Raw genomic sequence first — 89,407 nt, forward strand, 5'->3', positions numbered from 1 at the left:
AGACGAGCTGATCGCCGAACTGCGCCAGCAGGTGTCGGTGGAGATCTCCCCGATCGCCAAGCCGCGCGAGATCAACGTCGTGCCGGAGTTGCCCAAGACACGATCGGGCAAAATCATGCGGCGCCTACTCAAGGACGTCGCCGAAGGCCGCGAACTCGGCGACACCTCCACCCTCGTCGACCCATCGGTCTTCGAAGCCATCCGCGCAAAGACAAACTGAGGCGCCGCCACTTTCAGCTTTTCGTCGATCCCCTCCTCCATCGCTGCCACCCCGACCGGGACCTCCGGGCGGGGTGGCAGCGTTCGTTCGTTCCCCTGCAGGAAGAGTGCGGGTCGATCCGCTAGTTCCGGTGAGCTGGAACATTGTTCGGCAAAATCGGGGCGCTCGTCACCCGCTTATGGTCTACTGGTCACGGCATTAGTCCATTGTGGACGCATCCACTCAGCGGAGCGAACGCCGGTACGTGTCGTCTGTGTTACCCAATGCGAAAGTTGCGTTACAAGGACTAAAGACCGGTCCAATAGCGCTTATAGTCATCTACATCGGCCCGGCGGTGACGATGTTCAGGTCGCGACCGGTCTCTTGCTCGGGGATTCGATCCGTCCCCGGGCAAACACTCTCAGCCGCCACGACTTCGAGGAAACCTCTGCCATGACTACCGCTCGCCAAACTACTGCCGACGAACGCGGACAGTCGGTTCCCGTCCTGCGCGCCAAGGGTCTCAGCAAGCGCTACGGAAACAACCAGGCACTCAAACCCACCGACTTCGAGCTCGCCGCCGGCGAATGTGTCGCCATCATCGGCGAAAACGGGGCGGGTAAGTCAACTTTCGCCAAACTGCTGACCGGCGCAGAGCGCTCGGACACAGGAGACCTGTACATCGGTGACGAGCAGGTGGATTTTCACACTCCTCGCGATGCTCTGCGCCACGGCGTAGCCCTGATCCCGCAGGAGTTGGCCTACGTTCCCGACTTGACTGTGGCCGAGAACATCATGCTCAACCGGCTTCCCAACCGGTTCGGGGTCACCACGAAGGCGGCGATGGTGTCCGCTGCGCAGGATCTCATGTCAGGTGCCGGGCTTCGGGTTCACTTGGATCGCACCATGGCGAGTTTGAGCCTCGCGGATCGGCAGATCGTCGAGATCATCAAGGCGCTCGGGCGCGACTCGAAAGTCCTTATCCTCGACGAGCCCACTGCCGCGTTAACCGCCGACGAGAGCGCGAAGTTGTACTCGATTCTCCGCGATCTACGCCGCAAAGGCATCGGAGTCATCGTCATCTCGCACCACCTCGATCAGATCAGTGAGCACGCCGACCGTATAGATGTCTTCCGTAACGGCGAGCATGTCTTCGCCGCGAGCCCTCGGAACACGACGAGTGAGCAGTTCATCGCGCAGATGCTGGGCGAGAAGACCGGTGCGCTCGCCAACCGCAGGTCCAGGACTGGAGTCGGCGACCCGGTTCTCGCGTTGGACGGATGGTCGGTTTCCGGACGTCCCGGGTTGGACGACGTCACGTTCACTCTGCACGCCGGTGAGGTTGTGGTGGTCTATGGGATTCGCGGCGGTGGTTCGGAATTGATCGCCGAAGGGCTGGGTGGGCGACGTCCGGATATCGCGGGCGGGCTCTCGGTGGCTGGTACGGCTCATAGGGTCTTCCGTTCGCCCCGGCAGGCACTGAGGTCGGGCGTTGCCTATCTACCACCCGACCGCAAGACCGAGGGGCTCGTGCTCGACATGTCGATCGGCGGCTCCATCAGCCTCCTCGTGATGGGCAAGCTGGCGCGTTGGGGCTTCATCACCACAGCACGAGAACACGTCGTCGCCGATCGATGGGCGCGGCGCTTCGCCCTCAAGTCGTCGTCCTTTGAACAATCTGTCGGCGAGCTGTCCGGCGGCAACCAGCAGAAAGTGATGCTGGCGAGCAGGCTGGAGACCGAGCCTACCGCCTTGGTTGTCCACGAACCCACTCGCGGAGTCGATCTCGGGGCGCGTCATGAAGTCCACGAGACGCTGCGTGCCCTTGCCGATGAGGGGGTCGCGGTGCTGGTGGTGACGTCCGACGTGGAAGAGGCTGTCGACGTCGCCGACCGCCTGCTCATCGTCCGCAACGGTCGTCTCGTCGCCGAGCTCACGGGGGCAGCCGTCACACAAGCAGAAGCCATTCGCCTCGCGGCGGCATAAGGAGGGACAACACAGTGAGTTCAACGATCGACGCTCGCGATGCCACTCAGGCACCGGCGGACGAATCACCGGGCCAGAAAGGCAGCGCCCGGACCCGCAACGTGCTGGTGCAGTCCTTGGGCATCACCGCGTTCCTGGTCATACTCATCATCATCTTCGCTTCGATGTCATCTGCATTCGTCAGTCCTGACAACGCAGTGAGCATTCTGACCGGTATCGCGTTCATCGGCCTGGTGGCGCTGGGCCAGACGCTCGTCATCATCGCGGGAGGATTCGACCTCTCGGTTGCCGGCGTCGCACCCCTGTCCGCGGTCATCTTCGCCAAGCTCGTCAACGCCGGGACCTCCATCATCGTGTCGATCCTGGGAGCGGTCGTTGCGGGAGTGGCTATCGGACTTGTCAATGGACTGATCGTCACGAAGGGCAAGATCAATCCACTGATCACAACCTTGGGCATGCTCTCCATTGCCGGGGGACTCGCCTTCACCATCGCCGATGGCCAGAGTATTCCGATCGAGAATCTGTCTGCCGGGTTCCTGGCCGACACGGATATCGGCCTGGTCCCGAATCAGGTGTGGTTGACCGGTTTCGCCTTCGTGGTGATGGCATTGGTGCTGCGCTACACGACTTACGGACGCGCCCTGTACGCGATCGGGGGGAACCGGGAAGCCAGCTGGTTGGCCGGCATGCGAGTCGATGCAATCACGATCAGTGTGTATGCACTGAGCGGGATGTTCGCAGGCCTCGGAGGTGTGATGCTGGCGAGCCAGCTGCTCGCGGGCGACGGCAACCTCGGTGCCACCGCAGCCTTACTGTCGGTGGCCGCCGTGGTGCTGGGCGGTGGCTCACTTCGAGGTGGCTCGGGCGGCGCGCTCGGGACCCTGGCCGGCGTGCTGGTGTTGGGAGTTCTCGCCAACGGACTGACTCTACTGCATGTCTCGACGTTCTATCAACAGATCGTCACCGGTCTCGTCCTCTTGGTGTCGGTCGGATTCAGCAACCTGCGCTCGCAGGTCAGCGGTACCTCCCACTGAACACAAAACTGTCAATACCCGTCCATCTGATGAGGATTCGCGATGTCAATACATGATCGAAGTCGACGTAGACCCCTAGCCGTGATGAGTGTGCTGGCCATGGCACTCGTCTTGGTGATCAGTGCTTGCTCTTCCGGTGACGACGCACCAGAGGTGACCGGCGCCGCAGCCGATACCGCCATCGCGGGCTCGTCGATGGCTTACACCAACGCCACGGATGCTGCCCCGCTTTATGTCCTGCTGCAGAATGGGGTCGAAAAAGCCGCCACGACAACAGGTGTCGCTTTGAAGACCTACGACAATGCGCTCGACCCGTCAAAGGTCTCGTCCAATGCCCGGTTGATCGCACAGTCCAAGCCCGACTATGTGGCTTCCTATAATCCGGTGGCGGGCATCTACCCGTCGATCGAGAAGATCTACGAGGATGCCGGGATTCCGTGTATCGCGGTCAACACTCCCAGCGTGACCGGCGATCAGCCCGGGTACTGTTCGTGGCTCAACCTGAGCAACCCGCAACTGTGTACGGACACGGCGAAAGCTGTGGGTAAGGCAGCCCAGGAGAAGGGCTGGAACGGCGACAACACGACCGTACTGCTCGTCAATGCGCCGAGCTTCGGTGAGCAGATCAACAACTGCAACAGTTACTTCTACAAAGAGATCACCAACTGGGTCCCAGGATTGCAGGCGATCAACGACGTGTCGGACCTCAAGGTCACGACTACTCAACTCGGTGACTCGATGATCCAGGTCGACGGAAAAGCCCAGCGCGGACCGTCCTTCGACTCTGTGAAGAATGCGCTCGCGGGTGTTCCCTCGAGCAAGAACCTCATCGTCTACACGGTCGCCGACGACTCAGCGCTGGGGGCTTGGCAGGCCGTCGAACAAGCCGGACGAGGCCCACGATCACTTGTAGCGGGTATCGGTGGCACGAAAGAGGCGCTGGAACAGTTACGTACCAACCCGTCCTGGGTGGCTGAGGGCGACCTCTTCTTCGGTCACTGGGGGCAGTTCATGATGGCCATGGCTGCCGCGAAGAAGGCCGACCAGCAGCTTCCGTTCCAAACCATTGCACCGGAAGCGGTACTCACGAAGGACCTCACGCTGCCCGACACCATCGTCGCGCCCATCGCTGACTACTACCGCGACGGCGAGACCGATGCCTATCAGTTACCACCGCTGATTCCAGTGGCCGAGGGGGAGACCGTCTTCGGCAGGCAGACAGTCGGAAATGACTATCTGGCAACGACCGGTGTGCTGCAACTCTTCAACAACGTCAAGGACCTGAAGTAACTCGGACGGAGCTCCCGGAGGTCGGGGTGTCGAGTCGAAATCGCATGTTCGACTCGACATCCCGGCGCATGTCCGCAGTCAGAGAGGATGACAAGCCATGACCCTCGTGAACAGGGACGAGTGGGTCTACCGCGCGTTCGATTCCGCAAACCGTGAGAGCATCAAAGCTCTTGTGACGCCGGAACTCATTGCCGAACATGAAGCCGATCCGAACGGTCTCCACAGCGATCGACTTCAGCGGGTGCTCACCTACTTCAGACGGGGATTGATCGCCGGGAAGTACATCGTCGTCGCCGAGGAGCCGTTCGCTCGGTACCGGATCGGTGTCCTCAACGGCATGCGTGGGACACCCATCGACGTGCTCGACGAGGTATATCCGACCGAAAAGGATGTGCTGCACGCAATCTTTCTCCGCCGACTGCACGACATCGGAGCCCAGTGATGACCAAACCCCAGCAGCCCAGACTCCTGTCCTACACCGACCGGCTCTCGGTCGCCCCCGGTGAGCCCATCGAGTTCAAGGTGAGCAGCCTCATCAGCGGACGATTCGAGGCCGACATCGTCAGGCTCAGGCACGGTGACCGCAACCCCGCCGGACCGGGATTTCGCGAGGACGTCATCGAGTCGGAGGTCACCGGCTCGTATCCGGCGCGCGTCCAGGACGTCGACTCAGGCTCCTTCATCCGGGTCGACGACGAGGGAAAGCTCGCCCTGACCGGCTCGTTCACGTTGCATGCCTATGTGTGCCCGACCACCCCGGCCAAAGACCAGCAGGTGGTCATGGGCAAATACGACCTGGGCGCCGGTGTCGGCTACGCGCTCGAGTTGGGTCCTGAGGGGGTCGGTCTGCGAGTCGGGGACGGCGTCACCACCGACATCGTGTCGACCGGGGAGGCGCTGTATGGTTCGTGCTGGTACTCCATCGGCGCCACCTTCGATCCCGTCACGCGCGAGGCCGCAGTGTGGTCGATCTCAGCGGTCAACGAGGCCAACAGTCTCGTGGCCAGCACGGTGGAACTCCCCGGAATCGGGCGCGCGGTCACCGAACTCAACGTCGCGCCGGCGCCGACCGCCGCTCCCTTCGCCATCGCCGCGGCATCCGGTGGAGGTCGCTTCGATGCGCATTTCAACGGCAAGATCGAACGTCCCGGCGTATGGAACCGCGTCCTCGACGAGGACGAGGTCGCCGACCTCGTCCACGGGATGGAAAGCCGTGTCCAACTCGCCGCTCTGTGGGACTTCGCCGCGTCGATCACCACGCGTGGGATCACTACAGACCGGGCACGCGACATTGGCCCGTGGGGACTCCACGGGTTCTGCGAGCAAGGACCTGCACGCGGTATGACGGGCCGCTGGTGGCGGGGCGTCGACGAACGTTACACGTTGGCGCCGAACGAATATGGTGCGATCCACTTCCACGATGACGACCTGGAAGATTGTCACTGGGACACCGACATCCGGTGGACCGTGCCCGCGGACCTCAGAAGCGGAACCTATGCATTACGCATCACTCAAGACGGTGAAACCGACCGTCAACCGTTCTTCGTCACCCCGCCGCGCGGCATAGCAACTGCCGACGTCGTGCTCGTCGTCGCGACAGCCAGCTACCTCGCGTACGCCAACGAACATCTCGCTCCCGGAGGGGCCTTCGCGCAGTCGATCTTCGGCCAGACGCCCGTCCTCGGTGCGTCGGATCTCTATCTGCACGAGCACCCCGAGCTGGGTTTGTCTCTCTACGACCTACACTCCGACGGCAGCGGGGTTCACTTGTCATCCTCCCGCCGCCCCATCGTGAATCTGCGTCCGGACAAGCGCACCTCACTGGGCGGACCTTGGCAGTTCCCCGCGGATCTACATCTCGTCGACTGGTTGACCGAGAAGAACATCGCCTTCGACGTCGTGACCGATCTCGAAGTACACCAAGAGGGTGCCGACCTTCTGAATCGCTATCGAGTCGTCCTCACCGGGTCGCACCCCGAATACATCAGCCGCGAGACACTCGATGCCTGGGAGGCCTACCTGTCGAACGGCGGGCGGGCACTCTACCTGGGTGGCAACGGTTTCTACTGGGTGACGAACTGGCACCCGGAGAAGCCGCATGTCATCGAGGTGCGGCGTGGTGAATCGGGTATCCGGGCGTGGCAGGCCCAGCCGGGTGAACTCCACCTGCAGACGAACGGTGAGCGTGGCGGGTTGTGGCGATGGCGCGGGCGGGCGCCACAGAAGATTGTCGGGACGGGCTTCGCCACACAGGGCTTCGACTTCTCGTCGTACTTCGTCCAGACCGACGATGTGACCGATCCACTGGCGGCCTTCGTGGTCGACGGTATCGATCGGGACGAGAAGATCGGTGACTTCGGGCTCGAGGGAGGTGGCGCGTCCGGCTTCGAACTCGACCGATATGACCTAACGCTGGGCACACCGCCGAACACCCGGTTGCTGGCGCACAGCGTGGGGCATTCCGACAACTATCCCCGCGTGTCTGAGGAAGTGCAGTTCACGATGCCGCACATGGGTGCCACCATGGACTACCAAGCACGCGGAGACATCACGTTCTTTCCGACCCGCAACGGGGGAGGAGTGTTCTCCGCCAGTTCGATCGCGTGGTGCGGCAGTCTGTCGCACAACGAGTATGACAACAACGTGTCGCGGATGACCGAGAACGTCATCAAGCGCTTCCTCGAGCCTGAACCGCTGGACGTGCCGCGTACGCCCACCACCTTCTAGCGCGCCCGCTGGTATAAGGGCTGGCGCAACGACAGATTCGGCACCATGGCGGCGGGCAAGGCCGGCCGGCACGGTGCCGAATCACCACGGCGAAAGGCCGAAACAATGAGTCTGACAATAGATCTCTCCGGACAGCACGCGGTGGTGACGGGCGCCTCCCGGGGGATCGGGCGCGCGATAGCCCGAACTCTCGCTGCCGCGGGTGCGCATGTGACCATCCTGGACAGGTCCGACGCCTTACGAACCGACGGCAACTCGACCTCCGACGTCATCCGCTCCGCGGGCGGGTCGGCAGAGTCCCGTCAACTGGACATCTCGTGTTCTGCGGAGGTGGATCGGGTCCTCGACGAACTTGCGGCCACCCGGGGTATCGACATCCTGGTCAACAACGCCGGCACACTGGTCGCCGGGAGCGCGACAGAGACATCAGATGACACGTGGCGGTCCATCTTCTCGGTCAACGTCGACGGCACGTTCTACTGTAGTCGGGCAGCGCTGCGGCACATGACCACCCAAGGTCGCGGGAAGATCGTCAACGTCACCTCGGTGAGCGGTGTGAAGGCCAGTCAGGGGTTTGCCGCCTATTGCGCAGCGAAAGGCGCTCTGATCAGTCTGTCCCGGCAACTGGGAATCGACTATGCGGCGCAAGGGATCAATGTGAACGCGATCGCGCCGGGATTCACCGATACCGAAATGACTTCTCTGTACGATCATGCTGTCCGGCGGGCGCTCGAACGGCAGACCCCCAACGGACGCTGGGCGACTCCACAGCACATCGCCGACGTTGCAGCGTTCTTGGTATCACCGCTGAGTGCCCACATGTGCGGCGAGGTTGTCACTGTTGACGGTGGGTGGTCATTCGGAACGCCGTTGATCCTCGACCACGAGTAATGTCGTCGCTTTCTGATGACGAGCGAGGTTGAGAACCACACCCCACCGGCCCGGAGCCCGTCGTGTGACCCGATTTCGAGAATGCAGGCGCAGGAACTGATCAACGAGCTTCGGCGATGTGCCGAATCGATGACGGTGGCCCTTCGACAGTCTCCTCGCCGAGACCGAGATCTGGCTGGAGAGCGATGCCGCATCGCGGAGGCCGAGGTTCTCATCGATCGTCTGAGGGCCACCTACGATTTGACGTGACCCAGGCATCGGGGGTGGTGTCGTCAGCTTGGCGCGTGCGCCGCGAGGGCGGTGATCCGAAAGGATCACCGCCCTCGTTGTCGCTAGGAGCGCCGAGCGACGAAGGTGCGAATCACGTTCTCGGTCATGCGCGACACCCCGTTTTCGGTGTCGTTGTGGAGCAATGCCCCGGACCAGGCGATCGACCCGACGGAGAACACTTCTCCGCCGCGCGGTGTCGAGAAGTAGACGATATCGGCACGAACCTCGGGATCTTGTTCGCCCCCACCGTGTCCGGGCAGGTTCATCGCAATTTCTTCAAGCGCCCGCTGGTAGTAGTTCGAATGTCCCCGTGACGATGCGACGACTGCGGTGTGCGGAGGGGTGCCGAGCGCATGGTCGAAGCGGTCGATCTCATCACCGGCCGCACCGTTCATGGAGAGGCCGTAGGCGCCGATCGGATCTTGCTCGACGCCGTCGAAGATCCACTGCAGGTCCGGATCCGCGGCGTGCTCCGAACGGAAGTAGGGTTCTGATCGTCCCCAGCCCTGGGCGGCCATTCCGACCCCGGTCAGTTTCTGCGGCGCACGTCCGCGGTGGCGCCACAACCCACCCGGCTCCCCGGTGCTCACCAGGGTGACCTCCCCGGGATAGGACTCCCAGCAACGAATGCCGGCCATGCCCCGTCTGATCTCCACGACGAGCGGGTCCGTGTCCACCACACCGGTGACCCAGTACCACCCGTTACCTCCGAGGTACATGAGGCTGCCGCCGTTGTCCCGGTACTCGGTGAGCGCGTCCAGCATATTTGCGCTGGTGTACTCCGGATGCGAACCGGAGATAAGGACCGAATATCTATCGAGGTAGTCGGCGCCGCGCTGGTGGACTTCGAGGTCGGTGATGACGTCAAAGTCGATGCCTCGGCGGTCGAGCCACTCGATCAGATACATCTCGGCCGAGAAGCCCCGGCCTCCGTCATTGAGCCACATCCGGTAGCCGCGTCTGAAATTCACGATCGACCGTCGGATCGAGGAGTACATCACCCCGCTGCCGTCTCGGTGGGTGTCGTACATGGACAAGCCGAAGCTGGCATCGTTCACGTGGGCTTCGTCGACGGGATCGACAATGACTTCGGCGGGGGTCATTGCCTCGGAATCCAAGCCGTTGAACAGGTTTTCGTTGGCATAGGCCAGGTAGGAGAAGGTGGGCAGGACGACAGCGACTCGATTACGCGGGGCCGAGCCGCGTGCCGGGACCACTACGATGGGCACGGTATCCGAGCCCGAGGGCGAAGATACGACGACTCCGTACACACCGCTGTCGAGGCCTTCCGGTAGTTCGGCGGTCAACGTCGCGTCCCAACCGATGTCGACCACATCGGTGGCGTGAAAGTGAATCGCCGCGTACTCGGCCGGGGCGCAACGATAGTCGAGAGAGTCGCCGGTGAAGCTGCTCCCAGTCACTCCGCGCGACGGCAAGTTGACCACTTTGCCCTCGGTCTGGTCATCGGCCATCGGCCGTGCGGCGCTGGGATCGTCGGCGGCCTGCAGCGCAAAGTCATAACCGGCGATGAGGCGGGCAGCGAAGACGTCGCCCGGCGATTCGGCAGCCGCCAGCCGCTCGATCTCGGCAGGGGATGCAAGCCCGGCGGCGACAAAGGGCTTTTCGATCTTGCCGGTGAAACCATGGACCCCGCTGCCCCGCCAGTGGTTTCCGGTCCGTTCGACGAGTGACGGATTTCGCGCCGCAACGGTCCAATGGGTTGCGTCGATCTCGGGCACCGGGCCGTCGTGTCGGAGTTCTACGGTGTCGGGGTCGCCGTAGAGCGCGTCGTGCGGCCGGACAGTCAGCACGATCATCCCGTCGCCATAGACACCTGTGGCCGAGTACCAGCAATGGTCGGTGAGCGGGGTGCCGCCGTGCACGGCCCAGACCTCCTCGCCGTGAGCGTCTCGCCACGTCATCGCCAGAGTTGCGTCCCGCAGCTCGAGACTGAGTGCACCAGAGCTATCGGTACCGAGACTCACCAGAACTTGATCCTCGTCCTGGTGATAGCGCGGAGACCACACCATGACCCCCAGTGTCACCGACCTGTGGGACTCGCGCCCCAATGAGCCGGTGGCACCGGTGGCGAAGGAGCCGACGCGATGCGCCTGCGAATCAGTGGGGTAGTCCCCGGCCGCGGCCCACACGACCGGCCGGTCCCGGCTGTTTTCACGTTCCAGTGAGTCGACCATCTCAACCAGCGTCACCGAAACGGTGTCACCGCCGGCGTCGACGTGCAACGAGAGTGTGTCGCCGGCTTCGTACGAAACGCGGTCGGCGTATGCCCGAACGGGTAAAGCGCTCATGGTGTTCCTGTCGTGTAGCGAGCACATTCGTACTCGAGGGTGGAGAGTGCACAGCAGCAGACGTGTCGATTCTCGAACAGTGTCTAAAGGTCCACCCTATCGACTTCAATGCCGGGTTGCGCGGTCTATTGCGATTCGGACTCCGGAGACAGGGGGCTCCTCGGAAGTGCGCGCTTCCGGCTGTGCGACGCGGTGTGTGAAGTGCAAGGTGTTGTTCAGGCTTCGACGAAGGTCGCGACGACCCCGCGTTTGCGGAGCTCCTCGGTCAGCTTCGCGATGCAGTCGCTGCTGAGTTCGATGCGCTCCGGGTAGTCCAATGCAACCCCGTCTGCAATCTGCAGTCTGGTGATGTCTGCAACGAAACTGGCGATCGATCTCGGCTCGTGGAGGACACTGATGCCGGTACCCGATGTGGGCATCACGGTGGCGTTGACGACTGATACGGACAGGACGGTCGGCGTGCTGTCTGTCTCACGTCGCGCTGGTCGTCTCTTGTGTGCTTCGCCGAGCGTAGGGAATGACATGATCCGATGTGCCTGTGCGAACTCTGGCGAGACGGTCCCGTTCGTCGAGACCGCCACGATCGTGGACTCGCTCATGGCCGGACCAGTGTTGCGAACCGGCTGCGGTGAAACACCAGCGGATCGCTGCTAGGGGTCGCTGCTGTGCGGATCAGGTGTAGGAGTTCGATCGTGTGGTCGCCGGCGTCGACCGAGTCGCGATGGGTTGTCTCCATCCACGCGACTGCCCCCTTGATGTAGACCGCGCCGCTGTCCTCTGCGACATGGGCGACCCCATCGAACCGCGACTCGCGGTTGTTCCCGGCGAGTTGCCGGCCGATCTCACCTTGCCCGTGGGCCAGCAGGCTCACGCCGATGTGCTGTGCCTCGGTCAGGGTTGGCCAGGTGGAGGACTCCCGACGGATGTTGACCGCCAGCAAGGCCGGGTTGAGTGAGACGGTCGAGAATGAGCTGACGGACATGCCGACACGAACTCCTGACACGGTTGCGGCCAAGACGAGGACCCCGCTGGGTACCAGCCCGTAGACCCGTCGGAGTGCCTGCTCCTGGCCCAAAGGGTCGACCAATTCCATGTTTTCTTCTCCTTAACGCTCATGCAACAAGGGTTGACGTTGCATGATGAAGCATGGCGCACATCACCCCCTCGGTTATCCGTGCTTCTACGGATCATGACTACTGAACAAAGGCACAGCGTTGGGCATGAGTGGCGATGGATCGTCGATCCCGTTTGAAGCAACCAGCTTTGTAGGGCGGTCCCACGAGATCGCCGAGGTGACCCGTGTTCTGTCGACGAACCGCATGGTGTCGTTGATCGGAGCAGGGGGTATCGGCAAGAGCCGACTAGCCAAGGTCGTGGGCCGGACGGTCGCGGACACATACCGCGACGGGGTGGCGTTCGTAGACTTGTCAATGGTTCCGACGGGTCGACACCTCACCCTGGCGATCCGCGATCGCGTCCCTGGATTCAAGCAAGCGGCCAGCCTGCGTGATCAAGTTCAAGATCGCAGTTGCCTCATCATTCTCGACTCATGTGAGCACTTGGTTGCCCCGCTTACCGAGGTGATTCACGAGCTGCTCAGTTGGTGTCCCGAGGTGCGGATCGTCGCCACGTCGCGGGTTCCCCTTAGTCTGGACGGAGAATTCCGGTTCCACGTACCGGCCCTGTCGGTGCAATCCGACGTCGACTCCCTTGTTCCCGACGCGGCCGAGCTGTTCTTGATCCGGGCGCACGCCACGGTGGGGGCACCGGTACCGATCGAGCAGTTCGACGATGTCCGCCGACTGTGTCAGGAACTGGACGGGATTCCCCTGGCCATCGAGCTGGCCGCGGCGAAGACGGCGTCGATGACGCCGGCCGAGATTTCGTCGCGGCTTGATGACCGGTTCGGGCTGCTACGGAACAGTGTCCGAACAAGCAAACTGCAACATCGCAGCCTTGAGGCGGTCATGGACTGGAGTTGGGAGCAGTGTAGCGACAGTGCCAGGTCGTTGTGGCTGCGATTCGCCGGGGTGTTTGCGGGGTCTGCGACACTGCGAGCGCTGGAGGCCGTGTGCGGGGCCGACGGTGGGATCGCCGAAGTGGTCGATGAGATGGTTGCCCAGTCGCTACTGGTCAGAGAGTGCCAGGGCACATCAGTCCGATTTCGGATGTACGACACCATCCGTGAGTTCGGGCTGACACGGCGGGGCGAGTGTTCCGCGCTGGACGCGGGGTTTGATCGTGAGCTTCTTCGACGTCACGCTGATTTCTACAGCGAGGTCGCCAGACGGTGCGGCTCGCGGTTCTTCTCTCCGCACCAGCGCCAGGTTGTGCAGGAGGTGCGCGACGAGATAGCCAACATCAGGCTGGCGTTCAACCGATACCTCTCGGACCTGGACTCGCCAGAGGCGGCCGCGAGGGTGTACAGCGATTTGTGGTTCTACTGGATCGGATGTGGCCGGTTACAAGAGGCAGTGGCGTGGGCGAGCCATCTGGCGGACGCCCGCGCTGTTCCTGCTTCGACATTATGGGTCCGTGGTTGGGTGTCCATTCTGACCGGTGACCTGAACCGGGCCGACAGCGAACTGAATGAGTGCCTGACAACCGCTGACAAGGAAGACGACTCAGCGGGCGCGCACATCTACGCGTCCGGATTGCTGGGTGCGGTTGCCGCCTTCCGCGGAGACTGCAACCTTGCCTCCTCTCTCTACACAACAGCCATTGCCGAGGCGCACGCCGCGGGCCTAGTAAGTGCAGAGGCCATCTTCTTGCAGCAGTATGGCGAAGTACTCGCAGTGTTTGGCGAGACTGAACGAGCCGAGGAATTGTGTCGAAAGTCCGCAGACTTGTGTGCGGATGTCGGCGATATCTGGTGCACCGCTTACGTTTTGTGGGTGCGGGCGTTGACCTGCCATCTCCGCGGCGACCATCCGGGAGCAAAGGAGTGGGCGCAGCGTTCTCTGCAGGGGAAGAAGATCGGCAACGACCACCTGGGGCAGGCTCTGGCTGCTGAGGTGCTTGCGTGGAGTCTGGCCGCAGAGGGCGACCTGGACACCGCGGCGCTGCTCGAAGGAGCCTCGGGCGCCTTCTGGGAAGCGGTCGGCTGTCCGCTGATGGGTTTTCAAGCACTGCGAGCGGAACGGGTCCGGTGTCTGGATCGGCTCGATCGAGAACTCGGTCGCTCGGTCTTGGAAGTGAAGCTGGCCGACGGCGCCCGCACTGGCTTGCATCGTGTTCTCGGGCATACGAGGCCGGCTCTGGGCGAGAACACGGAAGAATCGCCGTCCACCAATTCACTGTTGCGCGAGGGAGGTAGTGATTTCTTGGCCGAATCCGCTCCGCGCAGCGTATCGGCCGGCGGCGCCTTTCCCGGTTGGGTTGCGTTGACCGCTCGGGAGAAGGAGATCGCCGAACTGGTCGCGCAGGGTTTGACCAACAGGGAAATCGCCGCCGACCTCTACATCGGGATGCGTACCGTCGACACCCACGTGGCCCATATCCTCGCCAAGCTCGGTGTTCGACGACGGAGCGCAGTGGCGGCGACTCTCTCGCGCGACGGGCACCGTTCGGCCGGATAGCTGGCACGGTGTGGGTTCATCGTGCCGGTCGGTGGGAGTCAGTCTGTCCGTTGAACATGCGCTCGCACCTGCTTGCTGGACCCATCGAGCCAGCCATGGTCGGCTGCGTATTTGATCATGAGGTCGAATTCGCTGCTCCACGATGGATCATCGGGGTATCCGTGCTCGCGTAGCCAGGCGATCTGGAGCCAGACGTGCTGGTCTCTGGTCCACCCGCCGCCGACGGAGCGCAGCGAGGAATCGATCGTGTCGAACGGCATGGATCGAGGAGCACTGACGTGGAGGTCATTCAACTTGCGCCGTTCCTGCACGCTGATATGGCCGGATTCATCGATGTCGATCTTCATTGTCAGTGTGATCCTGCCGTGTTGATGTGCCGAGGGGGTCGATGTGCAGGCGTCCAGCATTCGCGTTCAAGCAGATCCGCGATCTGAAACAGGAGGTCTTCGCGATACATCGACGCGCCGAGTTGTACCCCTAGAGGCAACCGCTCTCGCGAAAGAGAAACCGGCACCGTCATCGCCGGGGCGCCGGTGATGTTGTAAAGAACAGCAGCCGGATAAGGGTTCAGGCACCGCCTGACCCACTGCTCGGCGGTGTCATCCGAGTCGGCGTCTATCGTTCCAAGCCTTGGTGCGGGACCAACCGATGTCGGAGAGATCAGAACATCCCACTGTTCCATGAAAGCAGCCATAGAACGTGAGACCGCATTGTAAGCGTCGAAGGCGGCGCCCAGCTCGACTGCGCCCATGCGACGGCCCGCTTCGGCGCAAGCGATGGTCGTCTTCTCCAACGGAGCCTTGTCTATCCGGGTGTATCCCATGGACGTGGCGAGAGGAACCACCGCTGCCGCAGCGCCGGCACACCACGTTGTGGTAACTGCGTCACACAACTGATCCCAGTCCACCGGCGGATCCGCCAGAGTGACTTCGTGGCCTGCTGATGAAAGAACCGAGCCCACTCTCGTCAGCGCGGATATGACCTGGGCATCCACCTTCGTTGCGCCCCAACCACCGTGAGTAATGGCTACTCGCAGACGACCGCCGGTGTCGTGGGTGATACTGCGGTAGGGCTTGGGTGGCCTTGGTGCCCCGTACTTCTCGCCCGCATGATCTCCGTGGACGATATCTAGGAGTGCTGCGCTGTCGCGCAGGGTTCGGGTCACCGCAAACTCGGCGGCATTGCCATACATGACTTCTTGGGCGTCTGGTCCGATCGGTATACGACCACGGCTCGGTTTGAGTCCAAACAGACCGCAATGAGCCGCGGGGATCCGGATGGAGCCGGCGCCGTCATTGGCGTGAGCTATCGGAACAACACCGGCGCTGACAATGGCTGCAGAGCCTCCGCTGGATCCGCCGGTAGAGCGCGACCGGTCCCAAGGGTTGAGTACGGGACCTCCCAATCGAGGTTCAGTGCTGACACTCAACGCAAACTCCGGCGTCCGGGTGGTACCGACCGTGACAAGTCCAGCTTTGCGGAATCGCGACATCAATATTGTGTCATCAGCGTGAACCGTGCCTTGCTCGAGCAACCGCGAGCCAGAGTGCACCGGGACTCCGGCCGCGTGACAAAGAACATCTTTGATAGCGAAAGGAACTCCGGCGAGGGGCCCTGTCGGATCGTGGTCGAGGCCGGCGGGCCACGGCCCCTCGGCGAACGCGTTGAGATCGGCGACGGCCGCGGCCGCAGCGAGTGCTGCGGCCGCGACCTCGTGCGAACTGACTTCACCGCGGCGAATGAGATCGGCTAGTCCGACAGCATCGAGAGACGAGTACTCGGTTGGTGTCAGCATCAGTAGCCGCCCGACGGCCGATCATCGAGATCGCCGGGAACCGAGGTCCAGATGTCGCGGTGCATAAGCCAGCGGCCGTCCCCTTGGCGAAGATGAACGATGAGGTATCGGCTCTGCGCGTCGCGGGTATGCCCGTCGCAGACGAATCGCCCTGTCGCGAGACCCTCCTCGATGGCGATATTGCCGTCGCCACACACCTCTACCGATTCCACGGTCTGGCGGACGAATCCTGCGTCCAGCCATCGATCGAAGGCCTCCGCGATCGCCGCACGGCCAGTGATCAACGACCCATCGGGGGGGAGTAGTGCAGCGTCGTCGGTGTAGAGACTCGCGAACACGGAGCTGTCTCGTTCCGCGATCGCTTGTTCGACGCCCCTGTGGGCGGCTGCGAGGTCATCGGTGTCGAATGTCGAGTTCACGCGTTCTCACGACCCTTCTCGTAGCTCGGGACCTGGCGCGGGTCGCCGGGCAGCAGTCCGACAGGCCCTGTTCGCTGAACGCTGCGGGGGTTCTTGAAATACGGGATCACGTAACGTCCGAAGTGCTCGATCGAATCCATGATCTCCTGATGGGTGCCTCCGTCCATCCGAAGGACGATCTCGTCCGCTCCCATGTCGATAGTTCGTTGGATCTGCTTGACGCAGTGCTCCGGACTGCCAACCAAGACTGTGGGGCCACACGTGCGAAGCCATTCCGGGTCCGCGGCATGTTCGCGGAGTTCCGCGAATCGCTTGAATCCGCCGTACTGCTCCGGGGACCGCTCCGCGAGCTGAACGTACACGTCGTTGATGATCATCTGCGCGAACTTCAGGAGGTCTGCTTCCGCAGAGGCAAGGGCCTCATCATCCGTCTTGGCGCAGCGTGCCGTCATCACGCTGCTGGCCAGTGAGTGGGTCACAAATCTGCCCACTGGAACGACTTCGTTCTCGGGCACACTGTTATAGGCATCGAGATACTCGGCCAGGGTGTCCCACCCGAGGTACAGGTCGGAGGTGATGAGTCCAAGTCCTCGGCGCCGGGCGTCCGCGGCTGACTCGGCCCCCTGGGCGATCTTGTAGAGCGGTGGGTGCGGTTCCTGAACCACACGAGGCGTGACTTGCCGTTCTGGAATGTCGCCCCAGTACTTACCGCTGTGAGACATGGTTTCGTCACTCAGTGCCCGCACGATAATTTCCAGAGCTTCTTCAGACCTGCCCTTTGTTTCCTCCAGCGAAACACCAAAAGCGTCCAGCTGCAAGAGCGTATTACCGCGTGCGGTCGTGAGTTCGATCCTGCCATTCGACAGGATATCCGTGGTGGCTGTCTGTTCTGCCACCAGAATCGGATGCACGACGGAGATCAGTCGGCTCATGTAGCGCAGCCGAATTCGATTGGTGCGCATCGCTACCGCTGTAAACAAACACTCCGGCGACGGAGCGACGGCGATATCACTGAAGAAGTGGTGCTCGGAGGTCCCCCAGCCGTCAAACCCCATCTCCTCGGCGAAGACGGCCTCGTCGATCATATCGAAGTAGCGCCGATGATGGGTCGAACCCTTTTGTGTTCCACATTCGGTCATCAGGATGAAGCGCATGTCGTGGTGCCTTCCGTCGTTGTGAACCTTCTAGCCCGATTCTCGGTGCATGACGCGATCACAAAGATCCGTGGTTCTGCGGACACGACTACTGATTTCGTCTGCCTACGGTTCCTTGGAGGGGTCGACAGTGGCAGTTTCTATCCACGACCGGCCTTACTGTTGCACGAAGAGGAGATACGAATGGCTATCAGCATCGATCTACAGGGGCAGAGCGCTGTCGTGACTGGTGGGTCCCGTGGGATCGGACGCGCGGTGGCGCTGACCCTTGCCGCGGCCGGAGCGCACGTCACTATCCTCGACCGGACCGATCACGCCAAGCCCGACAGCGAGTCGACCTCGGGCGCGATCCGTGCTCGCGGCGGCACAGCTACGTCGAAGCCGGTCGACATCGCTGTCTCGGCCGAGGTCGACGACGCCATCGCGCACGTCGCTGATGAACGCGGGATCGACATCCTCGTCAACAACGCAGGCACCATCATCGCGGGCAGCGCTACCGAGACAACTGACTCGATGTGGCGAGAGTTGTTCGCAATCAACGTCGACGGCACCTTCTACTGCAGCCGGGCAGCGTTGCGGTACATGGAGAAACAAGGTTCGGGCAAGATCGTCAACGTCACCTCCGTGAGTGGTTCACGAGGCAACGCAGGTTTTGCGGCGTACTGCGCGGCAAAGGGGGCGTTGAACAATCTGACTCGCCAGTTGGGCGTCGACTATGCGGCTCGCGGCATCAATGTCAACGCAGTGGCCCCAGGATTCACAGAGACAGAGATGACTGCTATGTACGACCAGGATATTCGGCGAGCTCTCGAATCGCAGACCCCGAACGGCCGATGGGCCGAGGCGCAGCATATCGCTGACGCAGCACTGTTACTGGCATCGCCGATGGCTTCGCACATGTGCGGGGAGATCATCACAGTCGACGGAGGGTGGTCGGTCGGCACGCCGGTGACCATGTGACCGAAGATGCCTCGGGACTGCTGCACGGATAGGTGACAGTTTGACCTGCCCCACCTGTTGGGTTCCAGTCGTGGTGGCCAACTGACGGCGGTGAGGGTGTTGTTGGTGAAGGATTAGTTCGTACTCGATCGGGGTGCGGTAATTCAGTGCTGAGTGGCGGCGTTGGCGGTTGTGGAAGATCTCGATGTAGTCGAAGATCGCGTTGGCCAACTCGACGCGGGTCTTCCACTTCTGGCGGTCGAGAAGCTCGATTTGCATGGAGGACCAGGAGCTTTCCATCATGGCGTTGTCCAGGCCGTCACCGATCGACCCAAACGACGGAACCAGTCCTGCCGAGCGGCTTCTCCCCGAAAACCCATGAGGTGAACTGGGTTCCGTGATCGGCGTGCACGATGCCGCCGGCAGCGGGCCGGCGGTTTCGGATGGCCATATCCAACGCATTGACCACCAACGTGGCATCGGCCTTCGAGTCCATCGACCAGCCCACGATTCGGCGGCTGAACGCATCGAGCACTGCACAGCAGTACAGCCACCCTTCCCGGGTGCGATGTTGGGTGATATCGGTGACCCACAGTTCATTTGGTGCAAGTCGGTGGAACTTGCGGTTGACCAGATCGTCGGCGGTGGCCACGCCACGGAGTCGCTTGACCCGTACGGGTCCGGGCAGGCCGTAGATGCCGGCCCGGGTCATCAGGACCGACACGGTGCGCGGACAGACGGTGATTCCCATACCGAGGGTGAGTTCAGCGTGGACGCGGCGGTAGCCGTAGGTACCGCGGGAGGCGACGTGGATCTCGCGGATCAGTCCGGTCAACCATTGCCGGCGTAGCTGGGTGGCTGTGATCGGCTTTCGCTTGTGCTTGTAGTAGTTCTGACGTGTTACACCAAGAATGACGCAGCAGCGGTCCACAGGCGCTCCGGCGCCGACCAGTTGGTCGATCACCGGATAGATCCTTTTGGGCAGGGTTTGTCCTCCCCGAGGAGCGTCGCGGCCTGACGCACGATGGCGAGCTCGGTTTCCAACTCGCGGATCCTTCGACGCGCAGCGCGCAGCTCGGTTGATTCGCTCGTCGGGACACCGGGGCGCACCCCGCGGTCGATGTCGTCCTGTTTGATCCACTTCGACAACGTGACCGGGTGGATACCCAGATCGTCAGCGGTCTGTTTCTGCGGCTTGCCGGCCCTTACCAGCGCGATCGCGCGGGCACGGAACTCAGCCGGATAGGGGCGGGGCATGACGGTCAGCCTTTCGTACAGGCCGTCACTTAGTCACCGAAACTGGAACCCAACAGGTGGGGCAGGTCAAACTGTCACCTATCCGTGCAGCAGTCCCGTCCCTTGTCCTCGTAGAAACATGCCAGCGTCGACGACCCACGCCACACGCCTTGCTTGTTCTGGCATCCGAGGGTCCCAGGCACACTCCGCTGGGCGCGAGATCCTGGGGGCGTAGCGCTTGCGCGGGGAGTGCTCTTCTTCCGGCAGGTCGCACCGTCTGACGTATCTGGTGCGAGGGTCGTCACCGACGGTGCGCTGTATGAGGGAGCGTGCGACGGTTCTGCCGACGAAATGGATGAGGACGGCGCCGACGCGGATGGAATAGATGAGGACGGCGCCGACGCCAACGGCACAGAAGTCTGGGACGAGGGAGCGTCGTCGTCCGTCGGCGTGCTTGTTTCAGGTGCCGGCGTTCCCGGCGACGGCGTTGAAGGAGCCGCAGGCGTCTCGATTGTCGTGCTAGTGGTAGCCGGCACCCGCCCGGCGGGGGTGTTGACGGTGCGCCGGTGTGGTTGGCGCCTCTGGTGAGCGGCCTGTCCCGACGGTCCCTATCTTGGTTGGGCACGCAGCGATTGATCGGTTCGCAGATCGGTTCGCCGCCCCTCCCGCGGTCCCGCTCCACGGCGGCATGGTGTTGAGGTCTTGGTACTGGATGCCTCCGGTGCCGTCGACCGGACACCGGAGGCGCGCAAGGTCCTCGCGGTCTACAACGGTCTGGTGGGGGCTTTCGCCAGCGGCGCACTTGTCGGGGCGGTCTGCACCCGGCTGATGGACGCGCCGCCGGGGGAACTTCTGATTTCCTCGCGGGGACGCTGCTGCTCTTCGTCATCGACGAGCGCGCCGATCCGTCACCTACGGTGGGGTCATGACCCCGCACGCGCCCGTGGTTGCCCTGCTGATCTCTCCCGACGACCCCCCGCCGGGAAACCTCGCCGAGATCGAGGAGCTCGCGACGGTACGGCTCTGCACGGCAGGCGATCTCGGTTCCGCACTGCCGGGTGCGGACGTACTCGTGCTGTGGGACTTCTTCTCCCGCGGGCTCGCCGACCACTGGGGTGAGGCGACGGCATCGTTGCGCTGGGTACATGTCTGCGCCGCGGGTGTCGACTCGTTGCTCTTTGACGAACTGAAGGCCTCCGACGTGGTGGTGACCAACGCTCACGGTGTCTTCGACCGTCCCATCGCCGAGTTCGTCCTGGCGTCGATCCTGGCCCGCGACAAGCGTTTACACGAGTCGATGGCGCTGCAACGCGATCGCGTGTGGAAGCATCGGGAGACCGTCGGGACGTCGCGGAGTTCCGCGCTCGTGATCGGTACCGGCGGGATCGGTCGCGCGACCGCACAGCTGCTCCGTGCCGTAGGGATGCACGTCGTCGGCGGCGGTCGCACCGCACGGGAGTCCGACCCCGACTTCGGCCGGGTCATCGCCACCGCCGATCTCGCCGACCATGTCGGCCACTTCGACAACGTGGTCACCATCGCGCCGTTGACTCCGCAGACCGCCGGGATGATCGACGCGGACGTGCTCGCGGCGATGAAACCGGGCGCGCACCTGATCAATGTGGGCCGCGGCGAACTGGTCGACGAGCCTGCGCTCATCGACGCGCTGCGGTCCGGGCACCTCGGCGCGGCCTCGCTCGACGTGTTCGCCACCGAACCGCTGCCCGCCGACAGCGAGCTGTGGGATCTGCCGGGTGTCGCGATCTCTGCCCATATGAGCGGCGACGCGCTCGGCTGGCGTGAGGCGCTGTCGGAACAGGTCCTCGAGAACCTGCGCCGATACGTCGGGCTGGACGACGCCGCCGACGGTGGCGTCCTCGCCGAGACGCTGGTCAACGTCGTCGACAAAGAACGCGGCTACATATCGGCCACACGACGATAGGGCGGATGACGTCGTCGCGGCCCGGCCGATAGTAGGCTGTAGCGCGATGACCACCGTCTATTTCCTGATCGCCGCCGTGGCACTCGCGGGTGCCGGCGTCCTGTTGTGGCTCGACCGGCAGCGGTCGAGCGTCGCGCGGCACCAGCGTGCGATCTGGGGGGATGAGCACGAGTTCAAGTTCCGCGAGACGGACACCAAGCTGCGCAAGGTGTTTCGTCGGGCAACGATGAACGTCCCCGATCACGTCGAGGTCCGCGACGTCGCCTACGGCCGCTACGGCGGCGTGGAGACCGTCGTCTTCGATCTCGCCGAGACCGCGACCGTGATCGCCGTCCGCCGGTCCTCGCCGTCGCCCGTTGTCGTCGACCTGCGTCACGAGGACGTGCTGGCACCCGCCGAGGAGGACGTCGAACTCCTCGGTGCGATGGGTCCGCGCGTCATGTTCTCCAACAACCTCGACGTCGCCCGTCGCGTGTGCGACCGGCGGATGGTCGCCCTGGCCAACAAGGCACCGGCGTTCGTCGAGGTGCTGTGGAACGAGGGCAACTGGGCGCTCGGCTCGCTGCCGCTGACCAACGATCCCGCCACGCTCAACACCGGCCTCGAGGTGGTCCGGCGTTTCGCCGACCTGCTGCGCGTCCTTCCCCCGATGCGCGAACCCGAGGACTCGCCCGATCCTCGCGACCCTCACGGACCCACGCGTGCCGAACTCGCCGACGAGAAGACCGAGTCGATGCGCGACAAGCGCCGTCGGCAGGCCGCGGCGGCTCCCGCAACCGAGGCGTCCCCGGCCGCCAAGCCGGCTGCCCCGGTTCGCAAGCCACCGCCGGCGACCGGTACCTCGTCGACGACGGGCCGGGGCATGGCTCCGATGCCGGTCCGAGGGTCTGCAGCGCGCAAGTCCGAGGAGGCGCCCCGCCGGGCCGAGGACGCCGGCGAGCGGCCCAATCGCCACCGCAGCTGAGCGACAGGGCTCATCCGACGCCCCCCCGCGGGCACCGTAGGGTAATCGTCATCCAATGCACACCGGCCGACAGCCGGAGAGTTCGAGAGTGAGTGGTCGCATGTCCTCGTCAAGCCCGGTTTCCGACGGCACGCCGCCCCAGGTCGACGCTGCGGCGCGGGCACGACTCGCCGAACTGGTCCGCGAACTCGCCGTCGTGCACGGCAAGGTGACTCTGTCCTCCGGCAAGGAGGCCGACTACTACGTCGACCTTCGGCGCGCGACCCTGCATCACGAGGCCTCCCGCCTGATCGGCCGGTTGATGCGCGAGCTGACCGCCGACTGGGACTACGTCGCCGTGGGCGGCCTGACGCTCGGCGCCGACCCGGTCGCGACGTCGATCATGCATGCCGACGGCCGTGACATCGACGCCTTCGTGGTGCGCAAGGCCGCGAAGGCCCACGGCATGCAGCGTCGTATCGAAGGACCGGACATCGTCGGGCGCAACGTGCTCGTCGTCGAGGACACCAGCACGACGGGAGCCTCGCCCTCGACCGCGGTGGAGGCCGTGCGCGAGATCGGCGGCGAGGTCGTCGGCGTCGCGACCGTCGTCGACCGTGCGACCGGCGCGGACGCGGTCATCACCGGGCTGGGGGTGCCCTACCGCTCGCTGCTCGGCCTGAGCGATCTCGGCCTTGCCTGACACACCCGATCCGCACGCCGGGGTCGCCGGCCCCACCGAGTGGGTGACGGGACCCCCGGTCGGCGTCGGCCCCTGGTCGGTCGAACACCCTGATGAGCCGATCCCGGACGACGACCACCTCGATCCCGAGCTGCTCGCGAACGGCGACACCCGCAACGTCGTCGACGCGTACCGGTACTGGAAGCGCGAGGCCATCGTCGCCGACATCGACACACGTCGGCACCCGCTGCACGTCGCCATCGAGAACTTCGCCCACGACGCCAACATCGGCACCGTCGTACGTACCGCGAACGCTTTTGCCGTCGCGGCGGTCCACATCGTCGGACGACGCCGCTGGAACCGGCGCGGCGCGATGGTCACCGACCGCTACCAGCATCTGATGCACCATGACACGGTCGGCGACCTGCTCGACTGGGCGCGCGGAGAAGGTCTGTCGGTCGTCGCAGTGGACAACACCCCGGGATCCCGGCCGCTGGAGACCGTGGAACTACCGCGCGAATGCGTGCTGCTGTTCGGTCAGGAAGGTCCCGGCGTGAGCGACGATGCCCAGCGGCAGGCCGACATGACGGTGTCGATCGCGCAGTTCGGGTCGACCCGCAGCATCAACGCCGGCGTCGCCGCCGGGATCGCCATGCACGCATGGGTCCGGCAGCACGCCGATCTGGATCAGGCCTGGTAGGCGCCTACTCGGCCGGGGGAGTGGGCGCGGGGTCCTTCGACGGTGCCAGGGGCTCCTCCTCGACGACCCCCTTACGGGCACGCAGGATGCGCTTGCCGATTTCCGAGATGATCGGGAGCACCGACACGAGGACGATCAGCAGGAAGATGTAGTCGACGTTGTCTCGGATGAACTCGATCTGGCCGAGGAAGTAACCGAGCAGGGTCACACCCGCACCCCAGGCGACCGCGCCGATGATGTTGTAGGTCAGGAAGACGGGGTACCGCATGCGGGCGGCACCGGCGACCAGCGGCGCGTAAGTGCGGACGATCGGGACGAAGCGGGCCAGGATGATCGTGACCGGGCCGTGCTTCTCGAAGAACTCGTGGGCCTCGTTGATGTAGGACTCCTTGAGCACCCGCGCATTCGGTTTGAACAGGGTGTACCCGAGTTTCTTGCCGATCCAGTACCCGACCTGATCGCCCAGGAAAGCGGCGATCGGGATGGTGACCAGCAGCACCCAGAGTGGGGCGAAGGGCTCGATTTCCGCCGACTTCGCGGCCACGATCAGGCCGGCGGTGAAGAGCAGGGAGTCGCCCGGCAGCAGCGGGAACAGCAGACCCGACTCGATGAACACCACCAAGAGCAGACCCGCCAGCATCCAGGTGCCGAACGAGTTGAGCAGGTTGACCGGGTCCAGGAATCCCGGCAGAAGCGCCAGGTTGGTGGTCGTGGTGGCAAGTGCTGAGTCGATCACGGGATCCCAGAGTACCCACGAATGCGACCTGGGCGGAATCTCGCGACCTCCGCGACGACGAATCGCGCCGTCCACGGGACGGTCCCGACCGCCATCCCGCCCCGCCCGAACTAAGCTCCTCGCATGATGTCCGGTTCGTCGAACGACCCCTCCCCACACCCCTCCGCAGCCTCCCGCGACACCGCCGACGTGATCGTGGTGGGCAGCGGGTTCGGTGGCGCCGTCGCGGCATTGCGGCTGGCCGAGCAGGGTCGGCGCGTGCTGGTGCTCGAACAGGGTCGTCGGCACACGCCCGAGGATCTCCTCGCCGCCCGCAGCGACCCGCGCAAGTACCTGTGGATGCCGGAGCTGGGGTTGAGGGGCTTCTTCTGGCAGCGGGTGCTGCGACACGTCTGAATCATCGGCGGCGCAGGTGTGGGAGGCGGCAGCATCGTGTGGGCCGGGGTACTCCTGGAACCCAAAGAGGAGTTCTTCACCGACCCCGCCTGGCCCGAGGTGGCAGACGGCTGGCGCGCCCAGCTGACCGAGCACTACCGCACCGCCGCCCGCATGCTGGGGCGCGAGACGACGCGGTTCGTCGGCGAGATGGACCGCCATCTTGAGACCACCGCCGAGAAGATGGGCGCAGGACAGACATACGGTCCCACGCCCATGGCGATCTGGTTCGGTGCGCCCGGTGAGGAGGGCGTCACCGTCCCCGACCCCGTTCTTCGACGGCGAGGGCCCGGTTCGCACCGGGTGCCGACGCTGCGGAGCCTGCCTGATCGGCTGCCCGTACGGCAGCAAAAACACCCTGGACCTGAACTATCTGTGGCTCGCCGAGCGCCGGGGAGCCCGGATCCGCCCGGAGACCCGCGTCGAGACCGTGGCCGCGATGCCCGAGGGCGGATACGAGGTGCACACCGCCGACGGCGAGGTCCTGCGCGCGGCCGAGGTGGTGCTGGCCGCGGGCGTGCTGGGCACGGTCGAGTTGTTGTTCCGCTCCCGCGAGCAGGGGCTGCTGCCGCACGTCTCACCTCGATTGGGTCACGGGGTGCGCACCAACTCGGAGGCCATCACCGCGGTTCTAGCCGACGATCCGGACGCCGATCTCACCCGAGGCCCGACCATCTCCAGCGAGTTCTATCCGGACGAGGCCACGCACGTCACCCAGAACCGGTACGTCGGCGGCTGGCACATGCGGCTGCAACTCGGCCCGCTGGTCGACGGTGAGGTTCCCGCCCGGCGGCGGCGCGCGGCGCTGGCGGAGCTCGGCCGCCACCCGTTCCGGCAGCTCCGGCTGATGACCGCGCGCAATTTCATCGAGCGTCTCAGCGTGTTCACGGTGATGCAGAATGTGGAGAACGAGATCCGCCTGGTGATGGACCGCTCCCCGGTCACCCCGTGGCGCCGCGTCCTGCGGTCCCGCACCGGCGGGGGTGCCCCCGCCCCGAGCTACCTGCCGCAGGCCAACGAGGTGGCCCGGCGGTTCGCAGAGTCGGCGGGCGGCCGGCCCCTCAACCTGCTGTTGGAGAGCGTGGGCGGCAAGTCCATCACCGCGCACGTGCTCGGCGGGGCCGCGATGGGGGCCGACGCCTCCGACGGCGTGATCGACACCGACCACCAGGTGTTCGGCCATCCCGGGCTCTACGTGGTGGACGGCTCGTCGATCCCGGCGAACGTGGGCGTCAACCCCAGCCTGACCATCACCGCCATGGCCGAGCGGTTCGCCGCCCGCTACCGTGCTCGCCGGACCTCGTCACCCGACCACGCCTCGAGCATCGGAGCACAGTGACCACCACCCTGCCCACCTCCCTGGGTCGCCTGCGCACCCTGTTCTCGGAGGCGACGCCCCGACCACGCTGCCCGCCCCGGGCGACTACCTCATCACCTTCGTGGGACCGGCCCCTCTGAAGGCGGTGGCGCCGCGGGCGATCGCGCTCGGCGGGATGCGGGGCTGGCGCGGGAAGCGGTTCGCCACCGGGGGCGACGCCGTCAACCTGGTCGACGACGCCGACGGCTCCCTCCGCGAGCTGATGCCCATGCAGGTGACGCTCGAGCCCTCATGGCTCGAAGACCGCCCGGTCATCGTGTGTTCGTACGGGCAGGACGGGCCGATGCCGTGGCGGTGGGTCCGCGACGAGTTCCGGGCACTCGACGACCACCGGCTGCTCGGGCTGACCTTCGCCGGCAGCCGGTGGTCCGCGCCGTTGCTGCTCACCCGCGCCTGAGTCGAGGACGGTGCAGGTCCGGGGCCCAATGGTGGGCGCACCCGCCGGTGTGGCACCTGCCATACTGAGGGAAGTCCGGCCGCGGGAAGTCCGGCTGCTCGCCACGGAGAACAACCGACGGCGAGAGAACCCGAACACCAGAGCACATCAACACCCTGGAGGATTCGTCGATGCCCATTGCAACCCCGGAGCAGTACGCCGAGATGTTCGACAAGGCGAAGAAGGGTGGTTACGCATTCCCCGCGATCAACTGCACCTCGTCGTCGACCATCAACGCCGCGATCAAGGGCTTCGCCGACGCCGGCAGTGACGGCATCATCCAGTTCTCGACCGGTGGTGCCGAGTTCGGTTCGGGCCAGGGTGTCAAGGACATGGTGACCGGTGCCGTGGCACTCGCCGAGTTCGCACACGTCGTCGCCGCCAAGTACGACGTCCTCATCGGCCTGCACACCGACCACTGCCCCAAGGACAAGCTGGACACCTACGTGCGTCCGCTGCTGCAGATCTCGCAGGAGCGCGTCGACGCCGGCCAGAACCCGCTGTTCCAGTCGCACATGTGGGACGGCAGTGCCGTGCCGCTCGACGAGAACCTGGAGATCGCCAAGGAGCTCCTCGCCAAGGCGGGCGCGGCCAACATCATCCTGGAGATCGAGATCGGCGTGGTCGGCGGTGAGGAGGACGGCGTCGAGAACGAGATCAACGACAAGCTGTTCACCACCCCCGAGGATTTCGAGAAGACCATCGAGGCACTGGGCGCCAGCGACTCGGGCAACCGCTACCTGCTCGCCGCCACCTTCGGCAACGTCCACGGCGTCTACAAGCCGGGCAACGTCAAGCTGCGTCCCGACGTGCTGAACACCGGCCAGGAGGTTGCCGCCAAGAAGCTGGGTCTGGCCGACGGTGCCAAGCCCTTCGACTTCGTCTTCCATGGCGGCTCGGGCTCGTTGAAGAGCGAGATCGACGAGGCGCTGAGCTACGGCGTGGTGAAGATGAACGTCGACACCGACACCCAGTACGCCTACACCCGCCCGGTTGCCGGCCACATGTTCGCCAACTACGACGGCGTCCTCAAGGTCGACGGCGACGTGGGCAACAAGAAGGTCTACGACCCGCGCAGCTGGTCCAAGAAGGCCGAGGCCAGCATGAGCGAGCGTGTCGTCGAGGCGTGCAACGACCTCAAGTCGAACGGCAAGTCGCTGACCGCCTGATCGTCTGACACTTCTGCCCGCACCCTTTCGAGGGTGCGGGCAGAACTGTTTTCGGGCCCCGGTCGATCACGGCCGGGGTCAGCGTCGGTGCTTTCCGGCGTGGGATGTCCTGGTCGCGGGCCGTTCGCCCCGCGTCAGCGGCGGGATGTGTTCGATGGCACCCGCGGCGGTCGCGACGATGCGACTGGTCGAGCGAGCCGCCGACGACCAGGGTCGGTCAGTGCGCGCGGTCGCGTCGAGCAGGTCGCGGAAACGATCCAGCGCGGTGAGCGGTGCCGCGGCGATCGCGTTACCCGGAGGGCGTCGGGCCACCACCGGGTGCGGCCGCGTGGGAGCGGTGGAGCGGACGATCTGCCACCACGTGCCCAGGCGCACGAGTTCGTCGCGGTCGGTCGCCTCCTGTAGCCGGGGGAGCAGGACGTCCTCCTCGTCGCGGACGTCTTCCCGTAGGAGACGGACGATCTCGGCGAACAGTCGGTGGTGCTCGTCGGAGTCGACGTCAAGGGTTTCCAGCGAGGTGAAAAGCTCGTTGATCGCCTGGTGCTCCTTCTCGATCTCGAGCGTGAGCTGCTCCCCGTCGGCGAGGCGGCGGCGGATCGCCGGCCACAGCACGGCCTCTTCGGCGAAGGCGTGGGGGAAGACGAGTCGGCACAGCTCGTTCAGAACTGCCTCGCGGTCGTGTCCGGAGGCGCCCTCGGCGGCCTTGATCAGACGGTCCAGTTCGATGTGGTCCCGCTTCTGGCGGCTCAGGACGGAGCGGCGTCCACCCAGTTCGTCTTCGGTCTGGTCGGCCAGTGATCGGGGCATGGCGTTCCTCCCGGGAGTTCAGCGGGTGCCACGCAGCGGGCTCGACGTGGGGTTCGATCCGGCGCTTACCCGACAACCGGGAGGTGAAACGGCGGGGAGGTGAAACGGCGGTGACCCGGGTCAGGAGGTCAGCAACCCGACCATCACCGCCACCGCAAGCGCGATCATCACGAGCGCGGAGACGAGGACCGCGGGATCGGTGCGTGACCCGGAACGTCCACTCGTACTCCCGGGGCGGGTGGGCCGGATACGCCGCGACGGGCCGCTCGACACCGGCGGTGGTGTGGTCGGCGGTGTCGGGCGCCGAGGGGTGAAGTACACGGGCACGTCCGCTGACTGCTCCTGGTACGCCAGGGCGTCGTACCCGAGCGGGTCCGGCGCATGTGGCGGCGGCGGGGGTGTGGTCGACGGGGGACCCCACCCCTGACCGCCGGTCACGTGGGGTTGCACACCTTCCAGTCATCACCTTCGCGCTGCAGGTTCAGCGTCACCGTCTCAGGGGTCTCCGGCGAGCTCGTGTGCACCGCGACGACCTCGACGACCGCCAGATCGCCGCCCTCGACGACCCGGACGGCGTTGATCGCCTGGGTCTGGACGAGCTCGTTGCGGGCCTTCTGCGCGTCGTAGGTCTTCTGGTAGGCGGCGTCGTCGAAGTCCTCGTAGAAGGCGTGCAGCTCACCACACGTGACCGACCGCAGGGTCTCGAGGTCGCCCTCGTACAGCGCGGTCGTGTAGTCGAGCGCCACCTCGGCGGCCTCGTCGGCCGGAGGGGTGGCCGTCATGTTCTGGTAGGCGAAGATGCCGCCGATGGCCGCCACGATCACCACGATGAGCGCGATGACCGCGATCAGCGGGCCCTTGCCGCGCTTCTTGGTGGTCTTCGACGGCTTGCTGCCGGGGATGACCTGCGGCTGCTGGGTCGTGGTCGTCCACTCACCGGTCGACGGCGCGGCGACCGCGGGTTCGGGAACGGTGTCGGTGCGCTCGTCCGGCGTCGCTGCCTTGGCTCCGGCCGCGGTCGCACCTGCAGCCGCGGCCGCAGCCGGGATGACCTTCGTGGCGGCATCGGAATCGTCGGCGGGCTCGTCTGCCGGCGCAGCCGTCGCGTGATCGTCCTCGACCTTCGCCAGCGACATCGCCTCGGTGGGTGCCTCTGCCGGCGCCTCGTCGTCGGTCGGGGTGCCGTCAGCTTCTTCGGTCTCGGCGACCTCTGGCTCGGCGACCTCTGGCTCGGCGACCTCTGGCTCAGCTGCCTCGGGTTCGGCGACCTCGGGTTCGGTCGGCTCGAGCTCCGCTGCGGGTTCCCCGACCTCGTCAGTGGACTCGACGGGCTCCTCGGTCTCGGTTGCGATCTCGGTGTCGGCTTCGTCTGCTGCCGGGCTTGATCCGGCGTCGGCGACGGAATCCTCGGACTCGGCTTCGGCGTCGGTCTGGTCGGCGACCTCCTCGCCCGGGTTCTCGTCCTCGGTCTCGTCGGTACCACCGGCCACGGCAGCACCGGCGGCCGCCGCACCCACGGCGCCGGCCGCGACCGCAGCTGCGCCTGCCCGGGACTCGTCGGTGTCGTCAGCGTCGGCGGTTTCCGTGATCTCCGTCTCGTCGGCGGCCTCTCCGGTCGACTCAGCGGTCTCCGTCTCGCCCGCGTCCGTCTCGTCCGTGCCCGGTGCTTCTGCGTCCGCCGGCTCGGCGGCGTCGTCCTGCTCCGCAGGCTCAGGCTCGTCGGCCGCAACCTCGTCGGCTTCCTCGGCCTCGGCTTGCGGCTCGGGCGCCGCGGAGGTCGCATCGATGTCGTCGAGATCCTCGAGCTCGCTCGGGTCGGGGAGATCCTCACGGCGGATCACCGTGGTCTTGGAGTCGCTCGGCCCCAGGCGGGCGGGCTTGCTCACCGGCTCGGCCGGCGCCTCCTCCGCGTCGGCCGGTTCGGTATCGGGAGTGTCGGCGTCATCGGTGCCGAGAGGATCGATCGAGTCCAGATCTTCGAGATCCTCCGGCGACGGCAGGTTGTCGCGGCTGATGATCTGAGTCGCACCGTCGATCCCGCGCCCACCCTTGGGCTTCGGCGCCTTGGCCGGGGCCTTCTCCGCGGGGGCCTGCGCGTCCGAAGCGTCGGTGCCGGTGTCCGCCGCGTCGTCGGCCCGGTTCTCGGCGGTGTCGTTCTGGGTGGGATCGTCCACGGCTTGCTCGTGGCCCTCTCTGCTGGTGCTCTGGTTCTCGGCGTCGTCGCCGGTCGGAACAGTATCCGGGGTGGTGTCCGCGATGTCCGGACGCGATCGGGAATCCCGGTCGGTTTCCGTCGCGGGTTCGGGTGGCCGGGCCGGGGCGGTGTCCGGTGTGTCGCCCGGACCTGCGTCGGGTCGGCCGGTGAGGTCGCGACGTGCATCCGCGCCACCAGGGGCTGCCGCGGCCGGCCCGGCGGCGGCGGCCGATTGACCGCTCCGTCGTGAACGACGTTCGTCCCGGGCCTGGCGCAGCGTCGAAAGTGCTTTGGTGACAGCGGCTCTCGGCTTGTCGGATCGAGCCATCGACTGATCACCCCGCATTCTGCCCATCGCATGGTTTCGGCCCGGCCACCGAGTAGCCCGGTGGCAGGACCGATTGCGCCATTCACCCTAGCGAATCGTCGGCAGGTCCAGCACTACGGCATTCGGTCGATGCGGTCACCCGAGCGGCCTCGATGCTTGAATGGGTACATGACGTCTTTCGGAGATCTCCTCGGCCCGCAACCGGTTCTGCTCACCGGCGACGACGACGCCGAGTCGGACCTGCTCAACGGGGCAGTCCCGGCCGAGGCCGCGGCCGCCCATCCCACCGCCTCCATCGCCTGGGCGTATCTCGCCGAGGCGGCCCTCGAGACCTCGACCGCAGCCGGCGAGGCCGGCGACACCGGTGCGGTCATCGCCGCCTACGCCTACGCGCGGACCGGTTACCACCGCGGGCTCGACCAGCTGCGTCGGCACGGTTGGAAGGGCTTCGGTCCCGTCCCGTGGAGTCATGAACCCAACCGCGGATTCCTGCGATGCGTAGGCGCTCTCGCCCGGGCCGCCGAACTGATCGGGGAAGAGGACGAGCACCTGCGTTGCCTCGACCTCCTCAACGACAGCGACCCCAGGGCGGCCGCCGAGCTCGGCCTGGTCTGACCGACCCGCGACTCGTCGAATGTCGGCAGCCGCGAGCGGTTCGTTCCCGCGCAGGGTCTACGACTCCCTGCCTGCAACGCTGAGACGACGCCTTCGTCGTTTGAGGATCTCCCTGATCCCGATCGTCCAGTGTGCGCTGGCGGCGGGAATCGCCTGGTGGGTCGCGACGCACGTCTTCGCGCATCCCGACCCGTTCTTCGCCCCCATTGCGGCGGTCATATCGCTGGGACTGGGCCTGGGACGCCGCTGGCGCCGGTCGGTCGAGCTCGTCGGCGGTGTCGCGATCGGCATCCTCGTCGGCGACCTCTTCATCGGCTGGGTCGGTGAGGGCGCCTGGCAGATCATGGTGGTCGTCATCCTGGCGATGTCGCTGGCGGTCGTGCTCGACGACGGGCTGCTGATCCCCATGCAGGCGGCGTCGTCGGCGGTCCTGGTCGCGACCCTGCTGCCGCCCGGCGGGGTCGCCGGATTCCATCGTGCGCTCGACGCGTTGATCGGCGGGGTGCTCGGGATACTCGTGGCCGCGCTGTTCCCGGTGAACCCGGCCAACCGGGCGCGAGAAGACGCGGCCGGTGTGCTGCTCACCATCCGGGACACGGCGCGGTCGGTCGCCGAGGGGCTGCGCGCCGGCGATGCGGACACGATCGCCGCTGCGCTCGAGACCGCGCGCGGTACTCAGGCGGCCATCAACAAGATGCGCACCGACATGACCGGCGGCCGCGAGGTCACCCGCATCTCGCCGCTGTACTGGAGTTCGCGCGACCGGCTCGACCGACTGGTGAGGACCGCCGACCCGATCGACAACGCGGTCCGCAACTTCCGGATCATCGCGCGTAGATCCCTGGCCGTCACCCAGCGCGGAGAGCGGGTGCAGCCGGCGATCATCGAGATCATCGACGACGTGGGCGGCGCGTTCGAGGTGCTCCGGGAGATGATGCTGGCCGATCCCGGCGCGGATCCCGACCCCGTCGAGGCCGCTCGCGTCATCCGCTCGATCGTGCGCAAGGCGCGGACGGACCTGGCCGTGAACAGCCACCTCTCCGAGGCCGCGCTGCTCGCGGAGATCCGGTCCCTGCTCGTCGATCTGCTGATGATCGCCGGCCTACGACGCTCGTCGGCGCTCGCCACCCTCCGAAGCTGAGGCCGACACAACGGAGCGCGGTAGGCCTGTTGCCACATATGCGAACTTCCGCATATATTGACCGCCATCATGGGTCACTCACATTCGCATTCCCACACCCCGGGCGCCGGTGCCGCAGGGGAGCGGCGGCTGTGGCCGATGGCGCTTGCGGTCGCGCTCATCGGCGGGTTTTTCGTCGTGGAGCTCGTCACCGGCATCCTGGTCAACTCGCTCGCCCTGATCGCCGACGCGGGGCACATGCTCACCGACGTCGTCGCACTGATCATGGGTCTGATCGCGTTGCTGCTGGGTCGTCACGGCCGGACCACCGACACCCGTAGCTTCGGGTGGCATCGTGCCGAGGTGTTCACCGCCGTCGCCAATGCGGTACTGCTCATCGGAGTCGCGGCCTTCGTCCTGATCGAGGCGATCGAGCGCATCGGGAACGATCCGCAGGTCCCCGGCCTGACGCTGATCATCGTCGCCCTGCTGGGTCTGGCGGTGAACCTCGGGGTGATGCTCCTGCTCCGCGCCGACGCCAAGGAGTCCATCGCCGTCCGCGGCGCCTACCTCGAAGTCCTGGCCGACGCCGTCGGCAGCGTCGGGGTCCTGATCGCCGGCATCGTCGCGCTGACCACCGGCTGGGGCTACGCCGACATCGTGGTCGCGGTCCTCATCGCCCTGTGGGTGGTGCCGCGTGCGCTCCGGCTGGCGATCGACGCGCTGCGCATCCTCAACCAGCAGGCGCCGGCACACATCGACGTGGAGACGCTGCGCTCCGACCTCGCCGGTATCCCCACCGTCGACGATGTCCACGACCTGCACGTCTGGACCCTGACCACCGGCATGGACGTCGCCACCGTGCACCTGGGCAGCACCCGGCCGAACTCGGAGGTGCTGCCCGCCGCGCAGGCCGTCCTGGCCCGCCACGGTCTCGAGCACGCCACAGTGCAGGTCGACAACGACGATCAGGGACGATGTCGTGACGAGATGACGTGGTGAGTCCGCGTCGGTGAGTCGAAAATGTCGGGTATGCCTTAAATTCCCGGCATGGAACGACGCGACTTCCTCGCGATACTCGCGGCCGGCACGGTGGGTGCCCTGACCGCGACCACCCTGTCCGGCTGCGCCTCGCCGGTCCCGGCCGCCGAGATCACGCCCCCGACCCCACCCACGCCCACCCCGCCGGCACCCACCTCGCCCACGCCGTCGGTGTCGCCTGCAGGGCTGCTGCTCCCAGCGATCGGCACGCGCCACCCGCTGCCCGACGAGCCGATCACCGGCCTGCCGGGCAAAGGCCGGCACATCGCGCTCACGGTCGACGACGGTGCCAGCTCCGAGGTCATCGGCGCCTACGTGAAGTTCGCCCAGGACACCGGCGCCCGCTTGACCTTCTTCGTGACCGGTTCGTTCGACGGATGGACCGACCACCGCGCAGAACTGCGGCCGCTCGTCGAATCCGGACAAATCCAGTTGGGCAACCACACCTGGACGCATCCGGCGCTCACCGAGCTCTCGGCCAAGGGCATCGCCGACGAACTCGGCCGGACCATGCGGTTCCTGAAGAACCAGTACGGCGTCGACGGCACGCCCTACTACCGGCCGCCTTTCGGCTACCACAACGCGTCGGTGGACGCCGTGGCCGCCGATCTCGGCTACACCATGCCGACACTCTGGTACGGCTCACTGTCGGACTCCGGCCTGATCACCGAGAAGTACCTCGTGCAGTGCGCCCGCAAATACTTCCGGCCGCAGACCGTGGTGATCGGCCACGCCAACCACGATCCCGTCACCAAGGTCTATCCGAAACTGGTCGACATCATCCGTCAGCGAAAGCTGCGCATGGTCACCCTCGACGACTACTTCGCGTCCTGACTCGCGGAACGTCGGAGGCCGTGCCGCGCAAGCGCGGCGGTTTTCGCTCACGCTGATTCGTAGTCGACGAGGAATGGCGCGTCGCCGATACCGTAAGCCGGTCATGGCCTCACCTCAGCAGACTTCCGCGTCCCCGACGGCTCACGAGACCGACGCCGAGCGCCGCAAGCGACTCCGCACGGTCGTGGCCGCGAGTCTCCTCGGCACCACCGTCGAGTGGTACGACTTCTTCCTCTACGCGACCGCCGCGAGCCTGGTGTTCAACCAGCTGTTCTTCCCGGACCAGAGTTCCTTCGTCGGAACCCTGCTGTCGTTCGCGACCTTCGCGGTCGGGTTCGTCGTCCGGCCGATCGGCGGCGTGATCTTCGGGCACATCGGCGACCGGATCGGCCGCAAGCGAACCCTCGCGATCACGATGGTCATGATGGGCATCGCCACCGCGCTGATGGGTGTGCTGCCGACCGCGGAGGCCGTCGGCGTCGTCGCCCCGATCCTTCTTCTCCTGCTGCGCATCGTGCAGGGCTTCGCCCTCGGCGGCGAGTGGGCCGGGGCCGTGCTGCTCGCGGTCGAGCACAGCCCCGATCGCAAGCGCGGTCTGTTCGGCAGCATCCCGCAGATTGGTCTCGCCCTCGGTCTCGCGCTCGGCACGGGGGTGTTCGCCCTCCTCCAGGTGGCGCTCGACGACGACGCGTTCCTGACCTACGGGTGGCGCATCGCCTTCCTCGTGAGCATCGTGCTCGTCGTCATCGGCTTCGTGGTGCGACTCAAGGTCGACGAGACGCCGGCCTTCGCCGAGGTCGCCGAACTCGCGCAGAAGTCGACGGCACCGATCCGCGAGGTCGTGCTCCCGCCGAACACCCGCAACACGGTGCTGGGCCTTCTCGCCCGTTGGGGTGAGGGATCGGCGTTCAACACCTGGGGCGTCTTCGCGATCGCCTATGCGACAAGCGAACTCGACATGGAAAAAGTCCCGGTCCTGGTGGCCGTGACGATCGCGTCCCTCGTGATGGCGGTCCTTCTCCCGGTATCCGGAAAGCTCACCGACCGGTACGGCGCCAAACCGGTCTACCGCGCCGGCATGGCTGCCTACGGGCTGTCGGTCTATCCGGTGTTCGCCCTTTTCGGAACCGAGAACCTCGTCTGGTTCACCGTCGCGCTCGTGATCGTGTTCGGCGTGATCCACGCCCTGTTCTACGGCGCCCAGGGCACGCTGTTCGCGAGCCTGTACCCGACCCGGGTCCGCTACACCGGCCTGTCGGTGGTCTACCAGTTCTCCGGCATCTACGCCTCGGGCCTGACCCCGCTGATCCTGACCGCGCTGATAGGTGCGGCCTCCGGGTCGCCGTGGCTGGCCGCCGGCTATCTCGTGCTCACCGCGGTCATCAGCGTCGTCGCCACGTCGTTGATCCGCCGCGACGACCTGCACCTGACGACCGGCAACGACGCCGAGGTCGAAGCCGCCGCCAAGACCGCCGGCGACGAGACCGCCCCGACGCCGGCGCCGATCCCGGTCGGCTGACCGGGTCCGGTCAGGGTCGGACGAGCAGCAGATCGGTGACGTGCCGGTAGAACGTCGACCGCTTCAGCACGCGTTCGTTCACGACGCCCTCGCGTTCGACCACGATGCTGGTGCCGCCGGTCTGCACCGCGCGTCCGGCGAACCACTTGCCCGGCAGCAGGAACCGCTCGACCTGGGCACGCAGACCCGGGGCCTCGAGCGTGGGTTCGATGAGGATGGACCGGACCTCGCCGTCGAAGAGCCGCTCGCTGTCGACGTAGGACTCACCGTGCAGCTTGGCGCCCTCGGCGCCGAGGTGACGCGCGCTGCCGAGGACGACCGTCGCGGCGTCGTCGCGGATGAGGGGCACCGGGCTCGCGGTGCCGTTCTCGGCGAGCTCGCGGGCGGCCGGCCCGTGCGGAAGCCGGTATCGGCGGGTCGCCGCGGTCGCCTCAGCCGAGACATACGCCACTTCCACGTCGAGCCGCTCGGAGGTCATCAGGGCGGCCACCACCTGATCCAGGAAGGTGTCGGCCTCCTCGGCGAGGGTGGGCGCGAATCGTTCGGCCACACGAGGTTCGACGATGAGGCGGGTGACGTCGGAATCGGACAGGGCGTCGGCCACGGCGGCACGGATCGCCTTCTTGTCGTCGGCGCGACTGGCTTGGGTGATCAGGGCGAAAGACACGCGGATAGGGTATCGGGAGCCTGAACACAGTAGTGTTGGTGAGGTTTGTTCTGATCAGTTCAAGCGCGCCACACAAAGGAGTACCTGAATCATGGCCGCGATCGTGCTTATCGGCGCCCAGTGGGGCGACGAGGGCAAAGGGAAGGCCACCGACCTGCTCGGCGGCTCGATCAACTGGGTTGTCCGGTATCAGGGCGGCAACAACGCCGGCCACACCGTCGTACTCCCCTCCGGTGAGACCTTCGCCCTGCACCTCATCCCGTCCGGCATCCTCACCCCCGGCGTGCAGAACGTGATCGGCAACGGCGTCGTCGTCGACCCGGGTGTGCTGCTCACCGAACTCGGCGGACTCGAGGACCGCGACGTCGACACCACCGGCCTCCTCATCTCCGCCGACGCCCATCTGCTGATGCCGTACCACGTGGCCATCGACAAGGTCACCGAGCGCTTCCTCGGCAACAAGAAGATCGGCACCACCGGTCGTGGCATCGGGCCCTGCTACCAGGACAAGATCGCCCGCGTGGGTGTGCGCGTCGCCGACGTGCTCGACGAGAAGATCCTCACGCAGAAGGTCGAGGCTGCCCTCGAACTGAAGAACCAGATCCTGGTCAAGATCTACAACCGCAGGGCCCTCGACCCGGCGCAGGTCGTCGACGAGGTCCTCGGTCAGGCCGAAGGCTTCAAACACCGCATCGCCGACACCCGGCTGCTGCTCAACCAGGCCCTCGAGCGCGGCGAGACCGTGCTCCTCGAGGGTTCGCAGGGCACGCTGCTCGACGTCGACCACGGCACCTACCCGTACGTGACCTCGTCGAACCCGACCGCCGGCGGCGCCGCGGTGGGCGCGGGCATCGGCCCCAACAAGATCACCACGGTTCTCGGCATCCTGAAGGCCTACACCACGCGCGTCGGCTCCGGTCCGTTCCCGACCGAGCTGTTCGACGATTGGGGTGCGTACCTGGCCAAGACCGGCGGCGAGGTCGGCGTCACCACCGGCCGCGCCCGTCGCTGCGGTTGGTTCGACGCCGTGATCGCCCGCTACGCCACCCGCGTCAACGGCATCACCGACTACTTCCTCACCAAGCTCGACGTGCTGTCCAGCATCGACACGATCCCGATCTGCGTGGCCTACGAGGTCGACGGCGAGCGCATCGAGGACATGCCGATGACCCAGACCGGGTTCCACCACGCCAAGCCCATCTACGAGGAGATGCCCGGCTGGTGGGAGGGCATCTCCCAGTGCAAGACGTTCGAGGAGCTGCCGCAGAACGCGCAGAACTACATCCTGCGGCTCGAAGAGCTCTCCGGCGCCCACATCTCGTGCATCGGCGTCGGCCCGGGACGTGATCAGACGATCGTTCGTCGCGCGATCGCCTGAGCTACGACCCCCTCGCTCCCTGAGGTGCGAGCGAAGCGACCCCCTCGCTCCCTGAGGTGCGAGCGAAGCGAGCCTCGAAGGGCCCGCGACGTCGTCCCACCAGGCCTTCGTGGCTCGTCGACTTCGATACGCTCCTTCGTCGCTACTCAGCCCGGCGGCTTGCGCTCCTCGCACCTCAGGCAGCGGAGGGTGGTGTTGTCGCGCGCTTCGCACCTCAAGAAGCGGAGGGGTTCGGCAGCCACGCGCCGTGTAGTCCGGCGGGTACGCGGATCGGTAGGTCCACGGTGGCGATCGGGCCGTCCTGCGGGGCGTCGGCGCTGAGCAGGTAGAACCGCGAGGTCATGTCGGTCGGGTCGGTGCCGATCGCGCCCCAGTAGTCGCGTTCGGCGCCCGGGATGTAGATCGGTTCGCCGATCGCGGCACCCGGGGTCCAGACCGTCTCCGTCCCGGCGGCGAGGTCGTGGAACCACAGACTGTCGAGATCTGTGCCGTCCCGCGGGCCCTTCGCGACGGTGGCGATGCGGTGATGCTCCCGCGTCAGCATCCGGTCGTCGACGCGCGGGAACTCCATGTCCGGTTCGGCGCTGTTCAGGACGGTCTTGCTGATCCCGGCGTCGGGCCGGAGCACCGCCCGCGTCAGAGACGACGTCGCGGGCGTGGGCTGGTCGGAGAAGCCGCCCGGATAGGTCCACTCCACATAGTCGACGGTGACCGAGCCGTCGGGATTGTCGAAGGCGTTGGCGAAGTGCCAGACCCAGAACGGGTCGGTGTCGATCCAGCGCACCGCGGTGCCGTCCCGGGGGATCAGTGCGATGCGGGTCCCGCGCTGAGGCTGCCACGACAGCAACGACCCGCCGCTCATCACCGACGCGAAATCGAAGACCAGCGGGCACACGAACAGCACGATGTAGCGACTGGTCAGCGCCATGTCGTGGATCATGATCGGGGCGTCGATCCCGTCGACCGGGGTCGGCTTGCGAGTCGCCCGGCCATCCGGACCGACGACGGCCCAGGTCAGGTACGGCGCTTCGAGTACGTAGTTGAACAGCACCATCTCCCCGGTCGACGGGTCGATCTTCGGGTGCGCGGTGCTGCCGACGAACATTGCACCGTCACAGTCGGTTCGCCCGACGGTCGCCAGATCGGCCGGTGAGATCTCGTACGGGCGGTCCGCCTCGGCCATCGCCAGCAGCCGCCCGACGTGACGCACGATGTTGATGTCGGGCAATTCGCGGGTCGTGCCCGCCAACTCGTCGCCGACCTCCGCTGCCGACGGGGTGTAACCGTCGGTGATGCCCGACCAGATGGCATGTCCGGCAGCCTCTTCCGCGAGGACCATCGGGGTACGGACGAAACGGTTGCGATACGACGCACGCCCGCCGTCGAGGCTGATGCGGTGCACCATGGCGTCCCCGTCGATCGGGTACACATACGAACCGATCGGGTCGAAGCGCATGTTGGGCCCGTTGCGCAGGTAGCTACCTCGCAGGTCGGCCGGGATCTCCCCGCTGACCGGTAGGTCGACGGCGTCCACCTCGTCACGCTGCGGGGCGAAGACGCCGGTGAGGAACGGGTTGCGGGACATGTCGACCGGCGCTGGGCGGGTAGGGACATCGGATGCGGTCATGACGCTGCTTTCGGCGAGCCGTTGATGACGATGATGTCGCTTCAGGTTAAGGCGTTCCTGCAGGTCGCGTCCGCCGATCGTCCGGTTCGTCCTGAATCGGCGGGTGCAGGGGCGGGCGATCGACGCGGTCGTCGTGATTAGCTTGGGCATGCGTTCGAGGCGGGGGAGCCGCGACTACGGGTCGATTCTGCTCGGCTCGGTCGAGGAGAGCGGGGTCAAGCAACGCGTTCGAATCCAGACACTGCTGACCACGTCGATCGTGGTGGCGAACATCTTCGGCGCCGTCGTCGCGACCGCTCTGGCTGCCGTGGGCATCCCGCAACCGACGGTCTTCACCGCCGAATTGTGGTGGGTGAACTACATCGCCGTACCCGTGTACATCCTCGGCGCGTTCGTCATCGGGATCGGTTGGGGCACCCTGGTGGGCGTCCGGAATCTCCGGTGGGCGATCCGCGACGAGGCCCCGACCAAGCGCGATGCGCGCCGCACGATGCGCCTGCCCTGGCGACTGTCGCTGGTGCAGGGCCTGCTCTGGGCGGGTGCCACCGTGATGCTGACGATCATGTACGGCGTCGCCGACCCGCAGCTGATCCCCAAGACGCTCTTCGTCGTCGGCATGAGCGGCGTCGTCGTGGTGGGCATCTCGTACCTCTTTATCGACTTCACCCTGCGGCCCATTGTGGCCGAACTGATCTCGGCCGGATTCCACCGCCGCAAACGCACCGGTGTGAAGACCCGGGCGGTGGTGTCGTGGATGGTCGGGTCGGCGATCCCGATCATCGGCATCCTGCTGGTCGTGGCATTCGGAGTGGGGCGCGACGAGACGTCGAAGCTGGACCTCTTCATCGGAGTGACGGTCCTGGGCCTCACCGCCCTGTTCACCGGTCTGCTGCTGACACTGCTCTCGTCGATGAGCATCACCGGGCCGATCGGTTCCGTGCGGTCCGGGATGAACCGCGTGACCTCGGGCGATCTCGAGAACGCCGACCTCGTCGTCTACGACGGCACCGAACTCGGTGACCTGCAGGTGGGTTTCAACGCGATGGTCTCGGGGCTGCGGGAACGGGAACGGATGCGTGACCTGTTCGGGCGCCACGTCGGCCGCGAGGTCGCGGAGGCGGCGTTGTCGTCGGATCCCGAACTCGGTGGCACCGAGCGGGTGGCTGCCGCCCTCTTCGTGGACGTGATCGGTTCGACGACTCTTGCTGCGCAACGCCGTCCGACCGAGGTCGTGGAGATCCTCAACAAGTTCTTCGCCGTGATCGTCCGAGCCGTCGAGGACAATGACGGACTCGTCAACAAGTTCGAGGGCGACGCCGTCCTGGCGGTCTTCGGCGCGCCCATCGAACTCGACGACCCGGCCGGCGCGGCACTCGCGGCGGCACGTCGCATCGTCGCCGACCTCGCGGTCGAGGTGCCCGAACTGTCCGCGGGGGTCGGGGTGAGTTACGGGGCCGTGGTGGCCGGAAACGTCGGCGCCATCGAACGTTTCGAGTACACGGTGATCGGCGACCCGGTGAACGAGAGTGCGCGGCTCTCCGAACTCGCCAAACGCGACCCGTCGAGTCCGTTGGCGTCGGGACGCGCGGTCGAGGCCGCCGATCCGGCCGAAGCCCGTCGCTGGACCCAGCTGGAAACCCTGTCGTTGCGCGGCCGGACGGCCGAGACGGTCGTCTACGCGGCCGCCACGGGGGAGCGCACGGCGACCCTCGAGAACACGCTGGGGGAGAAGGCGACTGCGGAAACGGACACCGGCTAGGTGGTCAGATGGCGTCCTCGGAGCTGATCAGGAGGCCGTCGGGCCCGACGATGCTGAGGCCGAGGCCGTCGAAGACGGAGTACTTGTACCCGTTGTTGTAGGCGACGTAGTAGTAACGGCCGCTGCCGTTCTCCTGTTCGAACACGCCGGAGACCGGGATGCACAGGGTGTTTCCCGAACTGCGTGCGACGCCCCGGTATTCGAGATCACCGTTGCCCCATTGGCAGATGGTGGCGGCGGACTTCGCGGTCACGACCGAGGTGACGGTGTACTGGTTGCCGTCGCACGACGGCGCGATCGGGGCCGCGCCGGCCGTGGACGTGCCGGCGGCGAGCGCGCCGGCGGCGAGGACGAGTGAGGCGCCGGCGGTGGCCAGGCGGGTGTGCGTTGTTGTCATGGAAACCGAAGTTAGAGCAGGTTTTTCGTCTGGAACATGGGCAGAACTCCCCGCCATCGTTCAGGTGGATGACCCTTCGCCCTTCGATGCGCCCTCCGCAGGCTCCGGGCTACTCAGGGAGCGGGAAGGGGTTCCGCAAGCTCCTGCCCCGCCGGCCGAGTAGCGCCGACCGAGCGGAGCGGGAAAGGCTTCCGCAGGCTCCTGCCCCGCCGGCCGAGTAGCGTCGACCGAGCGGAGCGAGGACGCCGCGTATCGAGGTCAGGCTGGCTTCGATACGGCTCGTCGCAGGCTCCGGGCTACTCACGGGCATTCAGGCGTCCCGGTCGCCCTGTCCCTCGGCGAAGTCGAGTCTGCGGAGCGCGATTCGCAGAACCTCGTCGTCGATGCGCCCGGCGTCGCGCTCCTCGATGAACACCTTGCGTTGCAGGTGCAGGAGTTCGGTGCGGATACGGGAGCCTGCGGCGGTGGGGCTCTCGCCGATCGTCTCGGGGCCACGGCCGAGTTCCTCCCACGCCACATTGCGCTGCGAGGTGATCCATTTGCGCATGAGGACCACCTGCATACGGCTGGGGTCGTCGTCGGCGAGGCCGGCGGCGATCTCCTCGAGTCGACGCTCGGCCTCCCGCGAGGCCCGGTCCTGGGCGGCGGCATAGGCGAGACGATCCTGCGCGCGCTCGTCGCCGGTGACGCCGAGCTTCCGGATCACCCAGGGCAGCGTGGTGCCCTGGATCAGGAGAGTGCCGACCACGACCACGAACGTCAGGAGCAGGATCTCGGCGCGCGCCGGGAAGGGTTCGCCGGACTCGGTCGTCAACGGGATGCCGAAGGCGGCAGCGAGTGAGACCACTCCGCGCATCCCCGCCCAGGAGACGACGAAGACCGAGGCCGGTGTCGGGCGCGGATCCGGTCCGAGCTTCCCGCGGAAGATCACACCCGGTAAAAAGGCGGCCGGGTAGACCCAGAGGAACCGGATGACGATGGTGGCGGTGAGCACTGCGGCGGCATCGATGGCGACCTGAACCCACGATTCGCCCTCGACGCCCTCGATGATGAACGGCATCTGGACGCCGATGAGCAGGAAGACGAAGGATTCGAGGATGACGTCGATGGACTTGCGGACCGCTTCGTCCTGAAGCCGGGTGGCGTAGCCGAGGCGGGCCGACCGCTGACCGAGGAACAATCCGGCCGTCACCACGCCGATCACGCCCGAGCAGTGCAGCTGTTCGGCGACGAAATAGGCGGCGAAGGGCACCAGGATGCCGATCGCGGTCTCCATCGGGGGGTCGGTCAACCACACCCGTACCCACGAGACCGCCATGCCGAAGAGGAGGCCGACCACGAGGCCGCCGATCGCCGCGACGGCGAAGGTCAGCAACCCCTCGCCCAGTGACGTGGTCAGGCCGATGGCGGCCGCGAGGGCGATGCGGAACGCGGTCAGTGCCGTGGCGTCGTTGAGGAGGCTCTCACCGCCGAGGAGAGTCATGACCGGCCGGGGAAGTCCGAGGCGACGGCCGATCGCCTGCGCCGACACCGCATCCGGAGGAGCGACCACGGCACCGAGCACGAGAGCCGCGGACAGTGGGAGGTTGGGGACGGTCAGATGGGCGACGAACCCGACGACGACCGTCGTCACCAGCGGTAGGCCAACAGCGAGCGCCGCGATCCCACGCCAGCGTGCTCGGATCGCCTGGTACGAGCTCTCCTGGGCAGCGGAGTACAGCAGTGGTGGCAGGATGAGGAAGAGTACGAGTTCGGGGTTCAGCTCCGGCGTCGGCAGGCCGGGGATCCAACCGATCGCCAGGCCGACGGTGACCAGGATCAGCGGCGAGGACAACCCGTAGCGACGGCAGAGAGCAGCCACCGCCAACGCGACGACCGCGATGACCAGAAGCGATGCACTCATCCGAGCGACTGTAATCGCCGGAGGCCTGGTTGATAATGGTGAACATGCAGATCTTCCGCCGGTTCTCGTCCCGCGGCGACGCCTCGTCGGGTCCGGCGCCCGACGCCGACGCCGCGTCGGACCCGTCGGCGCGCTGCCCCGAGCTGGCCGCGGTCGCGGACGACTCGATACCTGTGCCGGAACCACCGGCGGGCGAGAGGCTTTCCTGCGAGGGCTGCCTCGCGATCGGGGAGGACCACTGGGCTCACCTGCGGATGTGTCTGCGATGCGGGTACATCGGATGCTGTGACTCGAGTCCGCGCCGGCATGCGACCGCGCACTTTCACGACACCGCCCATCCGGTCATGCGCTCCGCCGAACCCGGCGAGAGCTGGAGGTGGTGCTACGTGCACGAGGTCATCGGTTGAGAGCCACACCACGACACCGCACAACCGGGTGTCACCGTGGCAGAACCCGCGCCGGCGACAAGTAGGATTTGGGAATGACGTCGAACAGCGAGAGCGCGACCAGCGCGGATCAGCCGGCGCCGACGATCGGCCCGTCGGATGTCATCGGTACGCCGCTGAGTCCGACGGCGACCAAGGTGATGGTGCTCGGTGCGGGCGAACTCGGCAAAGAGGTCGTGATCGCGTTCCAGCGTCTCGGCGTCGAGGTCGTCGCCGTGGATCGTTACGCCAACGCACCCGGCCAGCAGGTCGCGCATCACGCCGAGGTCATCGACATGACCGACCCGGAAGCGCTGCTCGCCGTCATCGACAAGCATCGGCCCGCCTACGTGGTGCCGGAGATCGAGGCCATCGCGACGGAGGCGCTCGTCGAGGTCGCCGAGCGCGGCATCGCGGAGGTCATCCCGACCGCGAGTGCTGTCGTCGCCACGATGAACCGCGAGGGCATCCGACGCCTCGCCGATGAGGAACTCGGCCTCCCGACGTCGCCGTACCTCTTCGCCGACACCCTCGAGGAGCTGACGGTCGCCGCCCGGCAGATCGGCTTCCCGTGCGTCGTGAAGCCGGTGATGTCCTCCTCCGGCAAGGGGCAGTCGGTCCTGCGCGGACCCGACGACGTCGCGGCGGCGTGGGAGACCGCGAACACCGGCGGCCGCGTCCAGGGCAACCGCGTCATCGTCGAGGGGTTCATCGAATTCGACTACGAGATCACGCTTCTCACGGTGCGCGCGATCGACCCGCGGACCGGGCTGCTGACCTCGCATTTCTGCGCCCCCATCGGTCACCGCCAGATCAACGGCGACTACGTCGAGAGCTGGCAACCGCACGAGATGAGTCCGGACGCGCATGCCTCCGCGACCTCGATCGCGGCACGCATCGCCACCGCGCTCGGTGACGGAAAGCTCGCCGGCCGTGGTGTTTTCGGTGTCGAGCTGTTCGTCCAGGGCGACGACGTCTACTTCTCCGAGGTGAGCCCGCGGCCGCACGACACCGGCCTCGTCACCATGGCGACCCAGCGGCTGTCGGAGTTCGAGATGCACGCCCGCGCGATCCTCGGCCTGCCCGTCGACGTCACCCTGGCGTCGCCCGGCGCGTCCGCGGTGATCTACGGGCAGCTCGACCAGCCCGCCATCGGATTCGAGAACGTTGCGGCGGCACTCGCGGTGCCCGAGACCGACATCCGCCTGTTCGGCAAGCCCGAGAGCTACCATCGCCGACGCATGGGGGTGGTCACCGCGACCGCCGACGACGTCCCCGCCGCTCGCGAGCGTGCCGTGCGGGCGGCTTCTCTCGTCACACCCGTGCCGGGCCGTCCCGCTGTCCGCAAGGCGACGGTTCTGCCGCCGCCCCCACCGCCGCGCCGTCCCGGCCCCCAACCCGGACCCGTCGGTCCGCCGCCCGGACCTGTCGGTCCGCCGCCCGGGCCTGCCGGTCCGCCGCCCGGTCGTCCCGTCCCGCCGACCGGCCGCCCGGTACCGCCTCCCGGGCCACGCCCCGCACCCCGACCCATCGGCGGTCCCGGAGGTCAGCGGCCGATGGCACCTCCCGGGGCGCCCCGTCCCGCAGGCCCGCCCCGTTCGGTGGCCCCGGGGCAGTCCCCGGTCATGACGTCGCTGGTGAAGACCGGTGATCCCGCCGACGAGCCGGCCTCCGGGTCGCCCGTCGCCGGCGACTGATCGGGCGTCGTACAGGTGCCGCTCTGGGGTGAGCTGCTGGTCGCGGCCGTCATCTTCGTCGGCCTGGTCGGGATCGTCGTCCCGATCCTGCCGGGAACGCTGCTGATCGCCGGCGCGCTGCTCGTCTGGGCGATCGTCGTGGGCGGCTGGGCCTGGTCGGTGTTCGCCGCAGCCCTCCTCGTGCTCGTGGTCGGCGAGGTCATCAAATACCTCGTTGCCGGAAAGTCGTTGCGTACGGACGGAATTCCGAACCGAACCGTCGTGGTGGGTGGAATCGTCGGGATCGTCGGTTTCTTCGTCGTGCCCGTGATCGGTCTGCTCCTGGGCTTCGTCGTGGGCGCGGTCGCCGCCGAACTCGTGCGGACCCAGAGCCTCGAGTTGGCCTGGCGCGGTGCGGTGGCCGCACTCAGGGCCGCGGCCAAGACGATCGGCATCGAACTGCTCTTCGCGCTCGTCGCCACCAGCATCTGGACGGGCGGCGCCTTCGTCTGGTGAGGCTCGTTCTCCGAGAACGGGATACGCCCGACCCCCGCGTGCCAGAATGGCGCCTGTGCGCATCGGGATGACGATGCCCGTGATGGAGCCGGATCTCGACGCAGAGACCCTCCACTCATGGGCCACCACCATTGACGACGGCCCCTTCAGCTCCCTGTGCTGGGGTGAGCGGATAGCGTTCGACAACCCCGAGTGTCTGACATTCCTCGGCGCGGTGGCCGCGTGGACCCGGCGCGTACCCCTGGTGATGACGGTCGTGGTGCCCCAGCTGCACGACCCGGTCATGCTCGCGAAGGCACTGGCGACCGGAGACATGTTGTCGGAGGGCAGGCTCACGGTGGCGCTCGGAGTCGGCGGCCGGCACGAGGACTACCGGGCCGTCGGCGCGGACCCGTCCACCCAGACCATGAGGCAACTCGCCGCCCGGGCGGAGACCATGAAGCAGGTCTGGGCCGGCGAGAAGCTGACCGAGTCGGTGCTTCCGGTCGGGCCGTCGCCGTATCGCAAGGGCGGTCCGTCGCTGCACGTCGGAACCACCGGACCCAAGACCATCCGCAGCGCCGTCGACTGGGCCGACGGCATCGCTGGCGTCACCCTCGACCTCGATGCCTCGAAGCAGAACGAACTGTTCGACGTCGCGCGGTCGGCGTGGGCCGAGGCCGGGCGACCCGCACCGCATCTCGCGACATCGTTCTGGTTCGCCATCGGCGAGGGGGAGGCGCCGCGGGCGCAGGTGACTCGGCATCTGCACCACTACATGAACTGGATTCCGTCGGAGTTCGTCGACGCCATCGCGCCCACGACGGGGTGGTCGGGTACCGAGGCCGAGCTCGCCGAGGTGCTGCGCCGCTTCGCCGACATCGGCACCGACGAGGTGCAGCTCATCCCGACGAGTTCGGACCCCGACCAGCTCCGACGCGCCGCCGATGTGGCCGCGGCCTTCGCCTGATCGGCCCGGAGAACAAAGTTGCGGCAGTTGGTTCCGGAATCCGGAACCAACTGCCGCAATGCGTCGGTGACTAGTGGGCGGCGCCTGTCCCGGGCTTGAGCATCACCAGGCACAGCACGGCGGCTGCGGCGGTGAGGGCGCCCGAGAAGATCAGGCACAGCTGCATGCCGTCGAGGAAGGCGTCCCCGACGGCGTTCATGACCGTCGGGGTGTCCGCGCCGAGGTCGAGACCTGCCACGGCACCGAGACCCTCGCCGTCCACCGCGTCGACGACGCGCTCGCGCAGCTCGCCGTCGATTCCCGCATCGGCGAGCTGCCGGGGAAGCGAGCTCACCGCGCCCGCGGTGAGCAGGGCGCCGAGGACGGCCGGACCGAGCGCACCGCCGACCTGACGGAAGGCGTTGTTGCCCGCTGCCGCCATGCCCGCCAGTCGGTAGGGCACCGCGGCGACTGCGGTCGCGGTCATCGGGGCCATCACGAAACCCATGCCGAGACCGAGCACGACCAGGCGCCACCCGATCGCGGCGAACGAGGTGTCGGCGTCGATGGTGAGCAGCGCGAACTGTGCCGCGGCGACCGCGGCCAGGCCGCCGCCGATCAGGATGCGCGCCTGGACCCGGTGCATCAGCTTGCCCGCAAGCGCACCTACGACCATGGAGGCGCCGTTCATCAGCGCGAGGCGCCAGCCGGCCTCGATCGTGCCGAGTTGCTGCACCAGGCCGAAGTACATGCTGAGCACGAAGATGAAGCCGATCAGCGACAGGAAGCTGATCATCGCGATCAGTGTGGTGACGGTGAACGCGCGACTGCGGAACAGTGCGAGGTCGAGCATGGGGCTGTCGGAACGACGTTCGACGGCGACGAAGGCCGCACCCGAGAGCACCGCGATGATCAGGGCGACGATCACGCGGGCGTCGCCCAGTCCGTTGACGCCGGCCTCGATCACGCCGAAGACCAGTGCAGTGACCGCGACGGCGGCGGTCACCTGACCGGGCCAGTCGAGGCGCCGGTTGTGCGGTGCACGCGATTCCGGAAGCGCGGCCAGGGCGATCGCGAAGGCGGTGACGGCGAACGGGACGGGCAACACGTAGATGAATCGCCAGCCGAGGTTCTCGGCCACCGGTCCGGCGATCATCGGCCCCACCGTCAGCGCCAACATCAGCGACGACGCCCAGATACCGATGAACTTGCCGCGTTCCCGGAAGTCGGGGACCGCGTGGCTGATGAGCGCGAGGGTCGTCGGCAGCAGGGCCGCGGCGCCGGTGCCGGCCAGGGCCTGGCCGACCCACACGAAGGCGATGGACTGCGCCGACAGTGCGACGACGGCGCCCACTGCGGACAGCGCGAGGCCGGTCAGATAGACCTTGCGTCGACCGTGGACATCGCCGAAGACACCAGCGGTCAGGATGAACGCCGCCATCGGCAGCACGAAGGCGTCCTGCACCCAGGACAGCTGCGCCGTCGACGCGCCGAGGGCGTTGCCGATCGCCGGCAGGCTCACCGCGACGCTGGTGATCGGCAGGTAGGCCACGAAGACGCCGAGGCAGGCCATCACGATGGTGGCCGTCCGGCGCTCGGGGGGAGCGGGAAGGGTGGTGGACGTGGTGGTCACGCACACTCGCTTTCGATGTCAGGGGTGGCACGGTCCTACCGGACGCGACCACGGGTCGTCGTCTCGGATGGGGACCCGGCGATGGTTGCCGCGCGAAGCGCAGGACCCCAATTGTCCGGGGTGGGGGTACGAAACCTGCAACCACAACGTTCTGCGCGGCACATTTGTCGGTTGAAGCGACATAGGTCGGTAGTATTCCTCCACAATGGACGACACCGACGGAACAATCCTCCGCGCTCTTCAGGTGTATCCGCGCGCATCGTTCCGCCTGCTCGGGGAGGTCGCCGGAATCTCGGAGCAGACCGCGGCGAGGCGGTACCAGGCACTGCGCCGGGCCGGGGTGACGAGAGTCGTCGGAGTCGTCCGCCCGGCGGTGCGTGGCGATGCGGAGTGGGTGGCACGTGTGCGATGCCGCCCGGACCGGTTGGAGCCGCTGGCCGCGTCCCTTGCCCGGCGACGTGACGTGGTCTTCGCCTACGTAGTGTCCGGCGGGTCCGAGATCGTCTGCATCGTGCGGGCGCCGATCGGGGACGTCGGCGACGATGCGCTGCTCGCGGCGCTGCCGTCACGCGCAGCGGTCCTCGACCTTCACGTCGATCTCCTGTTGCACGCCTTCAACCCGGGTTCGGCCTCGAAGTGGACCGGCTTCGGCGGGTGGTTGCCGGAGGAGTCCCGCGCGCTGCTGGCCGCGGCGGCGTGCGGTATCGCCGGCGCCGACGAGGAACCCGAGGGCGGTGGGCTCATCGAGAACGCGCGCCTCACCGACGACGATGCGCCGCTCATCGATGCGCTGACGCAGGACGGTCGGCTGCCGCATCGTGAGCTGGCGCGTGTCTGCGGGTGGACGGTGGGACGGGTGCGTCGACGACTGCGGACCCTGGAACAGAGCGGCGCGCTGCAGTACGACGTCGAGATCCTGCCGGAGCGGCTGGGTTTCGGGCTGAGCGCCACCCTGTGGCTCAAGGTGTCGCCGCACGCCATCGATGCGGTGGGCGAGGCGGTCGCCGCGCACGACGAGGTCGCGTTCGCGGCGGCGATCAGCGGCGAACACAACCTCATGGTCTCGGTGATCTGCCGCGACGCCGACGACTTCTACCGGTATCTGCGCACCAGAATCGGTGCGATGGAAGGGATTCTCGGCTACTCGGTCAGCATTCGTGTCCGGCGGTTGAAGCAGACCGCGTCGCTGGTAGTGCAGGGGCGTCTGATCCAGCCGGTGTGACTCCGATTGATCCCTCGATGACACGAACCTGCTGTTCGGAAGTGCCGGATGGGGGCGTCGTGCGCGGTAACTTCCTTCTGTGACCTCGCCGACGACCGACAATCAGGGCCTGGTGAGGTTGTGCGTGCTCGCCGTCGTCGCCGGCTGCGTGACCGGTGTCCTCGGCGGGGCTTTCCGGTGGTGCCTCGACCATCTCAACCGGTGGCGGTTCGAGATGCTGGACTGGGCCGACGGTCTGGGCGCCCCGGGGTGGCTCATCCCGGTCGCACTGACGGCCGCGGGTGCGGCCCTCGGTGCGTTCATCTCGCACCTGGTGCCGATCGCGGCCGGTAGCGGCATCCAGCACGTGGAGGCGGTCGAACGTGGTGAGGCGGAGCCGGCGCCGCTGCGCGTGATCCCCGCCCGCTTCGTCGGTGGGCTGGCCGCGATCGGCTCGGGTCTGATCCTCGGTCGGGAGGGCCCGACCGTGCACATGGGTGCCGCTGTCGGTTCCGAGACCGGGCGCCGTGCCAAGCTCGATGAGCACGACGTCCGCGTCATGCAGACCTCGCTCAGCGGGGCCGGTCTCGCCGTCGCCTTCACCGCGCCCGTGGGTGGCGCGCTCTTCGCGCTCGAGGAGGTGGCCCACTCCTTCCGGATCCGGGTGGTGGTACCGACCATCCTCGCCGTGGCCGCGGCGGTGGCCTGCGGCCACGTGATCCTCGGCGACCGGCCCGATTTCCTCGTCGGCGTGGTCGCGCCGCCCTCGATCACCCTGCTGCCGGTGTTCGTGGTCTTCGGTCTTCTCAGCGGCCTCATCGGGATCGCCTATGGCCGAGCGGTTCTCGGGGCGATCACCGCGGTTCGGGGGATCACGCGCGTCCCACAGATCGCGAGGGCCGCGATCATCGGCGCGATCGTCGGCGGCCTGATGGCCGTCGACACCGACGCGGCCGGTGGCGGAGACAACCTGGCGCAACAGATCTTCGACGGCTCGGTGGTCCTGCCGGTGGTCGCCGCACTGTTCGTCGTCCGGTTCGTCGCCGGACCGCTGTCCTACGCCGCGGGCACACCCGGTGGTCTGTTCGCGCCGATGCTCGCACTCGGTGCGCTGTGGGGTGTGCTGTTCTCCGCGGGCCTCGAGGCCGTGATCCCGCAATCGGATTCGACGCTGCGCGATGCCCTCGTGCTCGCGGGCATGGCCGCACTGTTCGGCGCGGTGGTGCGGGCGCCGCTCACCGGCATGGTCGTGGTGATGGAGATGAGCGCGACGACGACCGTGGCGGTCCCCATGCTCGCCGCGACCGCGGCGGCCGTACTCGTCGCACACCTCTCCGGGACCCCGCCCGTCTACGACTCGCTGCGGGAGCAGATGCTCGCCAACGACGCCGGCCGCGAACGGGATCCAGGCGCCTAGAAGGCGCGGGTGTGCGCGCCGAGCGGCACGATCAGCGGTCCGCCCGAGATCGGGTCCGTCATCACATGTGCCCGCAGGCCGAAGGCCTCGTCGAGCATCTCGGCGTCGATGACCTCGGCCGGGGTGCCGGTGGTGACGATGGCGCCGTTCTTCATGACCACCAGCGAATCGCTGTAGCGTGCCGCGAGATTGAGGTCGTGCAGGACCATCACCACGGTCTTGCCGTGGTCGTCGCGGAGGCGGCGGACGAGGTCGAGGACGTCGATCGAGTGGGCGAGGTCGAGGTAGGTGGTCGGCTCGTCGAGCAGGATGAGGTCGGTGCCCTGCGCGAGCGTGAGCGCGATCCAGACCCGCTGGCGCTGACCGCCGGAGAGGGCGTCGAGGGTTCGGTCGGCGAGTTCGAGGGTGTCGGTCATCTCCATCGCCTCGGCGACGGCGGCTTCGTCGGCCGCGGTCGCCTGCTGGTACCACCGCTGGTGCGGGTGCCGGCCCCGGCCGACGAGATCGGCGACGGTCAATCCCTCGGGGGCGACCGGGTTCTGGGGCAGGATCGCCAGGGTCCGGGCGATCTGCTTGGGCCGCACGTGCGCGATGTCGTCGCCGTCGAGATAGACCGTGCCGGCCTTGGGCGGCAGCAGTCGGGCGAGGCATCGGAGCAACGTCGACTTACCGCACCCGTTGGAGCCGATGATGGTCGTGACCTGGCCGTCGGGGATGTCGATGTCCAGGCCGTCGATGACCACCCGCTGGTCGTAGCCGACGGTGAGTCCGCTGCCGCGGAGCCGGGACGTCGCCTGCGGGGCGTTCTCGGTGGGGGAGATGGTCATACGGTCGCCTTCCGGGACATCGCGATCATCAGGTAGATGAGGAACGGTCCGCCGATCGCGGCGGTGACGATGCCGACGGGTAGGCCGCCGGGCAGCACCGTGCGGCACAACAGATCTCCGCCGAGCACCAGGGATGCACCGACCAGGCCGGACAGGAGCGGGGTCGGCACCGCGGTGCGGGCCAGGCGCAGTGCGATCTGCGGGGCGAGCAGGGCGACGAACGCGATCGGCCCGGCGGCGGACACGCACAGCGCACTGATTAGGACCGCGGTCAGCAGCAGTGTCGTGGACACCGCGCCGGTGCGGACGCCGAGTCCGCGTGCGAGATCCGGCCCGAGGCTCAGCATGCCGATCTGCCGTGAGAGCACGACGATCACCACGATCCCGAAGACGACGCCGCCGACCACCGGCCAGACATTGGACCAGCCCACGTTGGCGACCGAGCCGACCAGCCACACCTGGGCGCGCCCCACATCGCGGATGTCGGCGCGGGTCAACAGGAAGTTGGTCAGCGCCTGCAGCATCCAGGTCATGCCGACACCGATCAGCACGAGGCGGAACGGGTTGATGCCGCTGTTGGCCTTGCGGCCGGGCCATGCGAGCACGTACATGAGTGCTGCGGTCAGCAGCGCGCCGATCATCGCCGACGCCGGGACACCGAGCTCGCCGAACCAGCTGCCCCAGCTCGTGTTCGAGAAGGCGATGGCCGCGACCGCCGCCGCGCTCGCTCCGGCGGTGATGCCGAGGATGTCGGGGGTGGCGAGGGGATTCTGCGAGATCAGTTGGGTGAGAGAGCCGGAGCACCCGAGCCCGATGCCCACCAGCAGTCCGACGAGGGCCCGGGGGAGCGCGACGTCGAAGACGACGACGTTCTCGATGCGGGTGCCCCCACCCAACAGGATTCGCGCGACGTCGATCGGGGTGAGGGGGAAGTCGCTGACGCCGACGCTGGTCAGGAACAGCACCACGGCGAGTACCGCCGAGACGAGCGCGACGATCAGCATGCGTGTGCGCACGACGAACGACACCGGTTCGATCGCGACGCGGTAGCCGCCGGGATGCGGGGCGATGCTGCGCGCACGAGATCCGGTCCCACCGGCGGCGGGCTCGGGCGTCGTCACGTCGGAGGAGTTCATACGGTTGCCAACTTCTGCCGACGGACCATGAAGATCAGGAACGGAGCGCCGACCAGGGCCAGCATGACGCCCACCTGGACCTCACCCGGGCGCGCGACGACGCGGCCGAGGATGTCGCAACCGACGAGGAGTATCCCGCCGAGCAGCGCCGAATACGGGATGATCCAGCGGTAATCGGCGCCGACGAACGCTCGGGCGATGTGCGGCACGACGAGTCCGAGGAACACGATGGGCCCGCAGGCCGCGGTGGCGGCGCCGATCAGCAGGGTGATCGTCAGGATGCCGAGCGCGCGGATCAGGACCACCCGCGAGCCCAGCGCCTTGGTCATGTCGTCGCCGAGGCTGAGGACGTTCAGGAAGAAGCCGCTCGCCAGCGCGAACACCAGTCCGACTCCGATGAACGGCAGGCTCGCCCAGAACACGTCGATGCCACGGCCTGCGGTCGAACCGACGCTCCAGAACCGCCACTGGTCGAGCGAGTTGGTGTCCACGAGCACGATCGAGGAGGTGATCGCGGTGAGCATCGCCGTCAGGCCGGTGCCGGCCAGGACCAGGGTGAGCGGACTCGAGCCGCTCAGTGCCGACAGCCCGAAGACGACGGTCGCGGCGATGATCGCGCCGAGCAGACCGAAGAACATGAACGCGACGGGGCTGGTGATCCCGACCAGGTAGATACCGGCCACCACGGCGCATGCGGCTCCGGCGTTCACGCCGAGGATGCCGGGATCGGCGATGGGGTTACACGTGTGTCCCTGGGTGAGGGCACCGGCGGCGCCGACGGCCAGACCGGCGAACAGACCGAGGAGGGTTCGGGGGACGCGGAGGTCCCAGACGATGCCGTCGACGTCGGTGTCCTTGCTGATCGCCGGCATCCGGAGATCGAGGAGGGCGGCCCAGATCTCGGAGATCCCGTCGGCGAAACTCCCCCAGACCTCGTCGAGCGGGACGGGACGGGTGCCGAAGAGCACGGAGGCGACGACCAGCCCCACCAGAACCGCGACCAGCACGGGAATGCCGAGAACACGGAAGGGGCGGCGCACGAAGGGTTACCTTACCAACGCTGTTCGGCGACGCTCGTGGCGCGGCATCGTTCATGTCGTTCGGGTAACGAAAGACCGCACCGGAGTGAGTGGAGGTTGCGTCTTCGGTAACACTGCGTTGAGCTCGGATCGATATGCCCAGTGTTTCCAGGGTTGTGAAAACAGGAGGATCGATGAAGTCACTCAAACGGGCCGTTGTCGGGGTTCTGGCTGCGGGAAGCATCGCGGCAGGAACGCTCGTGGGTGCCGCGCCCGCGCAGGCCGCCGTCCCCAACCTGCAGATGACCGGTGGGGTCTACTGCCAGTTCGGTGCCCCGGGTACCCCGTGGAACCAGGCGTGGAGCATGACCCGGTTCATGCGCGTCACCGCGCGTGACGGCGAATTCCGCAACGTCACACTGCAGGAGACCGGCGGCGCGACGAAGTTCAAGGCGCAGCTGAAGAAGAACGAATCCCTGACCATCAAGACCACCTGGTTCGGCTGCTTCCCGTCGTCGATCTCCGGCTACGCGATCTCCGACTACGCCGAGAACCTGACCGACAACGTCGGTTTCTGGTGGAACGTCCGTCGCATCGACAACCCGTTCGACCGCTTCGGCACGGGCTCGTCCGCGTCGGCCGCCCAGGTGACCGGCGGCGGCAACAACGTCAAGGGAGTGCCCACCATCCCCGGGCGCTGAGTCCGGAACGAACAAACGAGGGGCGACCGGTGAGAACCGGTCGCCCCTCGTCGTTGTTGTTGCTGAGGGCGCCTCAGGCGGACGGACGCGCCACCTTGTGGGGCTCGGATGCGGCGAGCATGTCCTCGCGTTCGACGACCTTCACGCGCTCGCGGCCCTCGGCTGCACCGAGTGCGCGTTCGTGCTCGTCGAGGCGGTACCAGCCGTCCCACGTGGTGAACGGGATGTTCTTGGACTCGAGCAGCTCGATGATCGCGTCCTCGCCGGGGGTGGCCGGTGCGAGGAGCTTGTCGGCTTCCATGTCCTTGAGGATGCAGTCGACGGTCTCGTTGGCGTCGCCCTTGGTGTGGCCGATCAGGCCGACCGGACCACGCTTGACCCAACCGGTGGTGTAGACGCCGGTGAGCTGCTCACCCTCGTCGAACACGCGTCCGGCCTCGTTGGGGATGACCCCGGCCTGGGAGTCGAAGGGGATGTCGGGCAGGTTGTCCGACAGGTAGCCGACCGCACGGTAGACCGCGCCGACCTCCCAGTCGGTGATCTTGCCGGTGGGCTTGACGTTGCCGGTGCCGTCGAGCTGGGTGCGTTCGGTGCGCAGGCCGACGACCTTGCCGTCTTCGCCGAGGATCTCGACGGGGCTTTCGAAGAAGTGCAGGAACAGCTTGTGGATCGCCCCCTGCTTCGGTTCGCGGATCGCGTAGTTCTCGATGATCGTGGCGACCTGGTCGGTGATCTTCGAGCCGCGACGGGCGACGGTAGAACCCTCGTCATAGTCGATGTCCTCGGGGTTGACGATGACCTCGATGTTGGGCGAGTGGTCGAGCTCCTTGAGCTCGAGCGGGGTGAACTTGGCCTGGGCGGGTCCGCGGCGGCCGAAGACGTGGACCTCGATGGCCTTGTTGGCCTTGAGTCCTTCGTAGACGTTGGCCGGGATCTCGGTGGGCAGCAGTTCGTCGCCGGTCTTGGCCAGCACGCGGGCGACGTCGAGGGCGACGTTGCCGACGCCGATGACGGCGACCTTCTCCTGCTCCAGCGGCCAGGTGCGCGGGAAGTCGGGGTGGCCGTCGTACCAGGCGACGAACTGTGCGGCGCCATAGCTGCCCTCGAGGTCGATGCCGGGGATGTCGAGGGCGCGGTCGTCGGTGGCGCCGGTGGAGAAGATGATCGCGTCGTAGTGCGACTTGAGTTCTTCGAGGGTGATGTCGGTGCCGTAGTCGACGTTGCCGAGCAGGCGGACCTGCGGCTTGTCGAGGACCTTGTGCAGGGCGGTGATGATGCCCTTGATGCGCGGGTGATCAGGCGCGACGCCGTAACGGATCAGTCCGAACGGAGCCGGCATACGCTCGTAGAGGTCGATGCTGACGCCGCGATCCTTCGCGGTGTCGGACTTCATCAACGCGTCGGCGGCGTAGATCCCGGCGGGACCGGCACCGACGATCGCAACCCGAAGCGGGCGGCTGTTGTCGCTCATGGAGTAGGTGTCTTCCGTTGCTCGGCGCGCCCCGACGCCGGAACCGGATACGAAACCCTTGATTCTGGTGTCGACACGCTTGGGTATGGCCTATCCCTTCTACGGTAGGCGCTCGGTGTCTACGACCAAAACCGGCTGTGAGGTAGTCCTCACTTCTCGACGTCACCCCGTGATGACGTCGCGTCCTGCGCGTCAGCGTGAGCCGGCTGCTTCGGCGAGGGGACCGACGGCTTCACCGGCCACCCACGGGATCGTCAGCAGGGTCGGCACCGACATCGCGCTGCCGACCTCTTGGGACAGGTAGGCGACACGTCCCGACCGCGCCACCTCGAGGCGGGTGAACGCCGGATTCGACCGCAGTTTGTCGTTCGAGCCCTCCCAGTCGACGGCCACGACGACGTCGGCCGCGTCGAGCCGGTCGAGGCTCTCGGCAGGCAGTTCGCCGTAGAAACCGCTGGTGATCGCATCGCGCAGGGCGGTCGGGAAGGTGAGGCCGTAGCCGGCGACAGTCTGCGCGCGACCGTCCTCGGGTCCGTACACCGACACCCCGCCCGTGGGGCTCGCGGTCACCACGACGGCGGTCTTTCCGGCGAACTGCGGGTTCTTCGCCCGGATGCCCGCGAGGAAGGACTCGGTCTCGCCGACCTTGCGTCGGGCGAGGTCGGGTTGTCCGATCGCGGTGCCGATCTGGATGGTCTGCGCGGTCCACGGCACCTGCCAGGGCTTGTACTGGGCGGGCCGGAGGATGGTGGGTGCGGTCTTGCTGAGCAGATCGAACTGGTCGCGGGTGGGGTCGGCGCCGACGGCGGTGATCAGGTCCGGGCTCGTGGCGAGCGCCTTGGGGATCTCGTTCCCGAGGGCCGCCGAGGTGTTGGAGAGGACCACCGGTTGGGAGTCGCCGATCAGTTCGGCATTCCACGGCGCCTTCGACTGGTCGGGATCGGCGAACGGGGCGATCGTCGTCGGCATGACGCCGAGGGCCAGCAACGTGTCGGCGTCGCCGACCCCCAGGGCGGCGATCCGCTGGGGGGCTTTCTCCACGACCGCCGGTGCGTAGACCTGCTGCAGTGTCACCGGGATCGCGCCGGCCTCCGGGGCGGGGACCCGTGCCGAATCGTCGGCGACACCCTCGTCCGGGGCCGAGCAGGAGGTCACCATCAGAGCCGTCGCGACCAGCGCGAGCAGGAGTCCGGACAGTCGGTGGGTGTGCAGACGCATGAGGGTCCTCGCCGGTCGACGGAAGCAGTGAGGTCCACCTTACTTACGGATCACGGAAGTTCCTGCCCCGGCGATTCGGTACGGGAGGCCGGAGAAGCCGGACGGAGGTCACACCAGGACTGTCGTTACACTTCGCGCCATGGCCAAAGCTGCAGGCGGGGGCCCCGACAAGCCCACCGGTAAGGGCGCCGCACCCCGGAACACCTCGCGGGGTGCCGCGTCCCCGAGGAAGCCTGCCCTCGGCAAGGCCGGGTCGGACGACGACGTCGACGCCGCCCTCGTCGAGGAGACACCGCCGAACTGGAAGAACGCCTGGCCGTTCTTCGCCGCTGCGGGTGTGGTCGCGCTCCTCGCCCTCGGGATCGTCCTGTCGAACATCTCGCGTCCGCCCGAGGACCGCGTCAGCGACGACGCGCTGGTCCAGTACGCGATCAACGACCAGTACACGGCGCGCAACGGCCCGAACTACGCCGAGTACCGGGCGAACACCTGCGATGCGGACCTGAACAAGGTCGAGTTCGTCTCCGAGGCCCGATTCCTCGCCGAGAACCAGGCGTCCCTGGACGCGAACGGCCCCATCGAGATCCCCGAGATCACCGACCTGGTGGTCGACGGTGACCGGGCGACCGCGCAGGTCCATTGGCACTATAAGAACACTCCCGATGACAAGAAGGTCGTGGATACGACCGTGGTGCGCGAGAACGGCGAATGGAAGGTGTGCTCCTCATGACCTATGCCGGCGACCTGACCCCGCGGGAAGCGTGGGAAAAGCTCGAGAACAACCCCGACGCGGTCCTCGTCGACTGTCGGACGCAGGCCGAATGGTCCTTCGTCGGCGTCCCCGACCTCGAGATACTGGGCAAGCGCACGATCTTCGCCGAGTGGACGACATTCCCCGAGGGTCGTCGAAACGAGCAGTTCGTCGAGCAGCTGCGCAGCGCCGGGGTCACCGATGACCACGAGGTCATCTTCCTCTGCCGCTCCGGGCACCGATCGATCGGCGCGGCCGAGGCGGCGACCGCCGACGGGATCGGCAAGGCCTACAACGTGGTCGACGGGTTCGAGGGTGCCCTCGACGAGAACGATCATCGAGGTGCGTCGGGATGGCGCGCCGAAAACCTGCCGTGGAGGCAATCGTGAGTCCTGATCTGTCCGTGGGTTATGAACTGCCGGAAGGTCTTTCGCCCGACACCATCGCCGTCCGCGGCGGCCTTGCCCGCTCCGGGTTCTATGAGACCGCCGAGGCGCTGTACCTGACCAGCGGATATGTCTACGACTCCGCCGAGGCCGCCGAGCGTGCCTTCACCGGCGAGGACCAGCGATTCGTCTACTCCCGCTACGGCAACCCGACGGTCCACATGTTCCAGGAGCGACTGCGGCAGCTCGAAGGTGCCGAGGCCTGCTTCGCAACCGCCAGCGGTATGGCCGCGGTGTTCGTGGCGCTCGGTGCGCTGCTCAAGGCCGGCGACCGGCTCGTCGCCGCCCGCAGCCTGTTCGGCTCGTGCTTCGTGGTCTGCAACGAGATCCTGCCGCGCTGGGGCGTCGAGACCGAGTTCGTCGACGGCGAAGACCTCGAACAGTGGGAGCGGGCGCTGTCCAAGCCCGCCACCGCGATCTTCTTCGAGACCCCGTCGAATCCGATGCAGACCCTCGTCGACGTCGCCAAGGTGTCCGAGCTGGCCCACGCCGCGGGCGCGAAGGTGGTGTTGGACAACGTCTTCGCCACCCCGCTGCTTCAGCGCGGCCTGGATCTCGGCGCCGACGTCATCGTCTACTCCGGCACCAAGCACATCGACGGTCAGGGTCGCGTCATGGGTGGTGCCGTCCTCGGCACCAAGGAGTACGTCGACGGCCCGGTGCAGCAGCTGATGCGCCACACCGGTCCGGCGCTGAGCCCGTTCAACGCCTGGACGCTGGTCAAGGGTCTCGAGACGATGCGCCTGCGCGTCGACGCCTCGGTGTCCTCGGCCCTGCGCATCGCCGAGTTCCTGGAAGCCGACTCCCGCGTCCGCTGGGTGAAATACCCGTTCCTGCAGTCGCATCCGCAGTTCGAGCTGGCCAAGAGCCAGATGTCCGGTGGCGGCACCGTGGTGACCTTCGAGCTCAACGACCACGACGGCATCGACGGCAAGAAGCGCGCCTTCGAGGTCCTCAACGCGCTGAAGGTCATCGACATCTCCAACAACCTCGGTGACTCCAAGTCGCTCATCACCCACCCGGCCACCACCACGCATCGCGCGATGGGGCCCGAGGGACGGGCAGCGATCGGTCTCAGCGACTCGGTCGTCCGCCTCTCGGTCGGCCTCGAGGGCATCGACGACCTGCTTGCGGACCTGGATCAGGCGCTCGGCTGACGGGTAAACCCACCCTTTTCGGCAGAGCCACCACCCCTCGGGGTGCTGGGTTTGCCGAAAAATGGTGGGTTCACACAGCGCTAGGGCAGCTCCGCGATCCCTAGCGCGTTCAGCACGGTCCGCAGTTTGAACGCGGTCTCCTCCAGTTCCGCTTGCGGGTCGGAGTGTTCGACGATGCCGCCGCCCGCCCAGGTGCGCAGGCTCCGACCATCGGCGGCGAGTTCGGCGCAGCGGATGGTCACCATCCACTCGCCGTCGCCGGCGGCGTCGCACCAGCCGACCGCGCCGGCGTAGAAACCGCGGTCGCCCTCGACGTCCCGGATGATCTGTGCGGCAACATCACTCGGGGTTCCGCACACCGCGGGAGTGGGGCCGAGGAGCAGCGCGAGATCGAGGGCGGTGGTCGCCGGGTCGCGGAGTGTTGCGCGGATCGGGGTGGCCAGGTGCCAGACCTCGCCGGTGGACTCGAGCTTCGGCTCCGACGGCGCGTCGATGTCGTCGCAGAGAAGTCCCAGGCGTTCGCGCAGGTGGTCGACGACGAAGGCGTGTTCCGCGAGATCCTTTGCCGAAGCGAGCAATTCGTCGGCGGTGGCACGGTCGACGGCGGGGTCGGCCGACCGCGCCGCCGAACCTGCGTATGGGTGACAGGTCACCGTCGAACCCGACTTGCGAAGCAGGACTTCTGGACTCGCGCCGACCAGCCAGGTGCCCGAACCCGTCGCGGCGCCGACATCCACGCCGAAGGCGTTGTGTCCGGCGTTGCCGCCGGCCAGGGCGTCGATGAACTCGTCGGGCCGGACCCCCTCGTCGAGGACGAGATCGACGCTGCGCGCGAGCACCACCTTTCCGACGTCGCCCGCGACGATGCGCTTGATCGCGTGCGCGACACGTTCGCGATGTTCGTCGGCATCGGGGTGGAGCACGGTCGAGATCGCTCGTCGCGACAGCGGGCCGGTCCCGGGCAGCGGTGCTTCGCCGGTCCGGAGTCGTGCGGGGGCGATCAATGCCGCCGGGTCGCGCACATCGAAGGGGATCGCGCCGGTCAGCGACGCGACTTCGCCCGCCCGTAGCGCGGCGGACGCCTCGTCGACGTCGGTGAACGACCGGACCACCCCTTCGCCCCGCACGGTGCCGTGCGGACGCGACAACACGAAGACCTCACTCGATGACACGACAGCCAGGGTACAGGTAAGCCTGTCCTAACTAGGAATCACGGTGAATCTAAATTGACACCCTTCTCCGGGATCCGCGAACCTTGTCGCAGGTCATGAGTGCCAGTGACAAGCCCCGGCTCGCTGGTCGGCAACCCTCCTCCACGGTGGGGTGCTCCGGGTGACGACCTGGCTGCGTTCGAACCCGAATGCGGCAAGTGTGGATTCTCGAGGAGTTCTTGTCATGACTGCTGTGCTCTCGGCACCCGTCACCATCGTCCGCCCGACCCGTGCCGCGGGGCCCGCGATCCCGGACCGGGCGCCCTCCATCCCCGCGCTCGCACCGGTTGTCGGTGCGGATGCGCAGGTTCCCGTCGCCGCCGGACACAGCGTCAGCTACGCCAATCTCGACTACGCGGCGAGCGCCCCGGCGCTGGCATCAGTGGCCGCGCAGGTCGCCGGCGCCCTCGGTGAGTACGCGAGCGTGCACCGCGGTGCAGGTCACCTATCGCAGGTCACCACCCGTCGCTACGAGGCTGCGCGTGAGACCGTGCGCGATTTCGTCCGCGGCCGCGTCGACGACACCGTCGTCTTCACCCGTAACACCACTGACGCGATCAACCTCGCAGCCCACATCACGCCCGGCGACGTCGTGGTCCTCGACATCGAGCATCACGCCAACCTGCTGCCGTGGTGCGCACCGAAGGACGGTCGGAATCGGGCTCGCGTGGTCACCGCCTGCGACACGATCGAGGACACCCTTGTCGCGATCGAGTCCGAACTCGCCTCGAAGCCGGCGTCGCTGCTCGCGGTGACCGCTGCGTCGAACGTCACCGGCGAGGTCCTGCCGATCAGCAGGCTCGCCTCGATCGCCCATCGCCACGGGGCGCGAATCCTGGTCGACGCGGCGCAGCTCGTCGCGCATCGCCCCATCTCGATCGTCAGCCACGGCATCGACTATCTGGCCTTCTCCGGTCACAAGGCCTACGCACCGTTCGGTGCCGGCGTCCTGATCGGACGGTCCGACTGGTTCGACGCCGCCGACCCGTACCTCGCCGGCGGGGGAGCGACCGCCGACGTCGAGCTGGGCGGCGGAGAGAGCTCGGCCGGGACCACCTGGCACACCGGCGCCGCCCGCCACGAGGCCGGCTCGCCGAACGTGCTCGGCGCCGTGTCGATCGCCGAGGCGTGCGCCGCGCTGGCCGAGCTGGGCCCGGAGGCCATCGGCCTCCACGAACTCCGGCTCTGCGAACGCCTCGACGCCGGTCTCGCCCACATCGACGGCGTACGTCCGCTGCAGATCTTCACCGACTCGACCGACCGCGTCGGCATCGCCGGCTTCACCGTCGACGGCGTCGCACCGCGGGTCGCGGCCGAGTATCTGAGCAGCGAGCACGGAATCGGTGTGCGGGACGGCAAGTTCTGCGCCCACCCGCTGCTCAAACGCCTCGGCCATCCCGAAGGTGCCGTCCGCGCGAGCTTCGGTGCGGGCACCACCTCCGACGACATCGACCGCCTGCTCGACGCACTCGGCACGCTCTGCGCCACCACGACCACCACCCGACCAGAACTCGACGAGGGGTACCCCGCATGACCATCCAACTCGACACACCGCGCAACGCCGTCACCATCGGCCGTCCCGGCTTCCAGGTCGCGATCGCGGGAGATGCCGTCGCCCAGACCTTCCCGATCGTCGTGCGTCGCGAGACCCTGCGGGACGCCCAGCGGGCGCGCTCGCTGCTGCGGGCCGGCACCCATGACCAGGCGAACTTCGTCGTCGCCCTCGAGGTCGAGGTGGCCATCGCGCCGCACGCGGCATCGGCACGTGCCGCCGTTGCGCAGGCCGGAGCCGCGACCGACAACTCCGATACCATTCGCTACGTCGGCACGACCCACGGCCTGATCACGCTCCTGCGCGACGTCTATGCCGCCGAGGTCGCCGACGCGGTGATCCTGGTCCCGATCGACGGGTCGGCCACCGACCGTCGAATCCGCGAGCAGGTGCTCCCGGTCTTCGCGGACGTGCGCCACCGGGTCGCCTAGGTTTCGGGCCAGACCGAACGCAGAATCGCCGCCGCCGGCTCACGATCGCCTTCTGTACGTGGCGATGTGGCCGGAGGCGGCGATTGTGGTTCACCCCGGAGAACACGAACCGCCGACGACAGCGTGTGTCGTCGGCGGTCGTGAACGACTGCTCGGGTGGCGTCAGCCGCGCGAGGGCTCGTTGGCGTCGTGCGGGTGAGCGGCGAGACGGTCGATGGCCTCCTGGGCCACCTTCTCGGCGGCTTCCCGGCCGACCCAACCGCCGGGCTGGACCTCCTTGCCGGGCTCGAGGTCCTTGTAGTGCTCGAAGAAGTGCGAGATCGGACCCAGCTCGTACTCCGACACGTCGGAGATGTCCTTGATGTGGTCCCAGCGCACGTCACCGGCGGGCACGCACAGCAGCTTGTCGTCGCCGCCGGCTTCGTCGGTCATCGTGTACATGCCGACGATGCGGGCGCGCACGATGATGCCGGGGAAAACCGACTCGGGCAGCAGGACCATCGCGTCGAGCGGGTCGCCGTCCTCGCCGAGGGTGCCGTCGATGTAGCCGTAGTCGGCCGGGTAGCCCATCGAGGTGTACAGGTAGCGGTCGAGGTAGACCTTCCCCGTCTCGTGGTCGACCTCGTACTTGTTTCGGCCACCTTTGGGGATCTCGATGGTCACATCGAATTCCACTGTTCCTCCTGGCAGTTGCGGATCGGGGGTGTGATCGCCGGACGGCCCAGATGGCCGCGCGTCGCAACAACGATACTGTTAGTCCCACGACCTCGGGCTTCGTACCCCCGCAGTTCGCGGGTGTTTCGGATCCTCGGGTCGCGCATATCCGACATTTCGGCCAGTGGCGTATCGGTCGGTCAGTGCAGTATCGGTAAGGGCAGTGCGAGAGATCCGGAGGCTTCGTGGGCGCAACCACCAGACCCGCAGGTCGTGATGGCAGACCCCGCAGTCGCAGACTCCTCTGGTGGACGATCGTCGCCGTCGTGGTCCTCGCGCTGGTGTCGACCGCCGCCGTGGTCGTGGCGCTCCGCCTGGACAAGGAGGCCGAGCTGCCGCCGGGTATCCCGCCGCAGCCCGCCGCGATCTCCCTCGACCCGCAGATCGACCCGGTCGCCGCCACCGCTCCGGCCCCGACCCCGGCCGGGGTGTCCCAGGCGATCGCTCCCGCGCTGCGGAATCCGGCGCTCGGCGTCCTGAGCGGCATGATCTCGGACTCGCTGACCGGCGAGGTGCTGTGGTCGCGCAACCCCACCCGTCCGCGCATCCCGGCGTCGAACGACAAGGTGCTCTCGGCCGCGGCCTTCCTCGAGGCCATGCCGCACGATGCGCGCCTGACCACGACGGTTGTCGCCGGGTCGAACGGACAGGTGATCCTCAAGGGCGCCGGCGATCCGACCCTGACCGCGCAGCCCGCCGATGCCGACACCTTCTACAGCGAACCCGCCCGCATCGCCGACCTCGCCGAGCAGATCAAACAGGCCGGCATCCCGGTCACCTCGGTGGCGGTTGACCTGAGTGCCTTCTCCGGCCCGACGATGGACCGGACCTGGGACCGTCGGGACATCCAGGGCGGCGACATCGCACCGATTGAGTCGCTGATGGTCGACGGCGGCCGCCTCGAACCGCTCGACGAGTACTCGCCGCGGTCTGCGACGCCCGGGATCATGGCCGGCGAGGCTCTGGCCGCAGCGCTCGGCGTCGATGCGCCGGTGACCGAGGCGTCCGCACCCGCCGGCGACCGCGTCGTGGCGAAGGTGGAGTCCGCACCGCTGGTGACCCGGGTCAACGACATGCTCCGCTACAGCGACAACGTGCTCGCCGAGACGCTGTCGGTCGAATTGTCGGTGCATCGCGGCGGACCCGCGACCCTTGCCGCCGGCGTCGACGCGATCGGGCAGGTCCTGTCGACCACCTTCCCCGACCAGTGGAAGGGCACCACGCTGGCCGACGCGTCGGGCATCTCCTACGCCAATCGCACGACGCCTGCGCTGCTCGACGCCGTGATGACAGCGGCCAGCGGAGCCTCGCATCCGAAGCTGCGACCGATGCTCGACGGTCTGCCGATCGCCGCCGGTACGGGCACACTCGCCGACCGTTTCCCGGTTGCCACGACACCCGGTGCCGGATGGGTGCGCGCGAAGACCGGAACACTCACCGGCGTCAGTTCGTTGACGGGCATAGTCCAAACGATCGATGGCCGCGTGCTGTCGTTCGCCCTCATGTCCGGTGGCACCTCGCCGGCGGACGCGAGACCCGCCTTGGACGCCGTGGTGGGTCAACTCAGAGAGTGCGGGTGCCGATGAGCATGTCAGGAACCGACAGCAAGGCCGCGGTCGAGCGGGTGGGAGACGACACCCGCCTGAGCATCGGCTCGCAGATCGACTGGACGCTCGCCGCGTCGACGGCGAAACGGCTCGTCCGTCCCGGTCCCAAGACCACGGCCTACACCTACGAGGCCGCGCAGGCCGAGCTCGCCGACGCGGCGACGCGTGCGGAGGCACCGGTCCGCGAGGTCACCGGTCTCGCCGACGGGCTCCGCATTCCGACGACCCGAGTCCTGGACCGGTCGGGGTGGATCGACGCGGCCTCGGTCTCGATGCGATCGATGCTGGGATCGGAGGCCGGTCTCGAGATGACCTCGCCCGGCCTCGCGGCCAAGTTCGGCGGGGTCCAGGCCGGCGGTCTGCTCGCCTTCCTCTCCACGGCCATCCTCGGCCAGTACGACCCGTTCACGCCGGACCCGGAGACCGGTGAGCCCGGCGTGCTGATGGTCGTGACACCGAACATCATCAACGTCGAACGCCAGCTCAAGGTCGTCCCGTCGGACTTCCGTCTGTGGGTGTGCCTCCACGAGGTCACGCACCGCGTCCAGTTCTCGGCCAATCCGTGGCTGCGCGATTACATGCAGGACAACGTCGCCGTCCTCACCTCCGAGACCGGTGAGTCGACCACCGAGATCGTCACGCGGATGACCAAGGCGCTCAAGAGCTCCGAACCCCGCGAGAAGGGCATCATCGGTGCGATGCAGCTGCTGCAGAGTCCCGAGCAGTTCGACGCTTTCCAGCGGATGATGGTCCTCGGCACGCTGCTCGAGGGGCACGCCGACCACGTGATGGATGCAGTCGGCCCGGCGCACGTCCCCACCGTCGCCAGCATCCGGACCGCCTTCGACAAGCGCCGCAAGGCACCGCAGAACCCGGTGCAACGCATCATCCGCGCCCTCATCGGCATGGACGCCAAGATCGCGCAGTACGTCCGCGGCAAGGCCTTCGTCGACGAGGTGGTCGAGACCGTCGGCATGGAACGGTTCAACACGGTGTGGACCTCGCCCGAGACGATGCCGCTTCCGGACGAGATCGACACGCCGCAGGCATGGATTCGACGCGTGCTGTGACGCGGGTGGTCGCGGATTTCGCGACCACCGTTCTCGACGACCCGCACGCCTCCGTCTGCGTCGGGCTCTCCGGCGGTGCGGATTCGCTCGCCCTCACCGCGGCCGCCGTTCGCGCGGGACTCGACGTCACCGCACTGGTCGTCGACCACGGTCTTCAGGAGGGTTCCGCCGGGGTCGCGGCCCGGGCCGCCGACACAGCTCGCGAACTCGGTGCCGCCGCCCGGGTGCTCGAGGTCAGGGTCGGGACCCGCGGCGGCCTCGAAGCAGCCGCCCGCGAGGCGCGGTACGCCGCGCTCGACGCCGCCCGGGACGGCCGACCCGTCCTCCTCGCGCACACCGCCGACGATCAGGCCGAGACGGTGCTTCTCGGACTCGCACGCGGCTCGGGGGCACGATCCATTGCGGGTATGCGCGCGTGGAAGGCGCCGTGGGGCCGGCCGCTGCTCCGAGTACGTCGCACGCAGACGCTGGCGGTGTGCACCGAACTCGGACTCGCCGTGCACCATGACCCGCACAACCGTGACCCCCGGTTCACCCGGGTGCGGTTGCGCGCGGAGGTGTTGCCACTGCTCGACGACGTGGTCCGGGGCGGCGTTGTGGATGCGCTGGGCCGCACCGCACAGGCACTTCAGGACGACAACGACGCCCTCGACGCCTGGGCGGGGGCGGTGTGGGGGAGCGCCCGCACGGTCGACGGACTCGAGATCGGACCGCTGCAGGACGTGCCGAGGGCGGTGCGGACCAGGGTGATCCGTCGCTGGCTGCTCGACGTCGGGGCCACCGAGCCGACGAATCGGGTGATCGCCGCGGTCGACCGGCTCGTCGGTGAGAACGGGGGCGCGCAGGTGGCGATCGGCGGGGACCCGGGCGTGCGGACCGTCGTGGAACGTAGTGGTCAAACGCTGACGGTCCGCCTCACCGAAAGGTGAGACGGACCGTCAGGAAAAGGTCTTCGACCTACTTCTTGGGTGCCTTGAAGGGCGAGTTGATCGTCTGGAAGTACTGGAGGCCGGCACCGATCAGGGTGCCACCGCCACCGAGGGCGAGACCGATGATGCCGCCGACTGCGGCTGCAGGTGCGACTCCGACGAGACAGCCGACGACTGCAGCGGTGATTCCGACGATGCAGCCGATGAGGCCACCGACGATGGCGCCGACAATGGTGCCGACCAGCGACGACACCGTCGTGCCCGCACTGAGCTGCTGCTGGAAGCGGGTCAGCGCCTGGTCGTCCCGCTCCTGGCGCGTCGTCGGTGCGGCGACCTGGTGCCGCAGACTATTGACCTCCGCCGCGTTGACCGCCACCGAACGCGCGTTGTTACGCGACGGAATGAGCGTCACCTTGTTGCCGGCCTGACGCGCGTCGATCGGGAACTGGCGATCCTCCATGCGATATGCGAGAGGCATACGGAAGACTTCCGCGCCGCCGAAATCACGGATGGTCAGCGTGCCGTTTTCGGTGCTCGCCGAGGCATTGTGCAGGGTGAGGGTCAGCGACGACTGATTCCAGTTCGCATCGTAGGTCGCCGGCCCGAACTGCTTGGGGGCAGCCTGAGCGGTGCCGGCGAGTGCCGTGATCACCACGGCGGCAAGGGAAATGGCAACGGCGACCAGTGTGCGCGTGGATTTGCGCGACAAGGCCCCGTCCTGTCGTTCAGTTGACATGAAGGAATTCTTTCCATGAAGGGGAGTTCCCCGAAGGGGGGATTAGGGAACTGGGGTAGATCATATTCACAGGTCGAAATACCCCTGCTACCCACGTTGCTTGCGGGTCGACCAACATTCACAAACCCGGCATAACAATTGTGAAGAAAAGTTTCGCAAGGGGCCGATGTTAAAGTTCGTTATCTGACTGTTATACATGCAAACTACTGCGGCCGCAAATTCGTCCAAACGGTCTAACCCCTACTCGCGAGTAATTTCCAGTGACCGTGCTACCCGTCGGCCATGTGACCCGCGAAACATGACAAGCTGTAAAGGTGCAGTCCGCTGACCCCTATGCCGCTGACATCGACGCTGTTCTGATCACCGAGGAACAGATCAAGCAGCGCACCGTCGAACTCGCCCGATCCGTCGCATCCCGGTACACCGCCATCGAGGACGACCTGGTCCTGATCGGGGTGCTCAAGGGAGCGGTCATGTTCATGACCGATTTCGCGCGCGCCCTCCCGATCCCGTCCCAGCTGGAGTTCATGGCGGTGTCGAGCTACGGCTCGTCGACCTCGTCGTCCGGCGTCGTGCGGATCCTCAAGGACCTCGACCGCGACATCGAGGGCCGCGACGTCCTGATCGTCGAGGACATCATCGACTCGGGTCTCACCCTGTCGTGGCTGATGAAGAACCTCGCCACGCGTTCGCCCCGCAGCCTCGAGGTGTGCACCCTGCTCCGCAAGCCCGAGGCCGTCCGGTCGCCGGTGCGCGTCGCCGACGTCGGCTTCGACATCCCGAACGAGTTCGTCGTCGGGTACGGGCTCGACTATGCCGAGCGCTACCGGGACCTGCCCTACATCGGGCGCCTCAAGCCCGCGGTCTACAGCAGCTGATCCGCCAGACCCCGAACCCGCCATGACCTGCGCGCCGTGGCGGCGATCATCCGACGGGAACGGTTTCACCAGCGTGATCGTTGACCGGTAGCCTCAATGTGTACGTCGATGGGAAGGACATGGGAACGGAGTGGGCGCCGGGACTCGATCCCGCACGCCGGTCGAATCCCCACCAACTGGCATGAACCGTAAGACAGTCTTCCGCAACCTCGCCATCCTGGCGCTCGTCCTGCTCGCCCTCTGGGGCTGGAGCGTGATGAGCGACTCCGACCGCGAGTACCGGGGCGTCGACACCTCCGTCGCGCTGGAGCAGCTGAACAAGAAGAACACCAAGTTCATCAGCATCGACGACCGCGAGCAGCAGCTGCGCATCGAGCTCAACTCGCCGATCAAGGTCGACGACGCCGACGCGGACAAGATCAGCACCAAGTACCCCGCCCAGGCCGGTGAACAGATCTTCGACGCGGTCCAGGAGACCGGCACCAAGTACACGACGAACGTCAACGAGCAGTCGGTGCTGTGGCAGATCCTGATCTTCGTCCTGCCGATGATCCTGCTGTTCGGTCTGTTCTTCTTCGTGATGAGCCGCATGCAGGGCGGTGGCCGCGGCGGTGTCATGGGCTTCGGCAAGTCGAAGGCGAAGCAGCTCTCCAAGGACATGCCGAAGACGACCTTCGCCGATGTCGCCGGCGCCGACGAGGCCGTCGAAGAGCTCTACGAGATCAAGGACTTCCTCCAGAACCCGGCCCGCTACCAGGCCCTGGGCGCAAAGATCCCGCGCGGCGTGCTGCTGTTCGGCCCGCCCGGAACCGGTAAGACCCTGCTGGCGCGTGCGGTCGCCGGTGAGGCCGGGGTCCCGTTCTTCACCATCTCCGGCTCGGACTTCGTCGAGATGTTCGTCGGTGTCGGTGCATCCCGCGTGCGAGACCTGTTCGAGCAGGCCAAGAACAACAGCCCGTGCATCATCTTCGTCGACGAGATCGACGCCGTCGGCCGCCAACGTGGTGCAGGCCTCGGCGGTGGCCACGACGAGCGCGAGCAGACGCTGAACCAGCTGCTCGTCGAGATGGACGGCTTCGGCGACCGGTCGGGCGTCATCCTGATCGCCGCGACCAACCGTCCTGACATCCTCGACCCCGCACTGCTGCGCCCGGGTCGCTTCGACCGCCAGATCCCGGTCGGCAACCCCGACATGGCCGGGCGCCGAGCCATCCTCAAGGTGCACGCCAAGGGCAAGCCGATCGACTCGAGCGCCGACCTCGACGGTCTCGCCAAGCGCACGCCGGGCATGTCCGGCGCCGACCTGGCCAACGTCGTCAACGAGGCCGCCCTGCTCACCGCGCGTGAGAACAAGCAGACCATCACCGGCGAAGCACTCGAGGAAGCCGTCGACCGGGTCATCGGCGGACCGCGTCGCAAGAGCCGGATCATCAGCGAGCACGAACGCAAGGTCGTGGCGTACCACGAGGGTGGACACACCCTGGCCGCGTGGGCGATGCCCGATCTCGACCCGATCTACAAGGTGACGATCCTCGCCCGGGGACGAACCGGCGGTCACGCCCTCGCCGTGCCCGAGCAGGACAAGGACCTGATGACGCGCTCGGAGATGATCGCGCGTCTGGTGATGGCCATGGGTGGTCGCGCCGCCGAGGAACTCGTCTTCCACGAGCCGACCACCGGGGCGTCGTCGGACATCGACCAGGCCACCAAGATCGCCCGCGCGATGGTCACCGAGTACGGCATGAGCGCGAAGCTGGGCGCCGTGCGGTACGGCCAGGACCAGGGTGATCCGTTCCTGGGTCGTTCGATGGGTGCGCAGTCGGCCTACTCGGCGGAGATCGCCAGCGAGATCGACGACGAGGTCCGTCGACTCATCGAGGCAGCGCACACGGAGGCGTGGGCCATCCTCACCGAGTACCGCGACACCCTCGACGTGCTCGCGACCCAGCTCCTCGAGAAGGAGACGTTGACCCGCAAGGACCTGGAGAAGATCTTCTCCGACGTCGTCAAGCGTCCGCGGATCACCGCGTTCAACGACTTCGGCGAGCGGACCCCGAGCGACAAGCCGCCGGTGAAGACGCCGGGCGAGCTAGCCATCGAACGCGGCGAGCCGTGGCCCCCGCCGGAGGCGGCGAAGATTCCCGAGCCCGTCGGTGCGGGATACCCGGGTGGCTCGCAGGTGCCGGGTCAGGTCCCGAACTACCCGCCGGTCTATCCCGAGCCGGGTGCTCAGGGCGGACCGGTCCCGCCGACGGGGAATCCGACTCCCCAGTACCCGAACCCGCAATACCCGAGTCCCCAGTACCCGGGAGGCCAGAACCCGGCTCCCACGCACCCGAATCCGCAGTACCCCCACCCGGGTCAGTCGGCTCCGCCGCCCGGTGGTCCGTACACGGGCGGTACCCGCCCGGATTATGGTGCGCCGCGCGACTGGTCGGCACCGGGATGGCCGCCGGAGCAGCCCTCGACCGATCGTCCCGCCCCCAACGGGACCAACGGCTGGGGCCGGCACGGCGACAACGGGAATGCCCGGCCGGACAGTGCCGGTGAGGGTGATGACGGGCGAAGCTCGTAAGGTTTGACGCATGACGATCAGCGAGGGGCGCGACACCGTGGTGAACGGACACCGGTCGGAGTTCGATCAGGCACGTGCCGAAGCCGCGGTTCGCGAGCTGTTGCTGGCGGTCGGCGAGGACCCGGACCGTGAAGGTCTGCTCCGGACGCCCACCCGTGTGGCCAACGCCTACCGTGAGATGTTCGCCGGGCTGTACACCGACCCCGACGAGGTTCTCGCCACCACCTTCGACGAGGACCACGACGAGCTGGTGCTGGTGAAGGACATCCCGATGTACTCGACCTGCGAGCACCATCTGGTGTCCTTCCACGGTGTCGCGCATGTCGGCTACATCCCCGGGGAATCGGGCCGCGTGACCGGCCTGTCGAAGCTGGCCCGGCTGGTCGACCTGTATGCCAAGCGCCCGCAGGTCCAGGAACGCCTGACCACTCAGATCGCCGATGCCATCATGCGCAAGCTCGAACCCCGCGGCGTCATCGTCGTCATCGAAGCCGAACATCTGTGCATGGCGATGCGCGGCATCCGGAAGCCGGGGGCGACCACCACGACGTCGGCTGTCCGCGGAATCTTCAAGACCAGTGCGGTATCCCGCGGCGAAGCTCTCGACCTGATCACCCGGTGACCCCGGCCGATCCCCCGATGACACCCTCGAGCGCGGTCCCGGCCGGTGGTGGGAACCACCGGACACTGGTGATGGGCGTTCTGAACGTCACCGCGGACTCCTTCTCCGACGGCGGCCGCTACCTCGACACCGACGCGGCGGTCTCGCACGGACTCCAGCTGATCGAGCAGGGCGCCGACCTCATCGACGTCGGCGGTGAGTCGACGCGTCCGGGTGCCATCCGCGTCGCCCCCGACCTCGAGGCCGAGCGCGTCGCCCCGGTCATCGCGGCCCTCGCCTCACAGGGGGTCGTCGTCTCGGTCGACACCATGCGCGCCGACGTGGCAGCCGCCGCGATCGAGGCCGGTGCCTCGATCGTCAACGACGTCTCGGGCGGTCGTGCCGACGCCGACATGGCGCGTGTGGTCGCCGACGCGGGACTGCCGTGGATCCTGATGCACTGGCGGCCGGCGGGCGAGAGCACGGACCGTCGGTTCACCCACCGCATCGGTGATGTCGGCGGTTATCGCGACGTGGTCGCCGAGGTGAGCGGCGAGTTGCTCGCGCAGGTGGATGCCGCGGTATCCGCGGGCGTCGACCCGGACCAGCTCATCCTCGATCCCGGACTCGGCTTCGCCAAGACCGCCGAACACAACTGGGCGCTACTGCATGCGCTGCCGACCTTCATCGGGCTGGGCTTCCCCGTCCTCGTGGGCGCCTCCCGCAAGCGTTTCCTCGGCACGCTTCTCGGTCGCGACGGCGTCGACCGTCCGCCCGCCGGCCGCGACATCGCGACCGCGTCGATCTCGGCGCTCACCGCCGCGGCCGGCGCGTGGGGCGTCCGCGTCCACGATGTGGCGAGCACCTACGACGCCGTGACCGTCGCCGAGGCCTGGCGTGCGGGCGGCTCACGCACCACGTTCGGAGCAGGAGGGTCACATGGCTGACCGGATCGAACTACGCGGACTGAAGGTTCGGGGCAACCACGGGGTCTTCGACCACGAGCGCGAGGACGGCCAGGACTTCTTCATCGACGTCATCCTGTGGCTCGATCTGCGTGCCGCCGCCGACACTGACGACCTCGCCGAGACCGTCGACTACGGCGCACTCGCCCAGCAGGTCGCCGCGATCGTCGGGGGTGAGCCGCGCAACCTGATCGAGACGGTCGGTGCGGAGGTCGCGGAGACGATCATGGCCGACGAACGCATCTCCGCCTGCGAGGTCACCGTGCACAAGCCGTCGGCGCCGATCCCGCTGACCTTCGACGACGTCGCGGTGGTGACCCGCCGTTCCCGAAAGGGCATGCGATGAGTCGCGCGGTGATCTCGGCCGGCTCGAATGTCGGGGACTCCCTGGGTCATCTGCGGTCGGTGGTCGAGGGTTTCGCCGACGAACTCGTGGCGGTGTCCGCGGTGTATGCCACACCGCCCTGGGGTGGGGTCGAACAGGACGACTTCCTCAACATCACCCTGATCGTCGACGGGCCGCTCAGCGCACGGCAATGGCTGGACCGGGGCACCCAACTGGAGCAGGCCGCCGACCGGACCCGTGAAGTCCGTTGGGGCCCGCGAACTCTCGACGTCGACGTCATCTCGGTGACGGAGTCCGGCCGCGTCGTCGTCGACGACGACCCGGTGCTGACGCTTCCACACCCGCGGGCGGCGCAGCGTGCCTTCGTCCTCATCCCGTGGCTGGAGATCGAGCCGGAGGCCACCCTGTGGACGCAGGAAGGGGAGCGGTCGGTGCGTGAGCTGATCGATGCCCTCGACGCCGCCGAACGAGACGCGGTGCGTGCCGTCGAGCGTCTCGGCCCGGCCGGGGGTGGCGCGTCATGACACTTCCCGACCCACGTCGTCCGGGGCAGGACGACGAGGAAACCGGTCTCGGACCCACCCGACTCCGCGATCTCGTCGTCGTCGCCGCGGTCACTGCGATCGCCGCGTGGATTCTGGTGCGCTACAACTACAACGACTTCCCGCCGCTACCGCTGCTGGCCGGGATCGTGCTCTACGTGCTGGCCGCGCTGGAGGTCGTCATCGCCTTCGTCGTGCGGTCGAGGGTGGAGTCCCGCGAGGTGGGTCGCGCTCGCGGACAACTGCATCCGCTCACTGCGGCGCGAGTGCTGGCCCTCGCCAAGGCATCTGCCATCCTCGGGGCGATCGCCGTCGGCGTATGGGCCGGACTGTTGGTCTTCCTCCTCGGACAGCAGGATGTGACGGCCGCCGACCAGGACCGGCCCGGTGCGATCGTGGGTCTGATCGGCGGGGTGCTGTTGGTGTGCGCGGCGATGTGGCTCGAGTACTGCTGCCGGGCGCCCGAGGACCCGCCCGCCGTCGGCGAATCCTGACCTCCGTTTCGGTGACCACCGCGGGGTGTTCGGGATTGGTGCACGGAACCGGTCCCGTCGGATGTGGCGGATATGGTCGACATAACACGTCGCCGATCTGAGAAACTCCGACCCGGTTCGCGTGTGAATGTACTGACAGCGGGTAAGTTCACGATCATGACGACCTCGAACGGCCGTTCTGCCGACTCGCGACGCTCCAGTCGGTCGGCGGCGCAATGGCTGCTCGGTCTGTTGATCGTGCTCGCCCTGGCGGCAAGCGTACTGATGGTCTTCACCGACCGCCTGTCGATCCTCGGCTCGCTGGCGGTCATCGCTGCCCTGTGGGCGGCGGTCATCGGCGCGATCCTCGTGACCAAGTTCCGGCGGCAGGCCGAGAGCGCGGAGGCCAAGAGCAGGGACCTCCGGCTGGTCTACGAACTGCAACTCGAGCGGGAGATCGCCGCGCGTCGTCAGTACGAGCTCGATGTCGAGACGACCATCCGCAAGGAGATCACCGCCGAGTCCAACGAGGAACTCTCCGAGCTCAAGGCCCAGGTGCTCGCACTGCGTTCGAGTCTGGAAATGCTTCTGGGAGAACCCCTCCCGGATCAGCGGGCCGCGCTGTCGAACGAGAAGATGCGTGAGCTCGCCTCCGGTCTGTCCGGCGCCCACGCGGGTTCCTTCGGCGGGGAGTTCGGCGGCGTCCCGCCCTATCGCTCGACCTACGACGACGACGGCCTGCGCGCCGCACGCGACTTCGCGGCGACCGCGCCGACCGCGGACGACGGTCGCCACACCGGGCCGGTCGACCCGAACGAGATGACCGAGGTCATCCCCGTCATCACTGACGACCCGATCTCCGGTCGCATCGCCACCGAGGTCCCCGTCGAGGAGGTCGACCAGCACTCCGCCGGTTCGGCACCGTTCGCCCAGGGGGCCGATGAGTCCTCGACCGCCGACACCGACACAGCCGACGATGTGTCGGACGCGGAGATCGTCGACGATTCGCGCACTACCGACGACTCGGCCGCTTACACCGATGAGACCCCGACCGACGAGTGGGCGACCGCTGCGAGCTCCGAGGCCCCGGCCGAGACCGCCGAGAGCGCCGAGACCGGTCCCGCGCCGGACGAGGAAGAGGCTTCGAGCTCCGAGGACGTGGCCCCCGCGTTCCTCGGTGCTGCCGGTCGTCACGAAGGAAACGACGGACGCCCCGCCTCGGCCTATGGTGGTGGCCGCCGTCGACGCGCAGCCGACGACGACTCCGAGTCGGCACATTCGGCGGGCCTGCCGGTCTCCGAACTGCTCAGCCAGCTGCGCCAGCAGTCCGGCACGACCGGTGGCGGGCGCCGGCGTCGCGAGGGCTGACCCTGCGCATCGCCGCGCCGCCCGGACGAAATCGCCGGATCACCATTTCTCGCCGGTAAGTGAATTCATTTTCGGGTTTTTCGAGCTTGACCGAAGCATGTCGAAAATTGCCGGTCCGATCACCTCCGGAATGGGTCGACGCGGACGAAAAATATCTGTTTCCCGTGGTCCGAAAGCTGCTTTCGGCAGACGATTCGGCGAATTCGTATCAGTTTCGTCATCCGGTTGGATCAGTTTTGTGACTTAGGTGCGAATACGTGCCATCGAAGTTGGACGATCGCCCTAGACTGCCCGCATGAGCGGAGCTCTGGCAGGCGGTGAGCCCGGTCTGGTCGACCGGGCCGGCACCGCTTGGGTGCCGGTCCGCCACACCGACCGCGGCTCCGCGATCAAACGGTCGCTGGTGAGTGCGTCGCTGTTCCTGCCGTTGCTCGCGTGGTGGCCGATGGTGTTGTGGCTGTTCACCTTCGATCCGCTCAACGAGACCCCGTTCCCGGAGTACTACGCGGACTATGTCGCCAACGGGCCGGCGACGAGCCTGATCCTGATCTGGACCCTCACTGCGCTGATGCCCGTGTACATGGTCCTGGTGCTCGCGTTCTGGTCACGCAGTGTGGTCCGTGCGGCCATCGCGGTCCCGGTCGGGGCGATCGGGGCGTTGGGTTTCTGGGGTGGTCAGGTGCCGGTGCTGGTCCGCTCGGGCGAATACGGCATTCTCAATTTCTGCTCCGAGCACATGCCCGCATGGGTCGTGTTGCTGATCGTCGCGTGGTCGATCGCACGCCGGAGACAATTCTGGTGGGTTCTCGCCATTCCGGTCATCGCTTTGCTCGCGATCAATGCCTACGAGGGGTGGGCGGCGAATCCGGTGGACACGATCGTGAACGGCACCGGCGATCTCCTCGGGGTGCCCGCGGCCGAGGTCCTCGATCCCTTCTCGCCGCGTTTCCGGTCGCCGTTCGACGACGCCGTCGACATCATCGCCGGCGTGGTGACGCTGTGGATCGTCGACGCGGTGATCGGTGCGCTGGCGCGACAGGACCGACCCGAGCCGACGACGTACACCGACGACCAGCTCTGACCCTCCGCCGTGGCACGGGGCGTCGACCCCGCTGAAAAGCGCCCGTGGCGTCCACCCGGGTCTGAAAACCGCCCCTGGTATCCGCCCCGGTCTGAAAAGCGCCCCTGGAATGCGCCCCTGGGAACCGCCCCGGTCTGAAAAGCGCCCCTGGTATCCGCCCTCCGGAATCCCTCCGCGAGCGATCGGCGTCGTCGGCGGCGCTGCTGAGGGTTCTTTTCAGGGGCGGTTTTCGACGCTGGGCGGAAACGGGGCGCGCTTTTCAGGGGCGGTTTTCGACGCCGGGCAGAATTCAGGGGCGCTTTTCAGCGGCACCCGCCGGGTGTCAGAACTGCAGGGCGATGGCCCGGACGATGGTGAACCCGAGTAACCCGAGGCTGAGGAGCATTCCCAGGACGCACAGGGTCCGGGCCAGTCGTGCCGCCGGGGAGGCGCGGCCGCGACCGGCGAGGTACCAACCGGCAACACCGACGGGCAGGCCGAAGCCTCCGACGACGCTGAGCGGCACCGCCGCGATTCCGCAGGCCAGTGATGCCGTCGTGTAGCGCGCCGGGTCGGTTTCGGGCGGAGGGGGCTCGATCACATGCAGGTCGGCGGAGGCCCGGATCATCGTCGACTCAAGGGCGGGGCCGGGGACCGTGTGCCCGGGGAGTTCCGAGTACGCCGTCGCCACGGGGAACCCGTGACCGTGTGAGGACGCCGGCGGAACGTGTCCGGTGTCGGCGGGCCGGGGTCGGGGTGGTGCCGGTGCGGTACTCAGGCCGGCGGCCTCGGTCGGTGGCAAGGCCCCGCGGATACGCATCGTCCGGGTCTGCGTTGGAATCGGAGTACTCGCTCCCATCCGGGCTCGGGGCGGGGGAGCGGTACCGGCAAGCGGGGAGGGGAAGAAGCCGGTGGTGTCGACCGCATGCCGGAACTCGGCGGCGAACGCGCCGGCCGAGGGCGGTCGGTCCGCGGGGTTCTTGGCCAGCCCGTGGCGCACCGCCTCCGACACGGCCGGCGGGAGGCCGCGGCGCAGGGACGACACGTCGGGCGGGGGTGTCGTGAGGTGGTGATGGATCATCATCATCGGTGTGCGGGCGGTGAACGGTACTGTGCCCGTGACCAATTCGAAAGTCGAACAGGCCAGCGAGTAGACATCGCTGCGTGCGTCGAGGGTTTCTGCCGAGAGCTGTTCGGGTGACGAGTAGGGGAAGGAACCGAGTACCAGGTTGGCCGATGTCAGCGATGTACCCCCGTCGGTCTGGCGGGCGATCCCGAAGTCCGCCAATCGGATACGACGCTCCTCCGCGTCGCCGGGGTCGGATTCGGTTGCGCTGATGAGGATGTTCGCGGGTTTGACGTCGCGGTGCAGCAGCCCGTGGCGATGGGCATGGTCGAGGGCGGCGCCGATCGAGTCACTCACCGCCGCGACGTCGTCGAGCGGAAGACCTCCCGGGGACGCCTTGACGAGGGCCGCCGCATCGGTGCCGGCCACGTACTGCATCGAGATCCACAGCCGGCCGTCGACCTCGCCGCGGTCGTAGACGCTGACGATGCACGGATGGTCGAGCTGGGCGGCCAGGTCGGCCTCGCGGGTGAAGCGCGCCCGGAACGTCGGATCGTTCGACACGTGCTCGGCGAGCACCTTGATGACATCGAGGCGGGGGAGCCGGGGGTGTTTCGCGAGGTAGACCTCCCCCATGCCGCCGGCGCCGATCTTGCGCACGATCGTGTACCCGGCGAATTCGGTACCCGCTGGCAGGCTCATCTGCGGACCCCCTGAGGTCTGGCGATGGAGCGATGAACGCCTCGGACGGCCTCAGCGTACGCCGGTTCGGCGCAGGTCACAGCCTCGTCTGTCGTCCGGCGGACCGCCGCGGCCGGAGGGGTCGGCGGGGACTGACGGGTGACACCTGTCACACAGTTGGCTCGGACCGCCGAGAGAGTCCTACCCTTGCTCTGCAACGTCTGGTACCCGTGCCGAGGCCGCCGTGGAGAGAACTCCGTCCACGCGGAACCCGGCGAAGGCGGGACTGGAACGAACCATGGAGGACAGCGGTGACCTCACCGACCGGTGATCCCGGCGTGCCGTTTGCACGGCCGACCGGAGGCGACGACGCCCACGGCAGCACTGCCGCGGACGCGTTCGGTGACCGCCCGTATCCGGTCCGGTCCGATCCCTTTCCCGGCACCTCCAATCTGCCTGCCCCCGCCCGCCTCACGGTCGGCATCGTGTCCGCCGGACGCGTGGGGACCGCACTCGGCGAGGCCCTCGAGAAGGCCGGCCACGTCGTCGGCGCGGTCGTCGCCCGCTCGCCTCAATCGCGGGCCCGTGCCGCCCAACGTCTCCCGGATTCGGAGATCCTCGACCTCGACGCAGTCGTCGCCCGTTCGGAACTGCTGCTGGTCAGCGTGCCGGATGCCCAGCTGAGCGCGGTGGTCGACGAGATCGCGGCGTCGGGTGCGCTGCGTCCCGGCACGATCGTCGCCCACACGGCCGGCGCCCAGGGCGTGGACATCCTCGCGCCGGTCACCGCCCGCGGGGCCCTCGGACTGGCCCTGCATCCCGCGATGACGTTCGTCGGTTCCGCGGAGGACACCGCGCGGCTGACCAACTCCTGCTTCGCCATCACCGCCGCCGACCCGGTCGGCGAGGCCATCGCCTCGTCGCTCGTGCTGGAGATGGGCGGCGAACCGGTGCGGATCGCCGAAACCGATCGCACCCTCTACCACGCGGCACTCGCCCACGGCGCCAACCACCTGATCGCGCTGATCTCCGACGCCGTGGCCGCGCTGAACGCCGCGATCGACCACTCCGGACGCGACGCCGCGACCGTCGACGGCAGTGGTGCGCGGCTCGCCGAACGCATCCTCACCCCGCTCGTGACCGCGTCGTTGAACAACGTGCTCGAACTCGGCCCGACGGCGCTCACCGGTCCGGTGGCGCGCGGCGACGCCGAGGCGGTCCGACGCCACCTCGCCGCACTCCGCGCCGTGCCCGGCGGGTCCGGCGATCACGGGATCGCCGAGGCATACCGGACCCTCGCCCGCCGCGCCGCCGAGCGCACCGACGCCCCGGCCGCGCTCCTCGACCTCCTGGAGGGGCGATGAGCACCGCCGAGCTCCAGACCACCGATCAGACACCACCGATCAAAGGAGATGCCGTGAGTGTCCCGTCCGACGAGACGCCGACCTACAAGGCCGGTCAGATGACCGTGCACCGCGAACCGGCCACCCTGACCCGGGTGACCCGGGCGCTGCGCGCGGCGGGCAAGCGCGTGGTGCTGGTCCCGACGATGGGTGCCCTGCACGCCGGCCATCTGCAACTGGTGCGTGCGGCGAAGGCCAAGGGCAACACGGTGGTCGTCGTCTCGATCTTCGTCAACCCGCTGCAGTTCGGCGCCAACGAGGACCTCGACGCGTATCCGCGCACCCTCGACGCCGACCTCGCGCTGCTCGAGCCGCTCGGCGTCGAACTCGTCTTCGCACCCAACGCCGCGTCGATGTACCCCAACGGACAGCGGACGATGGTGCACCCCGGCGCAGCCGGCGGAATCCTCGACGGCATCTCGCGCCCGACGCATTTCGCCGGGATGCTGACGGTGGTCCTCAAACTGCTCAACATCGTCGGACCCAACGCCGCCTTCTTCGGCGAGAAGGATTATCAGCAGCTCGTGCTGATCAAGCAGATGGTCACCGACCTCGATCTCGACGTCGAGATCGTCGGCGTCCCGACCGTCCGCGAATCCGACGGGCTGGCGATGTCGTCGCGCAACCGCTACCTGACTCCCGAGCAGCGCGAGCTGGCCACGACGCTGTCGGCGGCGTTGGTCGCCGGTGCCCATTCCGCCGAGGGTGGGCCGGATGCGATCGTCGCGGCGGCACAGGCCGTGCTCGACACCGTTCCCGAGATCGACGTCGAGTACCTCGCACTTCGCGGCCGCCAGCTGGAGGAGGCACCGGAGAAGGGCGCCGCCCGGCTGCTCGTCGCCGCACGCCTCGGAACGGCGCGTCTCATCGACAACGTCGGCGTGAACGTCGGCGGTCTCGCCGCACTCGAAGAAGAAATCGCCTGGAACAACGCCACCACCACGACAGAGGGACGATGACCATGCTGCGCACCATGATGACCTCGAAGATCCACCGCGCCACTGTGACCCAGGCGGATCTGCACTACGTCGGTTCGGTCACGATCGACCAGGATCTGCTCGACGCCGCGGGGCTGCTCGAGGGCGAACAGGTCACGATCGTCGACATCGACAACGGCGCCCGTCTGGTGACCTATGCGATCGCCGGTGAGCGGGGCAGCGGTGTCATCGGGATCAACGGCGCCGCAGCGCATCTCGTGCACCCCGGCGACCTCGTCATCATCATCGCCTACGGCATGCTGAACGAGGCCGAGTTGAAGGAGTACTCGCCGAACGTCGTCTTCGTCGACGACCACAACCGCATCCTCGAATCCGGCGACGACCCGGCCCACGCACCCGAGGGCTCGGGTCTGCTCGACCCGCGGCAGCTCGACGGCCCGGTCTTCGCCGACGCGACGGTCTGACGCCGGCGAACGACACGGAGCTCATCGATGCTGCTCACCGTCGACGTCGGCAACACCAACATCCACATCGGCGCGTATGCCGGGACGGGGGATCACGCACGGCTGGTGCGTGATTGGCGAATCCACACCGACCCGCACTACACCGCCGACGAACTCGCCTGGGTCTTCCGCGGCATGCTCGGCTCCGACATCGAGCAGGTCACCGGGGTCAGTGCCCTGTCGACGGTGCCGTCCTTGCTGCGCGAGCTGCGGGTCATGCTGCCCCGTTATTTCGGCGACGGACCGCACGTCCTGCTCGAACCCGGTGTGCGGACCGGTGTCCCGCTGTTGGTGGACAACCCCAAGGAGGTCGGCACCGACCGCGTCTCCAACTGCCTTGCCGCACATCACGAATACGGCGGACCTTGCATCGTCGTGGCCTTCGGTACCGCGACCGTCGTCGACGCCGTGTCGGCGAAAGGGGAATTCCTCGGCGGCGCCATCGCCCCCGGCGTGAACCTTGCGGTCGAGGCGCTCTCCGAGCACACCGTGACCGTGCGCAAGGTCGAGTTGATGCCGCCGCGCAGCGTACTCGGCAAGAACACGGTCGAGGCCCTGCAGTCGGGCATCCTGTACGGGTTCGCCGGCCAGGTCGACGCCCTCGTCGACCGCGTCTGTGACACCGTGCCCGGCTTCGACGGTGACGACGTCACCGTGGTCGCCACCGGCTACCTCGCCCCGCTCATGTTCGACGAATGCCGGTCCCTCACCGACCACCACCCGCACCTGACACTCGAAGGACTGCGCCTCGTCCACGAGCGCTCGAAGGCGAATCCACGGCGGGGCAAGTAGACCCCGGACCGCGCTGCCTCATACGTGGGTGCGAGGAGCGCAAGCGTCGTGCTGCGTGATCCGAAAGGGCGCGACGCACCCAGCTCCGATGCCTGAGGTGCGAGGAGCGCAAGCGACGAGCCACGAAGGCCTGGTGAGACGACGTCGCAGACCCACTCAGCTCCGGTGCCTGAGGTGCGAGGAGCGCAAGCGACGTGCTGCGTGATCCGAAAGGGCGCGACGTACCCAGCTCCGGTGCCTGAGGTGCGAGGAGCGCAAGCGTCGTGCTGCGTGATCCGAAAGGGCGCGACGCACCTAGCTCCGATGCCTGAGGTGCGAGGAGTGCACCCACTGCTGCGTGATCCGAAAGGGCGCGACGCACCCAGCTCCGATGCCTGAGGTGCGAGGAGCGCAAGCGACGAGCCACGAAGGCCTGGTGAGACGACGTCGTAGACCCGCTCAACGCCGGCCCCGCAACGCCCCTTCGGTGTACGCCGCGATCCGTGCGATGAGTTCGTCGTCGTCCAGCCCGCTCCCGGCGAACTGATGGATCTGCGCGTCCAACGCGGGGAACATGAGGCGTAGGTCGGCCTCCGCCTCGTCAGGCATCCAGCCGTCGGCGACGAGATACGCGACCAGCTTGGCGATCAGCCGGTCCGCCAATCCGGCATAGAGATCCCCGACGACGCCGGGGCTCGCCAGTTCGCGCAGTCGCCCGTGTGCCCGACCGTGACTCGAGTTCTCCGCCACGGCAACCGCGATCACCGCGCGCAGCACGACCGGCCAGTCGGTCGCCTCGACTGGATGCGCGTCGAGGACAGCGACCATCTGCGCTTCCGCCGCGGCGAGATGCCGGGCGGCGAGCTCGTCGAAGATCGCTTGCTTGTCGCCGAAGTACTGATAGATCGAACCGACCGAGACGCCCGCGGTCTCGGCGATCCCGTTGGTCGTCAGCGCTGCCCCCTCGGTGCCCAGAAGCTGAGTCGTCGCCTCCAGGATCACCTCGACGGTGAACGAAGAGCGTTGCTGCCGTGGTCTTTTCCGCATGTCCGAGGTCTCCGGTGAATGCGAGTTGTGCCGGGTTCGCGGGCGCTCGACGATGGATGTGTGACTTACGGATCGTACCTACGCTTCCTGCCCGAGCCATGGCGTTCTGCCGCCGCGGACATCGAGGCCACCTCGTCGTGGTGGAGGTGGCCGGCGAGCGACACGCGACCGTCGGGTCCGGTGGACGTCCACATCCTGCGCGCGATGCGGCCCGACGCGCCGCTGCGGGTGCTGCTGCTCCACGGCGGTGGTGGGCACGGCGAACTCGTGTGGCCACTGGGTGCCGTGCTCGCGGGGGAGGGGTACGACGTGCTGGCGCCAGACCTCCCGCAATACGGGCGGACGCGCGTCGCCGATCCTGGTCGCGTGCGATACCAGGACTGGATCGACCTGGTCGGCGATCTGATCGCGGCGGAGACCGAACGGGACCCGAGGCCGATCGTCGTGTTCGGTGCGAGCCTCGGCGGCATGCTCGGCTACGACGTCGCGGCCGGGGGTGCGCGCGTCGCCGCGGTCGTGGCCACCTGCCTTCTCGACCTCGCCGGTGATCCGGCTGCCCGACGAGCCGCATCCCGCACGCCCGCGCTGATCCGCCTTCTCCCGCTCATGACGGCCGCATCGCGGATCGGGGTCTTCGCTCGACTGCGGTTCCCGATCAGGTGGGTCGCGCCGATGGCGCGGATCAGCAACGACCCTGCGGTCTCGCACGCCTGCATCGACGATCCGCGTGGGGCGGGTTCGAGTGTCTCGCTGGGGTTCCTGGCGGACCTGATGACCCACGAGGTACCCGCGCCGGAGAACTACCGGGGTCCACGGGTGGTGCTGGTCCATCCGGCGGCCGATACCTGGACGCCGCCGGAGATCAGCATCCGCTTCGCACGACGGATCGCCGCGCGAACCGACATCCACCTGCTCACCGGTTGCGGGCACTTCCCTGTCGAACAGCCGGGCGTCGACGAGCTCGCCGGTCACCTGCGCGCCCTCGCGATCGACTTGGTTTCCGGGTCGGATTCACCGGAACGCGCGCAGTAGCCGCGTCGGATCGTGGTCGGCGTCGGTGCCGTCGGAGTCACGCAGCAGCGCGTCGAGCACCAGCCCGTCGAGTGCTGCGACGAGTTGCCGGGCGTCGACGAGCGGCATCCCGCGCTCGAGGAGGCGCTCGACGAACCGGTCACGCCCGGCGACCATGCGTTCGCGCATGACCTCGTCGCGGGTGGCCAGCAGCATCAGCTCGTAGCGTGCACGAGTGCGGACACGGTCGGCGCCCAGCCAGCGAGCGATCACCTCGAGGGTCGACTCGCCGTCGACCGGGACGTCGCGGGTGTAGACATGCTCGACGAGGGCGGCGAGAAAACCGTCCTGACCACCGAAATGGTGACGGATACTGCCGTGGGGGACTCCGGATGCGTCCTCGACCGCGCGCGCCGACGCCTGCCTGATCCCGATCGTCCCGATCAGCTCGAGCCCGGTGTCGAGCAGGGTCTCGCGCGTCGATCGTCCGGCTGATTTCTCCACACGGAGAAGTCTATCTGCTACCGTTCTTCTCCATGTGGAGAAGAACGTCATGAAGGCGGTTGTCGTCGGCGCCGGGATCGGGGGACTCTGCACTGCCGCCGGGCTGTCGTCGTCGGGCGCGGACGTCACGCTTCTCGAGCGGGCGTCCGAGGTCCGTGGGGGCGGGTCGGGGCTCAGTCTGTTCGGTAACGGACTCCGGGCGCTCGAATCGCTCGGACTTCGATCCGTGGTTCCCGACGCCCGAGAGGTTTCGCCCACGCTGAACGGAACCCGTCGTCCCGACGGCCGATGGCTCACCCGCTTCGACCCGGCGGCGATCGCCGACCTCCGCGTGGTGCGGCGCAGTGACCTCCACGAGGCGCTCCTCGGCCGGCTCGGATCGGGCGTCGAGGTCCGGACCGGAACCGGCGTGCGCGAGGTGCACGACAGGACCGTCCGACTCGACGACGACACCACGATCGACGGCTGCGACCTGATCGTCGGAGCCGACGGTCTGCGGAGTCGGGTGCGTCCCGCGGTCACACGCGACCCCGGCGCGGCCTACGCCGGTTACGTCGCCTGGCGGGCCATCACGGCGCGGCCCGTCGACCTCGATGCGGCGGGCGAGACGATGGGTCGCGGCCAACGGTTCGGGATCGCGCCGTTACCGGACGGACACGTCTACTGGTTCGCCGCGGTCAACTATGACCAGGGTGCTGATACGGGTGGTTTCGACGAGGTGCGACAACGCTTTTCGTCGTGGCATGCGCCCATCGGGGAGGTCCTCGACGCGACCGGTCCGGCCGACGTCGGGGTGCTGCCCATCGAGCAACTCGCGCGCCCGCTGGCCGCCTTCGTGCGGGGGCGATGTGTCCTCGTCGGCGACGCCGCCCATGCGATGACCCCCAACCTCGGGCAGGGGGCGAACCAGGCGATGGAGGACGCGGCAACCCTCACCGCGCTGCTGGGTGGCGCAGGGCAGGACGTCGACGATGCTCTGCGCACCTACGACCGTCTGCGTCGGCGTCGTACCCAACGCATCGCGCGCCAGGCGTCGGCCGTCGGCAGAGTCGGTCAGTGGCAGTCGGCGCCCGCGGTCCGGTTGCGCGATCTGGCGATGCGGGCCGCCCCCGACGCGGTGCTCAACGGCCAGTTGCGACGCATTCAGGATTGGCAACCGCCCGTGCGGTGATCGCCACTCGAGTCTGGTCCGGCGCGCTGGGCTGTGGCATACTCGTCGCCGTGATCAAGAGCTGTCAGGAGTGTTGTCAGGGCTAGTACCGCATCTGCGGCTGCCCTACTTCGCGCTCCCCGCTCGTTTTCGATCACCTGAGGAATCCCTCTCATGACCGCTTCGGTTGCCACCCCTGTTCTGTCCAGCACCGTCTTCGCCGCGACCGCGCCGACCGTCGCCCCGACCCCGGCTGCGCCGCTGTCGCTGCAGGTCAGCGACTACAAGAAAGCCGTCGCCGAGGGCGCCACCCCGGTGGACGTCCGCTCCCATCGCCGCCGCCAGATCGACGGCGCTCTGTTCGGCGCACTGGCCATCGATGCCGTCGAGGTCCTCGACCGTCTCACCCCCGGCACCTCCGAGTCGCTGACCGCGGCTCGCACCGACTCCCGCTGGATTCTCGTCAGCGAGGACGGCCACGAGGCCGAGTGGCTGGCCTGGCATCTGCAGGCGCGGGGCGTCCATGGTGCGGTGTTCGTCGTCGGTGGGCATCGCCGGATGCGTCAGGCCAAGGTCAACGGCCGCATCCATCCGGACGAGCTCGCGATGATCTCCGCACACGAGAGCTGAGCCGGCCCGCACCTCCTCGGTGTCGTCCCTGTCATCGCTGTCACAGCAGGTGCGGCGAATTGGGGGTCGGTGACCGGCCCCGATAGTGTGCGTGGGGTGAGTGACAGCCCGACCAGTGCCGCCTCCACCGCGGCCGAGAAGACCACGGACGCCGACGACCAGACTCCCGAGCAGCTGCGCATCCGCCGCGAGAAGCGCGAGCGGATCCTGTCCGAGGGTCGCGAGGCGTACCCGGTCTCGATTCCGCGCACCCACTCTCTCGGCGAGATCCGCGCCGCCTACCCCGACCTCGAGGCCGGCACCGAGACCGGTCAGCACGTCGGTGTCTCCGGACGCGTGATCTTCCTGCGGAACAAGGGCAAGCTGTGCTTCGCGACCCTCCAGGAGGGCGACGGCACACAGCTCCAGGCGATGGTCAGCTTCAACGGCGTCGGCGAGGAAGCGCTGGGCCGCTGGAAGTCCGACGTCGACCTCGGTGACATCGTCTTCATCTCCGGTGAGGTCATCAGCTCCCGCACCGGCGAGCTGTCGGTGATGGCCGACGATTGGCAGATGGCGTCGAAGTCGTTGCGGCCGTTGCCGGTTGCCCACAAGGACATGAACGAGGAAACCCGGGTTCGCCAGCGCTACGTCGACCTCATCATGCGTCCGGAGGCCCGCGAGACCGCCCGCACCCGCATCAAGGTGATGGCCGAACTCCGTGCGGCACTGAGCCGTCGGGGATTCCTCGAGGTCGAGACCCCGATGCTCCAGACGCTGCACGGCGGCGCCGCGGCTCGTCCGTTCGTCACGCACTCCAACGCCTTCGACATGGATCTGTACCTGCGGATCGCGCCGGAGTTGTTCCTCAAGCGCTGCGTCGTCGGTGGCATCGAGCGTGTCTTCGAGATCAACCGCAACTTCCGCAACGAGGGCGCCGACTCCACTCACTCGCCCGAGTTCGCGATGCTGGAGACCTACCAGGCCTACGGCACCTACGACGACTCGGCGAAGATGATCCGCGAACTCGTGCAAGAGGTTTCGCAGGCCGCGCTGGGAACCCAGACCCCGACCATGCCCGACGGTTCGACCTACGACCTGTCCGGCGAGTGGACCTCCCTGGAGATGTACCCGTCGCTGTCGGAGGCGCTCGGCGAGGAGATCGTGCCCGCCGGCAATCCGAACGAGACCACCGTCGAGCAGCTGCTGGCGATCGCCGAGCGCGTCGGCCTGGAGATCCCCAAGGACAAGGGCTACGGGCATGGCAAGCTCGTCGAGGAGCTGTGGGAGCACATGGTCGGCGAGAAGCTGAACCAGCCGGTGTTCGTCCGCGACTTCCCGGTCGAGACCTCGCCGCTCGTGCGCTCGCACCGCTCGGTGACCGGCGTGGTGGAGAAGTGGGACCTCTACGTCCGCGGTTTCGAGCTGGCCACCGGCTACTCCGAGCTCGTCGACCCCGTCATCCAGCGTGAACGCTTCGTCGACCAGGCCCGCCTCGCCGCCGCCGGCGACGACGAGGCGATGGTCCTCGACGAGGAGTTCCTCGCCGCGATGGAGTACGGCATGCCGCCGACCACCGGTACCGGCATGGGCATCGACCGCCTCCTGATGGCCCTCACCGGCCTCGGTATCCGCGAGACCATCCTCTTCCCGCTGGTGAAGCCCCGCACCTAGCCGTTTTGGATTTCGTAGAAGTATGGACGCTGT

Annotated in this window: 84 protein-coding genes, 1 pseudogene and 1 riboswitch; of the genes and pseudogenes, 57 read left to right on the forward strand and 28 right to left on the reverse strand. The window is 67.3% G+C overall.

The window, feature by feature from the left end; genetic code table 11:
• The 7 genes from M1L58_RS16825 to M1L58_RS16855 form a co-directional block, all read left to right on the forward strand.
• A partial coding sequence (locus tag M1L58_RS16825) for an AMP-binding enzyme (protein ID WP_441316553.1) occupies nt 1-220 on the forward strand: 220 nt, incomplete at its 5' end.
• A gap of 363 nt (nt 221-583) precedes the next feature.
• A complete protein-coding gene (locus M1L58_RS16830) occupies nt 584-2,185 on the forward strand; it encodes a sugar ABC transporter ATP-binding protein (RefSeq protein WP_248659765.1) in 1,602 nt (533 codons plus the stop codon).
• A 14-nt stretch (nt 2,186-2,199) separates the two neighbouring features.
• Nucleotides 2,200-3,219: an ABC transporter permease gene (locus M1L58_RS16835; RefSeq protein WP_248659766.1), complete on the forward strand. Its 1,020-nt coding sequence runs from the start codon at nt 2,200-2,202 to the stop codon at nt 3,217-3,219.
• 84 nt (nt 3,220-3,303) lie between these two features.
• The gene (locus M1L58_RS16840; RefSeq protein ID WP_248659821.1) at nt 3,304-4,509 is read left to right on the forward strand and encodes a sugar ABC transporter substrate-binding protein; all 1,206 of its coding nucleotides are present in this window, start codon (nt 3,304-3,306) and stop codon (nt 4,507-4,509) included.
• 97 nt (nt 4,510-4,606) lie between these two features.
• On the forward strand, nt 4,607-4,951 hold the full coding sequence (locus M1L58_RS16845; protein WP_248659767.1) for a hypothetical protein: 345 nt from the start codon (nt 4,607-4,609) through the stop codon (nt 4,949-4,951).
• Nucleotides 4,951-7,236: a N,N-dimethylformamidase beta subunit family domain-containing protein gene (locus M1L58_RS16850; RefSeq protein WP_248659768.1), complete on the forward strand. Its 2,286-nt coding sequence runs from the start codon at nt 4,951-4,953 to the stop codon at nt 7,234-7,236. The genes M1L58_RS16845 and M1L58_RS16850 overlap by 1 nt, the downstream gene beginning before the upstream one ends.
• 105 nt (nt 7,237-7,341) lie before the next feature.
• On the forward strand, nt 7,342-8,127 hold the full coding sequence (locus M1L58_RS16855; protein ID WP_248659822.1) for an SDR family NAD(P)-dependent oxidoreductase: 786 nt from the start codon (nt 7,342-7,344) through the stop codon (nt 8,125-8,127).
• A gap of 332 nt (nt 8,128-8,459) precedes the next feature.
• On the opposite strand, the gene M1L58_RS16860 is transcribed toward M1L58_RS16855, so the two are convergent.
• The 3 genes from M1L58_RS16860 to M1L58_RS16870 all read right to left on the reverse strand — a co-directional run bounded on the left by M1L58_RS16860 (nt 8,460) and on the right by M1L58_RS16870 (nt 11,799).
• Nucleotides 8,460-10,640 carry a N,N-dimethylformamidase beta subunit family domain-containing protein gene (locus M1L58_RS16860; RefSeq protein ID WP_248659769.1) on the reverse strand — a complete coding sequence of 727 codons (2,181 nt, stop codon included), beginning with the start codon at nt 10,638-10,640 and terminating at the stop codon, nt 8,460-8,462.
• Nucleotides 10,641-10,921: 281 nt separating this feature from the next.
• The gene (locus M1L58_RS16865; protein ID WP_248659770.1) at nt 10,922-11,287 is read right to left on the reverse strand and encodes a hypothetical protein; all 366 of its coding nucleotides are present in this window, start codon (nt 11,285-11,287) and stop codon (nt 10,922-10,924) included.
• Between the two features lie 14 nt (nt 11,288-11,301).
• Complete coding sequence (locus M1L58_RS16870; protein ID WP_282578813.1) at nt 11,302-11,799, reverse strand: flavin reductase family protein; 498 nt, start codon at nt 11,797-11,799, stop codon at nt 11,302-11,304.
• Between the two features lie 127 nt (nt 11,800-11,926).
• On the opposite strand from M1L58_RS16870, the gene M1L58_RS16875 reads away from it, so the two are divergent.
• Nucleotides 11,927-14,284: an ATP-binding protein gene (locus M1L58_RS16875; protein ID WP_248659772.1), complete on the forward strand. Its 2,358-nt coding sequence runs from the start codon at nt 11,927-11,929 to the stop codon at nt 14,282-14,284.
• Between the two features lie 38 nt (nt 14,285-14,322).
• Here M1L58_RS16875 and M1L58_RS16880 read toward each other — a convergent pair whose 3' ends face one another.
• Genes M1L58_RS16880 through M1L58_RS16895 form a run of 4 tightly spaced genes read right to left on the reverse strand, consistent with a single transcriptional unit; the run spans nt 14,323 to nt 17,652 of the window.
• A complete protein-coding gene (locus M1L58_RS16880; RefSeq protein ID WP_248659773.1) occupies nt 14,323-14,631 on the reverse strand; it encodes a hypothetical protein in 309 nt (102 codons plus the stop codon).
• Between the two features lie 2 nt (nt 14,632-14,633).
• On the reverse strand, nt 14,634-16,079 hold the full coding sequence (locus M1L58_RS16885; protein ID WP_248659774.1) for an amidase: 1,446 nt from the start codon (nt 16,077-16,079) through the stop codon (nt 14,634-14,636).
• Nucleotides 16,079-16,498, reverse strand: a complete 420-nt coding sequence (locus M1L58_RS16890; protein ID WP_248659775.1) for a YybH family protein — start codon at nt 16,496-16,498, stop codon at nt 16,079-16,081. The genes M1L58_RS16885 and M1L58_RS16890 overlap by 1 nt, the downstream gene beginning before the upstream one ends.
• Entirely contained in the window at nt 16,495-17,652 is a 1,158-nt protein-coding gene (locus M1L58_RS16895; RefSeq protein ID WP_248659776.1) for an LLM class flavin-dependent oxidoreductase, read from the reverse strand. Before M1L58_RS16895 ends, M1L58_RS16890 begins: the two co-directional genes overlap by 4 nt.
• Nucleotides 17,653-17,835: 183 nt before the next feature.
• On the opposite strand from M1L58_RS16895, the gene M1L58_RS16900 reads away from it, so the two are divergent.
• The gene (locus tag M1L58_RS16900) at nt 17,836-18,612 is read left to right on the forward strand and encodes an SDR family NAD(P)-dependent oxidoreductase (protein WP_248659777.1); all 777 of its coding nucleotides are present in this window, start codon (nt 17,836-17,838) and stop codon (nt 18,610-18,612) included.
• A gap of 114 nt (nt 18,613-18,726) precedes the next feature.
• Here M1L58_RS16900 and M1L58_RS16905 read toward each other — a convergent pair.
• Nucleotides 18,727-19,848, reverse strand: a pseudogene (locus tag M1L58_RS16905) (IS3 family transposase); the annotation flags it as partial.
• Between the two features lie 228 nt (nt 19,849-20,076).
• On the opposite strand from M1L58_RS16905, the gene M1L58_RS16910 reads away from it, so the two are divergent.
• The 5 genes from M1L58_RS16910 (at nt 20,077) to M1L58_RS16930 (ending at nt 24,094) form a co-directional block, all read left to right on the forward strand.
• Nucleotides 20,077-20,415: a hypothetical protein gene (locus tag M1L58_RS16910; RefSeq protein ID WP_248659778.1), complete on the forward strand. Its 339-nt coding sequence runs from the start codon at nt 20,077-20,079 to the stop codon at nt 20,413-20,415.
• 337 nt (nt 20,416-20,752) lie between these two features.
• Nucleotides 20,753-21,769 (forward strand): D-2-hydroxyacid dehydrogenase, encoded by a 1,017-nt coding sequence (locus tag M1L58_RS16915; RefSeq protein WP_248659779.1) that lies wholly within the window; start codon nt 20,753-20,755, stop codon nt 21,767-21,769.
• 46 nt (nt 21,770-21,815) lie between these two features.
• Nucleotides 21,816-22,733, forward strand: coding sequence for a hypothetical protein (locus tag M1L58_RS16920; RefSeq protein WP_006867938.1), 918 nt, complete (start codon nt 21,816-21,818; stop codon nt 22,731-22,733).
• A 100-nt stretch (nt 22,734-22,833) separates the two neighbouring features.
• Nucleotides 22,834-23,415: an orotate phosphoribosyltransferase gene (gene pyrE, locus M1L58_RS16925; protein WP_143932347.1), complete on the forward strand. Its 582-nt coding sequence runs from the start codon at nt 22,834-22,836 to the stop codon at nt 23,413-23,415.
• A complete protein-coding gene (locus M1L58_RS16930; RefSeq protein ID WP_005197917.1) occupies nt 23,408-24,094 on the forward strand; it encodes a TrmH family RNA methyltransferase in 687 nt (228 codons plus the stop codon). The genes pyrE and M1L58_RS16930 overlap by 8 nt, the downstream gene beginning before the upstream one ends.
• Nucleotides 24,095-24,098: 4 nt before the next feature.
• Here M1L58_RS16930 and M1L58_RS16935 read toward each other — a convergent pair whose 3' ends face one another.
• A complete protein-coding gene (locus M1L58_RS16935; RefSeq protein ID WP_119033171.1) occupies nt 24,099-24,830 on the reverse strand; it encodes a DedA family protein in 732 nt (243 codons plus the stop codon).
• Nucleotides 24,831-24,953: 123 nt separating this feature from the next.
• On the opposite strand from M1L58_RS16935, the gene M1L58_RS16940 reads away from it, so the two are divergent.
• The 4 genes from M1L58_RS16940 to fbaA all read left to right on the forward strand — a co-directional run bounded on the left by M1L58_RS16940 (nt 24,954) and on the right by fbaA (nt 28,248).
• A complete protein-coding gene (locus M1L58_RS16940; RefSeq protein WP_248659780.1) occupies nt 24,954-25,226 on the forward strand; it encodes an FAD-dependent oxidoreductase in 273 nt (90 codons plus the stop codon).
• A 280-nt stretch (nt 25,227-25,506) separates the two neighbouring features.
• Nucleotides 25,507-26,604, forward strand: coding sequence for a GMC oxidoreductase (locus M1L58_RS16945; RefSeq protein ID WP_248659781.1), 1,098 nt, complete (start codon nt 25,507-25,509; stop codon nt 26,602-26,604).
• A 100-nt stretch (nt 26,605-26,704) separates the two neighbouring features.
• A complete protein-coding gene (locus M1L58_RS16950; RefSeq protein WP_248659782.1) occupies nt 26,705-27,040 on the forward strand; it encodes a hypothetical protein in 336 nt (111 codons plus the stop codon).
• Nucleotides 27,041-27,210: 170 nt separating this feature from the next.
• Nucleotides 27,211-28,248 (forward strand): class II fructose-bisphosphate aldolase, encoded by a 1,038-nt coding sequence (gene fbaA / locus M1L58_RS16955; protein WP_143932349.1) that lies wholly within the window; start codon nt 27,211-27,213, stop codon nt 28,246-28,248.
• A gap of 78 nt (nt 28,249-28,326) precedes the next feature.
• Here the strand turns inward: fbaA and M1L58_RS16960 are convergent, their stop codons facing one another.
• The 3 genes from M1L58_RS16960 to M1L58_RS16970 form a co-directional block, all read right to left on the reverse strand.
• Nucleotides 28,327-29,055 carry a hemerythrin domain-containing protein gene (locus M1L58_RS16960; protein ID WP_006867945.1) on the reverse strand — a complete coding sequence of 243 codons (729 nt, stop codon included), beginning with the start codon at nt 29,053-29,055 and terminating at the stop codon, nt 28,327-28,329.
• A 120-nt stretch (nt 29,056-29,175) separates the two neighbouring features.
• A complete protein-coding gene (locus M1L58_RS16965; protein WP_248659783.1) occupies nt 29,176-29,493 on the reverse strand; it encodes a hypothetical protein in 318 nt (105 codons plus the stop codon).
• Entirely contained in the window at nt 29,490-31,577 is a 2,088-nt protein-coding gene (locus tag M1L58_RS16970; protein ID WP_248659784.1) for an Rv0361 family membrane protein, read from the reverse strand. Before M1L58_RS16970 ends, M1L58_RS16965 begins: the two co-directional genes overlap by 4 nt.
• Nucleotides 31,578-31,745: 168 nt before the next feature.
• Here M1L58_RS16970 and M1L58_RS16975 point away from each other — a divergent pair, with 168 nt between their 5' ends.
• The 5 genes from M1L58_RS16975 (at nt 31,746) to M1L58_RS16995 (ending at nt 36,706) form a co-directional block, all read left to right on the forward strand.
• Nucleotides 31,746-32,192 carry a DUF3151 domain-containing protein gene (locus M1L58_RS16975; protein ID WP_248659785.1) on the forward strand — a complete coding sequence of 149 codons (447 nt, stop codon included), beginning with the start codon at nt 31,746-31,748 and terminating at the stop codon, nt 32,190-32,192.
• Between the two features lie 19 nt (nt 32,193-32,211).
• On the forward strand, nt 32,212-33,333 hold the full coding sequence (locus M1L58_RS16980) for an FUSC family protein (RefSeq protein ID WP_006867949.1): 1,122 nt from the start codon (nt 32,212-32,214) through the stop codon (nt 33,331-33,333).
• A 69-nt stretch (nt 33,334-33,402) separates the two neighbouring features.
• Nucleotides 33,403-34,314, forward strand: coding sequence for a cation diffusion facilitator family transporter (locus M1L58_RS16985; protein WP_006867950.1), 912 nt, complete (start codon nt 33,403-33,405; stop codon nt 34,312-34,314).
• Nucleotides 34,315-34,362: 48 nt separating this feature from the next.
• Entirely contained in the window at nt 34,363-35,187 is an 825-nt protein-coding gene (locus M1L58_RS16990; protein WP_248659786.1) for a polysaccharide deacetylase family protein, read from the forward strand.
• Nucleotides 35,188-35,290: 103 nt separating this feature from the next.
• The gene (locus tag M1L58_RS16995; RefSeq protein ID WP_248659787.1) at nt 35,291-36,706 is read left to right on the forward strand and encodes an MFS transporter; all 1,416 of its coding nucleotides are present in this window, start codon (nt 35,291-35,293) and stop codon (nt 36,704-36,706) included.
• Between the two features lie 10 nt (nt 36,707-36,716).
• Here the strand turns inward: M1L58_RS16995 and M1L58_RS17000 are convergent, their stop codons facing one another.
• Entirely contained in the window at nt 36,717-37,373 is a 657-nt protein-coding gene (locus M1L58_RS17000; protein WP_248659788.1) for a hypothetical protein, read from the reverse strand.
• A 91-nt stretch (nt 37,374-37,464) separates the two neighbouring features.
• Between M1L58_RS17000 and M1L58_RS17005 the strand changes: the two genes are divergently transcribed.
• Nucleotides 37,465-38,751 (forward strand): adenylosuccinate synthase, encoded by a 1,287-nt coding sequence (locus tag M1L58_RS17005; protein ID WP_248659789.1) that lies wholly within the window; start codon nt 37,465-37,467, stop codon nt 38,749-38,751.
• 214 nt (nt 38,752-38,965) lie between these two features.
• On the opposite strand, the gene M1L58_RS17010 is transcribed toward M1L58_RS17005, so the two are convergent.
• On the reverse strand, nt 38,966-40,378 hold the full coding sequence (locus tag M1L58_RS17010) for a carotenoid oxygenase family protein (RefSeq protein WP_248659790.1): 1,413 nt from the start codon (nt 40,376-40,378) through the stop codon (nt 38,966-38,968).
• A gap of 148 nt (nt 40,379-40,526) precedes the next feature.
• Here M1L58_RS17010 and M1L58_RS17015 point away from each other — a divergent pair, with 148 nt between their 5' ends.
• Entirely contained in the window at nt 40,527-42,137 is a 1,611-nt protein-coding gene (locus M1L58_RS17015; protein WP_248659791.1) for an adenylate/guanylate cyclase domain-containing protein, read from the forward strand.
• A 4-nt stretch (nt 42,138-42,141) separates the two neighbouring features.
• On the opposite strand, the gene M1L58_RS17020 is transcribed toward M1L58_RS17015, so the two are convergent.
• Together M1L58_RS17020 and M1L58_RS17025 are read right to left on the reverse strand one after the other, a co-directional pair.
• Complete coding sequence (locus M1L58_RS17020; protein WP_248659792.1) at nt 42,142-42,534, reverse strand: hypothetical protein; 393 nt, start codon at nt 42,532-42,534, stop codon at nt 42,142-42,144.
• A 310-nt stretch (nt 42,535-42,844) separates the two neighbouring features.
• Nucleotides 42,845-44,437 (reverse strand): Na+/H+ antiporter, encoded by a 1,593-nt coding sequence (locus tag M1L58_RS17025; protein WP_248659793.1) that lies wholly within the window; start codon nt 44,435-44,437, stop codon nt 42,845-42,847.
• Between the two features lie 44 nt (nt 44,438-44,481).
• Here M1L58_RS17025 and M1L58_RS17030 point away from each other — a divergent pair, with 44 nt between their 5' ends.
• The 4 genes from M1L58_RS17030 to M1L58_RS17045 all read left to right on the forward strand — a co-directional run bounded on the left by M1L58_RS17030 (nt 44,482) and on the right by M1L58_RS17045 (nt 48,003).
• A complete protein-coding gene (locus M1L58_RS17030; protein WP_154884130.1) occupies nt 44,482-44,844 on the forward strand; it encodes a UBP-type zinc finger domain-containing protein in 363 nt (120 codons plus the stop codon).
• A gap of 74 nt (nt 44,845-44,918) precedes the next feature.
• Nucleotides 44,919-46,559: a formate-dependent phosphoribosylglycinamide formyltransferase gene (purT, locus tag M1L58_RS17035; RefSeq protein ID WP_248659794.1), complete on the forward strand. Its 1,641-nt coding sequence runs from the start codon at nt 44,919-44,921 to the stop codon at nt 46,557-46,559.
• 15 nt (nt 46,560-46,574) lie between these two features.
• On the forward strand, nt 46,575-47,054 hold the full coding sequence (locus tag M1L58_RS17040) for a DUF456 domain-containing protein (protein ID WP_248659795.1): 480 nt from the start codon (nt 46,575-46,577) through the stop codon (nt 47,052-47,054).
• Nucleotides 47,055-47,100: 46 nt separating this feature from the next.
• The gene (locus M1L58_RS17045; RefSeq protein ID WP_248659796.1) at nt 47,101-48,003 is read left to right on the forward strand and encodes an LLM class flavin-dependent oxidoreductase; all 903 of its coding nucleotides are present in this window, start codon (nt 47,101-47,103) and stop codon (nt 48,001-48,003) included.
• Nucleotides 48,004-48,073: 70 nt separating this feature from the next.
• Here the strand turns inward: M1L58_RS17045 and M1L58_RS17050 are convergent, their stop codons facing one another.
• Complete coding sequence (locus M1L58_RS17050; protein WP_248659797.1) at nt 48,074-49,615, reverse strand: MFS transporter; 1,542 nt, start codon at nt 49,613-49,615, stop codon at nt 48,074-48,076.
• Between the two features lie 205 nt (nt 49,616-49,820).
• On the opposite strand from M1L58_RS17050, the gene M1L58_RS17055 reads away from it, so the two are divergent.
• Both M1L58_RS17055 and M1L58_RS17060 read left to right on the forward strand, forming a co-directional pair.
• Entirely contained in the window at nt 49,821-50,837 is a 1,017-nt protein-coding gene (locus M1L58_RS17055; RefSeq protein ID WP_006867964.1) for an Lrp/AsnC family transcriptional regulator, read from the forward strand.
• 79 nt (nt 50,838-50,916) lie between these two features.
• Nucleotides 50,917-52,233 carry a ClC family H(+)/Cl(-) exchange transporter gene (locus M1L58_RS17060; RefSeq protein ID WP_248659798.1) on the forward strand — a complete coding sequence of 439 codons (1,317 nt, stop codon included), beginning with the start codon at nt 50,917-50,919 and terminating at the stop codon, nt 52,231-52,233.
• On the opposite strand, the gene M1L58_RS17065 is transcribed toward M1L58_RS17060, so the two are convergent.
• The 3 genes from M1L58_RS17065 to M1L58_RS17075 are packed head-to-tail and all read right to left on the reverse strand — an operon-like array spanning nt 52,230 to nt 55,236.
• Nucleotides 52,230-53,060 (reverse strand): ABC transporter ATP-binding protein, encoded by an 831-nt coding sequence (locus M1L58_RS17065; RefSeq protein WP_248659799.1) that lies wholly within the window; start codon nt 53,058-53,060, stop codon nt 52,230-52,232. The two genes, M1L58_RS17060 and M1L58_RS17065, sit on opposite strands and share 4 nt — an antisense overlap.
• On the reverse strand, nt 53,057-54,196 hold the full coding sequence (locus M1L58_RS17070; RefSeq protein WP_248659800.1) for a FecCD family ABC transporter permease: 1,140 nt from the start codon (nt 54,194-54,196) through the stop codon (nt 53,057-53,059). The genes M1L58_RS17065 and M1L58_RS17070 overlap by 4 nt, the downstream gene beginning before the upstream one ends.
• Nucleotides 54,193-55,236: a FecCD family ABC transporter permease gene (locus M1L58_RS17075; protein ID WP_248659801.1), complete on the reverse strand. Its 1,044-nt coding sequence runs from the start codon at nt 55,234-55,236 to the stop codon at nt 54,193-54,195. The genes M1L58_RS17070 and M1L58_RS17075 overlap by 4 nt, the downstream gene beginning before the upstream one ends.
• Nucleotides 55,237-55,409: 173 nt before the next feature.
• On the opposite strand from M1L58_RS17075, the gene M1L58_RS17080 reads away from it, so the two are divergent.
• Entirely contained in the window at nt 55,410-55,916 is a 507-nt protein-coding gene (locus M1L58_RS17080) for a hypothetical protein (protein WP_006867969.1), read from the forward strand.
• A gap of 73 nt (nt 55,917-55,989) precedes the next feature.
• Here M1L58_RS17080 and M1L58_RS17085 read toward each other — a convergent pair whose 3' ends face one another.
• Both M1L58_RS17085 and M1L58_RS17090 read right to left on the reverse strand, forming a co-directional pair.
• Entirely contained in the window at nt 55,990-57,387 is a 1,398-nt protein-coding gene (locus M1L58_RS17085) for an FAD-dependent oxidoreductase (protein ID WP_248659802.1), read from the reverse strand.
• Nucleotides 57,388-57,579: 192 nt separating this feature from the next.
• A complete protein-coding gene (locus M1L58_RS17090; protein WP_006867971.1) occupies nt 57,580-58,605 on the reverse strand; it encodes an ABC transporter substrate-binding protein in 1,026 nt (341 codons plus the stop codon).
• 139 nt (nt 58,606-58,744) lie between these two features.
• On the opposite strand from M1L58_RS17090, the gene M1L58_RS17095 reads away from it, so the two are divergent.
• The 3 genes from M1L58_RS17095 to M1L58_RS17105 are packed head-to-tail and all read left to right on the forward strand — an operon-like array spanning nt 58,745 to nt 60,959.
• Nucleotides 58,745-59,335, forward strand: coding sequence for an Rv0361 family membrane protein (locus M1L58_RS17095; protein ID WP_006867972.1), 591 nt, complete (start codon nt 58,745-58,747; stop codon nt 59,333-59,335).
• Nucleotides 59,332-59,745, forward strand: a complete 414-nt coding sequence (locus M1L58_RS17100) for a rhodanese-like domain-containing protein (protein WP_006867973.1) — start codon at nt 59,332-59,334, stop codon at nt 59,743-59,745. Before M1L58_RS17095 ends, M1L58_RS17100 begins: the two co-directional genes overlap by 4 nt.
• Nucleotides 59,742-60,959, forward strand: a complete 1,218-nt coding sequence (locus M1L58_RS17105; RefSeq protein WP_248659803.1) for an O-succinylhomoserine sulfhydrylase — start codon at nt 59,742-59,744, stop codon at nt 60,957-60,959. The genes M1L58_RS17100 and M1L58_RS17105 overlap by 4 nt, the downstream gene beginning before the upstream one ends.
• A gap of 80 nt (nt 60,960-61,039) precedes the next feature.
• On the opposite strand, the gene M1L58_RS17110 is transcribed toward M1L58_RS17105, so the two are convergent.
• On the reverse strand, nt 61,040-62,110 hold the full coding sequence (locus M1L58_RS17110; protein ID WP_248659823.1) for an isochorismate synthase: 1,071 nt from the start codon (nt 62,108-62,110) through the stop codon (nt 61,040-61,042).
• A 112-nt stretch (nt 62,111-62,222) separates the two neighbouring features.
• A riboswitch (SAM riboswitch) is annotated at nt 62,223-62,337 on the forward strand.
• A gap of 17 nt (nt 62,338-62,354) precedes the next feature.
• On the opposite strand from M1L58_RS17110, the gene M1L58_RS17115 reads away from it, so the two are divergent.
• Nucleotides 62,355-63,704, forward strand: coding sequence for an aminotransferase class V-fold PLP-dependent enzyme (locus M1L58_RS17115; RefSeq protein ID WP_248659804.1), 1,350 nt, complete (start codon nt 62,355-62,357; stop codon nt 63,702-63,704).
• The gene (locus M1L58_RS17120; RefSeq protein ID WP_248659805.1) at nt 63,701-64,153 is read left to right on the forward strand and encodes a hypothetical protein; all 453 of its coding nucleotides are present in this window, start codon (nt 63,701-63,703) and stop codon (nt 64,151-64,153) included. Before M1L58_RS17115 ends, M1L58_RS17120 begins: the two co-directional genes overlap by 4 nt.
• A 162-nt stretch (nt 64,154-64,315) precedes the next feature.
• Here M1L58_RS17120 and M1L58_RS17125 read toward each other — a convergent pair whose 3' ends face one another.
• Entirely contained in the window at nt 64,316-64,828 is a 513-nt protein-coding gene (locus tag M1L58_RS17125) for an inorganic diphosphatase (protein WP_006867978.1), read from the reverse strand.
• Nucleotides 64,829-65,133: 305 nt separating this feature from the next.
• Between M1L58_RS17125 and dacB the strand changes: the two genes are divergently transcribed.
• The 3 genes from dacB to tilS are packed head-to-tail and all read left to right on the forward strand — an operon-like array spanning nt 65,134 to nt 68,473.
• On the forward strand, nt 65,134-66,453 hold the full coding sequence (gene dacB, locus M1L58_RS17130) for a D-alanyl-D-alanine carboxypeptidase/D-alanyl-D-alanine endopeptidase (protein ID WP_248659806.1): 1,320 nt from the start codon (nt 65,134-65,136) through the stop codon (nt 66,451-66,453).
• Nucleotides 66,450-67,544, forward strand: coding sequence for a zinc-dependent metalloprotease (locus tag M1L58_RS17135; RefSeq protein WP_248659807.1), 1,095 nt, complete (start codon nt 66,450-66,452; stop codon nt 67,542-67,544). The genes dacB and M1L58_RS17135 overlap by 4 nt, the downstream gene beginning before the upstream one ends.
• Complete coding sequence (gene tilS, locus M1L58_RS17140; RefSeq protein WP_248659808.1) at nt 67,523-68,473, forward strand: tRNA lysidine(34) synthetase TilS; 951 nt, start codon at nt 67,523-67,525, stop codon at nt 68,471-68,473. The genes M1L58_RS17135 and tilS overlap by 22 nt, the downstream gene beginning before the upstream one ends.
• Nucleotides 68,474-68,501: 28 nt before the next feature.
• On the opposite strand, the gene M1L58_RS17145 is transcribed toward tilS, so the two are convergent.
• Entirely contained in the window at nt 68,502-69,209 is a 708-nt protein-coding gene (locus tag M1L58_RS17145; protein WP_248659809.1) for a glycine zipper family protein, read from the reverse strand.
• Between the two features lie 314 nt (nt 69,210-69,523).
• On the opposite strand from M1L58_RS17145, the gene hpt reads away from it, so the two are divergent.
• The 9 genes from hpt to M1L58_RS17190 all read left to right on the forward strand — a co-directional run bounded on the left by hpt (nt 69,524) and on the right by M1L58_RS17190 (nt 78,038).
• Nucleotides 69,524-70,087, forward strand: a complete 564-nt coding sequence (gene hpt, locus M1L58_RS17150; RefSeq protein ID WP_248659810.1) for a hypoxanthine phosphoribosyltransferase — start codon at nt 69,524-69,526, stop codon at nt 70,085-70,087.
• Nucleotides 70,088-70,268: 181 nt separating this feature from the next.
• The gene (gene ftsH / locus M1L58_RS17155; protein ID WP_248659811.1) at nt 70,269-72,662 is read left to right on the forward strand and encodes an ATP-dependent zinc metalloprotease FtsH; all 2,394 of its coding nucleotides are present in this window, start codon (nt 70,269-70,271) and stop codon (nt 72,660-72,662) included.
• Nucleotides 72,663-72,672: 10 nt separating this feature from the next.
• Nucleotides 72,673-73,284, forward strand: a complete 612-nt coding sequence (folE, locus tag M1L58_RS17160; RefSeq protein ID WP_005197834.1) for a GTP cyclohydrolase I FolE — start codon at nt 72,673-72,675, stop codon at nt 73,282-73,284.
• A gap of 17 nt (nt 73,285-73,301) precedes the next feature.
• Entirely contained in the window at nt 73,302-74,210 is a 909-nt protein-coding gene (gene folP / locus M1L58_RS17165; RefSeq protein ID WP_374112740.1) for a dihydropteroate synthase, read from the forward strand.
• A complete protein-coding gene (gene folB, locus M1L58_RS17170) occupies nt 74,203-74,574 on the forward strand; it encodes a dihydroneopterin aldolase (protein WP_006867987.1) in 372 nt (123 codons plus the stop codon). The genes folP and folB overlap by 8 nt, the downstream gene beginning before the upstream one ends.
• Nucleotides 74,571-75,098 (forward strand): 2-amino-4-hydroxy-6-hydroxymethyldihydropteridine diphosphokinase, encoded by a 528-nt coding sequence (folK, locus tag M1L58_RS17175; RefSeq protein ID WP_248659812.1) that lies wholly within the window; start codon nt 74,571-74,573, stop codon nt 75,096-75,098. Before folB ends, folK begins: the two co-directional genes overlap by 4 nt.
• Nucleotides 75,095-75,610 carry a DUF3180 domain-containing protein gene (locus tag M1L58_RS17180; RefSeq protein ID WP_248659813.1) on the forward strand — a complete coding sequence of 172 codons (516 nt, stop codon included), beginning with the start codon at nt 75,095-75,097 and terminating at the stop codon, nt 75,608-75,610. Before folK ends, M1L58_RS17180 begins: the two co-directional genes overlap by 4 nt.
• A gap of 156 nt (nt 75,611-75,766) precedes the next feature.
• Nucleotides 75,767-76,957 carry a DUF6779 domain-containing protein gene (locus M1L58_RS17185; RefSeq protein WP_248659814.1) on the forward strand — a complete coding sequence of 397 codons (1,191 nt, stop codon included), beginning with the start codon at nt 75,767-75,769 and terminating at the stop codon, nt 76,955-76,957.
• Between the two features lie 295 nt (nt 76,958-77,252).
• Nucleotides 77,253-78,038, forward strand: a complete 786-nt coding sequence (locus tag M1L58_RS17190; protein ID WP_006867991.1) for a hypothetical protein — start codon at nt 77,253-77,255, stop codon at nt 78,036-78,038.
• 322 nt (nt 78,039-78,360) lie between these two features.
• Here the strand turns inward: M1L58_RS17190 and M1L58_RS17195 are convergent, their stop codons facing one another.
• Complete coding sequence (locus M1L58_RS17195) at nt 78,361-79,785, reverse strand: serine/threonine-protein kinase (protein ID WP_248659815.1); 1,425 nt, start codon at nt 79,783-79,785, stop codon at nt 78,361-78,363.
• 290 nt (nt 79,786-80,075) lie between these two features.
• Between M1L58_RS17195 and M1L58_RS17200 the strand changes: the two genes are divergently transcribed.
• From M1L58_RS17200 to M1L58_RS17215, 4 genes are read left to right on the forward strand one after another with little or no spacing between them, the layout of a single operon-like run.
• Nucleotides 80,076-81,128 carry a Rossmann-like and DUF2520 domain-containing protein gene (locus M1L58_RS17200; protein ID WP_248659816.1) on the forward strand — a complete coding sequence of 351 codons (1,053 nt, stop codon included), beginning with the start codon at nt 80,076-80,078 and terminating at the stop codon, nt 81,126-81,128.
• A complete protein-coding gene (gene panC / locus M1L58_RS17205) occupies nt 81,125-82,126 on the forward strand; it encodes a pantoate--beta-alanine ligase (protein WP_248659817.1) in 1,002 nt (333 codons plus the stop codon). Before M1L58_RS17200 ends, panC begins: the two co-directional genes overlap by 4 nt.
• A gap of 2 nt (nt 82,127-82,128) precedes the next feature.
• A complete protein-coding gene (gene panD / locus M1L58_RS17210; RefSeq protein ID WP_040535733.1) occupies nt 82,129-82,569 on the forward strand; it encodes an aspartate 1-decarboxylase in 441 nt (146 codons plus the stop codon).
• A gap of 27 nt (nt 82,570-82,596) precedes the next feature.
• On the forward strand, nt 82,597-83,400 hold the full coding sequence (locus M1L58_RS17215; protein ID WP_154884103.1) for a type III pantothenate kinase: 804 nt from the start codon (nt 82,597-82,599) through the stop codon (nt 83,398-83,400).
• A 438-nt stretch (nt 83,401-83,838) separates the two neighbouring features.
• On the opposite strand, the gene M1L58_RS17220 is transcribed toward M1L58_RS17215, so the two are convergent.
• Nucleotides 83,839-84,426, reverse strand: coding sequence for a TetR/AcrR family transcriptional regulator (locus tag M1L58_RS17220; RefSeq protein ID WP_248659818.1), 588 nt, complete (start codon nt 84,424-84,426; stop codon nt 83,839-83,841).
• Between the two features lie 60 nt (nt 84,427-84,486).
• Between M1L58_RS17220 and M1L58_RS17225 the strand changes: the two genes are divergently transcribed.
• The gene (locus tag M1L58_RS17225) at nt 84,487-85,458 is read left to right on the forward strand and encodes an alpha/beta hydrolase (RefSeq protein WP_374112743.1); all 972 of its coding nucleotides are present in this window, start codon (nt 84,487-84,489) and stop codon (nt 85,456-85,458) included.
• Here M1L58_RS17225 and M1L58_RS17230 read toward each other — a convergent pair.
• Nucleotides 85,438-85,941 (reverse strand): TetR/AcrR family transcriptional regulator, encoded by a 504-nt coding sequence (locus M1L58_RS17230; protein WP_248659819.1) that lies wholly within the window; start codon nt 85,939-85,941, stop codon nt 85,438-85,440. The genes M1L58_RS17225 and M1L58_RS17230 overlap by 21 nt on opposite strands.
• A 49-nt stretch (nt 85,942-85,990) precedes the next feature.
• Here M1L58_RS17230 and M1L58_RS17235 point away from each other — a divergent pair, with 49 nt between their 5' ends.
• From M1L58_RS17235 to lysS, 3 genes are all read left to right on the forward strand, one after another.
• On the forward strand, nt 85,991-87,112 hold the full coding sequence (locus M1L58_RS17235; protein WP_248659820.1) for an FAD-dependent monooxygenase: 1,122 nt from the start codon (nt 85,991-85,993) through the stop codon (nt 87,110-87,112).
• A 153-nt stretch (nt 87,113-87,265) separates the two neighbouring features.
• A complete protein-coding gene (locus tag M1L58_RS17240; RefSeq protein ID WP_006866260.1) occupies nt 87,266-87,721 on the forward strand; it encodes a hypothetical protein in 456 nt (151 codons plus the stop codon).
• A gap of 69 nt (nt 87,722-87,790) precedes the next feature.
• Nucleotides 87,791-89,374 carry a lysine--tRNA ligase gene (gene lysS, locus M1L58_RS17245; RefSeq protein WP_006866259.1) on the forward strand — a complete coding sequence of 528 codons (1,584 nt, stop codon included), beginning with the start codon at nt 87,791-87,793 and terminating at the stop codon, nt 89,372-89,374.
• Nucleotides 89,375-89,407: the final 33 nt, after the last annotated feature.

The organism is Gordonia sp. C13, from assembly GCF_023218005.1.
In the GTDB taxonomy this organism is placed as follows: Bacteria; Actinomycetota; Actinomycetes; order Mycobacteriales; family Mycobacteriaceae; genus Gordonia; species Gordonia namibiensis.

Excerpts from the sequence above, each read along its gene's own strand:
- folK (WP_248659812.1), top strand. The coding sequence starts at position 74,571 with ATGAGTCGCGCGGTGATCTCGGCCGGCTCGAATGTCGGGGACTCCCTG.
- M1L58_RS17005 (WP_248659789.1), top strand. The coding sequence starts at position 37,465 with ATGGCCGCGATCGTGCTTATCGGCGCCCAGTGGGGCGACGAGGGCAAA.
- M1L58_RS17010 (WP_248659790.1), bottom strand. The coding sequence starts at position 40,378 with ATGACCGCATCCGATGTCCCTACCCGCCCAGCGCCGGTCGACATGTCC.
- M1L58_RS17025 (WP_248659793.1), bottom strand. The coding sequence starts at position 44,437 with ATGAGTGCATCGCTTCTGGTCATCGCGGTCGTCGCGTTGGCGGTGGCT.
- M1L58_RS16990 (WP_248659786.1), top strand. The coding sequence starts at position 34,363 with ATGGAACGACGCGACTTCCTCGCGATACTCGCGGCCGGCACGGTGGGT.
- M1L58_RS17020 (WP_248659792.1), bottom strand. The coding sequence starts at position 42,534 with ATGACAACAACGCACACCCGCCTGGCCACCGCCGGCGCCTCACTCGTC.
- folE (WP_005197834.1), top strand. The coding sequence starts at position 72,673 with ATGACGATCAGCGAGGGGCGCGACACCGTGGTGAACGGACACCGGTCG.
- M1L58_RS17180 (WP_248659813.1), top strand. The coding sequence starts at position 75,095 with ATGACACTTCCCGACCCACGTCGTCCGGGGCAGGACGACGAGGAAACC.
- M1L58_RS16850 (WP_248659768.1), top strand. The coding sequence starts at position 4,951 with ATGACCAAACCCCAGCAGCCCAGACTCCTGTCCTACACCGACCGGCTC.
- M1L58_RS16885 (WP_248659774.1), bottom strand. The coding sequence starts at position 16,079 with ATGCTGACACCAACCGAGTACTCGTCTCTCGATGCTGTCGGACTAGCC.
- M1L58_RS17220 (WP_248659818.1), bottom strand. The coding sequence starts at position 84,426 with ATGCGGAAAAGACCACGGCAGCAACGCTCTTCGTTCACCGTCGAGGTG.
- M1L58_RS16985 (WP_006867950.1), top strand. The coding sequence starts at position 33,403 with ATGGGTCACTCACATTCGCATTCCCACACCCCGGGCGCCGGTGCCGCA.
- M1L58_RS17090 (WP_006867971.1), bottom strand. The coding sequence starts at position 58,605 with ATGCGTCTGCACACCCACCGACTGTCCGGACTCCTGCTCGCGCTGGTC.
- folB (WP_006867987.1), top strand. The coding sequence starts at position 74,203 with ATGGCTGACCGGATCGAACTACGCGGACTGAAGGTTCGGGGCAACCAC.
- M1L58_RS16960 (WP_006867945.1), bottom strand. The coding sequence starts at position 29,055 with ATGCCCCGATCACTGGCCGACCAGACCGAAGACGAACTGGGTGGACGC.
- M1L58_RS16900 (WP_248659777.1), top strand. The coding sequence starts at position 17,836 with ATGGCTATCAGCATCGATCTACAGGGGCAGAGCGCTGTCGTGACTGGT.
- M1L58_RS16975 (WP_248659785.1), top strand. The coding sequence starts at position 31,746 with ATGACGTCTTTCGGAGATCTCCTCGGCCCGCAACCGGTTCTGCTCACC.
- M1L58_RS17235 (WP_248659820.1), top strand. The coding sequence starts at position 85,991 with ATGAAGGCGGTTGTCGTCGGCGCCGGGATCGGGGGACTCTGCACTGCC.
- panD (WP_040535733.1), top strand. The coding sequence starts at position 82,129 with ATGCTGCGCACCATGATGACCTCGAAGATCCACCGCGCCACTGTGACC.
- M1L58_RS17030 (WP_154884130.1), top strand. The coding sequence starts at position 44,482 with ATGCAGATCTTCCGCCGGTTCTCGTCCCGCGGCGACGCCTCGTCGGGT.
- M1L58_RS16845 (WP_248659767.1), top strand. The coding sequence starts at position 4,607 with ATGACCCTCGTGAACAGGGACGAGTGGGTCTACCGCGCGTTCGATTCC.
- M1L58_RS17135 (WP_248659807.1), top strand. The coding sequence starts at position 66,450 with ATGAGCATGTCAGGAACCGACAGCAAGGCCGCGGTCGAGCGGGTGGGA.
- tilS (WP_248659808.1), top strand. The coding sequence starts at position 67,523 with ATGGATTCGACGCGTGCTGTGACGCGGGTGGTCGCGGATTTCGCGACC.
- M1L58_RS17190 (WP_006867991.1), top strand. The coding sequence starts at position 77,253 with ATGAGCGGAGCTCTGGCAGGCGGTGAGCCCGGTCTGGTCGACCGGGCC.
- M1L58_RS17145 (WP_248659809.1), bottom strand. The coding sequence starts at position 69,209 with ATGTCAACTGAACGACAGGACGGGGCCTTGTCGCGCAAATCCACGCGC.
- M1L58_RS17055 (WP_006867964.1), top strand. The coding sequence starts at position 49,821 with ATGGACGACACCGACGGAACAATCCTCCGCGCTCTTCAGGTGTATCCG.
- M1L58_RS17115 (WP_248659804.1), top strand. The coding sequence starts at position 62,355 with ATGACTGCTGTGCTCTCGGCACCCGTCACCATCGTCCGCCCGACCCGT.
- M1L58_RS16840 (WP_248659821.1), top strand. The coding sequence starts at position 3,304 with ATGAGTGTGCTGGCCATGGCACTCGTCTTGGTGATCAGTGCTTGCTCT.
- M1L58_RS16995 (WP_248659787.1), top strand. The coding sequence starts at position 35,291 with ATGGCCTCACCTCAGCAGACTTCCGCGTCCCCGACGGCTCACGAGACC.
- M1L58_RS16980 (WP_006867949.1), top strand. The coding sequence starts at position 32,212 with ATGTCGGCAGCCGCGAGCGGTTCGTTCCCGCGCAGGGTCTACGACTCC.
- M1L58_RS17120 (WP_248659805.1), top strand. The coding sequence starts at position 63,701 with ATGACCATCCAACTCGACACACCGCGCAACGCCGTCACCATCGGCCGT.
- M1L58_RS16880 (WP_248659773.1), bottom strand. The coding sequence starts at position 14,631 with ATGAAGATCGACATCGATGAATCCGGCCATATCAGCGTGCAGGAACGG.
- M1L58_RS17065 (WP_248659799.1), bottom strand. The coding sequence starts at position 53,060 with ATGACCATCTCCCCCACCGAGAACGCCCCGCAGGCGACGTCCCGGCTC.
- pyrE (WP_143932347.1), top strand. The coding sequence starts at position 22,834 with ATGTCCTCGTCAAGCCCGGTTTCCGACGGCACGCCGCCCCAGGTCGAC.
- M1L58_RS16940 (WP_248659780.1), top strand. The coding sequence starts at position 24,954 with ATGATGTCCGGTTCGTCGAACGACCCCTCCCCACACCCCTCCGCAGCC.
- M1L58_RS16875 (WP_248659772.1), top strand. The coding sequence starts at position 11,927 with ATGAGTGGCGATGGATCGTCGATCCCGTTTGAAGCAACCAGCTTTGTA.
- M1L58_RS17085 (WP_248659802.1), bottom strand. The coding sequence starts at position 57,387 with ATGAGCGACAACAGCCGCCCGCTTCGGGTTGCGATCGTCGGTGCCGGT.
- M1L58_RS17100 (WP_006867973.1), top strand. The coding sequence starts at position 59,332 with ATGACCTATGCCGGCGACCTGACCCCGCGGGAAGCGTGGGAAAAGCTC.
- M1L58_RS17070 (WP_248659800.1), bottom strand. The coding sequence starts at position 54,196 with ATGAACTCCTCCGACGTGACGACGCCCGAGCCCGCCGCCGGTGGGACC.
- panC (WP_248659817.1), top strand. The coding sequence starts at position 81,125 with ATGAGCACCGCCGAGCTCCAGACCACCGATCAGACACCACCGATCAAA.
- folP (WP_374112740.1), top strand. The coding sequence starts at position 73,302 with ATGACACCCTCGAGCGCGGTCCCGGCCGGTGGTGGGAACCACCGGACA.
- M1L58_RS16895 (WP_248659776.1), bottom strand. The coding sequence starts at position 17,652 with ATGCGCTTCATCCTGATGACCGAATGTGGAACACAAAAGGGTTCGACC.
- M1L58_RS17095 (WP_006867972.1), top strand. The coding sequence starts at position 58,745 with ATGGCCAAAGCTGCAGGCGGGGGCCCCGACAAGCCCACCGGTAAGGGC.
- M1L58_RS17045 (WP_248659796.1), top strand. The coding sequence starts at position 47,101 with ATGGCGCCTGTGCGCATCGGGATGACGATGCCCGTGATGGAGCCGGAT.
- fbaA (WP_143932349.1), top strand. The coding sequence starts at position 27,211 with ATGCCCATTGCAACCCCGGAGCAGTACGCCGAGATGTTCGACAAGGCG.
- M1L58_RS17015 (WP_248659791.1), top strand. The coding sequence starts at position 40,527 with ATGCGTTCGAGGCGGGGGAGCCGCGACTACGGGTCGATTCTGCTCGGC.
- M1L58_RS16870 (WP_282578813.1), bottom strand. The coding sequence starts at position 11,799 with ATGGAATTGGTCGACCCTTTGGGCCAGGAGCAGGCACTCCGACGGGTC.
- M1L58_RS16920 (WP_006867938.1), top strand. The coding sequence starts at position 21,816 with ATGACCACCGTCTATTTCCTGATCGCCGCCGTGGCACTCGCGGGTGCC.
- ftsH (WP_248659811.1), top strand. The coding sequence starts at position 70,269 with ATGAACCGTAAGACAGTCTTCCGCAACCTCGCCATCCTGGCGCTCGTC.
- M1L58_RS17215 (WP_154884103.1), top strand. The coding sequence starts at position 82,597 with ATGCTGCTCACCGTCGACGTCGGCAACACCAACATCCACATCGGCGCG.
- M1L58_RS16855 (WP_248659822.1), top strand. The coding sequence starts at position 7,342 with ATGAGTCTGACAATAGATCTCTCCGGACAGCACGCGGTGGTGACGGGC.
- purT (WP_248659794.1), top strand. The coding sequence starts at position 44,919 with ATGACGTCGAACAGCGAGAGCGCGACCAGCGCGGATCAGCCGGCGCCG.
- M1L58_RS17185 (WP_248659814.1), top strand. The coding sequence starts at position 75,767 with ATGACGACCTCGAACGGCCGTTCTGCCGACTCGCGACGCTCCAGTCGG.
- M1L58_RS17195 (WP_248659815.1), bottom strand. The coding sequence starts at position 79,785 with ATGAGCCTGCCAGCGGGTACCGAATTCGCCGGGTACACGATCGTGCGC.
- M1L58_RS17240 (WP_006866260.1), top strand. The coding sequence starts at position 87,266 with ATGACCGCTTCGGTTGCCACCCCTGTTCTGTCCAGCACCGTCTTCGCC.
- M1L58_RS16915 (WP_248659779.1), top strand. The coding sequence starts at position 20,753 with ATGACCCCGCACGCGCCCGTGGTTGCCCTGCTGATCTCTCCCGACGAC.
- M1L58_RS16970 (WP_248659784.1), bottom strand. The coding sequence starts at position 31,577 with ATGGCTCGATCCGACAAGCCGAGAGCCGCTGTCACCAAAGCACTTTCG.
- M1L58_RS17080 (WP_006867969.1), top strand. The coding sequence starts at position 55,410 with ATGAAGTCACTCAAACGGGCCGTTGTCGGGGTTCTGGCTGCGGGAAGC.